Origin of the sequence: Dietzia sp. MNB45 (genome assembly GCF_051994785.1) — a bacterium.
Lineage (GTDB): Bacteria > Actinomycetota > Actinomycetes > Mycobacteriales > Mycobacteriaceae > Dietzia > Dietzia kunjamensis.
On record NZ_CP163397.1, the window covers coordinates 3255214 to 3368230 of the forward strand.

A 113017-nucleotide genomic window follows, 5' to 3' on the forward strand; every position below is an offset into this window, starting at 1 on the left:
CCGATCCCGGAGCCGACGAGCCCGGTGACGGCGGCCTCGGCCATCACCGATCGGGTGAGCTGCCCGCGGGAGGCGCCGATCGCGCGCAGCAGGGCGAGCTCCCGCAGCCGCTGGGCGACGAGCATGGAGAAGGTGTTGTAGATGATGAACGTGCCGACCAGCAGCGCGATCAGCCCGAACGCGACGAAGAAGTAGTTGATGAAGTCGAGGACGGTCGACAGTTGCTCGGACAGTCGCTCCTTGATCTCCTCGCCGGTCCGGACCTCGTAGTCGGGGAACTCGGCCGCGATCGTGTCGCGGACCTCCTCCTGACTCACGCCCGGTTCCGCGCGGACGGAGACGTTGGAGGCGTTCTCGCCGTCGGTGAACAGGGCGCGGGCGCGTTCCTCCGAGAACCCGACGCCCACGTACCCGCCGATGTCGGTCTCGTTGGCGTAGGCACCCACGACGGTCACGTCGAGGACGCCCTGCCCGGTGGTGTAGACCTCGGCGGAGTCGCCGACGGCGAGGCCGGCGGCGGTGAGCACGGTCTCGGGGAGGACGACCTCGTCGTCGGCGGCGGGGGCGCGGCCGTCCGTGATCCAGCTGCTCTCGCCGACCGCGTCGTCGGGATCGATCCAGGCCAGGCCCTCGGACGGCGCGCCGCCGGACTGGTACGGGGTGCCGTCGGCGTTGAACAGCACCACGGTGCCGGACACGCCGGGCATGGCCGCCTCGACGCCCGGCAGGTCGAGCACCTGCTCGGCCACCTCGAACGGCACGCCCGCCCCGCGGGGGTCCTCGGGTTCGATCATCGCGGCGAGGTCCGCGGTGCCCTGGTCGAGCAGCCCGTCGAAGGTGCTCTTGAGGGTGGACGTGAAGACCAGCGAGCCGGTGACGAACGCGGTGCCCAGGACCACCGCCAGCACGGACAGCACCAGGCGGAGTTTGTGGGCGGCGATGTTGCGCAGCGACACGCGCAGCATCGGGCGCGTGTGGCGCGGGGCGTGGGCGGACTCGTGTCGCCCCCCGCCGGCGGGTCCGGCGTGCCCGGAGGCGTGCCTGGCCGCCATCACCGCTCCTCGAGGGCGCCCATGGCCGCCAGGATCTCGTCGGCGGTGGGGTGGGCGAGCTCGCGGACGACCCGGCCGTCGGCGAGCAGCAGGACGCGGTCGGCGTAGGTGGCGGCGCGCGGGTCGTGGGTGACGATCACGACGGTCTGACCGAAGTCGTCTGCGGCGCTGCGCAGGATGGCCAGGACCTCGGCCGAGGAGGTGGAGTCGAGGTTGCCGGTGGGCTCGTCACCGAACAGGATGTCCGGGCGGCCGACGAGGGCGCGGGCGCACGCCACGCGCTGCTGCTGACCGCCGGACAGTTCGGACGGCCGGTGTGAGAGCCGGTCGGCGATCCCCAGCCGGCCGATCACCTCGTCGAACCAGGCCCGGTCGATGCTGTGGCCTGCGATGTCCTGGGGCAGGGTGATGTTCTCCTCGGCCGTCAGGGTCGGGACGAGGTTGAAGGACTGGAACACGAATCCGATGCGGTCGCGTCGCAGCGCCGTCAGTTCCTTGTCCGCCAGCCCCACGATCTCGGTATCGCCGATCCGCACCGACCCGGAGGTCGGCCGGTCCAGTCCCGCCATGCAGTGCATGAGGGTCGACTTGCCCGAGCCGGAGGGGCCCATGATCGCCGTGAACCGTCCGCGTTCGAAGGTCGCGCTGACGTGGTCGAGTGCACGGACCTCGGTCTCGCCCTCCCCGTAGGTCATGACGAGGTCGGTGGCGACGGCGGCCGCGGAGTGCGGCTCGCCGCCATGTTGGTGGGTCTCGGCCTGGGTGGTCATGTGCTCCCTCGGATCATGGTGGTCGATCTAAAGCTTGCAGGAATTCGGATCGGAAGCCGATGGGGGATTGCCCGGGTGTCCACCCTGATCCTGCTCACGGGTCCAGGCGTCGAGGGTCCGCCGGGTGGCGAACTCGCGATTCTCACCGGAGACGGGGTCGGTGAAGGCGATCGACTCGGCCAGCAACTGCAGTGGTGTCGAGAAGTCGCCGGGGGCAACGTCGAGCACACGGGGGTAGAGGTCGTCGCCGAGTATCGGGGTCCCGAGGGCGTTCATGTGCACGCGCAACTGGTGGGTGCGGCCGGTGGTGGGTTCGAGCCGGTAGAGCCCGATCCGCCCGGCCCCGTCCCCCCGGGTGCCCAGGAGGGTGATGCGGGTGTGGGCGTCGGGCTCGCCGTCGACCTCGGCCGCCTGCAGGACGCCGCGGGTCTTGACGATCCGGCTGGACCGCTGCCGTTCGGCGGGAACCCCGTCGGGGGCGGTCGCGACCGCCAGGTAGGTCTTGGTGACCCGGCGGGCGGCGAAGAGTTCCTGGTAGGCGCCGCGGTGCGCGGGATCGACGGTGAAGACCAGGACGCCGGCGGTGAGCCGGTCGAGGCGGTGGGCGGGCGCGAGGTCGTCCAGCGCGAGATCGCGCCGGAGCCGGACGAGCGCGGTCTCGGTGACGTGCCCCGCGCGGGGGGTCGTGGCGAGGTAGTGGGGTTTGTCGACGACGACGAGGCGGTCGTCCGCGTGCAGGACCTCGACCTCAAACGGGACCGGGATCTCCGGCTCCGGCGTCCGGTACATCCACACGTCCATCCCCCGGTGCCGCCGGGTGGCGGCGGTGACCGGTGCCCCGTCGGCGGTGACGACCTGCCCCGCCTCGATGGCCACGGTGAGCTCGGCGAGCCGATCGGGGAAGCGTCGGCGCAACTCCTCGGGGATGCTGCGGGGCCCCTGTCCGGGGTCGGCCAGCCGGATCCGGACCGGGTCGACACCGTTCCGCAACGGGAGGGGCCGCCCACGGCGTCTCGAGCTGGACACGTCCACGAGCCTAGTCGGTGGGCTACACTCACTCGAGCACCATCTATCCCTTGCACCACTCTGAACACTCGGGAGCGCCCATGATCGACGTCGTCGTCGACTTCTTCCTCTTCGGCCCGGGCCGTGTCGTCCTCCCGGCGTTCCAGGGGAGTTTCAACATGGCCTACCCGGCCAACGCCCCGTTCCCGGACCAGCTCTAGACGGCCCACTCCCAAACCGCGATCCGGTGTCGTATCCCGGCGGTAGGGTCGGGGCCATGGCTTCCCTCGAGAACACCGTCGTCGTCGGCGTCGACGGCTCCGCCGCCTCCACCGGTGCAGTCGCGTACGCCGCCAACACCGCCGCCACCCGCCGCATCCCGCTGCTCCTCGTGACCAGCTACACGATGCCGGCCGCGATGTTCGCCGAGGGGATGATCCCTCCGCAGCCCGTCTACGACGAGCTGGAGCGGGAGTGCACGCCCATCATCGAGAAGGCCCGGGAGACCGCGGCCAAGGTGGCGCCCGGCATCGAGGTGTCGCACGCGATCGTCGAGGGCAACCCCGCGCAGGTGCTCATCGACTACTCGCGCAAGGCCAAGCTCATCGTCCTGGGTTCCCGCGGCCTGGGCGGGATCAAGGGCATGGTGCTCGGCTCGGTGTCGGCGGCGGTGGCCAGCCACGCGTTCTGCCCGGTCGTGGTGACCCGGGAGGACACGGACGACCTGAACCGCAGCGGCCCGGTCGTCGTGGGGATCGACGGCTCCGAGGTCAGCGCCAAGGCCACCGAGTGGGCGTTCGCCGAGGCCTCCGCGCGGTCCGCCCCCCTCGTCGCCGTGCACACCTGGATGGATCCGCAGGTGCAGGCCGCGGCGGCCGGGATCTCCCTCACCGAGGATGACTGGAAGGAACTCGAGCAGCAGCAGCTCCAGACGCTGTCGGAGCGGCTGGCGGGATTCTCGGATCGGTACCCCGATGTCGAGGTGCAGCGGTTCGTCACGCGCGATCGTGCGGTCCGGGCGCTCGTCGAGCAGGCCGAGAACGCCCAGCTCGTCGTCGTCGGCTCCCACGGGCGGGGCGGGTTCACGGGCATGGTCCTCGGCTCCACCTCCCGGGCGCTCCTGCAGGCGGCCCCGTGCCCGGTGATGGTCGTCCGCCCGGAATCGCACTCATGAGCAGCGAGGACAACGTTCAGGTTCGGCGTGACACCGCCGCCGGGCGATTCGAGATCCTCGTGGACGACGTGGTGGCGGGTTTCGCCGACTATTCCGACGGCACGGACGGCGTCCGGGAGTTCCCCCACACGGTGGTCGCGTCCGAATTCGGTGGGCGCGGTCTCGCCGGGACGCTGGTCGGTGAGGCGCTGCAGGTGACCCGGGAGGAGGGACTGCGGGTGCGTCCGTCGTGTTCGTTCGTCGCGGGATACATCCAGAAGCACCCGGAGGCCGCGGAGATCGCCTGAGGCCGCGGGCGGGTGGCCCGGCGGACACGGACCGGTAACGAGTGAGCGACGTTTAACGCCACCGTGCGCCCTACCGGAAGCTTTCGTGTCGGTGTCGTGTTCTCCTGAGAGAGCGGCCCGTCCCGGGCCGAGTACGACTCTCGGGAAAGGACAACCACAATGTTGTGGAGCATCATCTCCTGGATCATCGTCGGTGGCCTCGCTGGCTGGATCGCCTCCATGATCATGGGCAAGAACGCACAGATGGGCCTCGTCGCCAACGTTCTCGCCGGCGTGATCGGCGCCTTCATCGTCGGCCTCCTCGTCTCGCTCGTCACCGGTGGCGGTGGCATGCCGGAGGCATTCTCCATCTGGGGCTTCGTCGCCGCGATCATCGGCGCGATCCTGGTCATCTTCATCGTCTCCGCCGTCAAGGGGCGCGGACGCACCAGGGTCTGACCCGGGCGCCAGGCACCAGAGACACCGCATCATCCGGACGGCCCGGCCCCTCGTCGGGGCCGGGCCGTCCGTCTGCATCACCCCGAATGGAAGGAGTCCGACATGGGACTGTTCGACAAGGCCAAGGACCTCGCCCGCAAGAACCCGGACAAGGTGGAGTCGGCGCTTCAGAAGGCGGGCGACGCGTTCGACAAGCGCACCGGCGGCAAGCACGCCCAGCACACCGACACCGCACAGCAGAAGGCCGGCGAATTCCTCACCGGTCGCACCGCGGACGCACCCGACAACCCGGACGCCCCGGACGGCACCCCGACGCCGGACCCGGACCCGTCGCAGCACAGCCGCCCGCCGGCCGACGGTCGACCCCCGGCCTGACCGTCATCGACCGCACCGTCAGGCGATGGGGCCGGTGTCCGCCGCGCGCGGCGCCGGCCCCGTGGTGTCGGCGGTCACTGCCGATAGTGTGTACCCCGTGACGAGCACACGGTCGACCAAGCCCGGGCCGCGGGAGCGGCTCCTGGCGACGGCGACCCGTCTGTTCTCCACCGACGGGATCCGTGCGGTCGGGATCGACCGGATCCTGCGGGAGGCCGGGGTGGCCAAGGCCAGCCTGTACAACACCTATGGGTCCAAGGACGAGCTCGTCGTGGCCTACCTGCGGTCGGTCGCCGAACGGGACCGTGACCTGTGGCGGCGTCGCGCCGACCTCGCCCCGGATGCCCGGGGCCGCATCCTGGCACTGTTCGACATCGTCCGCGAGCAGGTCGAGCCCGCCATGCCCGGGTCCTGCCACCTCGCGGCGGCGATCGAGTTCCCCAGCCCGGCGACGGACGGCGAGCGCGCCATCCGCGCCGCCGTGGTCGATCAGCGCCAGTGGGTCGCCGAGACCCTGCGCTCCGAGCTCGCCGGCATGGGCCTCGAGGATCCGGACAACATCACCGACCTGGCAGACCGGTTGGCGCTCCTCCACGACGGCTCGGTGACCGCCGCGATGCTCGGCGAGGTCCGGACCACCGCGATGACCGCCCGCAGCATGGCCGAGCTCATCCTGGGGATGGTCACCGACCCGACGTGATACCCACTGCACGTGATCCCCATTGCACGTGATCCCCGCGCGGCGGGTCAGCCCGCCACCCGCGGCGCGGTGACGTCAGCGATCCGCTGGGCCGTCGTCGGGTCGTCCTGCGTGGACTGCACGGCCAGCACCCGGGCGTCGCGGGACAGGACCACCAGCGCACCGCCCAGCCCCACCGTACGGCCGCCGCTCCAGCCTCCCTCCGCCTGCGAGGGTTCGGCCTCGTCGGAGGGCGCCGACTCCTCCACCAGCTCCGCCGCCCGCTCCGGGGACGCGACCGAATACACGGTGGTCGTGAGCTGCACCTCGCCGCTCGAGTCGTAGAAGAAGCAGGCCGCGGGCTCCACGCCGTCGTCAGTCCGCACGTCGGTGACCGGCTGGCCGCTGAGTCGTGTGACCTCGTCGGCGGACAGGTACGGGCACTCGGCATCCGAGACCGGTTCGACCGGCGGCAGTTCCGGCTCGGTCGTCTCGGGAGGGGCGGTCCGGATGGTACCCATCTCAGGGGCCGGCCCGGAGCCGCCGCCGCACCCGGCGAGAGCGCCGAGCAAGACCGCCGACACCGCGACGAGGGCTGGGGAGACGGGTGTGCGCATACCGCCAGGATAGATGCCGCGTCGGTCAGTACTGTTGACCGTGGCGGTGCGGCTGACCGCCCGACACGGCGACGGCACCGGGAGGTGGGAGATGAGCGACTCCACCGGCATCGCGCCGGGCGCCGACCGTGCGGAGGACCGCCGCCGCGACCTGCGCGGTGCGATCTCCGCCGCCGCGGTCGATCTGGTCATCGAGCGGGGACTCGACGCGGTGACGGTCGACGAGATCGCCAGAGCCGCCAACGTGTCGCGGCGGACGTTCTTCAACTACTTCCCGTCGAAGGCCGCCGCCTGCATCCCCGACACTCCCCCCGCCGGTCGCGACGCGGTGAGGGAGTTCCTCACCGACCGCAGCGTGTCCACCATGACCGCCCTCTCACGGCTCATGTGGCACCAGGTGTCCAACGCACGGCGGCAGAGCCGGGCCTTCGACCGATTCCACGACATGTGGCGCCGGGAGGCGAGCGTCCGGACCCAGGTCTACGAGATCCTGGCGGGCAACGAGAAGGAGCTGGCGTCCCTGGTGGCGCGCCGGGAGGGGCGGGAACCGGACTCGGTGGAGGCCGCGACGGTGGCGGCCGCGTCGATCGCGATCCTCCGCATCGCCGTGGAACGGTGGCGCACCGACGAGCCCGGATCCCTGCTCGAATACCGCATCCGGGAATCGTTCGATGCCATCCGGGGCTCGGTGACCGAGCCGACCGACGTCGCCAGAGGCCCGGCTGCCCCCGACGGCGCCGTGCCCGGTTAGAAAGCCCCGCCGAGCATCCGGACCAGGCGGTCGCCCATGCGTTCGTAGGCGCGCGCCTCGCGGCCCGCGGCGCCGGGAAGCACCGAGAAGGTGCGCGGCCGCCACACCGTCCGGACGGTGACGGTGACCTCGTCCGTCCCGGGGTGCAGGTCGAGGTGGCAGCGGTGCTCGGCCACCGCGGTGTTGCCCTCGAGGGTGCCGACGACGACGCCCTGCCGGAGCGACTCGTCGATCAGGTCGACCAGTCGGCAGGGTCCACGCATCGGCCCGTCGAGCACGACGAGGTCCGATGCCAGAGGCGGATCCGCCGGGGCCGTCCTGATCCCCGCGCGGGCGTGGGCGGTCAGACTCAGCAGATCGTCCGCGGCCCCGTCGAACAGGGCGACGCCCTCGCCGAGCACGGCGTGGGCGATGACCTCCCTCCACCCCCCGGGAGGTCTCCCGTGTTCGTGCAGGTCCGAACGCCGGTAGCCGAGTGCGGGCCCCGGCAGCGGCTGCGCGTCCCGCCCGCGTCTCGCTTCCACACCCGGCAGTGTCGCCGAGCGAGATGAGCGGGCCGCGCACGCGCGGTGAACGCCGGACGTCGGGGTCATGGCCGTGGGGCCGACCCGTAGGATCGGGCCATGCGATCGCAGCGACCCCGTCCGGCGCGCGGACGCCGTCTCGCCGGAGGGTTCGTCGCCCTGGCGGCCACGGTGACTGTCGCCGGATGCACTGCCACGGGCCCCGGTTCGGGTGACGCGGGCCCGCCGAGGCTCACCCCGAATCCCCGGCACGACGTCGCCGCCGCGATGGTCGAGGGTCGGCCCGCGCCCGAGGAGCGACTCAACGCCTGCGAACTCCTCGACCTGACCACCGAGGAGATCATCGACCTCACCGGTGCCGACATGCCGGTGGTCGATCCGACCGGCTCCGGCGACCTGGGGCTGCTGTGCACCTACGGCGGCCCGGGGTCACCCGAGAGGCATGAAGCCGGGCTGGCCGGCACCAGCACGACCGATGCCGAAGCGACGGACACCGACTCCGACGCCGCCGAGGTCTCGGATACGGGATCGGCGGACACGGAAGGTGCGGAGACCACGGCTGCGGGGGCCACGACCGACGCGTCGATGACGACCTCGGCGACCACGGCGACGACCACCCCGCCGGCCTTCGATCCGGACGTCGTCCCCGACACCGTCGCCGCCGGGGTCGTCACCCCCCGCGACGGTGCCCGGGCCGCGCTCGCGGGTCAGGCCACACTGCTGGGCGCCAGGTACGCCTGCTCGGAGATCCGCGGAGCGGGCGCCGCGGAGGCCGGCCTGACGGCCCCGGGCGCGCCCGGGGCACCTGCCATGGTCGGGCCCCGGCCCGACACGATGCACATCGACTGCGTGGCGGCACCCACCGGCGGCGGCGTCGAGGTGCACACAATCCTGGTCTCCGGCGACGAACTGTGGCACATCACCATGCTCAGGCCCGAGACGCCCAGATCACCGCAGACCGAGGCGGTCGCGCTGGCCGGGCTGCACCGCGTGGCACGGGAGATCGTCGGCTAGAAGTGGGCTGAAATGACGGGAACGGCGCCGGAGCCCCTCAGCATCCGACGCCGTCCCTCCATCTGGCAGATCGCGTACGATCCGGCCTCCACGCTGCCTCTCGGCTGCGGGTCGGCACCCCCCAGGTGCCCCGGTCGGCAAGACCGGCCCCTCGTTACGTGAAGTCGCAGCCCCTCAGCAACCACTTCACTTCGCCACCCACCCCTCGGCGGTGACTGAGATGACCCTATGTTGCAGCTGCCGTTCGATCAAGCCCATGATCAGGCGTTTCTCCGCTGACTTTCGCTCAACGACGGAAGCCGCATGGATCTACCAGCGGTTCTCCCCGCGGCGATACCAACGAACATTGGAAAGGTACCCGGCCGGGTCGGTGCGCGTCCCCGGCGGAGCGGGCACCCACCGTGATCCCCGCCCGCGCTCGGAGATGTACAGGCCGGGCACCTGATATGTACTGTTACTGATGTTACTTATGTGATGCGTGGGGTTGGCTGTCCGCCCTCACGCGACCCCCGCTGTCGCCGCCCGCCGCGGCACCCGCTTTCGAGGAGAACGATGTCGCGCCGCACCCGGTCCTTCGCAACGCTTCTGGCCACGGCCTGCCTCGTCGTCGTCGGCCTCTCCCCCTCCGCCTCCGCGCAGTCACTCCTCGGCCCCACCGGATCCACCGGCTCGGTCGGTGCGCTCGGACTCGAGTCCGCACCACTGCCCGCGGTCGGCGGATCGACCGGCGTGCTCACCATGCCCGTCCCCGCCGTGGGACGGACCACGGCGGAAACCGGGGTGGCCTCCGTCTATCCCACCTCGGGCGAGACGGTGGGCGTCGCGCAACCGGTGATGATCCGGTTCGACCAGCCCGTCGCCGACCGTGCCCGCGCCGAGGCGTCGGTGGGAATCCGCACGGCGCCCGCCGTGGACGGCAAGTTCTACTGGGTCGGCGACTCGGAACTGCGCTGGCGACCACACGAGTTCTGGCCCGCGGGCACCTCCGTCACCGTGTGGGCCGGAGGGCGTGAGACCGTCTTCCGCACCGGCGACGCGGTGATCTCGACCTATGACGACGCCACCCACACCGTCACCGTCACCCGCAACGGCCAGGTGGTGCGCACCATGAAGGCTTCCGCCGGCCGCGACGCCTACGCGACCCACAACGGCGTCTACTACAACGGCTGGCGCGCCCGCGAGGTGCGCATGGACTCCTCGACCTGGGGCCTGGACCGAACCGCCGGCGGGTACGACACGACCGTCGAGAACGGCGTGCGACTGAGCTACGACGGAATCTTCATCCACTCGGCACCGTGGTCGGTCGCCGACCAGGGCGTCCGCAACGTCTCGCACGGTTGCATCAACGTCAGCCCCGAGGACGCGGCCTGGTACTTCGACAACACCCGCAACGGTGACCCGTTCATCGTCGTGAACGGTCCCGGCCGCCCGTTCGGTGCCTTCGACGGGCAGGGCGACTGGAACTACTGATCGCCGACGGCCGGTGGGAAACACTTCGGTTGTGACGCACGATATACTCGCGTAGAACTCTGTCGTAACGCTTAGAGAATCCCCCGCCGCCCTCAGGAGCCCCTCACATGACCCGTTCCTCCCGCCCCTCGGTGGCCGCCGCGGTCCTCGCCGCGATCGCGCTCCTCATGGGGGTGTCGGTCGGCGCGGGCACCGCCCCGACCGCCGAGGCCCAGTCCGTCATGCCGCTGAGCCCTCCCGGGGTGCCGCAGCTCGAGAACGCGCCCCTGTACACCCCGACCATCCCGGGCGTCGCCGCGATGCCCGTGCTGACCTACCCGGTCATCGGGCCCGCGCGGCCGACGCCCGAGTACGGCAACGTCGACATCTTCCCCACCCCGAACGAGATCGTGGGCGTGGCGCAGCCGGTCATGTTCTTCTTCGACCGCCCCATCCGCGACCGGGCGCGGGCCGAGGCCACGATCGGCATCCGCACCGAGCCGGCGGTCCCGGGCAAGTTCTACTGGGTGAACGACCGCGAGGTGCGCTGGCGGCCCCACGAGTTCTGGCCGGTCAACACCTCGGTCACCGTGTGGGCCGGCGGCAAGCGCCAGCAGTCGTTCCGGACCGGCGACGCCGTGATCGCCGAGTTCGACGACCGCACCAAGCTCGTCACCGTCACCCGCAACGGCCAGCACATCCGCACCATGCGGGCCTCCGCCGGACGGCCCGGCTGGGAGACCTACAACGGCACTTACTACACCGGCCAGCGCGGCCGTGAGGTCCGCATGAACTCCGAGACGTTCGGTCTGCGCATCGAGGACGGCGGGTACGATTCGATCATCAACGACGCCGTCCGACTCTCCTACGACGGCATCTACATCCACTCCGCACCGTGGTCGGTCGCCGACCAGGGGGTCCGGAACGTCTCCCACGGCTGCATCAACGTCAGCCCCGCCGACGCCCGCTGGTACTACGACACCAGCCGCAACGGCGACCCGTTCATCGTCAAGAACGGCCCCGGCCGCCCGTTCGGCGCGTTCGACGGCCAGGGCGACTGGAACTACTGACGCCCGCTCGCCGGCGGCCCGGCCGTCCGGAATGAAAAGCGTGGGGACATCATGCTTTTCAACACCTGTACCGGTTAGACCTCGCCGGGCCACCGGCGGTCAATCGTCCGGAAAGGACCCGTTCACCTCTCCCGGCCAGGCTGCACAGCGTGCAGACTCTGTCCTCCCCGGTCGACGGGCACCCGGCGACCGCTCCCCCTGACCTCGCCGAGCGCGGCCCGGCCCGGCGCCGGGCCCGGGCGGGCGGACTGTTCCGCGAGAAGGCACTCTTCGTCGCCCTGGTGCTGCCCAACCTGGCACTGCTCGGCGTGTTCACCTACCGACCGTTGCTGGACAACTTCCGGCTCAGCTTCTTCGACTGGAACATCTCCTCGCCCACCTCGACATTCGTCGGGGTCGCCAACTATGTCGAGTGGTTCGGGCGGGACGACAGCTGGCTGATCCTGCGAAACACCGGCGTGTTCACCGTCTCGGCCGTCGTGGGGTCCATGGTGCTCGGGCTGGCCCTGGCCCTGCTGCTCGACCAGCAGCTCATCGGTCGCGGCATCGTGCGCTCGGCGGTGTTCGCGCCGTTCGTCATCGCCGGGGCGGCCATCGGCGTGGCGTTCCAGTTCATCTTCGATCCCCGGTTCGGCATGGTCTCGGCACTGCTCACAATGGTCGGACTCCCGGTGCCGGACTTCTACCAGGACCCCGACTGGGCGCTGGCGATGATCACCATCACCTACATTTGGAAGAACCTGGGCTACTCGTTCGTCATCTATCTGGCGGCGCTCCAAGCCAAACCCGCAGAGCTCTACGAGGCCGCCGAGATCGACGGCGCCGGCCGGTGGACCACCTTCCGCTCGGTGACACTGCCCATGCTGCGCCCCACGACGTTCTTCTTGTCGATCACCGTGATGCTCAACTCGCTCCAGGTCTTCGACATCATCTACGTGATGACCCGCGGTGGGCCCCAGGGCAACGCCACCACGACCATGGTCTTCCAGGTCTATCAGGAGACCTTCCAGAACTTCCGGGCCGGCTACGGGGCCACGGTCGCGACGATCATGTTCCTCATCCTGCTGGTCATCACCTACCTCCAGGTCCGCGTCATGGACAGGAACGCCCGATGAGCACGGTCCGCGCAGGCTCCACGCCGACCAGGATCATCGGGTACGCGGTGATGATCCTCGTCCTGCTGGTCATCGGCCTCCCGCTGTTCTGGGTGGTCGTCACCTCCCTCAAACCGGACAACCAGGTCTACGTCCAGCCGCCGGTGTGGTGGCCGTCCCCGCTGACCGGTGACGCGTACCCGCAGGTGCTCTCCGAGGTCCCGTTCCTCCGGTACTTCACCAACTCGGTGGTCATCACCGGCCTGCTCAGCATCGTGAAGATCACGCTGGGGGTCCTCAGCGCCTACGCGTTCGTCTTCCTTCGCTTCCCAGGTCGGTCCGTCCTGTTCATGGTCGTGCTCGCGGCCCTGATGGTGCCCAACCAGATCACGGTGATCTCCAACTACGCACTGGTGGCGCAGCTCGGGTGGATCAACACCTTCCAGGGCATCATCATCCCGCTGGCGGGGGTCGCGTTCGGCACCTTCCTCATGCGCAACCACTTCCTGACCCTGCCGTACGAGATCATCGAGGCCGCGCGCATGGACGGGTGCGGGCACCTCAAGCTGCTGTTCCGGGTCGTACTGCCGATGAGTTGGCCCACCCTGGTCGCCTTCGCGCTCATCACCGTGGTCAACGAGTGGAACGAGTACCTCTGGCCATTCCTCATCGCCTCCGACGACCGCGTCGCCCCGCTCCAGGTCGGGCTGGCCCGCCTCGTCAACACCGACGGCGGTTACACCGACTGGCCGATGGTCATGGCCGCCACGGTGCTCACCATCACCCCGATCCTCGTCGTGTTCCTCATCCTCCAGCGCCACATGATCAAGGGCCTGACCTCCGGCGCGGTGAAGGGATGACCCACTCCGCGCGATCCCACCTCCAATCCCGTCGGGCCGAACCGGTCCGGCAGCAACGAAAGGTCCGACACGAATGAACCCCATGAACCGTCGCGGATTCCTCGGCGTCCTCGGCGCCACCGCGGCCGCCACCACCCTCACCGCCTGCGCGGGCGCGGGCGGCGACACATCCGGTGAGTCGGGCGGAACCGCCTCCGGCGGCGACACCGGCACCATCACGTTCTGGTCCAACCACCCCGGTGACTCCAAGTCACTCGAGACCGACATCATCGCGGCGTTCGAGTCGGAGAATCCGGGCCTCAAGGTCAACCTCGTCGACGGCGGGAAGAACTACGAGGAGGTCGCCCAGAAGTTCAACGCGGCACTCACCGGCGGCGAGCTGCCCGACGTCGTCGTGGTCTCCGACGTCACCTGGTTCAACTTCGCGCTCAACCGGCAGATCACCCCGCTGAACGACCTGTTCACCGAGGCCGGCGTCGATACCGCTGACTACGTCGACGCCCTGCTGGGCGACTACGTCCTCGAGGGCGACAACTTCGGCGTGCCCTTCGCGCGGTCGACGCCGCTGTTCTACTACAGCAAGGAGGTGTGGCGGTCCGCCGGGCTGCCCGACCGCGGCCCGGAGAACTGGACCGAGTTCGCGGAGTGGGCACCCCGCCTACAGGACGCCATCGGGGACGGCAAGCACGCCATCGCGATGTACGACGGCTCCAACTACATGGACTGGACCGGGCAGAACATCATCTGGGACTTCGACGGCGCCTTCTCCCGCGACTGGACCCCGACCTTCACCGACGACGGCACCATCCGCGGCATGGAGTACATCAAGAAGCTCGACGACGACGGTTTCCTGGTGGTCTCCGCCGACTCGATCGTCGAGTTCGGATCCGGTCTCGCCGCGTGTGCACTGGCCTCCACCGGCTCGCTCGCCACCGCCGAGACCAACGCCGGTTTCGAGTTCGGCACGGCCTTCCTGCCCGGGGCGGCCGAGAAGAACTCCTGCCCGACCGGCGGCGCGGGCGTCGCGATCCCGGCCGGTATCTCCGACGAGCGCAAGCTCAACGCCATGAAGTTCATCGACTTCCTCACCAACACGCAGTCGACGGCGACCTTCGCGCAGGGAACCGGGTACATGCCGGTCCGTAAGTCCGCCCGCGAGGCGCAGGAGATCAAGGCCTACCTGTCCGAGACCCCGCAGGCGGTCACCGCGATCGACCAGCTCGCGCACACCCGGCCTCAGGACAACGCCCGTGTCCTGGTACCCAACGGTGGTAGGCGCATCGGTGGCGCGTTCGACCGTGTCCTCGGTGGCGCCGACATCCGCGAGACCATGCAGCAGGTGCAGGACGAGACCGCGCAGATCATCGAGACCCAGATCCAGCCGAAGCTCAACGGCTGACCGGTCACCGCCGGCGATCGCCTACGCCCGGGGCCGGGCACCTCGTATCCGGCCCCGGCGTCGGCGTCGTTCGGCGGCCCCGGCCCCACCCCTGACCCCACAGCCGCGTCACCTCCCCCGAACATTCACACACGAGGAGCACCCCACCCGATGGCCACCGTCCGCTTCGACCACGCGACCCGCCGGTTCGACAAGGGATCGGCGCCCGCCGTCGACGCCCTCGACATCAACATCACCGACGGCGAGTTCCTCGTCCTGGTCGGCCCCTCCGGCTGCGGCAAGTCCACCAGCCTGAGGATGCTCGCAGGTCTGGAACCCGTCGACGCCGGCCGCGTGTTCATCGACGAGCTCGACGTGTCCGGCGTCGCTCCCCGCGACCGAGACGTGGCCATGGTGTTCCAGAACTACGCGCTGTATCCCAACATGACGGTCGCCCAGAACATGGGGTTCGCACTGCGCAACGCCGGCGTCAACAAGTCCGACACCCGCAAGCAGGTCGAGGAGGCCGCGCGGATCCTGCAGCTGGATCCCCTCCTCCACCGCAAACCCTCCCAACTGTCCGGCGGCCAGCGCCAGCGGGTCGCCATGGGTCGGGCGATCGTTCGTCGGCCCAAGGTGTTCTGTATGGACGAGCCACTGTCGAACCTCGACGCCAAGCTGCGGGTCTCCACCCGCGGGGAGATCGCCGGGCTGCAGCGACGGCTGGGCGTGACCACGGTGTACGTCACCCACGACCAGGTCGAGGCCATGACGATGGGTACGCGCGTCGCGGTGCTCAGAGACGGCGTCCTCCAACAGGTCGCGGCCCCCCGCGAGCTGTATGACCGGCCGGTCAACGCGTTCGTCGCCGGCTTCATCGGCACGCCGGCCATGAACCTCCTCGAGGTGGCGGTCGAGGGCTCCCGGGCCCACGTCGGTGACGCCGAGGTGGCCATCCCCGCCTCACTCGAGGGCCGCGAACGCGTCACCCTCGGTGCCCGACCGGAGTCACTGCGGGTTGTGGGCGAGGACGAACCCGGCCTGCATCTGGTGGTGGACCTGGTCGAGGAGCTGGGCGCGGAGTCCTTCGCGTACGGCCACACCGACGCCGGCGACCGGATCGCCGTGCGCCTGGACCGGGCCCACGGGACCGCGGTCGGCGAGCGCCTCCGCGTCCGGCACGTCGACTCCGAGGTCCACGCGTTCGACCCCGAGACCGGCCTCCGCTTGAACTGATCCGGCGCGCCTGGTCACCGGGGCGGAACGGGCGCGAGCACGCCCAGCACCTGATCGGCGGGCACACAGCGCGGCGGAGGGTCGGTCGGCTCGCCACCATCCGGACCCCGCGGCCCGCCGAGGGCGTCGATCACCAGGTCCACCGCCCGCGGCGAGGCCAGCACCGTCAGGTGACCCGAGCGGTCGACCTCGCAGCCGTCCTGCAGCCGCACCACGTCGAGGTCCACGAAGTCCGGAACCTCCGGTGCGACGACCGGCCCGGTGAGCTCGTCGTAGTCCGAGGACACCGCCACGTAGCGCACGCCGCGCGCGAACGGGACGCCGTCCTCGCCCAGCCACGCCAGCGTCGCCTCGGCGTCCTGCCGCGCCGTGTCGGGCGACAGCACGCCGAGGACGTCGGTGACGAACCCGGGTGGCCCGTCGCCCGACCGCGCGGGGTCGGCGCCCAGCGTGACGACGGTCCGCACGGCGTCCGCCCGGGCGGTCGCGGTGACGAACGAGGCGATGATCGCGCCTTGTGAGTGCCCCACGAGGTCGACCTCGGCCGCCCCGGTGAGCGCGCGCACGCGGTCGATCTCGGCGGCGAGCTGCGGCGCGGAGACCCCGGTGAGCGAGTCGACGCCGCCGACGGATCCGGGCTCGCCGCCGGGCCCGGGTGGGGCGCCGACGGTGGGCGCCCACACGCAGTAGCCCTCGGCGGCCAGTGCGGCGCCGAGGGTGGCCCACGAGTTCCCGCCGTTGAGCCCGGTGCCGTGCACGAGGATCACCGGCGCGGGGCGCTGCGCGGTCGGCCGGCAGTCGTCCCGGTTGATGCCGGGCGGATCGGCCAGGCCGTGGGTGAGTTGGTACGCCGCGCCGTCCCACCAGCGCCACGGGACCTGGTCCGTGGTGGGGGTGGGAGCGGCCGCCGCCGTGGGCGCGGGAGCCGCGGGGCCGGGGGCGACGACGACGAGGGCCGCCGCCGCGAGCAGTCCCGCGATCCCGGTCCGGGTCACGATCCCGGCAGCGGGGGAATCGGGCCCAGGTACGGGGCGACCGCCTCACACCGCGGTTCACGCGGGTCGGCGGGGTCGAGGGCGTTGAGCACGAAGTCCACGGTCCGGGGATCCGAGGCGATGGCCAGGTGCTCGGCCCGGTTCTGCTCACACCCGTCCTGGATGGTGATGTTGGTGGCCCGCGGGCCCTCGACCACACCGGAGGTGTACGGCCGGACCAGCTGGTCGTACCGGGTCACGAGGTTGAGGTAGGTCACGCCCGGCGCATAGGGGGTGCCACCCGACCACAGGAGTTCGAGCGTCTCCGACCCGGCGGCCATCTGGCCGAGGGACGGAGCGATCTCGACCGCACGTCCGCGGTCCCCGCTGGCCAGGGCGGTGCCGATCGCCCCGGACCCGGTCCCGCGGGAGCCGTGCCACAGCGGGGCTATCGCGGCGACGGTGTTCACCTTGCCGGGTCGGCCGACCTTGGCGACCAGGCCGGAGACGAGCGTCCCCTGCGAGTGCCCGATGAGGTCCACCTGCTCGGCCCCGGTCGAGGCGAGGACGCGGTCGACGAACTCGCCGACCTGCGGCACCGATACCTCCGTGATGTCCGACAAGCCGCCCAGGAGACTGACCGGCCACGGCTGACCGGGCAACGCCCCGTAGGTGAGCGTGTAGACGCAGTAGCCCTCGTTGTGCAGCAGCGGCCCGTAGGTGGCCCAGTTGGTGACCGCGCCACCGGAGGTGCCGTGGACCAACACGACCGGGCGCGGCTTGTCGGCGGTGGGGCGGCACGACCAGTCGTTGGCCCCCGGCAGCTCCGCCCCCGGGGCCGTGAGCGCCTGGGCGGCCCCGGCGAAGAAGGAGTACGGCACCGGCAGCGGTGCCCGTGTCGACGGGTCGGTGGCGTTCGCGGCGCCCGCGCCCGTCACCGCGAGGAGGGCGGCGGCGGTGACGGCCAGGGCGGCCCGCAGGGTTCTCATGTGCTCATTAAGCCACGCCCGGTGATCATCGGGAGGTCCTTCGCGTACACGAGTCCCGGCGCCGCCGCCACGACCGCCTCCACCGAGTTGACCAGCCGCATCGCGGTGACGAGCATGCCGGAGACGTTGTGATCGCCGTGCTCGGCGTGGTGTCCGAACTCCACCCGCATCGCGGGATCGCCGGTGATCTCGATGCGGTAGCAGCCGTCGCCGTGGTCCGGGCGCGGCCAGTCGGGGGCCTGGTCGTGGGCAGTGCGAGTGACGTGCTCCAGGACGATGCGGTCCTCGCCGTCGACCTGCCCCACCACCTCGAACCGCAGCGCGGCCTGCGTCCCCGCCGGGACCTCACACGCCAACAAGGTCAGGTCGCGGTCCGCGGGCAGGCGCTCGTGGCGCTCCACCAGTGGTTCGTCCAGGGTGACCTCGAGAGCGGCCGCGATTTGGCGCACCACCGAGCCCCAGCCCGCCGCGAGCATCCCCGGTCGCAGCAGTGGCGGAAGCGTGTCCATGGATGCGCCGAAGCCGAACAGCCGCCGCATGGTCTCGCCCTGGTGGTACACGGAGTAGTCGGCGATCTCGCCCACGCGGATGTGGTCGATCCGCCGGGACAAGCTGGTCATGGCCAGCGGCAGGACGTCGTTGGCGAAGCCGGGGTCGATGCCGTTGACGTGCAGTGTGGCGCCGCCTTCACGTCCGGCGGCGGCGAGCTCGGAGATCATCTCCTCGGGCAGGGTGCCGTGCGGGTACTGCAGCAGCACCGGACCGGAGGCCACCACGTCGATACCGGCGCGCAGGAAGCGGCAGAAGTCGGAGATCGCGTCCACGAACCGCGTCTCGGTCTCGGCGGTGTAGACCACCGCGTCCGGGTCCAGCGCGAGCAGCGCGTCAGTGTCATCGGTGGACGCGATACCCAGGTCGCGGTCCACCCCGGCGAGTCGCCCGGCGTCCACGCCGACCTTGGCCGGGTCGGAGACGTACAGGCCCACCAGTTCCAGCTCGGGCCGGGCGGCGATCGCCTCGACTGCCATCCGGCCCAGATACCCCGTCGACCATTCCACTACCCGGATCGTCATGGGCACCGACACTATCCGTCGCCCCGACCCGGGGGTTGCCGCTTCCACGCATCCGGCCCTCGGTGTTCAGCTCCTGTAGGGCGAGGTCCCGCGCTCCCCGACGTCCTTCGCGGTGTCCGGGTCCCGGGCCTTGCGACGGCCCCCGACGTGGGCCTCCGCCCGCATCCGCTCGCTCATGTGCGGGTAGTGCAGCTCGAACGCGGGGCGCTCGGAGCGGATCCGGGGCAGCGTCACGAAGTTGTGGCGCGGAGGCGGGCACGAGGTCGCCCACTCGAGGGAGTTGCCCGCGCCCCACGGGTCGTCGACCGTGACGATCTCCCCGTAGCGCCAGCTCTTGATGATGTTCCAGATGAACGGCAGCATCGCGATGCCGAGGATGAACGAACCGACCGTGGAGATCTGGTTGAGGACCGTGAAGTTGTCCGAATCCAGGTAGTCGGCGTACCGGCGCGGCATGCCCTGGTTGCCCAGCCAGTGCTGTACCAGGAACGTCGTGTGGAAACCGATGAAGATCAACCAGAAGTGGATCTTGCCGAGCCGCTCGTCGTACATCCGGCCCGTCATCTTGGGGAACCAGAAGTACACGCCGGCGAACGTGGCGAACACGATGGTGCCGAAGAGCGTGTAGTGGAAGTGCGCCACGATGAAGTACGTGTCCGAGATGTGGAAGTCGATCGGCGCCGAGGCCATCATCACGCCGGTCAGACCGCCGAAGAGGAAGGTGATGATGAAGCCGAGGGCGAACAGCATCGGCGTCTCGAAGGTCATCTTGCCGCGCCACATCGTGCCGATCCAGTTGAAGAACTTCACGCCGGTCGGGACCGCGATGAGGAACGTCATGAAGGAGAAGAACGGCAGCAGCACCGCGCCGGTGACGTACATGTGGTGCGCCCACACGGCCGTCGACAGTGCGGCGATCGCGAGGGTCGCGAAGACCAGGCCGGCGTAGCCGAACAGCGGCTTGCGAGAGAAGACCGGGAAGACCTCGGAGACGATGCCGAAGAACGGCAGCGCGAGGACGTACACCTCGGGGTGACCGAAGAACCAGAACAGGTGCTGCCACAGGATGGCGCCACCGTTGCCCGGATCGAAGATGCGACCACCGAAGGTGCGGTCGTAGAAGACGCCGAGTGCGGCCGCGGTGAGCAGCGGGAAGATCAGGAGGATGAGGACCGACGCCACGAGGATGTTCCACGTGAAGATCGGCATCCGGAACATGGTCATACCCGGTGCGCGCAGGCAGATGATGGTGGTGACGAAGTTGACGGCACCGAGGATCGTGCCGATGCCGCCGATGCCGACGCCGAGGATCCAGAGGTCCGCGCCGACGTTCGGCGAGTGGATCTTGTCCGCCAGCGGCATGTACATGGTCCAGCCGAAGGACGCCGCGCCACCGGGGGTCAGGAAGCCGGAGAGCATGATCGTGCCGCCCGCGGCGAACAGCCAGAAGCCGAACGCGTTGAGCCGGGGAAACGCCACGTCGGGGGCGCCGATCTGCAGCGGAATGATGTAGTTCGCGAACCCGACGACGATCGGGGTTCCGTAGAGCAGCAGCATCACCGTGCCGTGCATGGTGAACAGCTGGTTGAACTGCTCATTCGACAGGAACTGCATCCCCGGAAGGAAGAGCTCGGCGCGGATGAGCAGTGCCATGAGGCCGCCGGCGAAGAAGAAGATGAAGCAGGTGACGATGTACATGATGCCGAGCAACTTGTGGTCGGTCGTCGTCAGCATCTTCCACACGAACGAGCCCGGCCGACCTCCACCCGTCGGGACGCCCGGCGGGTGGTCGAGCTCACGCGTCGGGCGCGTGGGCGGTACAAGAGTCTCCGACATATCGCTCCCCTGTCGTTCGTTCATCCGAAACTAGGCCGGAAGCCTCGGAACCGCATTGATCTAGGTCAACTCGGTGTGAGGAAATGCACACGTGGGCGCCCCACAGGGCCACACTGGTGACATGACCGCGCACGGGGACGATTCCGGAGTCACCGGGTCCGCGCTGTTCGCGGGCTCGGTCCTGTTCGCCTCGCTGCCACCCCGGTGCGGGGCCGCCCTGGCCGCCTCGTCGCGGACGAGTACGGCGAGGCCAGGCGCGGTGGTGCAGGTGACCGGGGAACCGGTGGGCCGCCTGGTGGTGATCACGGCCGGGGCCCTCCATGTCGTCAGGGAGGACCGGTCCGGGCACCAGCGTCACGTCCGGGTCCTCGGCCCCGGGAGCCATCTCGGCCTGGTGGAGTTCGCACTGGGCTGCCCTGCCCGTCACACCGTCGTCGCCGCGGAGGCCACCACGCTGACCAGCGTCTCGCACGGCGCGCTCCGGTCAGCGGCCGCCGCGTGCCCGGTGCTCAACGACTCGATCACCCGCGAACTGGCGTGGAAGGTGGTCGAGAGCGAACAGCACCTGGCGTCGATCACCTCGGAGGACGTGCTCACGCGACTGTCCGCCTACCTCGTGTCGTTACCCGGGTCGCCCCGCCAGGACGGGCGGATCCGGGTGCGACTGCCACTGTCCCAGTCCGACCTGGCCACGCATCTGGGGACGACCCCCGAGACGCTGAGCCGTCGACTACACGACCTCATCGCCTCGGGGGCCGTCGAGAGGGTCGCGCGGCGGGAGTTCGACCTCGACCACCGCCGACTCACCGGCGCCTGAGCACCCTCACCAGATGCTGACGCGCTCCTCGGGGGCGAGCCACAGTCCGTCGCCCTCGGTCACGTCGAAGGCGGCGTGGAAATCGTCGAGGTTGCGGACCACCTGGTTGCAGCGGAACTCCGGCGGGGAGTGCGGGTCCACGGCGAGCCGGCGGGCGGCCTCCTCGGCGCGGGTCTTGGTCCGCCACACGATCGCCCACGAGATGATGAGCCGCTGGATGCCGGTCATCCCGTCGATCTCCGGGCCCACCTCGGTGCCCTCGGCGGGTTCGCCGTCGGTGCCCTGCTCGTTCGAACCCTGCTCGTTCGAACCCTGTGCCAGCCGGTAGGCCAGCAGCGCGATGGTGAGACCGCCCAGGTCGCCGATGTTCTCCCCCACCGTGAAGGCCCCGTTGACGTGGTCCTTCGTGGCGTCCAGGCCGTCGGGGGTGAGGCCGTCGTACTGGGCGATCAGCGCCTCCACGCGGGTTCCGAACGCCTCGCGATCGTCGTCGGTCCACCAGTCGACCAGGTTGCCGTCGCCGTCGTACTTCGCTCCCTGGTCGTCGAACCCGTGACCGATCTCGTGCCCGATCACGGCACCGATCGCCCCGTAGTTGGCGGCGTCGTCGGCGTCGGCGTCGAAGAACGGCGGCTGCAGGATGGCGGCCGGGAAGACGATCTCGTTCATCACCGGGTTGTAGTAGGCGTTGACCGTCTGCGGCGTCATGTGCCACTCACCGCGGTCGACCGGGCCGCCGAGCTTGCCCAGCTCGTAGTGGTGCTCGAACTCGGCGGAGCGGCGCACGTTGCCGAGCAGGTCGTCGGCGCGGACCTCGAGCGCCGAGTAGTCGCGCCACTTCTCGGGGTAGCCGATCTTGGCAACGAACGCCTCGAGCTTGGCCAGCGCCCGCTCGCGGGTGGCCGGGGTCATCCACGGCAGACGGCTGATGGAGTAGCGGTAGGCGTCGGTGAGGTTCTCCACCAGCTCGACCATGCGCGCCTTGTGGCCGGGCGGGAAGTGCCGGGCCACGTACTCCTTGCCGACCTCCTCGCCGAGGGCGGCCTCGACCACACCGACACCACGCTTCCAGCGGGCCTTGTTCTCCTCGGTGCCGGACATGACGGTGCCGTAGAAGCGGAAGTTCTCGTCCACCAGGTCCGAGGTCAGGAACGGCGCGCGCGCGGAGACCGTCCGCCAGCGCAGCCACTGCTTCCAGGTCTCCAGCGGCTCGGAGGCCCACAGGTCGGCCACGGCGGTGAGGAAGTCGGGCTGCATCGCGACGAGCCGGCCGAACGTCTCCTCGGTGCCGCCGAGCTCGCGGGCCCACTCATGCCAGGGGAAGCCGGGGGCCTGCTGCGGCAACTCGTCCCAGGTGACGGGGTTGTAGGTCTTGTCCGCGTCGCGACGGGCCACCACGTCCCAGTGGGCGGCGGCGATGCGGGTCTCCAGCGCGACGATCCGCTCGGCGGTCCGGCGGGCCCCGGTCTCCCCGTCCACGTCGTCGACCAGCCCGGCGAGGTCGAGCATCCGGGCGATGTGGTCGGTGTACTGCTCGCGCATCTCGGCGTACTGGTCCTCACGATAGAAGGACTCGTCCGGCAGCCCGATGCCGTACTGCACCAGGTAGAGGATGTACTCGCTCGAGTTCTTGGCGTCGTTGTTGACGTAGGCGCCGATCAGGCCGCCGACGCCCACCTTCTCCAGGCGCGCCATGGCCAGCGCGAGCGAGTCGGCGTCGGTCGCACCGTCGATCTCGGCCAGATCGGGCGCGAGCGCGGCCACGCCGGCGGCCTCAACGGCGTCGGTGTCCATGAAGGAGGCGTAGAAGGCGCCGATCTGCGAGTCGACCGGGGCGTCGGTGATGATGTCGCGCACCCGCTCCTCGGACAGGTCGCGCAGGGCGAGGAACGCACCGTCGATCGGCCGGTCGGCGGGGATCACGTGCTCACGGATCCAGGTGCCGTTGACGTGCTGGTAGAGGTCGTCCTGGGGCCGGACGTCCAGATCGACGTACTGCAGGTCGAGGCCCGAGGGACGGGGCGTGTCGGTGGTGGGGATCTCGGTCGCTGTCATGTGACCAGGTTACGTAAGTGGTCGCGGGGTGGGCGGTCGGCACGACGTCGGAGGTCGCCACCTCCGTGACGACGACGAGGCGGGCCGACGGGATGCGCCGAACCGGTGAGGCGGGCCGGTGGTCGTGGATGCCGCGCGCGGCTGCCGGACGCGGGTCAGGGCAGGCCGTGGCGGGCGTTGTGATCCTTGGCGCCCTGATAGGCGTCGACCATCCCCCAGATCCAGAACCCGAACATGATGGGCAGTCCGATGAGGATGACCGAGAGCAGAGCACCCACGAGGTAGCCGGCGAGGATGCCCACACCCCTACCGGCCCGGCCGACCAGCATCGTCCCCAGGCCGGGCACGAGGAGGGACGCCACCAGCATCAGCGCCGGGTCCTTGCGGGCCGCCGGCGGGAACTGACCGTAGGACTGCATCCCGTACCGCTGACCATAGGACTGCATCCCGTACGGCTGCTGCGCCCCGTAGGCGTACTCGGCGCCGTAGAAGGGCTGCGCGCCGTACTGACCCGGGTCGAACTGACCGCCGCCCTGCGGGCTCCCGTACGGCGGGGTTCCGTACTGCGGGCTCCCGTACTGCTGACCGCCGTAGCCGCCGGCCCCGGACTGCTGACCGCCGTCGTGACCGGGCCACTGCTCGTTCGCCCGACCGCCGAACGGGTCGTCGGGCCGGTCGGAGGCGTTGCCGTCAGCGGGAGTACTCATGGATCCACACTATCGCGGCACCACGACAGGTCGTCCGCGATGAAGACCGCTCACACCGCCACCACAAGCGGCCCCGGCTGCACGTCCTCACTGGCCTACGCTGCCCGATTGCACACTCATCGAGGGGTTGGGCTGCGTGAATGGACCATCGCGGGCGCGTAGCCGGGAGGTCCTCCCGGGCCGCCCCTTAATTGCGGGCCGTCATCCCGCGCCGCGCCCAGATGTCCGCGCACTCCACGCACGCGTCCTCCGAGACGATGCCGACCCGCTGGAGCTGCCCGTACACCCAGCAGCCCAGGCAGAAGCCGAGCGCGGCCTCGGCGAGCGCGGCGGCGACCAGCACACCGAGCACGACGCTGCCCGCCACCGCGAACCCGGCGAGGAACAGTCCGAATGCAATCGAGGACATCACCAGGCCGATCGTCTGGGCGAATCGCTTGGGCGCGCCGGCGACCATCTTGGGCTCGTCGCTGACCCGCGGCGCGAGCACGTGAACCGACAGGCGACCGAACGGCGAGTACCGCGGGCCGCCGGCAACCCGGAGCACGAAACCCACCACCAGCGCTCCCGCCAGCCATGTCCGGGCGGGCTCGGGAGCGAGGAGGGTGATCACCGCGAGCGTCACCACGAGGGCGGCGGTGCACCGCGCGGCGTAGTCGTTGACGATCTCGGGGAAGGCGAACGCTTCTCGCAGACTCACAGTTCTCGCTCCTCACACACTTCGATAGACCGATCGGTCTACCTCGCGGACCAGAGTACGCCCGCGCCCCGCGGAATCCCAGATGCCGCTAGTGTCGGCCCATGATCCCCGGTAGAGCAGCGGCAGGCACCGTCGCCGCGGCGGCCGCGTCCCTCGCGCTGGCGGTGTCCGGGTGCGGCCAGGTCAGCGTCGGAGACCAGACCCCCGGGACCGCGGACCCCGCCGTCCAGGCCACGGCCACCTCGACCATCGCGACGGCCACCTCATCCCCGGGGGCGGCGGCCCCCACCGCGACGTCGCCGCCCCCGACGCCCGGGCCGGAGGCCACCCCGGGCTGCGGGACGCTGACCGAACCCGTCCACCGACTCGTCCACGGCGCCGACACCGACCGCGAGGCCGTCTCCGCCGAGGTCCGCCGCCTTTCCGACGGGGTTACCGACAACGCCCTGTCCGCGGTGGCGAGTCGACTGTCGGGCATCGCAGTGCAGCCGACCGTCTCCCCGGCTGCACTCGAGGCCGAGTGGGACCAGTTCCGGCAACTCTGCGACCTCCCCTGATCGCGCCCCCTCTACGCTGACGGCCGTGCCCCCACCGCTGCGTCGCCGCTCGAACTCACCCCGTCCACCCGCCGCCCCCGTCATCCCGAGACGGGAGCAGCTCGAGCCGCCGCGCACCGAACTCGAGACGGACGGCCTGTGGGACGGGGTCCTGGCCGCCGCCGAACACGCGCCCGACCCGGAGGAGGGCGCGGCGCAGATCGGCGGGATGGAGATCCGGGAATCCGCACTCGAGAACCTCCGGTTGAGCGGCGCCCGCGCGGACGGCCTGAGGCTGACCGATGTCGTGATCAGCGGCTGCGACCTGTCGGGACTGGTGGCCGACGGCGCCTCGCTCACCCGCGTGAGGTTCGCGGGCTGCCGACTGACCGGGATCGTGCTGTCCGACGCACGACTGACCGACGTGACATTCGAGGACTGCCACGCGGACATGATCAACCTACGGATGGCCCGACTGCAGCGGGTCCGCCTCGCCTCGACACGGTGCCGGCAGGCCGACCTGCTCGAGGCGCGCATCGCCGATCTGACCACCGAGGGCTCCGACCTGCGTGGGGCCGCGTTCGACCGGGCCACCCTCTCGGCCGTGGACCTGCGCGGCGCGGACCTGGAGGATGTCCGCGGGGCGTCGGCACTGCGGGGCGCCCTCATCTCGCCCGAACAGGTTCTGGGCGTGGGCCTGGCGCTGATCGGCGAGGCGGGGATCCGGGTCGACTGACCGGCCACCCGCATCCGGCCGCACACATCCGACCGCCCCGACCTCAGGGCGCAGCGCGTCGAGTCGCTCGAGGAGAGCTCAAATCAGGTGCGAGGCGGACTCGCGCCACTGGTTCACCGCGCGGTTGATGATCGCCTGGAGCTGCAGGATCTGGTCACGATCGGTGAGCGTGATGCCCTCCGCCCCGGTCTGCAGCCGCAACTCCGGAACCCCCCGCCCCGCCCCGTGCTCGTCCAGCATCACGGTCTCGGCGACCGACACCTCCAGAAAGGGGTCGTCGCCCGGGCCATCGACCTCGGTCACGAGGTCTTGGCGGTAACGCGGGGTGGTCAGGTCGATCGCATTGTTCATTGAGGGGCACTCCCGACTGGTCGGTGGGATTGCCTTAATCGTAGGTGAGGAAACCAGGTCATCGAACGCGTGTGGCAGCGTGTTACAGGTTGTGATCAACCCGTGATCTTGGCCACTATCCGGTCACTCTCCGGCCACCCTCCGGCGCCTCACCGCGACTGCTGCCCGGGCCGGAACTGGACAGATGTGAGAAATGTTGCGTGAGTTGCTTGTGTGACTGAAGGGGTTGCAACATACTCAGCCCATGACATCTGCCGGACCGTCGGCCCGACGCGCCCCCCTTCCCCGCCTTCTCGTCGCCGTGGCCTCTGCAGCAGCCCTTTCTCTCGGCCTCCTCGTCGTCGTCATCTCCCCGCGCGCCGACGCCGGCGTCCCCCTGGCGCCCGCCTACCACGGCCTCGCGCAGGGGGTCGACGCCGCGAGCTGGCAGCACCCGCACGGTGCCGGCGTCGACTGGCACGCGGCCGCCGCGTCCGGGCAGTCCTTCGCGTTCATCAAGGCCACCGAGGGCACCGGACCCGCCAACCGCTACTACGAGTCCGACGTCGCCGATGCGCGCGCCGCCGGCATGCTCGTCGGCAGCTATCACATGGCGCGCCCCGCCATGGACCCCGCGCAGCAGGCCCACGCGTTCGCCGACCGACTGCAGTCCGTCGGCGGCCCGCAGCTCCCGCCGGTGCTCGATCTGGAGAAGGACGAGGGCCTCGACCCCGCCGAGCTGGCCGACTGGACGCAGGTCTTCCTCGACACTCTCGCCCACCGGACCGGTCGCGCGCCGATCCTCTACACCTACCGCTACTTCTGGATCGATCGGATGGCCAACACCCACCGCTTCGCCGAGTTCCCGCTGTGGCTCGCCGAGTACGGGGTGTCCGAGCCCACCCTGCCCGTGATCGGCGGCTGGAACGAGTGGCTGTTCTGGCAGCGCTCCGAGACCGGTGAGGTGCCCGGCTTCACCGACGCCGTGGATCTCAACGTCTTCGCCGGAACCCGCGACGACCTCCACGCCTGGCTCGGCCACGTCGAGCCCGCACCCGCACCCGCACCCGAATCCACACCGGAGCCCGCACCGGCGCCGCCTCCCCCGCCCGCCCCAGAGCTCGTGTCGGACCGCGAGATCGTCGAGGCGCCCGCCGGGATCCCGCCGGAGGCACCCGTCCCGGTCGAGCCGTTCACGATCCCCGTACCGCGCGACCTGCCGGCCCCGGACGGGGTGCGCCTGCCGGAGACCATCGAGATCCCCCGCGAGGTCGTGGCCCAGCTGCCGCCCGGAATGCGCTGACCCGGAATGCGCTGACCGCGGGGGACGTCAGCGCGGTGCGGGTTCGCGTCGCCGCACCACGGCGGCGCGGATCGCACGCCATCCGATGAGGAGGACGGCGGTGACGACGCCCGCCACCACCATGAAGCTCCAGTGCGGCACACGCCCGTCACCGAGACCGCGGATCACCATGCCCACCACCAGCGTGGCCAGCCACAGCAGTACGCCCGACCCGACGGCGGCGGGCGGGCGGCGGGTCGTCAGCAGGATCAGCCACCCCACTGCCAGCCCGATGAGGAACGGCCACGCCGTACCCCAGACCTGGGCCACGCCGAGCCCCTCGGAGTGCGCGCCCCGGCCGAACGTGGAGAACACCACCACCAACACCGCATCGAGCACGATCATCACCGGCACGGCCACACGACTCACCGTCTCTTCCCCTCCCGTCGCTCGCTCGCGCTGACCGAGCAGGACGCATCGCCGGCCTCGTCGTCCACGACCCCGTCCTCACGCACGCGCAGTAGCGGGATGGGACCCGAGTCGTGGTGCACGTGGGGCCGCCACGGTGTGCCCTTGAGCGGCCACATCGCCGAAATCCCGGCCGGCGGGGCCGCCGCGACGGTCTGCCGCGACGCGGCGGTATACGCCGCCGCGGGGGACGGAGAGGGGGACGACGACGAGGTGTTCTCCCCCGGGTCGTCGGCGTCGTCCGGGTCGGCGTCGGGGTCGAGGTCCACGGCACCCCGGTAGAAGAGGAAGAAGACCACCCATCCGGCCAGGGCGACCAGCACGAAGCTGACGATGCGGTAGACGAACACCGTCGCGAACGCCTGATGCGCACCGAGCCCGCCCGCGGTCAGGGTCGTGATGAGCGCGAACTCCACGGTCCCCAGCCCGCCGGGCGTGATGGGCGCGCTGGCCACGATCTTGCCGGTCACGTAAGCGATGCACAGGCCGCCGATGCTGTGCTGGGCACCGACGGCGTTGGCCGCCGCCCACAGGCAGCCGATGTCGGCGACCCAGTTGAGCAGGGAGAACGCGAAGGCCTTGGACAACTGCGTCTTGGTCAGTTCGACGGCCTCGGCCTGCTCTACGACCTTGCGCACCGCGGCGGCACCGTGGTCGGCGGGCTTGCGACGCCGCGCGTTGATCCACTCGAGGAGGGCCAGGAGCGCCCCCTCGATCCTGTCGGGGTTCCGGGCGGCCCACTGGACCACCACCACGATCCCCACCAGGCCCATGGCAGAAAGCGCCAGCAGGAACGGGTTGGACACCGTCCCCACCAGGAAAAAGCCGAGCAGCGCCAGTAGGACGATGCCGACGGTCGACAGCACGCCGGAGATGACGAGTTGCCACGAGGCGACGACGCGGGTGGCTCCCCACTGCCGGGTCTTGCGGTAGGTCAGGGTGGTGCCGAAGACCTGCCCGCCGGGGATGCTCGTGGAGAACGCGTTGGCGGAGAACACCAGGCCGACGCTGCCCCAGTAGCCCACCCTGACACCGGCGGACTGCAGGAGCAGTTTCTGCACCGAGCCGTAGCTCGACATCGACAGGTAGGAGAACACCAGCGCGGCCGCGACCCAACCCCAGTGCGGGCGGGTGACGGCCTCGAATCCCTCGGCGAAGAACGGCATCTGGCCACGGAGCCAGTAGAGGATGAAGGCCAGGACAGTCAGGGTCGCGATGGCCTTGAACCACGGATTGCCCAGGACCACCCGGATGCGACGCCGCGCCTCGGCGCCCCGCGTGCCCATCATCGATCCACCATAACCAAAGGATCCGACCCGGCCCAGGACCCACACCGCAGGGCCCTGGCGAGCGTCACGCGTCGCGCCCCTGCTGACGTTCCCGCATCAGACGGGCGATCAGGTCGGAGGCGGGGATCTTCCCGTCCTCGGTGATGTCGGGTTCCTCGTCGTACTCGGGGTCACGGACCGGCTCGAACTCCACCTCCGGCTCGAGGTCCCGCTCGGCCCCGGGCTCGCGGTCGAGCACGGCCACGGCGGTGGCGGGTCCGGCGACCTCTGTCCGTCCGGCGCCCGCGGAATCCGCGGAGATCCCGGAGTCCGCGGCGGGGACCGGCTCGGCCTCGCCGGTGGTGGCGGGTCGGCCGGTGAGCAGCTCGGGCTCGTCGTCGATCTCGGCCTCGCCGAGGCCGATCCGTTCCTGGACGCGCTTCATCCACCCGGGCGCCCACCAGTTGTCGGTGCCGAGCATCTGCATGACCGCCGGCACGAGCAGCATGCGGATCACGGTGGCGTCGATGATGAGCGCGGCGATCATGCCGAACGCGATGTACTTCATCATCACGATCTCGGAGAACGCGAACGCGCCGGTCACCACGATGAGGATGAGCGCGGCCGAGGTGATGATCCGGCCGGTGTTGGCCACACCGCTGCGGATGGCCTCCGTGGTGCGGGCGCCGCGCGAGCGCGCTTCGACCATCCGAGAGACCAGGAACACCTCGTAGTCCGTGGACAACCCGTAGATGATCGCCATGAGCAGCACCACGACCGGCGAGGTGAGCGGGCCGGCCGTGAATCCGAGCAACCCGGACAGGTGCCCGTCGACGAAGATCCAGGTGAGGATGCCGAGGGTGGCACCGAGGCCGAGCAGGTTCATGATCGCGGCCTTGATCGGCAGCACCAGCGACCCGAACGCGAGGAACATGAGGAGCGTGGTCGCCAGTAGGACGTACAGCACGAACCACGGCAGACCGTCGACCAGGGCCTCGACCGAATCGCGCTCCATGGCCGGGTTGCCGCCGACGTACACCTCGGTGTCCGCGGGGATCGGGAACGACTGCAGGTACTCGACGGTCTCGGCGGCGTCGTTCCGGTCGATCACGCCGGTCTGCAACACCACAACGTCGCGCCCCTGCGCGTCCTGCTCGCCCGAGCGGGCGAACTGGAACGGACCGGTCAGACCCGGCGCCTCGTTGGCCGCCGAGCGGATCTGCGACAGGGTGCCGCCGTCGGAGCCGATCACCACGAGCTTGACCGGGTCGGTCCGGGTGCCGGGGAAGTTCTCGTCGTACTGCTCCTGCGCGACGCGCGTGGTGTTGTCCGGCGGGAGGTAGGTCTCGTTGATGCCACCGAACTTCACGCCGGAGAACGGGATGATGAGCGCGACCAGCACCACGACGACGGGGATGGCCACGGCCACCGGACGCTTCATGGAGAAGTCGGCGATGCGACCGAACAGGCCGTTCTCCACCTGCTCGCGCGAGCGGTGACGCTGCAGCCGCTTGATGCCCAGCATGTCGATGCGGTGACCGAGCAGCATCAGCACGGCCGGCAGGAGCGTCACCGACAGTGCGGCGGCGAGGATGACGGCGGCGATCGCGCCGTAGGCGACGGACTTGAGGAACGCCTGCGGGAAGATGAGCAGCCCGGACAGGGTCACGCCCACCATGACCGCGGAGAACACCACGGTCCGTCCGGCGGTGGCGACCGCCCGGCGCACCGCCGCGTCCGGTGGGTAGCCCTCGGCCATCTCCTCCCGGAACCGGCTCACCACGAACAGGCCGTAGTCGATCGCCAGGCCGAGGCCGATCAGCGTCACCACGTTCTGGGCGAAGGAGTTCACCGGGGTCACCAGCGACAGCAGGTGCAGCGCCCCGAGCGAACCGAGGATCGTGAGCACGCCCACCGCGACCGGCATGAACGCGGCCACGACACCGCCGAACACCACGATCAGCAGCAGGAACACCAGCGGCAGCGCGATGAGCTCGGCGCGGACCAGGTCGGCGTCCATCCCGTCCTGCAGCGCACCGGCGACCGCCTGCACACCCGCGACGTCGGTCTGGATTCCGTCGATGGCGATCTCGTCCTCGATCACCCGGAAGTTCTCGAGGATCTCCTCGTCCTCGCCGGCGATCTGGATGGAGGCCACGACGATGCCCTCGTCCCTGTTGACCAGGGCCGGGGACTGGTTGAACACGAAGCTGGTGACGCCGGTGACCTCGTCGGGGTGCTCGCTGCGGATCGACTCGAGCGAGGCGCGGATCGGGTCCTGGAAGGCGGGATCGTCGACCGAGGTGCCCTCGGGTGCGTGGTACGACACCACGACGTCGCCGAGCGCGTCGCGTCCGTACGCCTCCTGCTCGAGCCGTTCGGCGGTCGCCCACCCGCTGTCTGGGTCCTCGAACCCGCCCTGACCGAACGGGTTGCCGAACGCGGTTCCGGCGAGGCTGATGAACGCCATGACGAGAACCGAGCACACCAGGACCAGCACGCGGCGGTGGGCGACGAACCGCCCGAGTGAGTTGAACACCGCAGGACTCCTAGCGCGAGGTGAGCAGGGCCGTGAGCGGCCGCAGCGGCTGCAGCCAGGCACCCTCGTCGGGCAGGTTCTCGAGGCTGACCCGGGGCAGCGGCTCGCGGAACACACCGGGGATGTCCTCGAGGTCGAGGAACGTGATGGTGTCGTGCTGGACGGCCCAGGTGGCGTGCTCGCGGAACCCGATCACCGTGACCGGGATGTCGCGGGCGAGGTCCTCCAGCGGTTCGCGGAACGCCTGACCGTCGGCCGACGCCACCACCACGCCCGCGAGGCGGCCGGAGCCGGCCCGCAGGTCGATGTGCTGGAGCATGTCCTCGTCGACGTCGGAGTCGTCGCTGGTCTTGGGCTTGGCGAACACGGCGAAACCGACGTTGCGCAGCGCCTCGACCCACGGCCGGACGTTGTCCGAGGTGCCCTGGACGATGTTGGTGAAGACCGTCGCCTCGGCCTCGAGGGTGTCCTCGGTCTGCAGGGACAGGTCGGCGGTGTACCCGAGCAGCCAGCGGCCGAGCGCGTCGAAGCGCGGCCGGTAGATCGCGGTGGGGCGGCCGCCCAGGATGGACCCCAGCCCCATGTCGACGTTGGGCGCGTCCCACACCAGGAGCACCACTCCCGGGGCGTCGGGCGTGACCACGTCCGTCGTGTCGTGGTTGCGCATCTCGTCAGGTGGGGTCATCGCGTCCGCCTCGGTCGTCGTCGTTCGGGGGCTGTGGAGAAGGGCGTCAGTTCGTACGACGCCAGAGGAATTCGTTGATCACTCGCTCCTCCTGCAGCCCCTTGCCCTCGAACTTCGTCACGGGTCTGTCAGGACTGAACGGTACGTGCCCGAGGTCGGTCGCGGGGTCCAGCCGTCTCAGCGCGGGCTCGGCGTCGCCGGTCTCGCCGATCCACTCGGCGTAGTCGGCGTGGTCCGTGGCCACGTGCAACACGCCGCCGGGCGCCAGGCGTGAGGCGATGAGCTCGAAGGTGCCGGACTGCAGCAGCCGCCGCTTGTGGTGGCGGGCCTTGGGCCAGGGGTCGGGGAAGAACACGCGGACGCCGGTCAGGCTCGCCGGCGCGATCATGTTGGTGAGCACGTCCACGCCGTCGCCGCGGATCATGCGCACGTTCTCGAGCCCCTCGCGCAGGACCATGCCCAGCAGCTGGGCCAGTCCGGGCTGGTAGACCTCCACGGCGATCAGGTCGACGTCCGGCTCGGCGGCGGCCATCGCGGCGGTCGAGGTCCCGGTCCCGGACCCGATCTCCACGATCAACGGTGCGCGGCGCCCGAACATCTGCTCCGGGTCCACGATCTCGTCGGAGACGTTGCGCCCGTAGGTGGGCCAGTGTTCCTCCCAGTTGCGCTGCTGGCCCGGCCGCAGGGTTCCGCGCCGGAACCGGTAGGCCGTCACCCGGGGGAACAGGCGGGCGCTGTCGTCGGGAGTGGCACCGTCGTCCGGAGTGGCACCGTCGTCCGGGGTCCCGTCAGCCGCCGGGGCGGGGTTCTCGCTCTGGTTCACCCGGCCATCATCCCGTAATCCGTGGTCGGGTTACGAATCCGACCGACGTCCCCGCCCGTGCCGAAGGGCCGCTCGCCGCGCCGCGCGGGTGACCCTGCCTGGGGGAAGGTCTTGCCGCGGGCAGGTCCCCACGTCACGATTATCGCGTGCCGACCGTGACCCACGACACCGAGCCCCAGGCCCCGGTGCGACCCGAGAGCCCGGATCCCGCCGCGCGCGTCCGACGCCTGCTCTCCTCCGCCCGGGAACGCTCCGGACGGTCGGTCGACCCCGCCGTCGGCCCTGTCGTGTACGACCCTGGTGCGTACGGCCCGGTGGAGGAGGCCCTCGCGCGTTTCGACGCGCCCGTCGACATCCGGATCCGCGGCGGCCTGGGGTCGGGGCGCCGCACCCTGGCCGCGGCGCTGCGGGCGCGGCGCGGGTGGCGGGCGCAGGTCGACGACCTCGACGTGCTCGCCGCTCCCGGCGCGCCGGCCACGACGACGCCCGATGTGGAGATCGTGTGCCTGCGCACCGCCCCCTGCCGCCACGAGGAGGCGTGGGTGCGGCGCCCGCGCCGGCACGCCCTGTTGGTGGTGGCCACGGGTGTCGGTGGCGGGGGCGCCGACGGTGGCACCGACGGCGGCGAATCCGACGACGACGAGGTCCCGCCGCGGTGGGCCCGTGGGCTGCCCGCCGTGAACGCGCGCGAGCCGGGGCACCGGTCAGTTGACGGCGTCGTGTCCTTCCTCGAGCGCGCCCTGGACGCCCTGGCGACGGTCCGGGTGGCCCGTCTCGAGGCGGAACTGGAACGCCTCGCGGTCCACGACGAGGTGGGCGACCTCGCGGAGGCCGCCCTCTGCGTCCTCGCGGGATCGGGCCCGTCGTGACCGCCGCACCCGCACCGCTCCGTGACTCTCCGCTCCGTGACTCTCCGCCCCGCGACTCCCCACCCCGTGACCTGACGATCGCGGTCCTGGGCGCACGGGACTCCGCCGCGCCCGCCGTCGCCCGGGCGCTGACCTCGGCCGCGGGCCCGACCGTCGATGGCGGGGCCCGGATCCGTGTGCTCGTCGACGCGGCACCCGAGGACCGTCCGGACGCCGCTGTCCTCGTCGTCGACGCCGTCTGTCCGGTGCGCCCCGACGACGTCGAGGTCGCGCGCGGCGTCGCCTCCCGACTGCCGATGGCGGTCGCCCTGGCCGGGCGCGCCGACCAGTGCACGGCCGAGGGCTTGTCGGAGACGGTCGACGTCACCACCCGGCGACTGGCCGAGGCGGGCGTGACGGCGCCCGTCCACGTGGTCGACGCCAGTCGCCCCGGGGCCCCGGCCGCCCTGCTCGCCGCCGTCGCCGCCCTCGTCTCCAGCGGCCGCCGTCCGCCCACCGCGCGCCCCGGCCCCGGCGGAGCGCCGCCACCGGATCCGGCCGTCGCGACCGTCGACTGGCTCCTCGCCCGTCGCACCGAGGCCATCACCACCCGTTCCCAGGCACTGCGGCAGGACGTCCAGGCGCTGCGCATGCAGGTCGTCCAGGATCTCCACCGATCGGTGCGCGACCTCGGTGGGCGGGCGCGCGAGGAGCTCGCCGCGGCCCCCCGCTCCCGAGTCGACGCGCTGGTCCACCAGCTCGCCGCCGATGCCGACTCCGCGGTGGCGGGCACCATCGCCCGCGCAGACCTCCGCGCCGACGCCCTCGTGGCCCGGCATCTCGGCGCCGCCGCGCCGGCGGGTCCCCGCATCCCCCCGCCCACCAGCGGCATCGCCCCGGGTCGACCGCCGCGCAACACGGGCGAGGAACTGCTCGTCATGATCATGGGCGCCGCCGGCGGGACCGGGGTGGGACGCATGCTGCTGTCCCCGCTCGCCGAGATCCCCGGCGTCGCGGCGGTGGTCATCCCGCTCGCCCTCCTGTGCGGGCTGGTGCTGGGGTGGATCACCGTCACCGTCCGCCGCACGCAGGCGCTGCGCACCCACACCGTCGCGGCCGTGGCCGACAGGCTCGCGGCGCTGCGGGCCGATGCCGAGCAGTCACTCGGCTCGAGGATCCTCGCCGCGGAGGCCACCATCACCGACGGCTTCGCCCACGATCCCGGCCCCCGGGTCGCCGACCTCGAACGCCGCATCCGAGCCACCCGCGCGGGACAGACCGCCCCGCCGGCCCCCACGACAGGGAGTCCCTCATGACCGATCCGCTGTTCGGTGCGGACTCCTTCGATCACCACCCGGCGCCCGACGTGTGCGGCCTCCAGGACGCCCCGCTGGCCGAACCCTCGTCGCTGGGACTGCACGTGCCCGTGGGCGAGGACGTCCTCGACCTCGGCTCCCCCGAGGCGGACCTCGACGGGGACGGCTTCATGGAGGCGGTCACCCTCGGCGACGACCGGGGACTGACCGTGTACACCGACGCCGACGGCGACGGCACCGTCGACCACGTCTCGACCGTGCGGTTCGACGGCAGCTACGACTCGTGGCGGCTGGCGAACCCCGCGGAGGGCGTGCCCTTCGGGGGATTCACGAACGAGGCTCGCGGGGACACGACCGGCGACTTCCCGTCGCCCGCCCGGTGGGAACGCATCGACCACGGCCACATCTGACCGGCGACCTGAGGAATCCCTCATGTCCGGGTGTGCAAAGGGGGCTGCGACTGAGCAGTCGACAACGCTTGACGATACTCTGTGACTAACACCATGCACCACGCGCGAGGAGCTGTGATGACCACCACCACCATTCCCGGCCTCGAGGGTCAGGCACCAACCGATCACGCGGAGTTGCTCGCGTGGATCGCCGAGGTCGCCGAGCTCACCCAGCCGGACCGGGTCGTCTTCGCCGACGGCTCCGACGCTGAGTGGGATCGCCTCACGACCGAGATGGTGGAGGCCGGGACCTTCGTCAAGCTCAACGAGGAGAAGAAGCCGAACTCCTTCCTGGCCCAGTCGGACCCGAAGGACGTCGCCCGCGTCGAGTCGCGGACCTTCATCTGCTCGGAGACCGAGGAGGGCGCCGGCCCCACCAACAACTGGCGCGACCCGGCCGAGATGCGCGAGCACATGACCGGACTGTTCCGCGGCAGCATGCGGGGCCGCACGATGTACGTCGTGCCGTACTGCATGGGCCCGCTGGAGGCGGAGGACCCCAAGCTCGGCATCGAGCTGACCGACTCGGCGTACGTGGTGGTCTCGATGAAGATCATGACCCGCATGGGCTCGGCGGCCCTGGCGAAGATCGGCACGGACGGCGAGTACGTCAAGGGCCTGCACTCCGTGGGTGCCCCGCTCGCCGAGGGCGAGCAGGACGTGCCCTGGCCGTGCAACGAGGAGAAGTACATCACCCACTTCCCCGAGACCCGCGAGATCTGGTCGTTCGGGTCCGGCTACGGCGGAAACGCCCTGCTGGGCAAGAAGTGCTTCGCGCTGCGCATCGCCTCCGCCATGGCCCGCGACGAGGGCTGGATGGCCGAGCACATGCTCATCCTCAAGCTCATCTCTCCCGCCGACGAGGTCCACTTCATCGCCGCGGCCTTCCCGTCCGCCTGCGGCAAGACCAACCTCGCGATGCTGCAGCCCACCATCGAGGGCTGGCGCGCGGAGGTCGTGGGTGACGACATCGCGTGGATGCGCTTCGGCGCCGACGGCCGGCTCTACGCCGTCAACCCGGAGTACGGCTTCTTCGGCGTCGCCCCGGGCACCAACTACTCGTCCAACCCCAACGCCATGAAGACGCTGGAGCCGGGCAACGCCATCTACACCAACGTGGCGCTGACCGACGACGGTGACGTGTGGTGGGAGGACCTCGAGGGCACCCCGGACCACCTCATCGACTGGCTGGGCAACGACTGGACCCCGGAGGGCGACGGCAAGGCCGGCAACGCCGCGCACCCCAACTCGCGCTACTGCGTCCCGATCAACCAGTGCCCGGTCACCGCGCCGGAGTTCAACTCGCCCGAGGGCGTGCCGATCTCGGCCATCCTCTTCGGCGGTCGCCGCGCCGACACGGTCCCGCTGGTCAGCGAGGCCTACTCGTGGAACCACGGCGTGTACATCGGCGCGACCCTGTCCTCCGGGCAGACCGCTGCCGCGGAGGGGCAGGTCGGCGCGGTGCGTCGCGACCCCATGGCCATGCTGCCGTTCGTGGGCTACAACGTCGGCGAGTACTTCCAGCACTGGGTCGACATGGGCGCCCGGGGCGGCGACAAGATGCCCAAGATCTTCCTCGTCAACTGGTTCCGCAAGGGCGCCGACGGCCGCTTCGTGTGGCCCGGCTTCGGCGAGAACAGCCGCGTGCTCAAGTGGGTCGTGGACCGCATCGAGGGTCGCGTGGAGGGCGACGAGACCGCCGCCGGCATCACCGCCCGCGCCGCGGACATCGACATGACCGGCCTGGACACCCCGATCGAGGACGTCGAGGCCGCCCTGGCCGTCGACCCCGAGGAGTGGCGCCGCGAGCTGCCGCTCATCACCGAGTGGCTCGAGTTCTGCGGACCCAAGGTCCCGGCCGAGGTCCACGAGCAGTTCGCCGCCCTCAAGGAGCGGCTCGGCTGACACCTGCACCTGCACGGAAAGACCCACGCGGACGGGCCACACCATTCCCCGGTGTGGCCCGTCCGCCTCTACAATCTGGGCGAAGCCCTGTACTACTGCCCTTGTTGATGTCACAGTTACTGGCTGTGCGGGCAACAGCGTTCCCGCCCGGAAGGAGGGGCATGAGAGCCAGCGTGATCGGCCTCATCGCGCTTCCCATCGTGGCGAGCGGCGTGGCGGCAGCCGCCGTGGCCGGTTTCGGGCTCCCCGCCCCGACGTCCGTTCCTGCCGGGCCGACCGCCACCGCCGGGATCACCGGCGAGTCGACGGACGCGTCCCCGGCCGTCGACGAGGAGTACGCGGGCACCGCCATCGAGGGGATCAAGCCGTTCCTCACGGTGATCGACGGCAGGTCGGCCCTGCCCGTACCGGAGCCGATCCCGTCGTTCCTCTCGCTGTTGACGGTGCCCTCCGTGCCGCTGGCACCGCTTCCCCCGCAGGCCGACGGCCGGGTTGCTCCCGCAGACACCGTCGGTCCGCGCGCCGGGCAGGGCCCGGACCGGGTCCGGGACGACCTCGTGCCCCGCGACCCCACGACGGGCCCCGGTCCCGGCTCCGGGGCGGACGACCAGCCGGTGACCTTCGAACCCCACTCCGAGGGCGGGGCCGATCGAGGCGACACGCCTGACGACCGCGGACCGGGCGGCCGTCCCGCCGTACCGGCGCCCGATGCCGGTCGGCCTCCCGTGTCCGTTCCCGGACCGCCCGCAGCAGGTGGCCCGCTGCCCGGGCCCCCGCCCCATGCCGGAGAGACCGGCCGACCGGCCCATGCCGACGAGACCGGGCCTCCCCCACACGCGGGTCGGTCGCCCGCCGGCGGCGCTCCGGTGCTCGGCCGACCTCCCGTGGGGGACCGTGCCGCGAGCGGGCCGGTGACGACCTCGCAGGGGGCGGGCGCGACAGTGTCCAGCCCGACGGCGGCGAGCCCGACGGTGTCCAGCCCGAGAGTGTCCGGCGACGACCACCCGATGCCGAGGTGAACCCCTCGATACCGACGTCGGCCCCGATCCGTTGGTGGCACTCCGCCCGGCTCCGCATCACCCTCGGCATCACGTTGATCACCGCCGCCGTGTTCGCGGCGATGATGGTGTTCACGTTCCAACTGCTGAACCTCAGCACCGAACGGGTGATGGACTCGCGGCTCAACCGGGAGGCCGCCGACTTCACGACCTTCATGACGGCCGGGATCCTGCCGTCCTTCGAGTCGGAGAACCCCACGGTCGAGCAATTGATCCGGGCATACCTCGCCCAGCAGTACCCGTCCTCGGAGCTGCTGCTGGTCGGGACGGCCACCGAGTCGGGCACCCAGTTCACGCTCTCGCGGTACGGGCCAGAGGAGGACCAGCTCTTCCCTCCGGCGATACGCTCACAGATCCAACGGATCGGCCTGGTCTCCACCGAGAGTTCGGGGATCCTCGACGGCTCGGTGCGGTGGCGCAAGACCACGGTCGAGAGCCCCGCCGGACTGGCCAACATCGTCGTCGCCGTCAATGACCGGGGCACTCACCAGGAGACACGGCGCGTGGTCTTCTACATGCGCTGGGCCAGCGTCGGAGGCATGGTCGTCAGCGCGGTGCTCGCGTGGTGGATCGCCGGGCGGATGCTCGTGCCGGTGCGCCGTATCCGCGAAGCCGCCGAGACCATCTCCGCCGCCGACCTGTCGAGGCGGGTCCCCTCCGACGGGCCCGATGAGATCGTCTCACTCGCCGACACGGTCAACGCCATGCTCGAACGCGTCGAGGAGGCCTACCGGACCCAGCGGGAGTTCCTCGACGATGCCGGGCACGAGCTGCGGACGCCCCTGACCGTCGTGCAGGGCAACCTCGACCTCATGCCCGACGACCCCGACGGGCGTGTCGAGGCCACCCGCCTCATGCAGGACGAGCTGTCGCGGATGACCCGCATCGTGGAGGACCTGCTCACCCTCGCCAGGGCCGACCGTCCCGACTTCCTCCGGACGGTTCCGACCGACGTCGCCGAACTCGTGCTGGACGTCGAGGCGAAGATCGACGTGATCGCCGACCGGGACTGGCGGGTGCTCCCCTACGCCGAGGGCGTGGCCCGACTCGACCAGCACCGCATCACGCAGGCCCTCATGCAGTTCTGCTCCAATGCCGTCCGCTTCACCGGACCCGGCGACACCATCGAGATCGGGTGCCGCATCATCGAGCCGGGGGACCCCACCGTGCCCGACGGGTTCGCGGCGGGGCCCGTCGCCCCGTCGCCCAAGCGGGAGGACTACCGCCGCCGGCTCCTGTGGTGGGTCCGCGACAGCGGACCGGGGATCCCGCCCGGGGAAGAGGAGAGCATCTTCCAGCGTTTCCACACCGCGCGCGGCCAACTGCGCGACGGCCGGGGCGGCACCGGACTCGGCCTGGCCATCGTCTCCACCATCGCCAAGGCGCACGGGGGACGTGCGTTCGCGTTCAACGCCGTGGGCGGGGGCGCGGTGTTCTGCATCGTCGTCCCCCTCATCGCGCCACCACCGGAGAAGCGCCCCCGCGACGACGAGGACGCCGGCCCGGTCGTGCCGGGGGACAGCGGTACGCGCTGATCCTGCGCACCCCTCGAACGAAACCGCGGACACGGTACCGGGCAGCGTCAAAGTGATGTCTCCCCATGGGATACTCCGGGTTCGAGAAGGAGGGTTGCATGACGAATGTTCTCGTCGTGGAGGATGACGATCTCATCCGATCGGTGTTGGTGAAGGCACTCGGCGGCGCGGAGTACACCGCACTCGAGGCCGTGGACGGGGAGAGCGCCCAGGCGATCCTGTCGACGATCTCCGACATCGACCTGATGTTGCTCGACATCGGCCTGCCGGACACCGACGGGCTGACCCTCCTCCGCGAGGCCCGCGACCGCGGGTTCGCCGCACCCGTCATCATCCTCACGGCCCGCGACAGTGTGGCGAACACCGTCGAGGGGCTGGAGTCCGGCGCGAACGACTACATGGTCAAGCCCTTCCGCGTGCCCGAGTTGCTCGCCCGCATCCGTCTGCGGCTGCGCGAGCACGAGGCCACCGAGGACCCGGGCATCCTCGAGCACGCGGGCATGCGCCTGGACATCCGCACCCGCCGCGTCGAGGTGGACGGCCGGATCCAGGAGCTGACCAACCGCGAGTACTCGCTCCTCGAGATGCTGCTGCGCAACAAGGGCGAGACCATCAGTCGCGAGCAGCTGCTCGAGAGCGTGTGGGGCATGGACTTCGACCCGGGCTCCAACATCGTCAACGTCTACATCCGTTCCCTGCGCCGCAAGATCGGCGAGAACAAGGTGCAGACCGTCCGCGGCGTCGGTTACCGCGTGGAGTGACGCCCGGCCGGTCGGCGCCGCGCCGACGCGTCCGATGTGTGAAGACCCCCGGCCGAGGCCGGGGGTCTTCACATCTGTCGAGGTCTCAGCCCTCGCCGGGCTCCCACCCGAACGGCATGAGCACACTCTGCAGCTCGCAGAAGGCCTCGAGCCCCTCGGGGCCGTTCTCGCGACCCAGGCCCGAGTTCTTGAACCCGCCGAAGGGCGCGCTCGGGTCGAAGGCGTACCAGTTGATGCCCATCGTGCCGGTGCGCACCCGCTGGGCCACGGCGAGCGCAGCGTCCGGGTCTGCGGAGTACACGGCCCCGGCCAGGCCGTACTCGGAGTCGTTGGCGATCTGCACTGCCTCGTCGACCGTGTCGTAGGCGATGACCTGCAGGACCGGCCCGAAGATCTCCTCCTGGGCGATGGTCATGGAGTTGTCGACGTCCCGGAAGACGGTCGGCTGCACGTAGGCGCCCTCGGCGACACCCTCGGGCAGTCCCTCGACCGTGCCGCCCCCGTAGGCGATGGTCGCGCCCTCCTCGACCCCCTTGCGGATGTAGCCCTCGACGGACGCCTTCTGCTTGTGGTTGGCCAGCGGGCCGAAGGCGGTGCCGTCGTCGGCCGGGTCACCCACGGGCATGGCCTTGACGTTCTCCACCAGCGCCTCGACGACCTCGTCGTACCTCGACCGCGGCGCGAGGATGCGGTTCTGGGACACGCACGCCTGCCCGGAGTTCATCAGGGCGGAGAAGACCATGGTGCCGGCGTGGGCGGCGATGTCGGCGTCCTCGAGCACGATGGCGGCGCTCTTGCCCCCCAGCTCCAGCGAGCAGCGCGTGAGGCTCTGGGCGGCGATCCCGGCGATGTGCTTGCCGACCCCGGTGGAGCCGGTGAACGAGATCTTGTCGACGTCCGCGTGCGAGACCAGGTGGTCGCCCACGGAGCTGGGGCCGGTCACCACGGACAGCACGCCCTCGGGCAGCCCGGCCTCACGGAACAGGTCGGCCAGCCACAGCGCGGACAGCGGCGTGGCCGACGACGGCTTGAGGATCACCGAACTGCCGGACAGCAACGCGGGCGCCAGCTTGGCGGTGTTGAGGTAGAGCGGGACGTTCCACGCGGTGATGGCGGCGACGACGCCGACGGGGTGGCGGGTGATGACCGACGCGCCGAAGTCCCCGTGCCGCACCTCGGACCACGGGAAGGTCTCGGCCAGGCGGGCGTAGTACCGCAGCACACCCAGGGTCGGCGTCACCTGGATCATGGCGGCGGTGCCGGGCGGGGTGCCCATCTCGTCGGAGAGGATCTGGCACACCTCGGCCTGACGCTCCTCGAGCATGTCGGCCACACGGGCCAGCAGGGCGCCGCGCTCGGCGGGCGGGGTGGAGCGCCACACGCCGGACTCGAACGAGTCGCGCGCCTGGCTGATCATCTCGTCCAGGTCCTCGGTGGTGGTCTCGGCGACCCGACCCACGACCGCATTGGTGGCGGGCGAGGTCACCTCGAGGACGCCGGTGGTGATGGGATCGGTCCAGCGGGTGCCGGAGAAGAGCTTGTCATGGACGACGACCACGGGGACCTCCGAGAGGTAGAAAACAAGAACGTGTTCCACCTCACTGTAGCGAGTCCACGGCGCCCCGTGGGGCAGCTACTCGGCCCGCATCACCAGCACGAGGTTGGACACCAGGACCTCCCTGACCAGCGGCACGCGCACCAGCCACCACGCCCACCGTGGGTGGTAGCGCGGGAACGCCGCGACCAGTTCGGCCGATCCGGTGTCGCGTGCCCAGTCGAGCCCCTCGGCGCAGCCCACCTCGAACAGGGACTCGCCGTAGACGTTCTTGGGCGGCCGGCCGTGGCGACGCTCGTACATCCGCCGCGCCCGCTCGCCACCGAGGTAGTGGGTGGGTCCCATCTCGTGGCCGCCGAAGGGTCCGTACCAGAGCGTGTAGGAGACGACGACGAGGCCGCCCGGTCGCGTGACCCGGCACATCTCCTCGGCCATCGTCCAGGGCTCGGGGACGTGTTCGGCCACATTGGAGGAGATGCACACGTCGACGCAGTCCGATCGGATCGGCAGCGACATCCCGCTGCCGCGGATCGAGCCCGCCTGGTCCAGGCCCGCCGCCGACATCTCCCCCACGTCCGGTTCGACGGACACGTACCGCGCCCCCTCGGCGGCGTAGGCGTCGGAGAAGTAACCCGGCCCGCCGCCGACGTCCAGCACCGTCAGCCCCGGGAGGCGGCCGGTGTCGGACCCGGGGCCCCGCCCGGCCGGCCGGTCACCGGCGCGCTCCCACAGGTCCGCCACCAGTTCGACGGTGTCGCGGGCCAGACCGGAGTAGAAGACGTCCGGGTCGGACTGCTCGAGCGGGAACGAACGCAGCAATCCGAGCGACCGACCGAGGGTGGCGCGGCGGGCCACCGAGCGCAGGGCGGGCGAGCGGTGGACGGGATCGGTGATCACGGCGGTGACGATACCGGCGGCAGCGTTGACCACCCCGTCGGCGGTCCCGACGCCCGCGTACAGTGTCCGCGTGGCTCGTATCCTGCTGCTGTGCTGGCGTGACAGCACCCATCCCCAGGGCGGTGGCAGCGAACGCTACCTCGAGCACGTCGCGGACGGCCTCGCCGGCGCCGGGCACACCGTCGTCTACCGGACCTCGCGCTCACCGGGTGCGGCCCGCTCCGCCACCACCGGGGCCGGGGTGCGGTTCAGCCGGGCCGGCGGCCGGTTCACCGTCTATCCCCGCGCGCTGCTGGCGATCCTGTTCGGCAGGATCGGGCTGGGGCCCCTCGGTGTCCTGAGGCAGCCCGACGTCGTCGTCGACACCCAGAACGGCGTCCCCTTCTTCTCCCGCCTGGCCACCACCGCGCCCGTCGTGGTGCTGGTCCACCACATCCACCGTGAGCAGTGGCCGGTGGCCGGGTGGCTGGTCGCGCGGATCGGCTGGTGGATCGAGTCGTGGCTGTCCCCGCGCGTGCACTCGCGCAGTCAGTACGTGACCGTGTCGCTCCCCTCGGCGGACGAGCTCGCCGGGCTCGGCGTGGACCCCGCGCGCATCGCCGTGGTGCGCAACGGACTCGACCCGCTCCCGGAGGACGTCGAGCCGGGCGAGCCGGCCGCGCGCGAGGAACCCAGCCCTGACACCGGCACCGCCGCCCCGGGGCTGGTCGTGCTGTCCCGGCTGGTGCCGCACAAGCACGTCGAGGACGCCCTCGACGTGGTCGCCACCCTGCGCGCGAGCAGGCCCGGCCTGGTGCTGGACGTCATCGGCAGCGGCTGGTGGTCCGACCGACTGCGTGAGTACGCCGCCGAGCGCGGGCTCGTCGACCCGGACAGCCCGGACACCGGCGCGGTCCGGTTCCACGGGCACGTCGACGAGTCCACCAAGCACCGCATCCTCGCCGGGGCCACACTGCACCTCATGCCCTCCCGCAAGGAGGGCTGGGGCCTGGCGGTGTCCGAGGCCGCGCAGCACGGGGTGCCCACCGTCGGCTACCACCACGCCGCGGGACTACGGGACTCGATCGACGACGGCGAGACGGGCCTCCTCGTGGACGATGTCGCGGCCATGACCCTGGCCACCGATCGCCTCCTGGCGGACCCCGACCTGCGGGGACGCATGGGTGAGGCCGCCCGCCGCAAGGCTGCGGGACTGTCCTGGCCCGCCACCGGAGCGGCGATGGCGCAGGTCCTCCGGGCGGTCACCGAGGGCCGGCGCGTGAGCGGTGTGATCAGCGGCCGGGCCGGCTGACCGGACCTCCCGCGGCGTACGCGTCCCGGCGCGCCGTGGTGGTCGCGGTGGAGACGCTGGCAACGGCCACGGCGAGGGCGAGCGTGAGCAGCCACAGCGCGTGCGCCGCCAGCACCCATCCGCGGGCCGACGCCGGAGCCGCGGGCTCGGCGGTGGCCTCCCATCGGGCATCCGCCCCACCCGGCCCGTTCGGCGCGGCCAGCTCGTGCAGGACGAGTTCGGAGCCGGTGAACCTCGTCGTCGTCGACTCCGGCGGTGTCCCGGCCAGCGTCCGCGCCGCCCGCCCGCGCGGGCCGGCGGACGTGCGCTCGTCGAGCACCCACCGCACCCCCAGTCCGGCCAGGACGCTCGGGTCGTCCCCTCGCAGCAGCGCCGCGGTGGCCCGCCTCGCGCGATCACCCTCGCCCGGCACCGCGGCCGCGTCGTCGCCGGCCGCCCCGCCGACGACCAGGTCTCCGGGCACCAGCACGCGGGTGTCGAGCAGTCGGGGCGCCGGATCGAGCACCGCCGCGCCGCCCGCCCACAACGGCGTCGAGCGGAAGGACCCCGCCGGCAGGACCAGCAGGTCACCGGGCCTCCCGTCGACGATCCGCGCCACCTGCTCCCAGTCCTGGCCGTAGGTGACCGGCCGCAGCTGGTCCCACAGGGCGCGCGGGGCGTCGGGGACGGCGGCGACGGCCACCGCCGTGAGCAGCAGGCCCGCCCCGGCCGGTCGAATTCGCCCGGCCAGCTCGCGGGCGGCGAAGGCCAGCGCCAGCACGGTCGCCGGGAGCGCCAGTGCGACGAACTTCTGGGTGTCGCGCAGCAGACCCGCGCCGGGGACCGCGGCGACGACGGTCTCCAGCGCGGCCAGGCCCGGCCCCGTCGCGGCAGCCGCCACCAGCAGCCACGTCCCGACCGCCAGCGGTACCGTCGCCCGCACCACCGGATCGCGGCGCGCCCGCCACACCCCGCGCGCCGCCACCGCCCACACGACGAGCAGCAGCACGAGCGCCACGGCCGCCCACCACGTTGACCGCGACGGCGGCACCGCCTCCGAGTTCCAGATTCCGCCCAGGGCGACCACGGACCCGAAGGTGCCGATGCCGGGCTCGGCGCGGGCGGCGAACGCGCTCACGCCCGTGCCGGCGGTCGGCGCGGTGCCGGTCCCGGCCGGGGCGAGTGCGGTCGCGAGCAGCCACGGCAGCGCGGTGACCACGGCCGTGGCGACCAACGCCAGCGCTGCACAGACGCGCCGGCCCGGCCGCGCGGCGGGACCCGCACTATCACCGGCACTGTCACCGCCACCCGCACCGCCGCTGACCAGGGACACCGCCGCGGCGACGACCGCGAGGACCCAGCCCGTCGGCGTGAGCCCCGCCGCGGCCAGCGCCGCGCACGCCGCCGCCACCCGGCGCCGACCGGGCGCGCCACCGAGGGCGCCGGAGGAGGCCAACAACACCGGCATCGACATCACCGCCGCCGTCCCGGCCAGCACGGACCAGTGCCCCTGCAGCAGCCGCTCCACCACGAACGGGTTCCACACCGCCCCCACCACGGCGGGCAGGCGCAGCCAGAGCCCGGACAGCCCCGCGGCCGCGTCGCCGGGCAGGACCCGGCGCACCAGCGCCCCCGCCGCCACCGCCAACCAGATGCAGAACACGGCGGTGAGAACGCCGGTCAGCGGCCACACCGGCAACCCCACCGCCTGCAGCGCGCGGGTCGCCCACACCACCGCCACGTCCTGGGGCACCGCCCGCGCCGCCGACTCCCCCAGCCCGAGCGCGGCGTCCGACAGGGGCGGTGTCGGCGTGGCCACCCAGTCCCTGAGCAGGGGGAACCCGGGCCGCGCCACCCCCGCCAGCAGCAGGGCGGTCACCACCGCCCCCACGGCCGCGTCCACCGCAGCGTCCCTCCCGGTGGATCGCAAGGTCACGCGACGGGGACCGACAGCGGACGACATGCGCTCATTCCACCACGCCCGCGCGCGGGGCCGGCCGCCACCGCGCGGCCGCGCCACCGGCGGCCAGCCACCGGGCCACCGCGGCTGCCCCCTACGATTCCCGGTGTGGACCATCAGGCGCGCGAGGCGGCACCCGGCACCGCCACCAGGCGCTTCCTGACCGGCGCGGGGGCGGTGACGGCCGGGTCGATGCTGGCCAACATCGCCGCCTACCTGCTGCATCTACCGGCCTCCCGGTGGCTGGGGCCCGAGGGCTACGGCGCCTTCGCCGCCCTGCTGTCCGCGCAGCTGCTGGTCGCCGTTCCGTCACTGGCGTTGCAGGCGGTCGTTGCCCGCGACCACGTGCGCGGAGTACCGGACGGGGTCCTGCGCTCGCTCGGCAGACGGGTCGCGCTCCTGGTCGCGGTGGTCGCCGCACTGGCGGTCGTCCCGGTGTCGCTGCTGCTGGACACCCCCGTCCTGGCCACCGCCGCCGCGCTGGCCCCCGGCCCGGTGCTCTGTCTGCTCACCACCGAGCAGGGCGTGCTGCAGGGCGCCGAACGGTTCCGCGCCCTCGGAGGAGTGCTCGCCCTGGCCGGCGCCGGCAAGGTGGTGCCGGCCGTCGCGGTCCTCGCCGCGGGCGGGGGCGTGGGGCTCGCGCTCGCGGCCGGGGCCGTCGGCGTGACGGTGGCCTGGCTGGTGGCGGGGTGGATCTCGACACTCGGGCCAGGGGCGTGGCGACCGCCGACCGGGACCTCCTCGACCTCACCCGGCGTCGCGGCGGTGCTCGCGGCCGGTCAGGTGCAGCTCGTGATGATGGCCCTGACCTCCGTCGACCTGCTCCTCGCACGTGCCCTGCTGTCCCCGGGGGACGCCGGCCGCTACGCGCTCGGGGCGGTCGCCGCCAAGGCCGCGTTCTGGCTGCCCCAGGCCGTGGGCACCGTCCTCTACCCGCGGATGGCCGATCCGGCCGGGCACCGGGGCGCGGTCCGTTCCGCGGTGGGCGTCCTGCTGGGCATCGGTGCCGTCGTGGTGATCGGTGCCGCCGCGGCCGCCCCGCTCGTGCCGGTGGTCGTCGGCGAGGCCTACCGGCCCGTGGCCGGACTGCTGTGGGCGTTCGCCGCCCTGGGCGTGACACTGAGCGTGCTGCAGGCGTTCCTGCTGGCGAGCATCGCCTCCGACCGGACGGTGGAGGCCGCGATCGCCTGGTGCGGGCTGGTGCTCACCGCCGTCGCCGTGTGGCTCGCGCCCCGCGGTGTCGAGGGCGTCCTGGGCGCCGCACTCGTCACGGTCGCCCTCACCACGGTCGCCGCAGGCTGGCGGGCGCTGCGCGTGCGCCCCGCCTGAGGCGAGGGCGCCGAGCGGGCCGCGCCCTCGAGCCGAGCCACGTCGCCTATCCGTTGGCGACTCACCTACCGGATCCGCTAGGTGGCGCGTGATCCGATAGGCGAAGCGGCTGGCGAAGCGGCTGGCGGAGCGGGATCGTCGAGGCCGGCCGCGGGTTCGCAGCGCCCGATCCGAGGGACAGATCGCGGGAGCCGGGCGGCTGGTGTCCCCGACGGTCGCGCGGCGGTCGCGGTCGCGGTCGGCTGCGCGGCGGCTGCGCGGCGGTCGCGGGTCCGTCACCCAACGAGAAGAGCGTTCCGCACACTCCCACTCGGGTGATGTGTGCGGAACGCTCTTGTCGATGCTCCGGGTGCGGCCCCCGCTCCGGATAGGGCGAGCGGCCGCGGGGTCTGACAGGTCAGGCGCGGGTCCGGGTGGTCCGTCCGCCGGTGCCGCCGCGGCTCCCGCGCAGGCCCAGCACGATGCCACCGATCAGCGAGAGCAGGCCGAGGATGCCCAGCACCGCCGGGACGATACGACCGAACGTGTTGAGCGTGTCCGCGCTGTCCTGCGCCGCGGCCAGAGTGCTCTCCTGGGTCTCGTCGTTCCATCCGGACTGGAAGCGGACGGCCGTGCGGGTCGGCTCGGCTTTCTCCTCCTCCAGGCGGGCCTTGTCGGAGAAGAAGGCGTCGGCCTCGGCCTGGTCCTCGGCGAAGAACTGGAAGATGTCCTCCTTGCCGTTGATGATCTGGCCGGTGGCCGGGTTCACGTACACCGTGCGGGTGTTGGTGTAGAAGCGTCGCATGTCGACCGGGCGGTCGGGGTCACCCTCGAGGCCCCACTGGCCGGCGGTCATGCCCTCGCGGCGGTAGCTGGCGAGGATCGACTCGACGGCGGGGTCGTAGCCGTCGGAGATCGAGGCGAAGTGGTCGCGGATCGAGGACCACATGTCGATCGGGCCGAGCTCCTGGGTGAACTCGTAGGCCTCGATCCCACCGACGGACGTCTCGCCGACGAACTCGATCGGGTTGGTGGTGAAGGTGCTGGCGTCGAAGTAGTCGTAGGCCCGCTGCTCGGTGTCGAACGGGAACTTGTACTGCAGCCCTTCGCGGACGAAACCCGTGGGGGCGGTGTCGTCGGCGCCGCCCGCGACGACCTGCAGGGTGCTGGTGGCCTCGTCGACCGGCTGCGCCGTGACGCGGTCCAGCGTGATGCGGTCGATTGTGGCGTTGATCAGCGCCTCGACCTCGTCGCCGCCCGCGATGTCCTCGCGCAGCAGCGACTGGGCAGCCTGCAGGGTGATGACGTCGGCGTCCGACGGCTCGACGGCCATCACCCGACGCTGCGAGTACAGGGGGATGTCGTTGTCGATGAAGCACGAGACGGGGAACTGCACCTCGGAGTCGTCGGCCTCGGCGCCGTCCTGGGTCTCGACCGCCTCACCCTCGGGCGCGTCGCCCTCTCCCTCGTCCCCGGCCGCGGCCTCGGCCCCGTCCTCGGGACGGCACTCGGGCCGGTCCGCGTTGAGCTCGGTGGGCGCGTTGCCCGCCAGTGCCCTGCCCACGAGGACCGCCCCCGGCGCGACCTCGGTGACGGTTGTCGAGTTGATGTCCAGCGGGGTCTTCTTCTGCGCCGGCACCACGAAGAACACGAGCGCCAGTGCGATAGTGATCAAGAATGCGCCGAGCCCGACGAGGACCAGCGCGGGCACTGACGACCTCCGTCCCGCGGAACTGCTCTGTCGTGCCATCGGTTGTCCTCCTGGAGTCGCGCCCTCGGTCCGTGGTCACGCCCGGGTAACGTCCCCGGGTCGGCTGCCAGACCGGACCATCATCAGGAGAAGATTAACAGTGATGAAGAACGCATTTGGCACCCCCGACCACCGAGTCGGGACACTGCCCTCGGCGACGGGCTTCGTGCCGGCGCTCGAGGGGCTCCGTGCGGTCGCCGCGTTCGGCGTTCTCACCACCCATGTCGCGTTCCAGACCGGGGCCTCGACGGGGTCGTTCCTCAACCGCGTCTGGGGCCGATTCGACCTGTCCGTGGCCGTGTTCTTCGCTCTGTCGGGCTTCCTGCTGTGGCGCGCGCACGCTCTGCACGCACGCCGGGGAGGCACGGGGACCGCCCGGTCCGCCCGCGACTATCTGCGCTCCCGACTGGTGCGGATCATGCCCGCGTATCTGGTCCTGGTGGCCGCGGTGTTCCTGCTGATCCCCCGGAACGCACGGAGCTCCGCCAGCACGTGGACGTCCAACCTGACACTCACCCAGGTGTACGTCCCGGACTCCCTCGTCGAGGGGCTCACGCACGCGTGGTCGCTGTCCGTGGAGATGAGCTTCTATCTGGTGCTGCCGTTGCTGTGGTGGGCGCTCGCGGGCCTGCGCGGGCGGGCGGCGCGGTGGCGCATCCCGGCGATCGCGGTCGTGGGGGTGGCGAGCCTGGGGTGGGCGCTCCTGCCGTGGTACGAGCTGGGTCTGCACGACCGGCTCAACGACCAGATCCTGCCGCCGGCGTTCGCGTCGTGGTTCGCGGCGGGGATGATCCTGGCCGAACTCGCCTGCGCCCCGCCCGGACGGGCGGCGGCGCTGGCCCGCCACCGCCACGCACGGTGGGGGTGGTGGGCGGTCGCGGCCGCGGCGTTCCTGGTGAGCACGGTGCCGCAGTGGTTCACCGAGGGGTTCGTGCACCCGTCGGGTCCGGAGTTCGCGATCCGCACCGCGCTCGGCGCCGTGGTGGCGTTCTGCCTCCTGGCCCCGGCCGCGCTCGCCCCGGCCGGCGCGCCGTCCACCGCCCCCGCCGGCCCGGGCACCGCGGACGGCGGCGGGCTGCGCTTCGCCGTTCTCGGCTCGACCGTCCTCACGACCCTGGGTCGGTGGTCGTACGGCGTGTTCCTGTGGCACGTCCTGGTCCTTCACTTCGCGTTCCAGATCGCGGCGGTGCCCATGTTCTCCGGACAGATGCTGCGGATCTGGCTGGTGACCGCGGTGGTCTCGACGGTGGTCGCGGCGGCTGGCTACGCGTTGGTCGAGGTGCCGGCCGGACGCTGGCTGGCACCCCGGCGCGCGCCGCGCGGACGGCCCGCGGACGGCCAGCTGACGGCCAGCCCGGCGCAGACGAGCCCCGCCACCGTCGCGACCTGAGGCCCCCAGCCGTCACCGGCGTAGCCCAGCGGATCCGGCCACGGGGCGCGGGACAGCACCGCGGCGCCGGCGACGATCCCCGCCCCGGCCCCCACGACGAGCAGGTGCCGGGCCCGCCCGGCTCCGAGGTACCGACTCGCCACCAGCGCACCCACGGTCAGCCCGGCGGTCACCCCCAGCCCGACCGGCCCGGCCACCGCGAACCCGAACGCGGCGGTCGCGGCGACCGTCAACGGTCCGCGCCCGCGCCACGGCGTGGCGCGGGCCCCCGCCCGGTCACGGCTACCGCGGACGAGGAACAGCAGCAGGACCAGCAGCAGCGCGAGCGGCCCGGTGAGCAGCGCCGCGCGGTACGGCGCATCGAGCGGCACGGTGAGCACGAGGGTGGCGCCGGTGGTGGTGGCGGGCAGCACCCAGCCCTGCTTCCACCCGTCGACGGTGACCGGACGCGGGTCGGCCAGGTCGGTGCCGTCGTCGGCGACGAGCCGGGCCTGCCACGCGGGCGTGACGGATTCGGGGATCACCAGGACGCGTTCGCGCGGCGCGGACGGCACGCGCAGTTCGCGCCGCGAGTCGTCCCACAGCGCGGTGGCGACGGCCCGGGCGGGGTGCGGGGCACCACCGAGGATCGGCGCGGGGCCGCCCCCGGTGCCTCCCGTGCGGCTCCCGGTTCCCGGGTCGACGACGACGAGGCCCACCGTGTCGACGGAGAACGCCTGACCCGGGTCCACCGAGACCTCCTGCGGTCCCGCGTCCAGCCGGACGGCGGAGTCGTCGCAGAGTTCGGCCGTGACCGCGCGGCCCTCGAGCAGCGCCCGTCGGCTGGCGGTGATCCGCGTGCCGACGACCCGGTCGCCGAGGTGCAGCTTCGGCCCGTCCCGGCAGGTCAGGGTGACGGGCTCGTCGTCGGCGGCGGGCAGCGCGCCGATGCGGGCGCCGGTGGGGTCCTGTACCCACACCTCGGCGATGCCGGTGGGCAGCCGCGCGCCGGTGGGACCGCGCACGTCCCGGGTGTCGTCGACGCGGACGGTGATCCGATCGGTGTGGTCGGCGGGGACGTCGACGACGACGGAGCCGTCCTCCTCCGGGGTGAGCGTGGCCAGGTCGACGCGGGTGCGTTGGACCCCGGTGTCGACGGTGATGACCTCGGGCGCGGCGGGGGCCGCGGAGCGGGGTGCCCAGAGGCGGAGCGAGCCGACGAGCTGGCGACCGGGCAGGCTCAGGGCGAGCGACGGCGCGGGAACGTCCGGCGCGTGCCAGCTGGTGGAACGGTCGCCGTCGACGGCCGCCGACGGCCTGCCCGCGGGGTCGTCCACGAGCGACTCGCCCGTCGCGCGGACCTGCCGTGCGCGGGTGGCCGGGTCCCCGCGCAGGACGTCGTCGAGGGCGGGGCCGGGACGTGGGCGCACGAGCAGTCGCGGGATCACTGTCGTGGCGGCGGGGACGTCGAGCAGGCGGGCGAAGCGGCCCGGTTCCTCGGGGTCGATCGCCAGGCCGGGGGCGCACCTGGCGGCGCCGGTGGACTCCTCGGCCCCGGCGAGTCCCTCGACCGGGCTGCCGGCGTGGACGCAGTCCGAGCGGCCGGACAGTTCCTGGCGCAGCAGCCAGCCGGACGGCGCGCGGGAGTCCTCGGGCCGGCCGGGCAGGGCGATGGTCCGTAGCAGTGGGATGTCCTGGCCACCGGCGGTCAGCCCGATCTCGGAGACCTCGAGGTAGGTGCCGCGGCCGCCGTCGGCGAAGCCCGTGGCCGTCACCCTGACCCGCCCGGTGGGGCCGGGCGGCAGTGGCACGGAGGTCTGTTCGCCCACCGCGGGGAACACCGTCGTGGTTCCGGTGTCGGTGCGCACCTCCAGTCTGCTGACGGGCGGTCCGGCGGCGGGGTCCGGGACGGTCAGCGTCAGGACGCCGCGGTCGAGGGGCTCGGGCAGGTCGATCTCGATCCATTCACCGAACGCGGACCCGTACCCGCCGGATCGCCAGGCGGTGTCGGGATCACCGTCGACGGCGGCGGCGACGGAGTGCGCCGGCCGCACCGGTCCGGTCTGGGCCGAGTCGGCCGCCGAGGACGACACCGTGACCCGGGCGTCCCACCATCGGGCCCGCGTGAGAGCCGGGTCGTCCTCGGCGACGGTCGCCGGGTAGTCGGGGACCGTGCCGCGGCTGCGGCGGGGGTCGCCCTCGGCCCGGACGGCCGAGGAGTTGTGGTCGACCCGGCCGAAGTCGGTCTCGCGATCCGCCGGGGAGTCCGTCAAGACCGGGCCGGTGGAGTTCAGCGGCCGCGGCCGCGGGAACGGATCGGACGCCGGGTCGACGCCGGCGGCGAGCGCGTCGGCCTCGAGCAGGCGCGTGACCCGGGACGGCGAGCCGACGGTGTCCTGAGACGCCAGCAGGTCGTCCAACCGGGACAGTGATTCGGGCCCTCCGGCGACGACCTGGAGGTCGCGGAGTTCCACCGTGTACGGCGCGGTCGCCGAGCGGGGCGGTCCGGGCGGCGCCGCATCCGATCCCAGTCGTGAGTCGACCCGGTAGATCTCGATCGCCGGATAGGCCGGCTGCAGCCCGGAATCGGGCACCACGACCACCTCGTCGTCGTTCCTGGCCCCGTCGTCACCAACCCCGTCGTCACCAACCCCGTCGTCACCGACCCGGGATCCCCCGACGGGGTCGCCGAACTCGGCGACCTTCACCAACCCGGGCGAGCCGTCGATCGCCTGGTGCACCAGCGCCGGGCGCGGCGCGGCGGCGTCCTCGGACAGGTCGTTGCGCACCACGAGGAAACCGACGCCCAGCGACGCCAGTGTGGCGGCCATCCCGGGCGCGGCGCGGCCGTCGGCCAGTCGTTGCTGCACGGCGTCGAGGGCGCGGATCGCGGGGGCCGGCTGCAACGGCACGGAGTCGCGGACCGCCCACGGCGTCCGGGCCAACGGCTGCAGGGGTTCGTCCCGGGTGACCCCCCACACCTGGCGGGCGAACGACGCGCCGGGGACCACGAGCGCACGCGTGGTGCCGGCCGGGTCGGACTCCCCGTCCTCCCCGTCCTCCCCGTCCTCCCCGTCCTCCCCGTCCGCACCCGGCCGGTCCACCGGCGCGTTCTCCGACAGCCACCGCGCCGCGTCCGGCCAGTGGTCGGGCAGCGACTCATGCGCGCCGACTGGCGCGAGCCTGCCCAGCCACGCCGGGGCCACGGACACACCCGCGGCCAGCACGATCACCATCGCCACGGCCACCGACCGGTGGCGCTCCGGGTGCGCCAGCGCGTCCACCACGTGGACGCGGGGGGTCTCGTCCCGGGCGGCCCCGTCGCCGCCCCGGGCGAGTCCCGCGAGCAGACAGGACAGCAGGTGGGCGACGCCCAGTACCAAAGGCAATCGCAGTAGCGGCTCGAACTTGTGGACGTTGCGCAGCGCGGCGCCCGGGCCGTCGAGGACGGCGCGCAGGGTCTCGGCGAGGCCGCCACCGGCGGGCCCGACCCACGGCGCCGCCATCGCCACCAGGCCGACGGCGCCGATCACCAGCAGCCGGCCCCGTGCGGGCATCCCGCGCCACAGCAACCCCACGACGCCGGCCGCGGCGAGCACCCCGGTGGCCAGGACGAACACCGGCTCGCTCGTGAGGTCCGCGCCGGCGGTCCGGTCGGTCGACACGAACGGGACCCACGTCGAGGCGCCACGCAGCACCTCGGTCACCGAGGACCACCGGGTGGTGACCTGAGCCGACTCGATGTAGTCGAGGAACGGGGGCGAGACCCGGCCGAGCAGCACCAACGGCACCGCCCACCACACGCACACCGCCGCAGACAGCGGCAGCCACCACGCGGCGAGCCGCGCCCAGGTGCGGTCCGGACGGTGCAGGGCCCACCACAGCACCGCGGGCAGGCAGGCGGCCGCGGTGGCGACGGCGTTGACCGCACCCATCAGTGCCAACGCCAGCGCGGCACCTGCCCCGCCCCGGCGCGGCGACATCCGCCCCTGCAGTACCCGGATGACCGGCAGCAGCACCCAGGGCGCGAGGGCGACCGGCCAGATCTCCGACGAGATCGAGCCCAGGTCGCCGAGCATGCGCGGCGCGAGCGCGTAGAGGACGCCCGCGACCGGGCGCGTGACGCGGGTGCCGATGCGCAGCGCGGCGGCGACGCGGACCACGCCGACGAAGGCGACGGTCAGCACGACGGCCCACCACAGGCGTTGGGTCAGCCAGGCCGGCATCCCGACCAGGTCGAAGACCGCGAAGAACGGGCCCTGCGGGAACAGGTATCCGTACGCCTGGTTCTGCACCTGGCCGGAGAAGGACAGCCCGGTCCACAGGTGGGTGGCCTGGGCGAGGAAGCGCCCGGGGTCCACGACGAGGTCGTACTTGGTGTCCGGGACGACCAGACCCGGGGACTGCAGGCACGCCAGCAGGAGAAAAGCGAGGAACGCGACGACCGCGTCACGCGCGCCGGCGCCGAATCGGGCCCCGCGGATCACCTACGCCGGCGTGAGGGATTGACGGCTGCGCGGGATCAGCGCGCGCCGTACTCGACCTGGCCGAGCAGGGCCTGGTCGGCCGGCGGCTGCGCGACCTCGGGGATGGAGTTCTCGGCCATGGCGGTGTTGACCCCGAAGGCGACGATGCCGCCGAGGACGATTCCGCCGACTGCGCTGGCGAGCGCTCCGGTACCGAAGCTCATCGGGTTCTCCCTGCGGTTCACGTGACAATGTCTGACGATGTCTTACGGCGGGTGCTGTGGAGCACACCGACGCCGGAAGAGTAGCACCCGCGGCCCGCCGGATCGGTGGAGCGGCTCCCATAAGTCCTTACCGGCGGGTAAGTTGGGTGTGGCACATGACACCGCGCCACACCAGACCGCACCACACCGCACCGCAGAGCGCCCGCCGGGAGGAGACCTGTGACGACGGGGACCAAACGCATCCCACGCGCGATCCGCGAGCAACAGATGCTCGATTCCGCGATCAGCGTGTTCTCCGATCTCGGCTACCGGTCGGCCTCGATGGACACCATCGCCCGCCACGCCAGCATCTCCAAGCCGATGCTGTACCTGTACTACGGCTCCAAGGAGGAACTGTTCGCCGCGTGCGTGGTCCGGGAGTCCGGGCGGCTCATCGACCACCTCACCGACGCCGCGACCGGCAGCGCCGGGCCACGGCGGAGACTCGAGGGCGTCGTCCAGGCGTTCCTGGAGTTCGTCGACCAGCACACGGACTCGTGGAACGTCGTCTACCGTCAGGCATTCGCCGAACCCCAGTTCCGTGAGGAGGTCGAGAAGACCCGGTCGGTCCTGGTGGATCTGACCACCGACCTCCTCGCGCAGAACTCCGTCGACGAGCGCAGCCGCGAGGTGCTCGAGGTCGTCGCGACCGCCCTCGTCGGGGCGGGCGAGGCGGTCGCCGACCGCGTCGCGCACCGCTCGATCCCCACGTCGGTGGCCGCCGGGGTCGTCGTCGAGCTCGCCTGGCGTGGCCTCGCGGGCGACCCAGCGAAGTCACTCACCACCGCCACAGAGGAGAAGCCGTGACCGACACGTCCACCGCCACCGCCCGCCGGTCCGAGGCCGCCCGGACCCTCAGCCCGGCCGACCTCGCCAAGGGCCTGCCCTCCCTGGTCGCCGACCTGCCGTCCGTCCTCAACGGTCTCCGCATCGTCCGCACCTCGCGCAGCAGCCACAAGGTGTCCATCGGCCGCCGCTTCCAGAAGCTCGCGGCCGACCGGCCCGACGCCCCCTTCCTGAAGTTCCTCGGCACCGAGATCACCTACGGGGAGGCCAACCGGCGGGCCAACCGCGTCGCCGAGGTGCTCAGGGCGCGCGGGGTCCAGCGGGGCGACACCGTCGGCATCTGCATGGTCAACCGCACCGAGGTCATGCTCGCGATCCTGGGTGCGGTCAAGGTCGGCGCGTCGGTGGGCCTGCTCAACCACCACCAGCGCGGCGAGGTCCTCGACCATTCGCAGAAGATCATCGAGTCCAAGGTCGTGCTCGTCGGCGCCGAGTGCGCCGAGGCCGTCCAGTCCGTCTCCCGGGAGAACTGGGTCGGCGAGCTCGTCGCCGTCAGCTCCCCGATCGACCTGCCCTTCCGCGAGTTCCGCGCGAACCACCGCCCGGAGGAGCTGTCCGACCTGACCTGGCTGGAGGACGAGCTCGACGCACTGGGCGACGACGTGGGTGACATCAACCCGCCGGAAGCCGACGACACCGTGGGGGACGAGACCGCCTACTACGTCTTCACCTCGGGCACGACGGGCCTGCCCAAGGCCTCGACGATGTCCCATTACCGCTGGAACAAGGCGATGGCCGGGTTCGGCCTGTCGGGCGTGCGCCTGCGCAAGGACGATGTCCTGCTCTGTCCGCTGCCGATGTACCACAACAACGCCCTCACGGTGGGCCTCGGCTGCGTGCTCGCCGCGGGTGCCTGCATGGCGATCGAGGAGCACTTCTCGGCGTCGAAGTTCTGGGACCAGGCCCGCGCGGCCGGCGCGACCGCGGCCATCTACATCGGCGAGATCTGCCGGTACCTGCTCAACCAGGATCCCGGCCCGGGCGACCGCGACCACTCCATCCGCGTCGTGACCGGCAACGGCCTGCGCCCGGAGATCTGGCACGAGTTCCAGGAGCGGTTCGGGATCGGTCGAATCTGCGAGTTCTACGCGGCCAGCGAGTGCAACATCGCGTTCGTCAACGCCTTCAACGTCCCACGGACCACCGGCTACTGCCCCATGGACTTCGCGATCGTCGACTACGACCCCGAGACGGGTGAGCCCCGCCGGGGCGACGACGGCCGTCTGACGAAGGTCGGCAAGGGCAAGACCGGCCTGCTGATCAGCGGGATCTCCGACTCCCAGCCCTTCGACGGCTACACCGACGCCGAGGCCACGGAGAAGAAGATCGTCCGCGACGCCTTCAGCGACGGTGACGCCTGGTTCGTCTCGGGCGACCTCATGCTCGACCAGGGACTCAAGCACGCGTCCTTCGTCGACCGCCTGGGCGACACCTTCCGCTGGAAGGGCGAGAACGTGGCCACCACCGAGGTCGAGGCCGCGGTCAGCTCCCTTCCCGAGGTGGACCAGGCCGTGGTCTACGGCGTGGCCGTCCCGGACGCCGACGGCAAGGCGGGAATGGCGGCGGTGCGTCTGCACGACAAGTCCGACTTCGACGGTGCGGCGATGGCGAAGCACCTGCGCGACTCGCTGCCCTCGTACGCGGTGCCCCTGTTCGTCCGGCTGTCCAAGGAACTCGAGCAGACCTCGACCTACAAGAGCCGCAAGAACGAATTACGTGATCAGGCGTTCGACACCTCGAAGTTCGATGACCCGCTCTACGTGTTGTCCAAGGAGAACGGGTACGTCCCGTTCTACGATGGCGCGGAGAACGACGTCGTCGCCGGCACCGTCTGAGTCCCCCCGCCCGACCCGGCCGGCGCCCCCCTACCAGGAGGTCCAGCCGCCGCATGCCCAGTAGTCGCATGCCCAGCCGCCGCACGTCGCGCCGCGCCCGGCCCGACCTGTCCCGCCGCTCGCTGTTGATCGGCCTCTCGGCCGGCCTCGGCGGGGCGGCGGGGTGGGCCCTGACGTCGATGATCGGGGCGGGTGACGACGACGAGGGGTCCGGTTCCGGCCAGGATGCGGACTCGGTGGGGCCGCGCCCGTACGTGCCGCCCGAGGGAGCCGTCCCGGTGACCGAGCCCCGCCGCCACTACTACGCCGATCCGGGCGACACCGACGGCCAGACGTTCGGCGACCTGTACCTACCCGACTCCGCGAACCCGGCGTTGCCGGTGGTGGTGCTGGTCCACGGCGGGGGGTGGAAGGACTCGCTCGGCCTGGCGTACATGGAGAACCATGCCCGCGACCTGGCGTCCTTCGACGTGGCGGTGTGGAACGTCGAGTACCGGCGGGTGGACTCCGGCGGCGGCTGGCCCACCACCGTGGCGGACGTCTGCGATGCCGTCGACCACCTCGCCGAGGTCTCCGCGCAGCTCGACGGCCGGTTGGATCTACGCCGGGTGGTGGTGGCCGGGCACTCCTCCGGCGGTCATCTCGCGCTGTGGGTCGCGGGGCGGGCGCGGCTACCGTCCTCGCTGCCCGGGTCCCGGCCGGTCGTGCCGGTCACCGGCTGCGTCTCCCTGGCCGGGGTGTCGGACCTGCTCATGGCCGAGCGCACCGGCGACCGGTACGTCCACAGGCTCCTCGGTGGCCGCCCGGACGATCGCCGCCAGCGCTACGTCGACGCGTCCCCGGCCACGCATCTTCCCGCCGGGATTCCGGTGGTGTGCGTCCACGGCCGCGACGACAAGGTGGTCCTGCCCGAGCAGTCCGAGTCGTATGTCCGGGCGGCCCGCCGCGCCGGCGACCCGGCCCGGGTCTCGCTGGTCCCCGGCGGGCACGACCCGTGGGGCGACATCAGCGGCACCGTGTGGCACGACACCCGCGACACGCTGCTGGCCATGGCCCGCCGCAACCCCAACCCGGTGGGCTAGCTCCAGCCGGTGTCCACGCGGATCCGTTCGAGCCGCCGGTAGGCGATCAGCCACTGGCCGTCCACCTTCCGGTACCGCTCGTGGTAGTGCCCCCAGCCGTGGAGCCGCCGTTCACGGCCGTCGACCGACCACCACAACCGGTCCTCCATCGCCCAGATGCCGGTGGCCGTGGGCTCACCGGTGGTCGGGTCCGGGCCCGTCAGCTCCAGCAGCGGCGTGTGCCCGTGATGGACGCTCGTCACCGGGTTCGGACCGTCGAGGGTGTCGCGGATCGCGGCGGTGAGCGCCTCGCGCCCGCGCACCTCGGCAGCGCCGCCGCTCGCCGCCCACGACTCGCTGACCACATCCTCGGTGTGGCACGGTCCGTAGGCGTCCCACTGTTTGGTGTCCATGACGTACAGGCGCCGGGCGAAGACCGCCCGGATCGCCTCGAGGTCCTCCACCGCGCTCCCGTCGTGCAGCCGGCTCAAGTCGTGTAATCAGCGTTGATCGAGATGTATTCGCGACTCAGGTCGCAGCCGTAGACGGTGCAGGCCCCGTCGGCCACGCCGGCGCCGCTCTCCACACCCAGGTCGACGGCGATGGTGACCTCCTCGGCCCGCATGATCTCGGTGAGCCGCTCGAGTTCGGCCTCGCCCGGGAACGCCGGGTAGGTCTCGAGGTCGCCGAACACGATGCGGACCCGCTCGGGGTCGATGTCCGTGTCGTCGTGGCACTTGCCGATCGCCATGGCGACCCGTCCCCAGTTGGGGTCGGCGCCGTGGACGGCGGTCTTGACCAGCGGGGAGTTGAGGATCGCCTTGGCCACCCGCTTGGCCTGGGCCCGGTCCCGCGCGCCCGTGACCTCGACCGTGAGGAGTTTGGTGGCGCCCTCCCCGTCGCGCGCGAGCTGGCGGGTCAGGTCGAGGCAGATCGCCTCGAACGCCTCACGCAGTTCGACCTCGCCGACAGGGTCGCCCGCGCCGCTGGCCAGGGCGATCGCGGTGTCCGAGGTCGAGGTGTCGGTGTCGACGGACAGGCAGTTGAAGGTCTCGTCCACCGCGGCCCTGAACGCGGAGTCCAGCACCCCCGGCTCCACCGCGGCATCGGTGAACAGCACCGCGATCATCGTGGCCATGTCCGGTTCGACCATTCCGACGCCCTTGGCGATGCCCACGATCTCGGCGGTGCCGCCCGTCGTCGTCGTCACCTCCACCCGCGCCGTCTTGGGATGGGTGTCCGTAGTCATCATCGCGGTGGCCAGCGCGACCGCGTCGGCGTCGAACCCGGCGCCGGCCAGCCCGTCGAGATGCGCGCGCAGCAGGTCCATCGGGTACCGCCGGCCAATGACGCCGGTGGAGGCGATGAGCATCTCCTCCGGCGCCGCCCCCACGGCGGCGGCCGCGTGATCGAGCACCTCGCGCGCGTCGGCCATGCCCTGTTCGCCGGTGGCGACGTTGGCGTTCTTGGCCACGACCACCACGCCGCGCGCCCGACCGCTCGCAGCATTGGCGCGGCTGAGCACGACCGACGGTCCGGCGAAGAGGGACCGGGTGAACACTGCGGACGACGCCGGGGAGGGACCGTCGTTGACGACGACGAAGACGTCATCCCCGCGCTCACGCAGTCCCGCGGCACCCGAGTGGGCGCGGAAGCCCGGCGGGAGCGGGATCGTCTGGGCGGCGACGGTGGCGTTCGGCGGAGTCATGCCGACCATTCTCCCCCGCCGATGTCCGCGGGCGGTGTGCGACCACCCGGAGCGGTGTGCCGGAGCGGTCCGCCGGGGCGCGTCGGCACCCGACAATTTCACGAATGTGACCGCACTAACAAGAGAGAAAAGTGCGACGCGATATGCTGCGTCGATAAAGAAATGAGCAATTCACACACTTTCCCGGACCCCTGCCAGAAGTGGTAATTCCGCGATCGCTGCGTAACGTCCTCCAGCGGATTCGGGATGTACATCGCGAGTCCGAAAGCAGGACTGCACCACGAGTGCGGCGCACCCTCGCGCCGCCCGCAGACGAAAGGATCATCACATGATCGAGCAGATCTTCACCGGCGTCCTCAACTTCTTCAACAGCCTCATCAGCACCGGCTCCGACGCCGCCGAGGGCTTCGTCAGCACCGGCTCCACCGCTGCCGAGGGTGTCTACGGCACCGTCACCGGCTCGCTCGGCAACGTCGTGGGCTCGCTCTGAGCTGAGTGACGCTGGACCCGCGAGGTCCTAGTCGCATTCAACGCCGACATTCTCTTTCGAGAATGTCGGCGTTGTGCATTTATCAGCCCATTCTTCTCCCGCCTTCCGGACTTTTCCGGGAAAGCCCGGCACGCCTTTCGGCAATGAATGTGGCGCAGATCACATTAAACCGCGAGTGCCTGCCAACCAGCGAAAGTAAAGAGCATTCCCCGTGAATCGCCCGCGCGCGACACTGAACCGGGTGACTCCTGATGCAGCCGTACGTAGCGTCCGGAGGTGAGTTCCCGACAGGCCTCGTGCTCATCGAGGACTCCGCTAAACCGAGCGACGCACCAGGCGTCGCATCCCCCGACGAAAGGACCATCTCATGGGTTCCATCGAGACTTTCCTCCCCGGCCTCGCCACCGGCTCCGCCGCCGTTAACACCGGCTCGCAGGTCGTCGACGGCGGTGCCGACCTGGCCGCCAACGTCCTCGGCTTCTTCGCCGGCCTCGTCGGCACGGTCACCGACGCCCTCGGTTCCTGAGCCGACGCGCCTGACGGCGCCTCGCCCGGGCCCGGCTTCGGTCGGCCCGAGCGCAGAGTGAGACCGGCCCCCGCTACGGCGGGGGCCGGTTTCCGCATTCCCGCAACCCGTTCGGTCGCAACCCGTTCTGTCGCGGCCCGTTCCGTCCACACGCGCCGGTACCGTGGAGCCATGGAACTCGACCTGACCCGCCACGTCGCCGCCGACCCCGACACCGTGTGGGCCGTGCTCACCGACATCCCCGAGGCGCACCGCACGCTCAGTGGCGTGCTGGCGGTCGAGATCCTCACCTCCGGCCCGTACCAGCCCGGTCTGCGCTGGCGTGAGACGCGCAAGATGTTCGGGATGAAGGCGACCGAGGAGATGATGGTGCTGGCCGTCGAGCCGCCACATTCCACCACCATCGTCGCCGAGAGCGGCGGCACCGAGTACAAGACCGTCTTCACGATCACCCCGGACGCCGACGGCGGTTCGACCCTTCGGATGCGGTTCGGTGCACACACCGCTCACGCCCCCGCGGTCTCCCGGGTCGTGATGTCCGTGATGGGCCGGTTCGCGGAGAGGTCGACCCGCAGGACGATGGAGCAGGACCTGGCGGACATCGCCGCCGAGGCCGAGCGGCGGGCCGGGTGACCCGCACCCGGCCGGGCGCCGATCAGCCCCGCAGCGCCACCGCCCGGTCCCACAGGTCCGCGACGACCTCCGACGCCGGCCGATCGGCGTAGGCGTCGGCCGCCCGCCAGCGCGACCCCGCCCACAGCGGCGGCACCTCGGAGTCCCCGGCCTGCGCGGCGGCCTTGCGCATGGGCCCGGTGAGCAGGTGGAGATGCGGGTACGCCGGGGGCGCCACCGCATCGAACTCCTCCACGAAACCGTTGACGAGCGCCCGGGCGTAGCGGCCGGTGTAGCAGCGGGTCGGCCGGGACTCCGTGAACCCGGGGTCGGCCAGCGCGCTCCTGTGCAGGTCGCTCGTGCCGGCCTCCGGGGTGCGCAGCAGGACGGTGCCCAGCTGCACACCGTCCGCCCCGGCGTCGAGCACGGCGACCACGTCCTCCGGCGTGCTGATCCCGCCGGCGGCGACGAACTGCGTCTCCGGCAGCGCCTCACGCACCGCCCGCACCAGCGCCACTGTGGTGATGCCGTCGGGCTCCTCCCCCACCGTCGTGGTGGAGCGGTGTCCTCCGGCCTCGGCGCTCTGCACCGACAGCCAGTCCGCCCCCGCCTCGACCGCCCGGCGTGCGTCGGCGACCCCGGCCACCGTGACGACCACGGCCGACCCCGCCTCCTGCAGAGCCCGGACCATGCCGGGATCCGGGATCCCGAAGGTGAAGGAGACCACCGCGACCGGGTCCGCCACCAGCGCCGCGAGGCTGGCGTTCTGGTCGAAGTCGGTGAACTCCGGCTCCTCCGGGAGCGTGACCCCCAGCCGTCGTGCGACCGGCCCGATCGCCGCCGCGTACCCCGCCACCGCGTCCCGTCCACCCGCCGCCGACAGGGCGGCGTCGGAGTCGTCCCGGTCCACGAGGAAGACGTTCACCCCGAACGGCGCGTCCGTCAGCTCACGCACACGCGCGATCTCCGCGCGGAGGCCGGCGGCGTCGAGGTACCCCGAACCGATCATCGCGAGCCCGCCCGCCTCGCCGACCGCGGCGATGAGCTCCGGCGTTGTGGGTCCGCCCGCCATCGGCGCACCGATCACGGGACGCCGCAGGTGGGACGGCAGGAGGCGGGGCCGGACGTGGCGGGTGTCGTCGTGGATCATGCCCCCGACGCTACGCCCGGCGGTACCGCCCGGCGTCGGGTCACCGCATAGACCGCGCCGCCGACGACGAAGACGACGACGCCCCCGATCACCGACTGCCAGGGCAGACTCCCGGCGACCACCACGCACCCGATCGCACCCAGCACCGGCACCCAGGCCGGCAGTCGCCGATGCCGCCGATCGAGGCGCAGTGCGGCGGCGTTCGCCACGAGGTAGTAGATCAGCACCGCGAAGGAGGAGAACCCGATCGCCTGACGGACGTCCGCGACCAGCACGATCGCGGCCACCAGCACGCCCACGCAGAGCTCGGCGACGTACGGCGTTCGCGTGATGGGATGCACGGCCGCGAGCGGCGCGGGCAGGTGCCGGTCGCGCGCCATCGCCATCGCCGTTCGGGACACGCCGAGCACCCCACCGAGCAACGCCCCCAGGGCCGCGATCCCGGCGGCGATTCGGACCACCGACGCGAGCACCGCGCCACCGCCTGACTCGCCACCGTCTCCTGCGCCACCGCCTGCCGCGCCGCCGACCTGAGCGGCCGCGTCGAGCACCGGCGCGGCGCTCGCGGCCACTCCCCCCACCCCGAGCACGTGCACCGTGGCGGCCAACACCGCCGCGTAGACCCCGATGACCACGGTGATCGCCACGACGACCGCGCGGGGGATCGTGCGGGCGGGCTCACGCACCTCCTCGGAGAGGGTGGCGATGCGGGCGTATCCGGCGAAGGCGAAGAAGCAGAACCCCGCGCCCCCGAGGACCCCGAGGACCCGGGCGGGCCACGCCTCACCGTCGACGGCGGGCGGTGGCGCCACCGGGCCGGCACTCGCGGGCCCCGTGACCCACGCCATCGCGACGAACACCGCCAGAACCGCCAGCACGATTCCGACCAGCACCTTCGACGCGGCGGCCGTGCGCTGCACGCCGAGCACCGACAGGATCGTCAGCGCGAGCACCGCCGCGGCCGCGACGAGGTCGGCGTGCCCGGGCCAGGTGTACAGGCCGACGGTGAGGGCCATCGCCGCGCAGGATGCGGTCTTGCCCACCACGAAACCCCATCCGGCGAGGAACCCCGGCAGCGGCCCGAGGTGTTCGCGCCCGTAGACGTACGTCCCTCCCGCCGAGGGGAACTGCGCCGCCAGCCGGGCCGACGACAACGCGTTGCACACGGCCACCACCGCGGCCACCGCGAGCGAGACCCACACCAGCGAGCCGGCGCGGGCCGCGGCGGGCGCGAACGCCACGAACACCCCGGCCCCCACCATCGCGCCGAGTCCCACGACGACGGCATCGGACAGGCCCAGTCTGCGCTCCAGAGTCGACGTCACCGTGTCACCATCACAAACCCGGGTGGACGGCAGATGAACGTGGCACCCGGCCCCCCGCTCGAATTCGGCTCACCCGCCGGTCCGGATACATTGGGGGTCGTGTCCCTCACCCGCCGGCTCCGCGTGACGGCTGCCGTCCTCATCACCGGACTGGCGATGAGCGGGTGCGCGGACGACGAACCCGTGGACCCGGCCCCCGTCAGCGCTGCGGCCACCCCGGCAGCGACAGCGGCTGGCGCTGCGCCGCCCGCGCCACCGGCGCCGCCACCTGCACCGCCGTGCGAGTCGCCCCTGGATTCACTGAGCCAGCGGGAGCGGATCGCGCAACTGTTCACCGTCGGCGTGAGTTCGATGGCAGACGCCCGGCAGGCGGTCGAGCAACACAAGATCGGGGGGATCTTCCTCGGTGGCGGCGTCGTCGGCGAGGTGGTCTCGGGCGACGCGCTCGCCCGTCTCCAGCAGGACTCTCCCCTCCCGCTGCTGGTCGCGATCGACGAGGAGGGCGGCCGCGTGTCCCGCATCGCCCCCTACGCCGGCCCGCTGCCGTCCGCCCGGGTCATGGCGGCCACCATGAGTCCGGAGCAGGTCCGGTCGGCGGCCCGCGCGCGCGGCGAGTTCCTGCGCGGGATGGGCGTGACCGTCGACTTCGCCCCCTCGGTCGACGTGTCCGCGCAACCGGACGGCGCCGTGATCGGGGACCGCTCCTTCTCCCCCGATCCGGCCCGCGTGGTGCGCTATGCCCGCGCGTTCGCGACCGGACTGCAGGACGCCGGTGTGGCCCCGGTCTTCAAGCACTTCCCCGGCCACGGCCGCTCCTCCGGCGACAGCCACAACCAGTCGGTGACCGTGCCACCCCTGGACCAGCTCGTGCCCCACGACCTGCACCCGTTCGCCGAACTCGCCGGGACCCCCGGCGCCGGCATCATGCTGGGCCACCAGCAGGTGCCCGGACTGACCGGGGTGGACCGTCCGGCCTCGCTCTCACCGGCGGCGTACCGACTCCTGCGGGAGGGCCACGGTTACGGGGCGCAACCGTTCGACGGACCGATCTTCACCGACGACCTGTCCGGCATGCGCGCGGTCACCGACGCCTTCCCGCTGCCCCGGGCGGTCGCCGAGTCGCTCATCGCCGGCGCGGACTCCCCGCTGTGGATCACCACGGCCGGGATCGGCGAGGCCTTGGACGCCGTCGAACAGGCCCTGGCCAATGGCGCCCTGAGCAGACAGGCCCTCGACCGCTCCCTGATGCGCATGGCGGCACTGCGCGGGATCCCCGGCTGTGTGGGCGGCCCCGCCACCGGGCAGGTCGAGGGCGCCGCCGCACTGTCCGCACCGATCCCCGACCTCGCCCCCCGCGCCGGACTGCCCGCACTGCCGGGGCCACCCGGCTGACCGGTCAGCCCGCGCCCTCCGGAGTCGCCGCGCCCCCGGTCCACACGCCCGAGGATCCGCGACGGTGCGAATCCACCAGGTGGGTGTCGACCACCCCGATCGCCTCCATCAGCGCGAAGACGGTCACCGGTCCCACGAAGCTGAAACCCCGTCGTTTGAGCTCCTTCGCGAGCGCCTCCGACTCCGGCGAGCGGCTGGGTACCTCGTCCGCGGTCCGCGGCTGCGGGGTGGTCTCCGGCCGGTACGACCAGATCAGCTCCCCGAGCCCGCCCTCGGACCGCAGGGCTACCACTGCACGCGCGTTGGCGATGGCGGCGTCGATCTTCCGGCGGTTGCGCACGATCCGCTCGTCGGACATGAGCCGGGCCACGTCGTCCTCGGTGAAGGCGGCGACAGCGTCCGGGGAGAACCCCGCGAACGCCTCCCGGAAGGCCGGGCGCTTGCGCAGGATCGTCACCCAGCTGAGCCCGGACTGGAATCCCTCGAGGACCAGCCGCTCGAACAGGCCGGCCTCGTCGCGGACGGGCACGCCCCACTCGGTGTCGTAGTACTCCCGCAGCAGGGGGTCCCGCGCCGCCCAGGGAGGTCGCCTCAGTCCGTCCTCGCAGAGCACCGTGCCGGCGGCGGAGGCGTGGTTCTGGGTCTGGTTCTGGGTCTGGATCTGTGTCTGGGGCTGGGTCTGCATGGGGTCTCCCGGGTTCATCGGACCACCCGTGTGGCGGTCGCCCGCCACCCTAGGACCGCGCTACGACAGCACGCCCGTGAGCTGGACGATCCGCACCAGAGCCAGGACCAGCAGCGCCACACCCACCACGAGGGTGAGCACGCGCCCGGCCACGCGGCCGTACGACAGGAACCGGTCGATCCGGCGGGTGGCCGCGGTGATCCCGCCCGACCGGACCCGCGCCAGGGCGACGATCAACCCGGCACTGGGCAGGATCGCGATGATCGCGAAGTACAGGATCTGCAGCAGCTTGGACCACCACGGGGTCTCGGCGAAGGAGATGAGCACCATCCCCGCGGCGAACGGCGCCGACGTCCCGGACTGGATGACGCCCAGGGCGACACCCGTGGCCATGATCCCGAACTTCTGCAGGATGTTCTGCGTCAGCGGCGCCTCGACGCTCTCCTCCTTGGCCTCGGCGGGCTGCCGCAACCCCATGACCGTGATGACGAGGCCGACCACGCCGAGCGCGACCATCGCCCACAGGTTGTAGAACAGGCTGCGGACGAACTCCTGGTTGTTGCCGATCACCCACACCGAGATCAGCGAGAGCAACACGATGCCGCAGAACGCGCCGCCGGTGAACCGTGCGGCCCGCGGCGCGAACGCGACCCCGCGTCCGGCAGAGGTCAGCCACAGGCCCGCGATGACGGCGAAGGCCAGGAGGTTGAGCGAATCGATCGCCGCGAAACCCAGCAGGCTGAGGTAGTACTGCACCGGACAACCCTACCGACGTCGGCCCGGCCGGAAGTCTCGGAGGCCGTCGGGATCAGCGTCGTCGTCGCGGTCGCGGCCCTCGTTGTCGTCCCGCTCGCCGTCGTCCCGCTCGCCGTCGTCCCGCTCGCCGTCGTCCCGCTCGCCGGCAGAGCTCCCCTCCCGGCGCGGGCGGCCGAACACCGACCGCTCGCGGCGCCGCAGCACGTCGAGGTCCCGCACGGTCCAGCTCCGCACCGGTGCCGGGACACGCCACTGTCGCCACCACGCGACCATGCGGAACGCGAACACGAGGAAGGACAACACGGTCGCGGCGATCGGCCCCCAGGTGTCGGTGGCCACGGCGAGGGCCGTCAGGGCGGCACCGGTCGCCGCCGGGATGACATACAGGTTGGAGCCGCTGAACACCGCGGGGATCTCGTTGGCGACCACGTCCCGCAGCAACCCGCCGCCCACCGCCGTGACCACCCCGAGCAGCAGCGCCGACGCGACCGGCATCCCGTGATCCAGCGCCCGCGCGGTGCCGAAGGTGCAGAACAGCCCTAGGCCCGCGGCGTCGAACGCGACGATCAGGGTCTGCACGCGGTGGATGAGCGAACCGAGCAGGTACACGACCGCCGCCGCGACCACGGGCGCGACCAGGTAGATCGGCTCCGACAGCGCGAGCGGGGTGACCCCCAGCAGGACGTCACGGATGATGCCGCCACCGAGACCGGCGAGAAGCCCCAGCACGAGGCCACCGGTGATGTCGATGTCCTTCCGCGCCGCCAGCAGGTTCCCGGACAGGGCGAAGAAGAACACACCCATCAGGTCGAACCACAGGACCAGCGGCGAGGACTCCACGGCGGGGCCTAGACCACCGCGTCGGCCGCGTCCGACGCATCCGTGGTGGAACGCGCGTGATGACGGTTGCGCACCGCCCGGAACGTCCAGAGCTTGTTGACGATGAAGTTGATCGGCATCGTGATGAGGATCGTCAGCAGCTGACTCCAGTACTCACGGGAGTTGATCCCGGCGTCCTCGTGGAACAGCGGCTCCGGTAGGTAGAACGGGCTGGTGGGGTTGGTGAACGCGAGCTTGATGAAGATACCCGCGGCCGCCGCCACCGACCCCACCACGAGGAACGGCCAGAACTCCTGCCAGGGCGGCGCCTTGTGCCCCTTGCCGAACGTCCAGTGCCGGTTGAGCAGGAAGTTGTAGACGTTCGCCACGAGGAAGGCCACGATCCACACCAGCGTGGTGAACCGGAAGTTGAACTCCGTCCCCCCGAGCGGGAAGAGGATGTCCTGGGCGTTCTGTGTCCCGCCGTTGGCCTTGTTCATCAGGACCGTGACGATCATGTTCACGACCATGCCGGAGCCACCCACGATCCCGAACATGAGGAACTGTCGGGCGCCACGACGGTAGCGGCCGGGTTCGGGGAGGGCTGGGGTCACAGGCGATGAGTGTAGGCGTTCACCGCCCTCTCAGGCCGCGCCGTGTCCTTCCGCGATGCGTTCCGCCGGGTCCTCGATGGGCCCGGGTGCGGTGCCGTCGCCGAACGGTCGACCGCCCAGTTCCTCGCGGTGGTGCGGGGTGAGCAGACCGGACAGGTCCGGCCCCTTGGGGACCACACCGGTGGGGTTCACGTCCCGGTGGACGTCGTAGTAGTGCTCCTTGATCTGCGGGAAGTCGCAGGTGTCACCGAAACCGGGGGTCTGGAACAGGTCCCGCAGGTAGCCCCACAGCGCGGGCATCTCGGAGATCTTGTTGCGGTTGGCCTTGAAGTGGCCGTGGTAGACCGCGTCGAAGCGGACCAGTGTGGTGAACAACCGGATGTCCGCGACGGTGATCGTGTCGCCGACGAGGTAACGGCGCGTGGACAGCCGCTCCTCGAGCCGGTCCAGCGATTCCCACAGCTCGTCGTACGCCTGCTCGTAGGCGTCCTGGTCCGCCGCGAATCCGCAGCGGTACACGCCGTTGTTCACGGTGGGGTAGATCCACGAGTCCAGCTCGTCGATCTCGTCCCGGTGCTCGGCCGGGTACAGGTCCGGGGCACCCTCGCGGTGGAAGGCCGTCCACTCGGAGAGGAGATCGAAGTTGAGCTTCTGATAGGCGTTGGTCACCACCGACTTCGTGGGCAGATCGACCAGCGCGGGGACCGTGATGCCGCGCGGGTAATCGGGGATCCGGTTGAAGTAGGCCTCCTGCAGGCGGTGCAGGCCGGTCTCCGGGTCGCGCTCGTCCGGGTCGAGGTCGAAGACCCAGGAGTTGACATCGTGCGTGGGGCCCGCGAGACCCATCGAGATGACGCCCTCGAGTCCCATGAGTCTGCGCACGATGATGGTGCGACTGGCCCACGGGCAGGCGCGGGCGGCCATGAGTCGATACCGGCCGGGCTCCACCGGCCACCGCATCTCGCCCACCCTGTCCCCCACCGGTTCCGACCCGGCCGGTACGTCCGCCACCACGCGATCGTTGATGTAGGTGGCGTCGCGGACGAACTCGCCGTCGGTCGAGGCGTTCCTGGCGGGCGTGAAGTCGGAATCGGCAGCCATGAGGGCCTCCAGAGGTAGGCGTGAGGTCATTGATGCATCACCAACATACCGGGTGGAATGTGGCCAGGCCAGCCCTCCTCCCCACAAGGGGTGTGCGACGCTGGGCACCATGGACTCCGCGCACGTCGACGACGTCCCCGCCCGCTACTCCGACTTCGCCGAGTTCGAGGTCCGCGGACGCACCCCGGTGTACCTCTCCTGGGCCCGGGGCATCGCGGACGACCCCGCCACCAGCGACCTCATCGCCTCTCTGCCCCGGATCAAGCGTCAGCCGGCACTGTTCTTCGCCGCCGCCCGGCATGCCGGCGCACCCGAGACCGAGGACTACCCGGCCTTCCGCGACTTCGTCCACGCCCGGTGGTCGGAGATCGAGCAGGTCATCCTCACCCACTCCACGCAGACCAACGAGGCCAAGCGCTGCGCGGTGCTCCTGCCGTTCCTGTCCCTGCTGCCCGGACCGCTCTCGCTGGTGGAGATGGGCGCCTCCGCCGGCCTGTGCCTCTACCCGGACCGCTACGCCTACCGGTACACGCTCGACGGCGGCGTCACCCGCGAGCTGACGCCCGCATTCGTCGACTCTGCCGCGGCGCCCCCGGTCCTGGACTGCGACCTGCGCGACGGCGTCCCGCTGCCCCGCGCGTTGCCGGAGGTCGTCCACCGGGGCGGCGTCGACCTCTCCCCCATCGATCCCGCCGACGCCGACTCCCGCGCCTGGCTGCACAGTCTCATCTGGCCCGGACAGCAGGCCGAGCGCGGTCCCCGCCTCGACGCCGCGCTCGACATCGCGGGCGCCGACCCTCCGCAGATCATCGCGGGCGATCTGGTCGAGGAGCTGGAGGCCTCCGTCGCCGCCTGCCCCGCAGGGTCGACACCGGTGGTGTTCCACACCGCAGTGCTCGGTTACCTCGAGCCGCCGGCCCGCGCCGAGTTCGTCCGCCGGGTCGCCGAGCTGGACTGTGTGTGGATCTCGGTCGAGGGTGTGACCCTCCTGCCCGACGTCGCCGCGCAGGTCCCGGAGTCGATCCGTCGACACAAGGGCATCTTCGTCGTCGCCGTCAACGGTCGCCCCCTGGCCACGGCGCACGGTCACGGTGAATGGGTCCGCGCGCTCGACATGCCCTGAGCTAGCCGAACGGCCACCCGCGCCGCATCGGCGCGTCCGTTCCGGCCCCACCCACCTCGGGCTCGATGAGGTACTCCGTGCCGAAGGCCACGGCGTAGATGTCCGGCGGGAAGGCCAGCATCATGCCGATGTCACTGGTCTGACTGGCGTGGCACTGCATCGCGCGGCGCTTGAGGTCGATCACGTCCGCGGGCAGGTCGACCGCCCACGTGATCTCCGACTCCGCGACACCGATCGGTTGACCGTCGTCCCCGGTGAGGATCGCCTGCCGGATCCGGTCCACGTCGAGGTCCATCCCACCGGACGCCAGCGCCTGCATGAACTCCGCCGCCTCGGGACTGTCGAGCATCGCCAGCTGGGCGTCCCGGTTGGTCGTGGCCTCGAGCAGGCGCGGGCGCCGCGCGGCCAGTTCCACCGCACGGCGGGCGATCCGGTGCACCGCGATGTGGTCGGGGTGCCCGTAGTTGCCGTGATGGTCGTACCCCACCAGGACGTCGGCGTCCTCGCGGTCGCAGATCCGCGCCACCCGCGCCGCGGCGTCGTCGACGTCGGCGCGGTGCAGGCACAGCGGGTCATCGTTCTGTTCCCACCCGGTCATCCCCGAGTCGCGGTATCCCAGCCAGTCGATCCGGGCCACGCCCAGTACCGCCGCCGCCGCCCGTGCCTCCCCTCGCCGGTACTCGACCAGGTCGCCGTCGGGTCCGAGGTGCTCGGGACGCTCGCCGTGATCGCCGTCGGTGGCGAACACCGTCACCACACGGTGCCCGTCGCGGGAGGCGAGCGCCATCATCCCCGCGGTCTGCGAGGTTTCGTCGTCGGGATGGGCGTGGAGGAACACGATGGTCGACACCCGGACATTCTGCCCTGCCCGACCGCCCGGCGCGGGGCGGCCAGCTCAGGCGCGGGCGGCGGGGTGGACGGCGAGCCAGCGGTCGAACGCCTCGGCGCTGGTGAGCTCGGGCGAGTAGCCGAAGACCTCACGGAGCCGGCTGTTGTCGAGCACCGGCTCGGGGACCGCAAGGGTGCGCTTGCCGAGCGGCGCAGCGATCTGGTCGATGGTGAGCGTTCCCGTGCCGGCGACGTTGTAGACACCGGCCGGCCCGTCGCCCACGGCGCGCACGATGATCGCCACCAGGTCGGTGTCCCAGATGAAGACGAACGGCGAGTCCGACCCCCGGACGGCGAGCAACGGTGGAACAGGGCGGTGATCTGGTTGTCCACGGTGTCGCCGAGGATCGTGCCGATGCGCAACACGACCTGGTCGAGATGGGGGTGCTCGCGGCGGGCGTCGGCCAGCATGTGCTCGACGAGCGCCTTGTGGTGGCTGTAGGCGAACGCGCTGGTGCCGCGGACGGCGTGGTCCTCGGTGATCGACACCGACAGCGCAACGTCGCCACGCGCCCGGTGCGTGAGGATGTTGGAGACGTTGCCGGGCGGGCAGCACGCCACGAGGATCATGCCGAGCGCGACCGACCCCTGCACGCCGAGCAGCAGCGTCAGCAGGAACGTCAGCGCGGGCAGCAGCGCGAACTGTGCTGCCACGGCCACCGCGAACGCCCTGGGCTTGCGCAGCGCCAGCCGGAAGTCGGAGAGCCGCGTGTCCATGGCGATGCCGAACAGGATCAGTCCCAGGACGATCTTCAGCGTGGTGAGGGACCCGGAGTCGAACGCGATCCGGATGTCGTCGACGTTCACGAGCCGGCCCCCGGTGTCTGCGCGGAGTCCGAACCCGCCGCCTCCATGCGCGCGACCAGCCCGGTCACGGCGCCGCGGTAGGCGCTCTTGTTGACGTAGTAGGCCATCCGGTCCAGCCCGAGGTAGTTGTAGCCCCCCGTGAGGTCCGGGCGGGGGCCGCGCCGGGAGGAGTCGACGACGGCGAGGGCCGCACGCCCGGCCGGGAAGTCGTCACGGCGTGCCGCGAGATAGCGGGCGACGAGGTCGGCCTGTTCGTAGCGGCCCTGCCAGCCGATGCCGGAGGCCTCGAGCATGCCGAGTACCGCGAGGTCGTCGCGGGCCGACGGGAAGATGTTGACGTGCAGGTCCGGCGCGGGGGCGCTCTCGGCCCAGTCGAGGTGGCGGCGGTCGATGAACGGGTAGTTCAGCACGTAGCCGGTGGCGAGCATGACGAGGTCGTACTCGCCAGACGTCCCGTCGACGAAACGCACGGTCCGCCCGTCGAACCGGTCGATGTCCGCCCGGACCCCGATGTCGCCGTGGCCCACGTGCTGCAGGATCAGACTGTTGACGACGGGGTGGGACTCGTAGATCTTGTGGTCGGGCTCGGGGAAGCCGAACCGGGTCGGGTCGCCGGTGAAGGCCTTGAGTACCCGCGAGTCGATGGACTGCTTGATCCGCGGGGGCAGGGGGCGACCGCCGGACCCGAGGGTGTCGGCAGGTCGGCCGAAGAGATACTTGGGCACGAAGTGGTAGCCGCGCCGCACGCTGATGTCGACCGACGCGGCGTGGTGGACGGCGTCGACCGCGATGTCGCAGTCGCTGTTGCCCCCGCCCACCACGAGGACGCGCTTCCCGGCCAGCTCCCGCGGGTACTTGTAGCGGCTGGTGTGGCGGACCTCGCCACTGAAGTGCCCCGCGAACTCCGGGATCTTGGGCTCGGAGAGGGTGCCGTTAGCGATCACCAGCGCCGAGAACTCCCCGGCGTAAGCCCCGGGCCCGGGGCCCACCTCGTCGTCGTCGTCAATCCCCTCGCCCCCACCCACCGCGCGCACGGTGAGTCGCCATCCGGAGTCGCGCTCGCCGCTCACCGGTTCCGCGCGGACCACCTCGGTGCCGAAGCGGAACCGGTCGCGGAGGCCGAAGTGGTCGGCGAAGTCGCGGAAGTAGGCCAGCAGCCGGCGGTGGTCCGGGTAGTCGGGGGTGTCGGCCGGCATGGGGAACTCGGCGAACTCCGTGGTGCGGGCGGAGGAGATGAGGTGGGCCGACGCGTAGACCGTGCTGCGCGGGGAGTCGATGTTCCACCGCCCGCCGACGTCTCCGGCGAGATCGAAGCCCACCCAGGCGACGCCCTGCGGTCGAGGTTGCGGGCTGCGGCCAGGCCGGAGGGCCCGGCCCCGATGATGGCGACTGGACGGGTGTCAAAGATGGGCACGGGTACAGATACTGCCCCAGAACGCGAGAATCCCCGGCCGGTCTCGTCCGCACTGGACGAAATCGACCGGGGAGGGCCCGGAAGCGACCCGGAGTCTACTTCTCGCGAACGACCGAGCCGTCGTCCTGCAGACGCAGGAGCGGGTAGATGCCGTTCTCGTCGTGGTTCTCGTCGCCGACGACCGGGGGGTTGAAGACGCAGAGCATCTGCATCTCCTCCTCCACGATCACCTGGTGCTTCTCGTTGCCGTCGAGCAGGTACATGGAGCCCGCCTCGAGCGGGTACTCCTTGTCGTTGGTCAGGTCACGCAGGGTGCCCTTGCCACGGGTCAGCCACACGGCCTCGATGTGGTTGGCGTAGTGGAAGTCGTTGGTCGTGCCGGCCGCGATGGTGGTCTCGTGGAACGAGAACCCGACGCGGTCGTCGGCCAGGACGATGCGCTTGGACTCCCAGTTGCCGTTGTTGCCCTTGATGTGGCGGTCGGTGTCGGTGATCTCTGCGGTGGTACGAACGATCATGCGGGGCCTCCTCGGCGAGGTCGTGGGTCGAGGGTGGGTGGTCGGGCGCGCTCAGAGGTACTGCTGGGCGAGGACGTGGTCAACGGCCTCGTAGCAGATCTCGATGCCCCGATCGCGCTCTTCGTCGGTCAGGGTGAGCGGGGCGAGGAACTTGACGACCTCGTCGCTCGGGCCGGCGGTCTCGACCAGCATCCTGTTGTCGAAGCAGCGGGCCATGACCTCTCCGGCCAGTTCCGGCTTCTCGAGGAAGGCGATACCGAACGCCATGCCGCGGCCGCGGAGTTCGAGCTTGCCCTCGTACTTGTAGACCAGCGGGGAGAAGCGCTCGCGCAGGATACGGCCGTTCTCCAGCGTGCGGTTCTGCAGCTTGTCGTCGGACCAGTACTTGCGCAGCGCCACATCGGCGGTGATGAACGCCATGTTGTTGCCGCGGAAGGTGCCGTTGTGCTCGCCCGGGGTCCACTCGTCGAGCTCGCGGTTGAACAGGGTGACCGCCAGTGGCAGGCCGTAGCCACCGATCGACTTGGACAGGCAGACGATGTCCGGCTTGATGCCCGCGAACTCGAACGAGAAGAACTCGCCGGTGCGACCGCAGCCCATCTGGACGTCGTCGACGATCAGCAGGATGTCGTGGCGCTTGCACAGCTCGTCGAGGGCCTTCAGCCACTCGGCGCGCGCAGCGTTGATGCCTCCCTCGCCCTGGACGCACTCGACGATCACGGCCGCCGGGCGGTTCATGCCCGAGCCGGAGTCGACGAGGACGCGCTCCATCCACTGGAAGTCCTCGGTGACGCCACCGAAGTAGTTGTCGTACGGCATCGGCGTGGCGTGGACCAGCGGGATGCCGGCACCGGCGCGCTTCATCGAGTTGCCGGTCACCGACAGCGATCCGAGGGTCATGCCGTGGAAAGAGTTCGTGAAGTTGATGATGGCCTCGCGGCCGGTGACCTTACGGGCCAGCTTGAGTGCCGACTCCACGGCGTTGGTGCCGGTCGGCCCGGGGAACATCACCTTGTAGTCCAGCCCGCGCGGCTCGAGGATCTTCGAGGAGAAGGTCTCCAGGAACGCGCGCTTGGCGACGGTGTACTTGTCAAGCGAGTGGGTGACGCCGTCGCGCTGGATGTACTCCAACAGCGCGCTCTTCATGTCGTCGTCGTTGTGGCCGTAGTTCAGTGCGCCGGCACCGCCGAAGAAGTCGAGGTACTCGTCTCCGTCGACGGTCGTGAGCGTGGTGCCCTTGGCGGTGTCGAATACCACCGGCCAGTTGCGCGAGTAGCTACGGACCTCAGACTCGCGGTCGGAGAAGATGTCCGTATTGGTGCTGGTGTCGTGCGTGGACTCGGTCATGGTCTTCAGATCACTCCATTTGTGAAGAGGCGGGCGACGGTGGCGGGCCGGGCGGCCCGCGCGCCCTCGTCTAGGAAATCGTGTACAGGTCTTCTTGCTCGTGACCTTCGCCGAGGAGTTCGGAGCTCAGGTAGTCCTCGTCGGACAGCGTCATCCCGCGGTCTCGCGCGACGGCACCGAAGGTGCGCTGGGACGCCTCGTTGTCCGGGCTGATGGTGGTGCGCAGGCGCACCACGCCGCGCTCGGCCAGCCGGTCCATGAGGCTGTGCAGCAGTCGCGCCGCCAGTCCCTTGCCGCGCTGGTCGGCGTCGACGCCGACCTGCCACACGAAGATCGTGTCCGGCTCCGAGGGGCGGATGAATCCGGTGACGAATCCGACGACCCGGCCCTCGACCTCCACCACCACGGAGCTCTCCGAGAACTCCGCCCCCCACAGCACGTAGGCATAGGAGGAGTTGAGGTCGAGAACGCCGCTGTCTCGGGCGATCTCCCACATGCGGGTTCCGTCGGCCGCGGTGGGCACACGGAACAGCGCGTCGGACGAATCAGGGTTACGGGGTACTACTCGTTCTCCTGGGTTCATAGTCGGTGTCCACCGTAGTGACGTCCCCACGTTGTTGCATCACCCTTCCCCAATTCGTTACCTGAAAACACGATGAGTGTGCAGGTGGCCGCCGGGGAGTGAGGTCGGTCACGCGGCAGTCTCCGACAACGGTTCCGGCGCCGGCCCTGCGGTGAGAGAATCAGGACATGGACGCCAACCCGATCACCGAATTCGACGAGGCGCGAAGTCTGCAACTTCTGGGCACGGTCTCCTTGGGACGCCTGGTCACCGTCTCCGAGGGCCGTGCCGACATCTTCCCCGTCAACTACGCGCTCTCCCCGGAGGGCAAGCTCTTCTTCCGCACCGCGGAGGGTTCCAAGCTCGCCGGGATCACGGTCCATCCGGATGTCGTGTTCCAAGTCGACCACATCGAGGGCGACGACGCCTGGTCGATCGTCGTCCGCGGGACGGCGCGACGGCTCGACAGCTTCGCGGAGATCAACCGCGCGGAAGAGCTCGGGCTCAAACCCTGGATCCCGACCCTGAAGTACAACTTCGTCGAGATCACGCCCGAGAAGATCTCCGGCCGCGGATTCACCTTCGGCGAGGAGCCGGAGCGCTACACCGGTTACTGACCCACGCCCTCCTGACCTGCGCCCACCCAGCCGCCTAGAACGGTGGTGGGTCGATGAGTTCGTCGAGGCGTTCGTGGAGTAGGGCGCGGATGCCTTTTTCGATGTCGCTGTGGTGGGGTTTGTTGCGGGCCCACCAGCGGCTGGCGCTCTCGGGGGTGGCGCTGGCGGGGGTGGCTTTCTCGGGCGTGGTGTCGGTGGCCGCGCCGGTGCTGGAGCTGGAGGCGCCCGTCCCGGTCCCGGGGGCGGGTGGGGCGGGGTCAAAGGTGCGGGCGCGTTCGGCCTTGCGGCGTTCGGTGTTGCGGCGTTCGGTGCGGTGGCGGGCCGCGCGGCGCGACCAGAACGTCGGCTCGGCGTCGGCCTGCTCGTCACCGGTGGGCCCGGGGCTGCGGCGTTGTTGCCGGGTCCACGCCTCGGTTTCGGCGCGGGCCTGTTCACGCCGGTACTCGGCCAGCGGACCGGAGGGTCGGGTGAGCATGGTCGAACCGTCCGGGGTGCGCACGGTCAGGGTGCCGTCGGGGTGCAGGTCGTAGATCCAGTCGGAGAAGGTCTTGAACCGGTGATGGCGGCGGCACATCGCGGCCAGGTTGGCCTCGATGGTGTGCCCGCCCCGCTGGGGGTCGGCGTGATCGAACGGCACCACATGATCCAGATCACAGGCCTCGGCCGGGATCGCGCAGCCGGGGTGGCGGCAGGTGCCGTCCCGTAGCCGGATCCGGCGCGCGAGTTCGGCGCTGGGCCGGTACTGCAGGGCGGCGCGGGCGTCATCGGCGGCCCCGATCCGCGGATCGATGGGCTCGAAGGTGGCTCCGTCGCTGGTGGCGAGCATGTCCAGCAGGGCCTGCAGGGCGGCCTGGCCGGAGCGGGTGAACTCCACTCGGGCGCCGCCAGCGTCGCGGGCGTGGTTGCCGGTGGCGATGACGGTGACCTTCGGCCGCAACGCCACCCCACCGGTCCCGCCGGGGCGGGCAGGGGTGCCGGCCGGGGCGGCGTCGCCGCACACCAGAGACATCAGGGCGTCGGCGCGACGCTCGGCGATCGAGTAATCCTCGACCTCGCCGGCGCCGCCGGCGCCGGCGCCGGCGGCGGGGTTGGCGCCGGGGTTGGCGGTGTCGGCTTGGGTGTTGGCGGCGGCTTGGGCGTCGGCGTACTTGTGGTCTTTCACGCGTTGGTCGAGGGCCTCGGCTAGGACGGCGGCTTCCTCGGTGGCCAGGATCGCCGAGACGCTGGACATGCCGTCGACGCCCTTGTGCAGTCGCACCCCGCGGGTGCGGGCCGCTTCCTGACGGCGCAGGCGGATGCCGTTCGCGTCGTAGCGGGAGATGATCGCATCGACGTTGCCGCGGATGGCTTTCTCACCCATGCGCACCCCGCCCTCGATCGCGGCGAGATACTCCTCGACGACCTGCCGCTGCACCGCCTCGAGCACATCGACGTGGACGGTGGCCATCTGCGAGGCCAGGATATTCGCAGCCTGCAGATCCAGCCGCCCCTGCGCCATCGCGGACAGGATCGCCGGATACCGCAGGTGCAGATCGAGGGCGAAGGTGATCATCCGTTCGGCCCGGCCCGTCGAGATCGCCATCGCCGACACCACGTACCCCGCCGCGACATCGATCGGATCGAGCACCGCATGCCCGGGCCGACACTCACCGCCGCCCGCCCCGGACTCCTCCCGGCGCTGGCATTCGACAACCAGCTCGTAACAGGCCACGAACCGGCGCGCCGCCGCACGATTCTCCCCCATCCACCCCTCACGCGCCGCCGCCCGCAGCCCCGACAACGAAGAGGGCGCCGCGGAACCAGAGCCGCCACCGGACGGGGACGGACCACCGGACGGGGACGGGCCACCGGCCGCAGCGTCTGCGTTCCCGCCCATGTGCCCCACCCCCTGACCGTGCGCACGGTCTCGAACCTGTGTTCTATGATACGCACGCACATTCGAACAGGCAAGGGTCACACATCATCAAATAGCCCCAGCCGAGAACACGCGGGACCGTCGTGCTCACCCCAGCGACGCGGCCACCGCCGCCTTCGCCCACTGCCCCACCCCGATGAGGGTCGCCGACGCCGCGCCGCACCAGTCGCCGTAGCCGAGCAGGAACAGTCCCGGGACGCCCGGCACCTCGACGCCACTCGTGAGGACCCGTCCGTCGCGACGCGGCAGCAACCCCCGCAAGTGACCCAACGCCGGCCGGAAGCCGGTACACCAGATCACCGCGTCGACCGGCTCGCGTCGACCGTCCGACCACTCCACACCGGCCGCGGTGAACCGCTCGAACATCGGCGTCGCCTCCAGGAGGCCGGCGTCACGGGCCGCGCGGACCGGCGGCACCACGACGATGTCGCCCAGCTCGGCGATGCCGCCGCCGGACTCCCCCACGCCCCGGATAGCCGCGTTGGCGACGCGGAAGAGTTCGCGGCCGTCGACATCGTCGGGCAGGTAGCGGGGCGGGCCGGTTGTGCACCAGGTCAGCGACCCGCCGGAGTCGGCGAGTGGCCGGGCGAGGTCAGCGGCGATCTGGGCGCCCGAGTTCGCGCCGCCCACCACCACGACGCGCCCGCCCTCGAAGTCCGACGGGCCCCGGTAGGCGGCGCTGTGCAGCTGCCGGCCACGGAAGTCGGCGGCTCCCGGATAGGTGGGGACGAAGGGGCGTCGATAGGTACCGGTCGCACTGATGACCGCCCGTGCGCGCCACGAGCGACCGTCAGCGGCCCGGATGAGGAACACCTTGTCGTCGTGGTCCTGGTCGTCGTCGTGGTTGTCGTCGTGGCCGTCGTCGCCGTTGGTGGCGTTGGTGGCGTAGCCGCCCTCTCGCACTGCCCCCGGCCGCTCCACGGCGACCACCGTCACCCCGCGCCGCACGGGGAGGTCGTAGTACTCCTCGTAACCGCGCAGGTAGTCCACGACGTGGGCCGCGTCGGGATTGGCGCCGTCGTCGGTGCGGGGCATGCGGCGGCCCGGCAGGGACGAGAAATCGGCGGGCGAGAACAACCGCAGGGACGGCCAGGTGTGCGGCCACGCGCCGCCGGGCCCGTCCGAGGCGTCGAGGATCTCGAAGTTCGCGTCGGCGCGGCGGAGGTAGAAACCGGCCGCGAGGCCCGCCTGGCCCCCGCCGATCACCACGACATCGCGCACGACCGCGTCCGACACCTCGCCACCCCCTTCGGAACGGTCCTGAACTGTTCCTATCGACGGTTATCGGTCACAGCGCCCGACCGATGACCTCCTTCATGATCTCGTTCGTGCCACCGTAGATCCGCATGACGCGGGCGCCGGCGAACTTCTGCGCGATGGGGTACTCCATCATGTAGCCGTAGCCGCCGAACAGCTGGAGGCAGCGGTCCACCACGTCGTCGAGCATGTCGGTGGCCTGCAGCTTGGCCATCGACGCGGTGACGGCGTCGAGCTCCCCTGCGATCTCCCGGGAGATGCAGTGGTCGACGAACGTGCGGGTGGCCATGACCTGGGTCTTGCAGTGCGCCAGCTCGAAGCGGGTGTTCTGGAAGTCCAGGATCGGCTTGCCGAACGCCTGCCGCTCGCGGACGTACTCGAGCGTCTCGATGACGGCGGCCTCGGCCATGGCCAGCGCGTCCACGGCGATCGCCAGGCGCTCGCGCGGGAGCTGGTTCATGAGCTGGTAGAAGCCCTGCCCCTCCTCGCCGCCGAGGAGGTTGGCCGCGGGCACGCGCATGTCGTTGAAGAACAGCTCGGCGGTGTCGGCGCCGTGGCGGCCCATCTTCTCCAGGACGCGGCCGCGCTCGAAGCCCGGCGTCGAGGCCTCCACGGCGAACAGGGCCATGCCCTTGTGGCCGGCGTCGAGGTCGGTCTTGGCCACCACCACCACGAAGTCGGCGGAGCCACCGTTGGAGATGAAGGTCTTGGAGCCGTTGATGACGTAGTGGTCGCCGTCCCGCTTGGCGGTGGTGCGCACGCCCTGTAGGTCGGACCCGGCGCCGGGCTCGGTCATGGCGATGGCGGAGATCCACTCACCCGAGCAGATCTTCGGCAGCCACTCGCGCTTCTGCTCCTCCGTGGCGTAGTTCGCCACGTAGTGGGGGGTGATGGTGGAGCCGACGCCCATCCCGAAGGCGGTGTCGCCGGAGTACACGAGCTCCTCGGTGACGAGGTACTCCATGCCCGGGTCGCCGCCCTGACCGCCGAACTCCTCGGGCACGTCGAGGCAGATCAGGCCGGCCTCGCCGGTGCGCAGCCAGGTCTCGCGGTCCACGTGCTTCTGCGTGGACCACTTCTCCTGGTTGGGCGTCATCTCCTTGGCGAAGAACGCGCGGGCGTGCTCGCGGAGCAGCCGGTGGTCGTCGGTCTCCCAGGTGGGGCGGTAGTCGGGGAAGAGTGCGGACACTGGGGGCCTCCATGAGGGGACGACGACGACGATGAGGTTCGCGGCAAGTTTAGGTGTGCCCGTTCCGGCGACGGCGGGCACGCGAGCACCGAGGAGGGCCATACTCGGGTCATGAACGATTCCCCGGACCGGCCAGAGAACGCAGCCCAGCCCGAGAAGGCCACCACCCCGGCATCCTCGGGCCATTCCGTGCCCGAGGCGTTCCCCACCGACTGGACCCGGGGGCTGGTCCTGGTCGCGCACCCCGACTACCCCGAGTACGGGATGTCCGCCGCGGTGGCGCGGTGGACGGCCGAGGGCCGCAGCATCGTCTACGTCCTGGCCTCCAGCGGCGAGGCCGGCATCGAGGGGATGGCACCGGCGATCGCGGGGCCGATCCGCGAGGAGGAGCAGCGGAGGTCCTCGGCGATCGTCGGAGTGGACGAGGTGGAGTTCCTCGGTTTCCCGGACAGTCGGATCGTCAACAACGCCGAACTGCGCGACGCGGTGGCCGACGCGATCCGCCGCCATCGCCCGGACGTCGTCATCTCCCTGTACTCCGGTGAGGAGTTCGGGCCGGGGATGCCCAACCAGCGCGATCACATGGAGTTCGGCGCGGCCGTGGGGGCCGCGTACGACGACCTGGTCGCCGCGGTCGGGGTGGACGCCGCGGAGGGGCGTCCGCAGATGTGGTTCGAGTCCTCACCCGAGATGACGCACTACGTCGACGTGAAGGGTTTCGTCGAGCCGGCCGTCGACGCGCTGGCCGAGCACTCCGAGTACCTGTCGGTGCTCGACCCGGAGACGCCGGTGCGGGACCAGGCGCGGGCGCAGGTCGAGACCGTGTGCGCGTCGCGTGAGGGACTCGCGGACGGGAACCCGGTGGTGGGCTTTCGGCGCATGCGGCCCTGAGCCGGGGTCGGACCCGGGGTCAGATCGAGCCCTCCGCCAGCCGCAGGCGCTCGACGATCTCGTCCGCCCACTCCGCGTGCGGCGACGCCATGGTGCCGTCGCCCGGACGACTGACGTAGGTGAGCCAGAAGCGCTGCGCGCCCTGTCCGACGACCGCGGAGTACACCAGCGCGCCCTCCGGGCCGATGATGTCCTGTGGGACCGTGGGGAGCACCCGGAACGACACCGACCAGCCGTCGCCGACGCGCGTGGAGAGCGGTTCGATCCGCTCCTCGACCGGCCGCCCCGGGACGGGGAGCAGGAACTGACCCATCCCGTTGGCCAGTGCGAGCGCCGCGAGCCGGTTGTCCGGGTTCTCCGGGTCGAACAGGTCCTCGGTGAGCTGCCCCACCAACACGACGCCGTCCGAGCGGCTCGGATCATCGGCAGCCGCGACCGGACTCATGACGGTACTGCCGAAGACCAGCTCCCCCGACTCCGCGCGCCACCCCTCGGGGACGCGGATCACCAGGCCTGCGTAGGGATCCACGTGATCGGAACCCGCCGCCACCTGGGTCTTGGGAGACAGTGTGCGGACACCGGGGCTGTAGGTCGCCGACGAGACGACCACCGTCACGACCGCGGCGACCACCGCCAGGACGGCGACGAGCGCCACCACGAGAACGGTCCGGCTCCGGCCGGCGGACGGGGTCTGCCCTGACGTCATCCGCCCAGCGTAGGCGGCCGGGTTTCCCGCAGCGTGATGTTGACCCTGCCCGGCTCCGCGCCCAGCATCTCGCGGCACCACGCGGGGGCGGTGCCGTCGAAGACCTTCGGGACGCCGTGAAAGGCCATCCGCGACGGCCCGCCGAACACCACCAGGTCGCCGGACTCCAGGCGCACGTCGGTGTACGGGCGCCCGCGATGCTCCGGGGTCCCGAAGCGGAACGTGCACGCATCACCCAGGCTCAGCGAGACGACGGGTGCCATGCTCGCCTCGTCGCGGTCCTGGTGCAGGCCCATCGTGGATCCACGGCCGTAGAGGTTCACCAGGGCGGTGTCCGGGGTGTAGGCGGGGACGGGGTCGGGGGTCCGGCCGGCCGAGCCCGTGACCGCTGGCTCCACCGCCGCTGCCGCCGCGAGCCCGTTCCGCGCCGCCCGCACCAGCCAGTCCGGGACCGGCGGGACCACCTCGTCGTCGTCGTACCGGTACGGCACCCAGTGGCGTCCCAGGCTGAACGTGCGTACCGACATCCGGCCCCCGCCTGGCAGCACGATCGAGCGCGGCACGCGCACCGCGGCCCAGTCCACGCACGCCCGGAGGAGGAACTCCTGCTGCTCGCGGCTCAGCCAGTCGGGCACGTGCATGGCGCCGGGACCCAGGATGGTGGGCTCGCGGTCGACGCCGAAGAGCGGCTCGGTCACCCCAGGTCCGTGCCCAGCACCGCCCACGCCTGCTCGGCCAACTCCGGGGTCGCGGCCGCCACGACGGTGCCGCCCTCGAGCGGCTGGCGGCCGTCCGGGCCGGTGATCACGCCGCCCGCGGCCTCGATGATCGGGATCAGCGCCACGATGTCGTACGAGTTCAGGTCGGCCTCCACCACCAGATCGACGCGCCCCGCGGCGAGCATGCAGTACGCGTAGCAGTCCCCGCCGAAGCGCTGCAGGCGGACCCGGCGGCCGAGCTCGTCGTAGCGGCTGCGCACCTCGCCGTCGTCACCGAACATCGACGGGTGGGTGGTGTACATGATCGCCTCGGACAGCTCCGTGCACCCCGACGCGCGCAGGTCGATCGCGCCCGGACCGTCGGAGCGGCGCCGCACGGTGGCGCGGCCGTGCACGGCCGCGAAGGTCTCGCCCAGGATCGGCTGGTCCATCCACCCGGCCACGGCGCGGCCGTCCTCCACCACACCGACGAGCGTGCCCCACCCGGCCATGCCCGTCATGAACGCCTTGGTGCCGTCGATCGGGTCCAGGTACCAGGTCCGGGCGGCGCCGGCCGGCCCGGTCTCCCCGTTCTCCTCCCCCACGATCCGGTCCCCCGGGTAGACGTTCGAGATCCCCGCCCGCAGCAGCGCCTCGATCGCGCGGTCGGCCTCGGTCACCGGGTCGTAGCGCCCGTCCGTCGCGCCGTTCCCGGCCCGGCCGTCGCCGTTCCCGCCGTCGCCTGCCACGCCGTTCTTGTCCGCGGCGGCCAACGACTCGAGGTCACCGTGGAAGTGCCGGCGAGCGATGCGGCCACTGGCGGCGAGGAGCTCGTCGAGGCGCTCGGTCAGGTCGTGGTCCAGGGGGCGTGCGGGCCGTGACGTCATGCCCCCATGGTGCACCACGCCCCGCCACCGTCCCGACGGATCGGCGCATGTGCCCCCTCTACGCCCGCCGATACGGCTACCGTGGGCGCACCCGAACACGGAACGCACCACCCACGGATGGAGCCGAGATGCGATGACCGCCCTGATGGACTTCATCTCCACCCGCCGCCTCCAGCTCGCGACGGACTCGTTGCAGCACATCAGCGCCACCGTGCAGGCGGTGCTCATCGCGACGTTGCTCTCGGTCGCGCTCGGGGTGGCCGTCTACCGCAGTCGGTCGGGGTCCGCGATCGCCACCGGCCTGGCCGCCACCGCCCTGACCGTCCCGTCGTTCGCGCTGCTCGGCCTGCTCATCCCGGTCCTCGGACTGGGCGTCCTGCCCACCATGACCGCACTGGTGATCTACGCGGTGCTGCCGATCCTGCGCAACACCATCGTCGGCCTGGACGCCGTGCCCGCGGCGACCGTCGACGCCGCCCGAGGGGTGGGGATGAGCCGGATCGGGGTGCTGGGCCGGGTCGAGATCCCGCTGGCGTGGCCGTCCATCCTCGCCGGGATCCGCATCTCCACCCAGATGTCGATGGGCATCCTCGCCATCGCCGCGTACGCCAAGGGCCCGGGGCTGGGCAACCTCATCTTCGCGGCCCTGTCCCGGGTCGGCACGCCCACCGCGCTGCCGATGGCGCTCACCGCGACCGTGCTCATCGTCGTCCTCGCGCTCGTCCTCGACGCGCTCCTCGTCCTGCTCGGACGTCTCACCATCAGGGGGAACCAGTGAGCACCTCAGAACCCGTATCCGGCGTGCCGATCGTGTTGGACGACGTCACCAAGGTCTACCCCGGTCAGGAGCGCCCGGCGGTGGACCACGTCTCGCTCGAACTGCCGGCCGGGCGGACCACCGTGTTCGTGGGCCCGTCCGGCTGCGGCAAGACCACCACGATGCGGATGATCAACCGCCTCATCGAGCCCACCTCCGGCACGATCACGATCGACGGCGAGGACAACCGGACCCTCGACGCCGACACCCTGCGCCGCAGCATCGGCTACGCCATCCAGGCCTCCGGACTGTTCCCGCACATGACGGTCGCGCAGAACGTCGGCACCGTCCCGCGGCTGCTCAAGTGGAAGAAGTCGCGCATCCGTGAGCGGGTGGACCAGATGCTGGAACTGGTCGGCCTGGACCCGTCGGACTACCGCGACCGCTACCCCGCGCAGCTCTCCGGTGGTCAGCAGCAGCGCGTCGGCGTGGCCCGGGCGCTGGCCGCGGACCCGCCGGTGCTGCTCATGGACGAGCCGTTCGGCGCGGTCGACCCCATCACGCGCGCGTCACTGCAGGACGAGCTCGTGCGACTGCAGGACGAACTGCGCAAGACCATCGTCTTCGTCACCCACGACTTCTCGGAGGCGGTCAAGCTCGGAGACCGGATCGCGGTGCTCGGCCCCGGATCGTCGGTGCTGCAGTTCGACACCCCGGAGGCGATCCTCACCAACCCCGCCGACGAGACGGTGAGCGGGTTCATCGGCGACGACGCCGCGCTGAAGACCCTGACCCTCCGGCGCGTGGGGGACGTGGAACTGCAAGGGGCGACGACGGCGAGGGCCTCCGAGAGCCCGACCGACTTCGCGGCCCGGTTGCGCGGAACCAGCGACGAGTGGGCCGTGGTGCTCGACGACGCCGGCCGCCCCCTGCGCTGGGTGCGCGGGGACCGGGTGTCGCGGATGCCCGACCTGGGCTCGGGCGGGTTACCGATCACCGGCACCGTGACGGTCGACTCCTCGCTGCAGGAGGCGCTGGACGGACTGCTGTCCACGGCGAGCGCCACCACGGTGGTCGTGGACCGCGACGGGGCCTACCGGGGCACGATCGGGATCGACGACCTGGTCGCCGAACTGCGGCGGATCCACCACCGGCACAACGACGAAGGCCTTGCCGAGCAGGACGTGGCGCCGTGAGCGCCCCCGCCACGGCGACGCGTGGGGGCTCCGCTGGTCGTGGGGCCGCCCTCCAGGACTCCGCGCGGCTGATCGTGCAGCCGCTGATCATCGTGGCCGCGGCCGTGGGCGTGCTGTGGTGGGCGTTCTCCAGCGAACTGGACGAGACACAGAAGGCCTCGCTCAACGCCGCCTCCATCACCCAGCGCACGCTCGAGCACGTGCAGATCACGGTGACGGTCGTGGCGATCGTCGTGGCGGTCGGCGTGCCGCTGGGGATCCTGCTCACCCGCAGGCGCACGCGGTTCCTCGCACCCGTGGCGGTGGGGTTCGCCAACATCGGCCAGGCGGCGCCCGCGATCGGCCTGATCGTGCTCCTGTTCCTGGCCACCAACCGGACAGGGTTCTGGATCGGTGTGCTGCCGGTCGCGTTCTACTCCCTGTTGCCGGTGCTGCGGAACACCATCGTGGGGATCCGTAACGTCGACCCCGCACTCATCGACGCGGCGCGCGGACAGGGGATGTCGAGCGGACGGGTCCTGCGCACGGTCGAATTGCCGCTCGCGGTGCCGTTCATCCTCGCCGGCCTGCGCACCACCCTCGTGCTGGCGGTGGGCACGGCGACGCTGAGCTTCCTCGTCGACGCCGGCGGGCTGGGGATCTTCATCGACACCGGATACCGGCTGCAGGACTACACCACCCTCGTGGTCGGCTCGGTGCTGGCGGTGTGCCTGGCGCTGTTCGTGGACTGGCTCGGCGGGGTCGGCGAGATCCTGTTCAATCCGAAGGGGCTGCGATGACCGGCACGATCCCCGCGCGCGCCGGGATGAGGCGGGCAGGGTTGACACGAACAAGGCGCCTGGTCGCCGCGCTCCTGGCCACCGTGATGCTGGCGACGGGATGTGGGCTCAACAACGGCGGTTCCGTCCCGCTGCCCGTGGGCCCCGGCCCCGAGGGCACCGTCCCCGCGCTGGAGGGAGTGCGCATCACGGTCGGCGGCAAGGACTTCACCGAGGGCGTGATCGCCAGCTACCTGGTGGAGTTCCTGCTGGCGGCCGCGGGGATGGAGGTGTCCGACATGTCGTCACTGGCCGGGTCGAACAGTTTCCGCCAGGCGTTGGTGTCCGGGCAGGTCGACATCGGCATGGAGTACACCGGCACCGCGTGGATGAGTTACCTGGGCAACTCCGACCCCATCCGCGATCCGCAGGGGCAGTGGGAGGCGGTGCGTGACGCCGACCTGGCCGAGCACGACCTGAGGTGGCTGGCCCCCACCACCGTGGACAACACCTACTCGTTCGCGATGAACCGGGCCACCGCCGAGGAGACCGGGGTGCGCACGTTCTCCGAGTACGCCGAGTTGGCCCGGACCGATCCACAGGCGGCCCTGACCTGCATGGAGACTGAGTTCTCCGTGCGTCGCGACGGCTGGCCCGGGCTGGCGGAGGCCTACGGGTTCGACGCGGGCGCCGTGCCCACGCCGATCATGCAGCCGGGGATCATCTACCAGGCGACCTCGGTCGGCCGGGAGTGCCGGTTCGGCGAGGTCTACACCACCGACGGCCGGATCAAGGGCCTGGACCTGCTGGTGTTGGAGGACGACCAGCGCTTCTTCCCCGTCTACAACCTCGCGACGGTGGTCCGCGGTGAGATGCTCGACGCACACCCGGAGATCGCGGACGTCCTCGCACCGCTGGTGGACATCCTCACCAACGAGGTGATGGTGGAGATGAACATGCGTGTCGACGTCGACGGCGAGGATCCCGCGCTGGTCGCACGCGATTTCCTCGAGGACCGGGGGTTGGTCTCGGTGGACTGACCGCAGGTGCGCCCCCGCGCGGCCGGATGCGCCCGCCCGCCCGTTGACACACAATCGGGTACCACTACCAGGAGGTGCCCTGTGTCCAGGAGGTCGATCGTCTCGCTGCCGCGGACGGCCGCGCGACTACCGCGGATGATCCCCGACCTGGCGCATCTGCCACCCGGGCGGATCGTCACGCTCGCCGACGGCGTCACCACGAAGGTCCACGACACCGGCGAGGAGCACCTCGCACCGGCGATCCTGCTGCACGGGATGGCGGCCACCGGGATGCTGAACTGGTACCAGACGTTCGAACGGCTGCGGGGCGAGTACCGGCTCATCACGTTCGACCAACGCTGGCACGGCAAGGGCTTCCACGGGGATTTCCGGTTCGAGACCCTCGCGGAGGACGTGCTGCGGGTCGCCGACCACCTCGACCTGGCGGCACCGGTGGTGGGCGGTTACTCGATGGGCGGGATCGTCGCCCAGCTGGCGGCCCGCCGCGACCCCTCCCGGCTCGGCGGCCTCGTGCTGGCCGCCACCGGGACGGGCGCACAGCGCAATGCCCTCGAGAAGGTCGCACTCGGCGGGTTCACCCGCTCCCAGCCGCTGCTCAACACCGTTCCGGAGGAGGTCGGCGAGGTGGTGGAGGAACAGGTCGACGACGAGGCGCTCAGGCCGCACGCGTGGGCGCTGCGCGAGTTGTCGTCGGTCTCGCTCGCCACGCACCGCACCGTGATCGCCCAGGTGGCCGGGTTCAACTCGACACCCTGGCTCCACGAACTCACCCTGCCCGTCGCGGTGGTCAAGACCACCCGTGACCTCGCGTTCCCGCAGTGGATCCAGGACGAGATGGCCGATCTGCTGCCGCACAGCGCCGTGTTCCCGATCCACGCCGGCCACGCAGTCTGTGCCACCCACCCCGGCACGTTCGCCCGCCGGATGCGCACCGCGATCGGCTGGGTCGTGTCGAACGCGCGCTAGAGCGCCGAGTACCGCACCGCGGTCACCACGAACACCACCAGGGCGATCACGCCCAGGACCACGCCCGCCAGTGCGCGACGTGGGTTCGCATCGTCGTTGGTGAGCCAGCCGGTGGGCCAGCGGGCGAGCAGGCCGAACGCGACGGCCATCAGGCCCGCGAGGAACGCGATGATGTTGAGCACCGGCACCCACGAGATCACCAGGGCCCCGACACCCAGCACCAGCGCCCGGGTCCCCAGGTCCATGCCGTCGGACGAGCGCCTGCGTGGCGAGGCGGCCTCGGAGCGGGGGCGGAGCGGCATGAGTGCAGCCTAGTCGCCGGGGCGTCCCCGCTGGTCGTCCAGATGAGCGACCCGCCGGCCCCCGGCGGTCTGCCGGTACGAGGATTCGACGAGCTCAGCCACCTCATCCCAGTCCGGTCCACGGCCGCCACCGTCCACTCCACCGTCCAGCGGCAATGCCAGCCAGCCGGCCGGCCCGTAGTACGCCGGGACGTGGAATCGCTCGTCCTGCGCCAGCGCCGCGCGCTCCCCCGGATCCGGCAGGAACAGGAGTGCCCGGGCCAGGAGGGGGTCCGAGTGATCCCCCTTGATCGAGCCGCCGTACACCGCGAACACCTTGGTCGTGTACCAGGTGGGCCGGCCGTGCGAGATCTTCTCGCCGGCGTCCGGCAGCGCGAGGCACACCTCCCGCAGACGCGTCAGCAGAGGATCCGCGGCGTCGAACATGATCGGATGACCCACACGGCCGAGACTACGACCGCCGACCGCATCATCCCGGGCGAACGGTCGCCGAAACCCGCCGCGGGCCGGCTCAGCCCCCGAACTGCCCCGCGACGAACCCCGCCAGCAGCACCGCGAACCCGCCCATCTCGCCGACGATGAGCGCCACCATGCCGATGTGCAGCATCGCTGTGGGGTGCTCGAACTGGTTGGTCGTGTCCCTCCGCGCGCCGTGGAGGATGTAGCTGCCGATCGCCACCAGGAAGAAGAAGACCACCACTGCTGCCGCTGTCAGGTTCACCCAGGTCGGCCAGCTGCTCAGCTCGACGAACGCGGCGATGAGCAGCGTCGCGAACGAGTACAGCAGCGAGGCCCGGTGCGCGATGTCGACGTACGGGTGGGCGAGGTGATCGGCGGTGGTGGCCATCTGCCGGTACTTCCACACCCCCAGGCCGAGCGCCAGCAGGAAGAGGAGACCCGCGGCGAGCAGGGTGAGGCGCGTGTCGAGGCCGAGTTCCATGGATCCTTCCGAAGTGCACTTGACAGCAGTGCGTGATTTGTATGCTTCACGACCATAGGACAGCGCGCTGACCTGCGCGCTCGATCGCGCGCGATCGCACACGGGAGGCCTCATGGACGCGCAGGTGGTGCACGCCGCGGCAGTGCAACTGGAAGGCGTGCCGGGGCACGTGGACCTCACACTGGGTCGACTGGAAAAGATGATCGTGGAGGCCGCCGGGCGGGGCGCGCGCCTGATCGCGGTGCCGGAGTTCTGCACATCGCCGGTGCCGATGCGCGGGCAGGTCCACGACGCGGTCCTGCCGCGCGAGAACGTGGCCGTCGAGATGTTCCGACTCCTCGCCGCACGCCACTCCGTCACCGTCGGTGGGTCGATGCTCGTGGCCGACGACGACGAGGTGTTCAACCGCTATCACCTGGTCGAACCCGACGGACGCGTGCACATCCATGACAAGGACCTGCCGACGATGTGGGAGAACTGCTTCTACTCCGGCGGCGGCTTCTACGCGGACGGCAGCGACGACGGGGCGTTCGTCACCGGGCTCGGCGGGGTGGGGGTGGCGAGCTGCTGGGAGCTGATCCGCACCGGGACCGTACGCAGGCTCCGGGGGCGGGTCGCGGTGGCGATGACCGGGACCCACTGGTGGACGGTCCCGGACAACTGGGGCGGGCTGACCGGGCGAGCGCTCGGTTCGCTCGCGCGGTACAACCGTGACCTGTCGGAGAACGCGCCGGCGGAGTTCGCCCGGCGGCTGGGCGCGCCCGTGCTGCAGGCCTCCCACTGCGGGACGCTGCGGTCGGATTTCCTTTTGTTGCCCGGTTCCGACGCATCGGTGCCGTACGCCACGGAGTTCGTGGGCGCCACCCAGATCGTCGACGCCTCGGGCACGGTCCTGGCCACCAGACGCACGGACGAGGGGCCCGGGATCGTCTACGCGGACGTGCCCCTCGGAGCCACGGACCCCGTCACGCCGCTGGAGGACCGGTTCTGGATCCCCGACCTGCCTCCGCTGCTACGCGGGTACTGGCACCAGCAGAACGTCGCGGGCAGGAGCTACTACCGCCGCCGAGGTCGCGTAGCCGGGCTGCGCGCGGCGCATCACAGGTGCACGTCGTTGTAGGCCCGCTCGTCCTCGATCGGCTCGAGGTGTGTGGTGATGTGCGAGCTCGGCAGGACCGCGTGGATCTCCTGCTCCACGGTCTCCACGAGGTCGTGCCCGCGTTCGACGCTCCACTGACCGGGCACCAACGCGTGGAACTCGACGAAGCGCCACCTGCCCGACTCCCTCGTCCGCAGTTCGTGGAAGTCGACGCGGCCGGGTTCGCGGTGGCGTTCGAGGACCTCCTCGATCGCCCGGTTGTCCTCGCCGGGGAGCGTGGCGTCCATCAATCCCATCCCCGATTCGTGTACCAGTCGATAGCCGATGAACAGGATGTTCAGTCCCACGCCGATCGCGACGATCGGGTCGAGCACCTCCCAGCCGGTGGCCCAGGCCAGTGCCAGCCCGGCGACGACGCCGACAGACGTGATGACATCGGTGATGAGGTGCTTCCCGTCGGCCTTGAGGGTCGGTGACCGGTGACGGGTCCCCGCTCGCACGAGCGCCACACCCACCACGCCGTTGATCACGGCGGCGCCCACCGAGATCGCCAGACCGATGCCGAGTGCCTCCAGCGGTTCCGGATTGATCAGCCGCTCGACGCTGACGACCAGGATGAACGCGGCGGCGACGAAGATCATCGCGCCCTCGACACCCGCGGAGAAGTACTCGGCCTTGGAGTGGCCGTACTGGTGGTCGTCGTCGGCCGGGCGCTCGGCGACCGTGATGGCGCCGAGCGCGATCGCCGCGGCCACGAGGTTGACCACGGACTCCGCGGCGTCGGAAAGCAGGCCGACCGAACCGGTGACCCACCAGGCCGCGATCTTGAGCACGATGGTCACGATCGCCGTGGCCACGGACAGCCACGCGGACTTCTTCAGAGTCGACACGTCCCAGCAGCCTAGTCCCGCACGCAGGAGACCTCCTGCCCGTCGCCCGCTGTCGGTAGGCTCGGTGTCATGCATGTGGGACTGGCCTGGCTCGGAGCAGCGGTGTTGCTCGCCGCCGGAGAGGCGGCCGGGGGCGAGCTGTTCATGCTCATGCTCGCCGGCGGCGCCCTCGGCGGTTCGGCCGCGGCGTTCCTGGGCGCGCCGGTCTGGGGGCAGGCCCTGGCGTTCGCCCTCGTCTCCCTCGTCCTCGTCCTGGGGGTCCGCCCCCTCGTCCGGCGGCGCCTGCTCGCCGCACTCCCCGAGCACGACACCAACACCGCCGCGCTCACCGGCCGGGACGGCACCGTCGTCGAGGCGATCGGTGCGGGCGGCGGACTGGTCGAGATCGCGGGCGACACCTGGACCGCGCGTCCGCTCCTCGAGGGCGAGACGTTCGAGGCCGGGGACAAGGTCCTCGTGCACCAGATCGAGGGCGCCACGGCGATCGTCGTGCGTGGCATCTAGAAGGCGCTGGTCTCCGGCCAGCGGACACGCACGAGAAGCATCGGAGGAACCATGGAAGGCTTGATCTTCCTCGCCGTCATCGTCATCCTCATCGCCTCGGTGGTGGTGAGCTCGGTCAAGCTCATCCCCCAGGCGGAGGCCGCGGTCATCGAACGGCTCGGCCGTTACCAACGCACCGTGAGCGGCCAGCTCACGCTCATCATCCCCTTCATCGACCGGGTGCGCGCCAAGGTCGATCTGCGCGAGCGGGTCGTGACCTTCCCGCCGCAGTCGATGATCACGGAGGACAACCTCACACTGAGCATCGACACGGTGGTCTTCTTCCAGGTCACCGACCCCAAGGCTGCGGTCTACGAGATCAACAACTACATCGTGGCCGTCGAACAGCTGGCCACCACCACCCTGCGCAACGTCGTCGGTGGGCTCACCCTCGAGCAGACGCTCACCAGCCGCGACATGATCAACAAGCAGCTGCGCGGGGTGCTCGACTCCGAGACCGGACGCTGGGGCCTGCGCGTGGCCCGGGTCGAGCTGCGGTCCATCGATCCGCCGATGTCCATCCAGGAGTCGATGGAGAAGCAGATGAAGGCCGACCGCGAGAAGCGCGCCACCATCCTCACCGCCGAGGGACAGCGCGAGGCCGCGATCACCACGGCGCAGGGTGCCAAGCAGGCAGCCATCCTCGACGCCGAGGGCAACAAGCAGGCCTCGATCCTCAACGCCGAGGCCGACCGGCAGTCCCGCATGCTGCGCGCCCAGGGTGAGCGCGCAGCCCGCTACCTCGTGGCCGAGGGCCAGGCCGCCGCGATCGCCCGGGTCAACGCCGCGGTCAAGTCCTCCAAGCCCACGCCGGAGATGCTGGCCTACCAGTACGTGCAGAACCTTCCGGAGATGGCCAAGGGCGAGGCCGCCACGATGTGGATGATCCCCTCGCAGTTCGGCGATTCGCTGGAGAACTTCGTCAAGTCCGTCGCCAGGAAGGACGACGACGGGGTGTTCCGCTACGAGCCGGCCGACGTCGACTCCGATGCCGATCTGCCGTCGGCGCCCGACGAGTGGTTCGACACCTCCACCGACCCGGAGATCGCCCGGTCCGTGGCCGCCGCGGAGGCGGCGGCCAAGGGTACGACCTCGGTGATGGACGAGCAGCCGAGCCGGCCCAAGCCCAAGCCCGGCGTGTTCGACATGGTCCCGGAGTCGGAGGGTGGCGTGGCGCCCGACAGCCCCTCGCAGTCGGCAGGCCAGGACACCCCCGCGATCGGCGGGCCCCAGGCTCCCGGGCCGGGGCAGCCGTCCGGGTTCGACCAGGCCGCTGACCAGCGGTCGGGCGAGGGTGCCTACCCCGTCGATGGTGGCGACCAGCCCCGGCGGTGACCCCCGACGGGTGGCATTCCGCGCAGCCACCTCGGCCGGGCGTCGTAACATGGGGGTGTGACTCGTAACACTGGCCTGGGTGGTGGCCGCGCGCCTGACGCCGAGGATGTCCGGTTGATCGAGACGGCGTCCGCGGTGTTCGCCGAGCGTGGCATCAAGGGCACGAGCACCGAGGACATCGCGCGGGCGGCCGGTGTCACCCGCGTGACCCTGTACCGGCGTCTGGGGCCGCGGGACGACATCCTCCGCGCCATCTACGCCCACGAGGCGCAGCGCCTGATGATGACCGTCAACGCGCGCTACACGCCCTTCGAGTCCCTGCAGTGGGACCCGGTGAGGCACATCGAGGACCTGCTGGTCGGGACCGTCTTCGACATCCGGCAGAACGAACTGCTACGTCGGCTCATCGAGGTCGACAAGGTCGAGGCCATGGCGTTGCTCGCGGGCCAGTCCGACACGGTCCTGGACGCGATCACCGAGATCCTCGCCCAGTTCGTCCGAAGCACGTGGAACGCGGACGTCCACACCCGCCAGATGGACGACGAGGAGTGCGAGCAGCTCTCCCGCGAGGTCGCCAGCGTGGTCGGCCGGTTCCTCCATTCACTGGTCGTGATGACGGACGGCCCGCCCGCGGTCGACACGGAGGAGCAGATCCGGGCACTGGCCCGTCGCGTGCTCGTGCCGATGATCCTGCAGCGCTGAACGCTGCATCTCTCTACAGCCCCGCGGGGAGCTCCTCCGCGCCGAGTTCGTGGGCCAGCGCGCTCTCCAGCCGGGGGTGTCGGAAGCGGTGGTCCGCGCCGGCGAGCGCCTGCGGCAGGATCCGCTGACTCGCCAGGGCGAGCTCGTCCGAACCCCGCCCGCCCAGGACGAGCGCCGGGGCCCATCCGGGCACCGGGACGACCGTCGGGCGCCGCAGGACCGAACCGAGAACCCGGGTGAACTCGGAATTGGTGACCGGTTCGGGGGCTATGGCGTTGACCGGGCCCGTCACCGCAGGGTCGACGATCGCCCGCAGGTAGATGTCGGTGAGGTCGTCCAGCGAGATCCACGACATCCACTGCCGTCCCGAGCCGAGGCGGCCGCCGAGCCCGGAGCGCGTGATGGCGGCCAGCGGCGGGAGCATCCCCCCGGAACCGGACAGCACGATGCCCGTGCGCACGTTCACCACCCGGGCCCCGGCGAGACGTGCGGGCTCGCAGTCGCGCTCCCAGTCGACGACGATGTCGGCGACCGGACCGGAGCCGGGAGCGGAGTCCTCGACGAGCCGCTCGTCGCCGCGGTCGGCGCCGTAGTAGCCGATCGCCGACGCGGACACGAGGGTGGTGGACCCGCCGCGGGCGGCGACGAGTCCGGCGAGACGACGGGTGGGGCCCACGCGACTGTCGCGGACGAGTTCGAGATGCCGGTCCGTGAAGCGCCCAGCGATGGGGGCACCGGCGAGATGGACCAGGACGTCGACGCCCTCGAGGAGGTCAGCGGCGGGATCGCCGGTGTCCCAGTGGCGCTCCCCCGGGCCACGGGCGTCGCCGCGGACGAGGCGGATGACCCGGTGTCCGGCGACCCCGAGCAGCGCGGTGAGGGCGGTGCCCACGAGGCCCGACGCGCCGGTGACGGCGACGGTCAGAGCGCGGTTGTCGTACCGGGCGAGGCTGTCGAGGTCGGCGGCCATCTGGCGGTACCGGTAGGCGAACACCGGCGAGAGCATCCGGCCGGGCACCCGGGCGTCGACCCTGTCGCCGAGCAGGGCGGTGCCGTCCGGACCGGCCGTCACCGTATGCGTGTGGACCCATCCGGTCGTCGCGGCGTACGGCTGGGACACGCAGCGGTCGACGAACCGCTCACCCTCGATGAAACCGGCGGGATCGTGCTGCGCGAGCCAGCGGGGTCCGAAGCGGACTCCGAGAGGTCCCGGCAGCGCCGTACGCGGTTCGAGGACCGCCACGCCGTCCCGCAGTGAATCGGCCTCACTCACCGGTCGCAGCGGCATGAACGGGGGCGAGAGCCGGCGGAAGGCGCCGGGCGAGGCGAAGTAACGCCACGCCTCGTCGGGGGTGGCCGGAACCGTGCAGGTGAGATCGATGCTCATCGGGTGCTCATCACGGCAGTAGGCACAGTGGGGTCACGTCGCCGCGGCCGCCCGCCATAGGAACGGTGAGGAAGGCGCATGACCACCAACCGCGGTCCTCGATCACATCGCGGACGGTGGACCACTGCTCGGCGTCGAGGACCGGCTCGCGACTGAGCACGAACCCGGAGGACCGCGTGGGGTCGCCCACGATGGCCAGCGAGTAGTCGTCGGCCAGGTAGGTGATCCGGTAGTTGACGGGTCCGTTCTCGTCCTGGAACGGGACCATCGGGAAGTTGACCCGGAGCGAGGCGTTGGTGTCGGTGTCGCGGACCTTCGCCTCGCCCTCGATCACCGAGTCCGAGCTGATGGCCGAGCCGCACGAGTTGCGCACGGAGACCGTGCCGGGCGCGGTCACCGCGTACTCGGCCCTGGTGTCGTTGGTGCACTGCAGCGTGTAGGGCTGCGGGATGGCGGCGACCTGGAACCACTCTCCCTGATACCGCTCGAGGTCGACGGAGTCGACCTGGGTGAGCTCGGGTCCGCCGAGGGAGCCCACGGCGACACCGTCGGGCAGGAGCTGCGAGGAGCCGCCGCCGAGGCGTCCGCCGTCGGTGACGTCCTGGGCGCTGGCCACGGGGGCGGTGCCCAGGCCCGCCGCGAGGAGCGGCGCGACGGCCAGGGCCGTCACCAGGCCTCGCAGGCGGGACCGGGACGGGCCGGAGCGAGGGCTGGTGCTGGTGCGGGCGGCGGTGCTGGTGCGGGCGGTGGTGCTCATGCGTGGATCTCCTCGGTCGTGGTGGGGCCGGCGCCGTGGTCGCCGGTGCGGCGGCCGGGGTCGTCGGACGCGGAACCTGCGGTGGCGCCGCGGCGGGTCTGTCCTCGCGGGTCACCCGGCCACCACACCTTGTCCCCCACGAGGGTGAACAGGGCGGGCACGACCAGGGTGCGCACGACGAAGGTGTCGAGCAGGACACCGAGGGCGACGATCACGCCGACCTGGGTGAGCACGATCAGCGGAAGGACGCCGAGGACCACGAACACCGAGGCGAGCACGATGCCGGCGGAGGTGATGACGCCGCCCGTCAACGCGACGGCGCGGACCATCGCCTCCCTGGTGGCGTGGGTGGAGGCCTCCTGGCGGGCCCGGATGGTGAGGAAGATCGAGTAGTCCACGCCGAGGGCCACCAGGAACAGGAAACTGTACAGCGGCACCGACACGTCCAGGCCGGGGAAGCCCAGGATCTGGGTGGTGACGAACGTGCCGAGCCCGAGAGCGGCGAGCGACGACAGCACGGTCGCCGCCATGACCAGCAGGGGCGCGACGACCGACCGCAGGACCAGAACCAGGACGACGAACACCACGAGCAGGATGAGCGGCGCGATCAGGGTGAGGTCACGCAGGTTGCCCTGGGACGTGTCGACGGCCTCGGCCACCGACCCGCCCACCAGCGCCTCGGCACCGGAGACCGTGTCGACGGCCTCGCGGAGCGCGATCACGCTGTCCTCCGACCGGTCGGTCGCGGGCGCGGCGTCGAGGACCACGGTGACGCGGCTCCATCCCGTCCCGGACTCGCCGGCCGGGCGGGCGGACACGACACCCTCCACATCCCGGACCACCTCGGTGATCTCGCCCTCGGTGCCGGTGCGGGTGAGCACGGTGACCGGGTCGGTGACGCCGGCCGGGAAGTGCTCGGCGGCGGTCTCGAGCCCGGCGGCCGCCTCGGAGGGGGTACGGAACTGCTCGGTCTGGCTCAGGCCGATACGCGTACCGAGCAGGCCGAGCGACAAAACGGCGAGGAGCAGGACGCAGGAGACGAGGACCGTCACGGGGCGCTTGACCACGCGCGCGGCGACGCGGCCCCAGACGCCCGGCGGGACGTCCTCGTCGAAGTCCCGCGGGGTCACGGGGGCGCCGTCGTCGGTTCGCGTGCCGGCAGGTCCCTCGTGCGGGCGCGGGATGAACGGCCAGAACAGGCCGCGGCCACACACGGCCAGGGCGGCGGGCAGCGCGACGAGCGCGTAGACCAGGGCGACGAGCAGGCCCACCGCCGCGGAGGCGCCGAGCGATCGGTAGTTGGGCAGGGCCGCCAGGAGCAGGGTGAGCAGGGCGAGCACGACCGTGACGTTGCTGGCGATGATGGCCGGGACCGCGCCCCGGTACGCGTCGCGGAGGGCGGTTCGACGATCCGAGGTCTTGCGGAGTTCCTCGCGGTAGCGGGACACCAGGAGCAGGGCGTAGTTGGTTCCGGCACCGAAGACGAGGACGGAGACGATGCCGGAGGTGGACCCGTCGACGGTGAAGTCGAGTGCTTCGCCGACCTTGGCGACGAGCAGCGCCGCGACGCGGTCGGCGACACCGATGATGATCAGCGGGACGAGCCACAGCACCGGTGAGCGGTAGGTGACGATGAGCAGTACCGCGACGACCAGGGCCGTGGCCGCCAGGAGTCGGAAGTCGGCGCCCTCGAACGCGGCGGCGGTGTCGGCGGCGAACCCCGGGCCGCCGGTGAGCTGGGCGCTGATGCCCTCGTCGAGACCGTCGGCGACGGCGTCCCTCATCTCCGACACCAGGTCGCTGGCCGCGCCCCCGGAGAGGAACTGGGCGTCGACCGGCACCAGCATGAGGGCGGCGGCGCCGTCCTCGGACGGGATGGGTCCCTCTGCGGGAGCACCGACGACCTCGGCCATGCGCTCGCCGGCACCGACGGCCGCGGCGATGCCCTCGGGCCCCAGTTCGCCGCCGTCCTCGCGGGTCACCACGAGGACCGCGGGGACGGACTCGGAACCCGGGAACTCGCGCTGGATCTCGGAGACGAGGGCGGCCTCGGAGTCGTCCGGGAGCGTCTGTGGCCCCTGCGACGAGCCCTCCGATGAGGCGAAGGCGAACACCGCGCCGCTCACGAGGAGCACGACCACGAGCATCAACCACGCGGAGAGCTTGCCCGTGACGACGCCGACCCACCCGTCGGCCGACCCCGACCGCCCCGTCGACCCTGGCTTCTCTGCAGCCGACCGCTCAGCTCTCATCGGTTCCCTTGTCTTCACACGTCGTATTCGGAGAGGAACTCCTCGAGGATGGTGGTGACCTCGTCGGGACGTTCCATGCTGGGCGAGTGCCCCGCACCGGGGATCTCGCGATAGCGGGAGCCCGCGATCAGCTCGGTGATCCGCTGGGACTTGTCCGGGGGCGTGGCCGCGTCCTCGGCCCCCACCATGACCAGCGTCGGGGCGATGATGCGGATGGCCTCGTCCTCACACGGGTCACGGTCGGCGACGGAGTCGATGGCCTTGACCAGCCCCACGCGATCGGTGCGCTCGAGCTGGGTCATCCACTCCTGCACCCAGGGGGCGTCGAGGTTGCCCTCGGCCAGCATGATCGGCGCCACCCGCGCACGCAGGGGCTTCATGCCGGCCACGCGGTACACCTTGGACAGCGTCTTGTACTTGCTGCGGTTGGCCGGCTCCTCCGCGGTGGCGGCGGTGTCCATGAGCGTCAGGGTGTGCACGATCTCCGGGTTGCGGGCGGCCAGGCGCATCCCCACGAACCCGCCCATGGACAGGCCCACGAAGTTCACCACCGGGATCTGCAGGTGCCGCAGGAGTTCGGACACGTCCACCGTCAGGGTGTCCATGTCGTAGCCACCCATGGCCCGCGGGGAGTTGCCCTGCCCGCGGAAGTCGATCGTCACGCACCGGTACTTGTCGCGCAGACGGGCGATCTGGTGCTGGAACATCCAGCCCGAGAACAGCAAGCCGTGGGCGAAGAACACCACCGGGGCGTCCTCCCGCCCCGCGGGGGCGCCGGTGTCCGTGTAGGCGATCGTCGTGTGACCGCGCTGGAAGGTGGGCATCGTGGCGTTCTCCTGACGTGCTCTCGCGGCCGCCTGGAACGGCCTCTACGGTCGTACGATACGACGCCCGCCCGGGCGCGAGGCGGCCTCGAGCCGATCCGACCTGCGGTCGGCCGACATCGTCACCTCAGGGTGACCAGTCGGCGCGGGTCGTCGGGCCCGGCCGCCCGCTCGAGGTGCTGGTGTTCGTTGACCGCGATACACGTCATCCCACCGCGACCCACCACGACCCGGGCGGTCCCGGTGTTCACCGTCACGCGCTGCAACCGGGTCCACAGCCCCACGACGCCCTCGGGGTCGGCGAGGAGGCCGGCGACCGCCAGGGAGATCGTGCCGGCGGAGGAGACGACGACGGTCGTCCGGCCGGTCCCGGACCTCGCGGCGGCGTCCGCCAGGGCGTCGTCGGCGTCGCGCCGGTATCCGGCGAACGCCTCGAGGCCCGCCCAGTGTCCGAGGGCCGCGTCGAGTTGGCGCTGGAACGCCTGTTTGGCCTCGTCGGAGGCACCGGCGGAGTCGAGAGTCCCGTGCTCCGTGGTCAGGCCGGCCACGCGGGCGGCCTCCAGCACCGCGTCGGCGTCGTACTCGGCCCAGCGCTCGTCGACCTCCACCGCGACGTCCTCGGCGGCGTCCCGGTCGTCGTGGGCGCGTAGCCCGGCGAGCAGGCCCTCCGCCGTCTCGCGCTGCCGGCGCAGGCCGCCGTGGATGATCACGTCGGGCCGCAGCCCGCGGCCGGCCATGTCCTCGCCGGCCAGACGCGCCTGCAGGTGGCCGGTCTCCGACAACCGGTCGTAGTCGCCGCTGCCGAACGAGGCCTGCCCGTGGCGTACGAGGTGGATGGACCCCATCAGCGCCCACCGCCCGACGTGCCGGTGGGTCGCCCGCCGATCACGGGGAGATCGCCGATCACCGGCAGGCCTCCGAGCAGACCCGTCACCTTGCCCCGGACGTCGTGGACGCCCCCGGCGAGCAACGGGAGCACGACCCGGGGGACGCCGAGCAGTTCCGGGACCACGTCACGCGGGGAGACCCGGGTCGGAGTGAGACGACCGTCGCCCGTGCGGATGATGCGCAGGCACCGCTGCTCGAGGAACGCCACTCCGGGGCGGAAGGCGCGGAACGCCGGGTTGGTGGTCTGCCCGTGGAAGTAGCGGTGGTTGATCTGCTGGGCGATCACGGCCAGGCGGAACAGACCGAACACCTCGTAGAAGCGCCACTGCTCCGCGGTGATGTCCAGTCCGGCCCGGCGGGCGTACCGCTCGACGACCTGCTTGCGGGTGAGCATCCCGGGCGCGTGGGTGGGCTGGCGGCGGAACGCCTTGAACAGCGGGCCGTCGTCGTCCTGCACCCAGTAGGCGAGTGCCCCGCCGAGGTCCATGAGCGGGTCGCCGACGGTGGCCATCTCCCAGTCCAGGACGCCGATGACGTGGGTGACGTCCCGGGGATCCAGCACGAGGTTGTCGAAGCGGAAGTCGTTGTGCACCAGGCAGTGGCCCACGTCGTCGGGCTGGTTGGCGTGCAGCCACTTCATCACCGGGGCGAAGTCGGGCACGTCGGGGGTGCGGGCGCGACGGTAGCGGGCGGACCAGCCCTCGACCTGGCGGCGCACGTATCCCTCGCCGCGGTCGAGGTCGCCCAGGCCCGCGGCCCCGACGTCCACCGAGTGGAGGTCGGCGAGCGCGTCGACGGCCGCCTCGGCGAGGCGGCGGGTGGTGACCCGGTCCATGAGCAGTTCGCGGGGCAGCTCCTTGCGCAGGATGGTGCCCTCCATCCGCTCCATCACGTAGAAGTCCGAGCCGATCACCGAGTGGTCGCCGCAGAACCCCACCATGCGCGGCACCAGCGGGTACACCGGTCGCAGCGCCGACTGGACGCGGTGTTCGCGCTTCATGTCGTGGGCACCGCGGGCCTTCGTCCCGGCCGGCGGGCGGCGGAGGACCAGGTCCGCGCCCGGGTAGCGCAGCAGGTAGGTGAGGTTGGACGCGCCACCGGTGTACTGCCGGACCTCGGGGATGACCGGCTCGTCGTCGTCGCCCAGATCCACCCCCGCCAGCACGGTCGGGTCGTCGGGCGTGATCGACCGCAGCCACGCGGCCACGGCCTCGACGTCGAACGCGTCCTCACCGCGCACCGCGTCGGTGCCGGGGACGCGGCGGCGCAGGGCGGCGTCGCGGTCGGGCGCGCCGTCTCGGGCGGTCATCGGGTCGTCCCGGTCTTCTCGGTGCCACCGGTGGTGGCGGCGTCGCGGTAGGGCGCGAGCAGGGCGCGGGCGACGACGCCGAGGTGGACCTCGTCGGGGCCGTCGGCCAGTCGCAGCGACCGCGCGGTGGCGTACGCCCCGGCCAGGGGGAAATCGTCGCTCATGCCGCCGCCACCGTGGAGCTGCAGGGCCATGTCGATGACCTGCTGCGCCATCTTCGGGACGGCGGCCTTGATGGCGCTGACCTCCACTGCGGCCTGTCCCTCTGTGTCGAGCTTCCAGGCTGCGTGCTGGACCAGCAGGCGCGCCTGGTCGATCGCGATGCGTGCCTCGGCGAGACGCTCACGGTTGCCGCCGAGGTTGACGATGGGCTTGCCGAAGGCGACGCGACCCGAGGCACGGCGGCAGGCCAGGTCCAGCGCCATCTCCGACAGGCCGATCAGCCGCATGCAGTGGTGGACGCGCCCCGGGCCCAGTCGGCCCTGCGCGATCTCCGCGGCCTTGCCCGGTCCGGCGATGATGCTGGACACCGGGAGCCGCACGCCCTCCAGCGTCACCTCGCCGTGGCCGAGCGGTTCGTCGTAGACCCCCTGGGCGGTGAGCATGCGCTCGACGCGGACCCCGGGAGCGTCCATCGGCACCAGGACCATCGAGTGGCGCAGGTAGCGGTGCGCGTCCGGATCGGACACGCCCATGAAGATGCCCACCTTGCAGTCCGGGTGACCGACGCCCGTGGACCACCATTTGCGGCCGTCGAGGACGACCTCGTCACCGTCGATGCGGGCGGTGGCGGCCATGTTCGAGGCGTCCGAGGAGGCCACGTCCGGCTCGGTCATGAGGAAGGCGCTGCGGATCTTCCCGTCGAGCAGCGGGTCCAGCCACCGGTCCTTCTGCTCCTGTGAGCCGTACTTGAGCAGGACCTCCATGTTCCCGGTGTCCGGGGCGTTGCAGTTGAACACCAGCGGGGCGAGGAACGAGCGGCCCATCTCCTCGGCGACCGGCGCGTAGTCGGTGTTGCTCAGGCCGGTGCCGCCGTGGGTGCCGTAGCGCTCGGCGTAGGGCCCCTCGTGTCCGGCCGGGAGGAAGAGGTTCCACAGTCCCTGCTCGCGGGCGCGGGCCTGGAGTTCCGGGACCCGCGGATCGACCTCCCACGGATCCTCCCCTGCCAGCCGACGCCGGGCGATGTCGGCGTGGATCTCCGGCTCCACCGGGGCGATGTGGGTGTCGATGAACTCGCGGACGGCTGCGGTGAGCTCAGCGGCGCGGGGCGAGGAGGAGAAGTCCATGGGTTCATCGTGGCACAGCGCGGGGAACGGGTCCTGACTCCACGGCGACTCCACGCGCGGGCCGAGGCCGGGGGTCGCGCGCGAGCCCGCCGTCGGGTGACCCACAATGGCGAGACGGAGAACCCCTCCGCGACCCGCCCGGCCGGTGGGTCGTCACAGCGAGAGCGAGACGCCCGACGATGCTGCCGGACACCGAGGGCTGGTTCCGACGCCGGAGCCTGACCGCCCGGGACTTCGACGCCGCCCGGGTGGCCGCGGCGAAAGCCGGCCGACGCCTGTCGGTGGTCCTGCCCGCCCGCGACGAGGAGGCCACGGTCGGCGCCATCGTCACCGCACTGCGCGAGCACCTGGTGGAGACGGTGCCGCTGCTCGACGAGATCGTGGTGATCGACTCCGACTCCACCGACGACACGGCGCGGGTCGCCCGCGCCGCCGGCGCCGAGGTCCACGCGCAGTCCGAGATCCTGCCGGAGTGGGGGTCGGTCCCGGGCAAGGGCGAGGCGCTGTGGAAGTCCCTCGCGGTGACGACCGGGGACGTGGTGGCGTTCATCGACGCCGACCTGCGCGACTTCGACCCGACCTTCGCCGTGGGGTTGCTGGCCCCGCTGGTCCTGGATCCGTCGCTGGGTTTCGTCAAGGGGTGCTACGACCGGCCGCTCGCGGACGGCGCCACGGTGCTGCCCTCGGGGGGCGGGCGGGTGACCGAACTCGTGGCCCGACCGCTCATCGACGCCTGGTGGCCGGAGCTGGCGGGGTTCGTCCAGCCACTCGCCGGGGAGTACGCGGCCACCCGGGAGGTCCTCGAGCAGATACCGTTCGCCCGGGGCTACGGCGTGGAGCTCGCGCTCCTGGTGGACGTGTGGGAACTGGTGGGACTCGACGCGATGGCGCAGGTGGACCTGGGCACCCGGCGTCACCGCAACTCCCCCGATGACTCGCTGGCCCGGATGGCCGCGCAGATCCAGCTCACCGCACTCGACCGTCTCGTCCGCGCGGGCCGCGTCACCACGACGGCCGAGCCGCATCAGCGGCTCACCACGTTCACCCGGTCGCCGGCGGGCGCCTACTCGCCCACCACCACGCGCATCGAGACCGGCGACAGGCCTCCGATGTGCGAGGTGAGGGCTGCGGGGTGAGGGTTCAGCCGCGGGCGGGCTCCTGATCCTCGGGGCTGCGGGCGTCCGGCTCCTGCCGCGCCCGCGCGCGGCGCCGGTCGCGTAGCACCCACACCGCGAGGCCGACGGCGGCCACGGCCAGCGCGGCGACGGCGAACCACAGGTCGTCGATCCCCGCGACCCGGCGCTCGATGGCGAGCTGCAGGTCGAACTGGGCGTCCACGCCCATCACCGAGCCGAGGGCCGCGGTGCCGTCGGTGAGGATGAACAGCAGTCCCACCGCGATGAACAGCACCCCGGCGATGAGTGAGGTGGTGTGCGTGCGGACCGGCCCCAGGGTGACGTCGCGACCGCGGATCCATCGCCGGCGCGACACCCCCAGCCGGTCCCACGCCAGGGCGAGCACCGCGAGCGGGACGACCATGCCGACCGCGTAGGCGCCCATGACCGCTGCCCCGTAGGCGGGCGAACCCCCGGCCATCGCCAGGGTGAGCACGCCGCCGAGCAGCGGGCCCGAGCAGAATCCCGCGAAGCCGTAGAGGGCGCCCAGCGCGAGGACGGCCACGGGGCCGCTGCCGGTGACGCGGGACGAGGCGTCCGAGAGTCCGGGGAGCCGGAATCCGCCCCCGAGGGCGGTGTAGACGCCCAGGGCGACGATGACGAGGCCACCGATCAACGTCACGGTCCCGCGGTGGACGGTGAACAGCGAACCGATGGCCCCGACCCCCGCGCCGAGCGGGACCAGGACGATGGCGAGGCCGAGCAGGAACAGCCCGGTCCGGGCGAGGAGCACCCGGCGGGTACCGAAGGCGTAGGCGAAGAAGGCGGGCAGCAGCAGGGCCGAGCACGGGCTGAGGATGCTCAGGACGCCGCCGAGGAATCCGCCGATCAGTCCGATCTGTTCGGTCATCGGGCCCACGTCACCCGTCGAGTGAGCTGTCGATGACGTTGCGGAACGTCTCCGTGGAGCGGGCGCCGATGATGCCCGTGCCGTTGATGAGGAACGTCGGGGTCGAGGTGGCACCGAGTGCGGTGGCCGCCTCGTAGTCGGCCCGGATCGCCTCGTCGTACCGGTCGCTGGTCATGTCCTCGCGGAAGCGCTCGATGTCGGCGACGCCGGCCTCGCGGGCGTACCCGACCAACTTCTCCTCGTTGAGGTCCGGGTGACCGCGGTCGGGGGAGTCGGCGAAGACCACCTCGGTGAACTCCCAGAACCTGCCCTGGTCGGCGGCGGCGTGGCCGGCTCGCGCGGCGGCCATCGACTGTTCGCCGAAGATCGGCAGGTCCCGCCATTCGATCCGCAGCTCGCCGCTGCCGACGTATTCCTCGACCAGGGCGGGCTCCACCTCGCGGGAGAACTTGGCGCAGAACGGGCAGCGGAAGTCGGTGTACATGGTCAGGCCACGAGGGCGAGGAGTACGGCCACCACGAGGGACAACGCGATGACCGGGATGCCGCCCACCGGGAGCGGGGACCGCGCTACCGACGCCGCGCGGACCCGCTGAGCATCGGCGTCAACGGCACCACCGGCGGGAACGGACGGGCCTGCAGGCCGGAGACGTCGAAGCCCGCCTCCGCGACGTGCCGGGCGGTGTCGCGGTTCGGGTGACACCCGCCTCCGAGTCGGCTCCACACGGGCTCGATCCGGTCGGCGACGCGACCCAGCCGACCGTCGGCCCGGACGTGTTCGAGCAGACGCAGCTCGCCGTGCGGGGCGAGCACCCGCCGGGCCTCGGCCAGGGCGGCCGGGACGTCGGGGACGGTGCACAGGACGAGCCCGAACACCACGGCGTCAGCCTCACCGTCGGCGAGCGGGAGCGCCTCCGCCACCGTGTTTACCACCTCGACGTCCACCGCCGCCCGCTGTGCGTGCCGGCGGGCGTACGCGCGCAGGTGCGGGTCCGGTTCGACCGCCACCACCCGGGTGACCTCCGGCGGGTAGTGCTCGAAAGTCACCCCGCTGCCGGCGCCGACCTCCACCACCGTGCCCGACAGGCCGTCGACCAGACGCCGTCGCGACTCGGCCAGGCCGATCCGCTCCAGCACCGGGCTGGCCACCACCCACGCGCGGGCGAAGAGTGACGCATCCTGCCGTTCGCGAGACCTATTCATGCGAAGATACGGTACCGGGTATCCGCCGGTCCCGGTGCCGGTCCAACGATTCCCACCGACACAGCTATTCTCACCGACACAGGGAGGTCCGCCGCGATGCGCACGACGACCGGGTTACCGGACTGGGACACGGTTCTGGCCGTGGTCGCCCACCCTGACGACGAGTCCTTCGGCCTCGGCGCGATCCTCTCGACCCTCGCGGTCTCAGGCGCGCGTGTCCACGTCCTCTGCCTGACCCGGGGCGAGGCCTCGACCCTCCACGGCGCCCGTGGAGAGGAGATCGAGGGCGAGCTGTCCGTGATCCGCGAGCGCGAACTACGCGCCGCCGCCGACGCGCTCGGCGCGCAGGGGGTCACCCTCCTGGACCTCCCCGACGGTGGACTGACGGCGCTCGGTGCGGACGCGATCGACGACGCGGTCGAGCAGGAGATCGAGGCGGTGAGGCCTGACGGGCTGGTCGCCTTCGACTCCACCGGCATCAGCGGCCACCCCGACCACGTGGCCGCCACCGCGGCGGCCGTCCGCGCGGGCGAGCGCCACGACCTGGGGGTGCTGGCGTGGGTCCTCCCCGACGACCTCTGCGCCACACTGGCGGGCGAGGGGTACGCCGGGTTCCTCGGGCGCCCGGCCGATGAGATCGACCTGGCCCTGACCGTCGACCGTGCCGCGCAGCTGGCCGCGGTGGAATGCCACCCCAGCCAGGCCGTCCCGGGCAGCGTGCTGTGGAGGAGACTGGAACTGCAGGGAGACACCGAACACCTCCGGTGGCTCCGCCACCCCTGACCGCCCTGTCTGACCGAACCACCGAACCACCGAACCAGTCGCCGGCGAACCGGCCCTCCGCACCGAAAGGACCACCGCCCGTGGACGCCTCCGAATGGAACGCCCGTTACCTCGCGCAGCCCGACGTCTGGGGCACGACCCCCGCCGCCCGGATCGTCGCCGAGGTGACGGCCGCCGAGGACACCGGGCTGGACGTGGGCACCGCCGTCGACCTGGCCTGCGGTGACGGCCGGCACGCGCGGTGGCTCGCCGCGCACGGCTGGCAGGTGCAGGCGGTCGACTTCTCCGAGGTCGCCATCGAGCAGGCCCGCGCCAAGGACTCCGACGACGGACGCAGCGGCAGCGTCGACTGGGTCGTCGGCGACGCCACCACCTGGGCCCCGTCCGAGGCCGTCGACCTCGTCGTCGTCGGATTCCTCCACCTCGACCTCCCCGCACTGACCGCCGTTCTGCGCAGCGCCGGCACCTGGCTGCGCCCCGGCGGCCACCTGGTCTACCTCGGCCACGCCGCCGAGAACCTCCGCCGCGGCGTCGGCGGCCCGCAGGATCCCACCGTGCTCCCCGACATCGCCGACCTCGCCCGCGGCGCCGAGGGACTCGAGGTGGTGTCGCTGCGGCACGACCTGCGGCCTGCCGGCAAGGCCACCGCCGTCGACGTGCTCCTGCACGCCCGCACCTGGGGCGGGGCGTGACCCGCGCCGGCGACGCCACGCACACCGCACCGGAGACGGGCCGGGCGACGGCGCAGCGACGGATCCTCACCGTCCTCGTCCTGGCCCAGCTGCTCGCCGGGGCCGGACTCGCCGCGGGCATCACCGTGGGTGCGCTGCTCGCCGAGGACCTGCTCGGTGGCCCCGGCCTGTCCGGGCTGCCGTCGGCACTGTTCACCGGTGGCTCGGCCCTCGCCGCGATCGCGGTCGGCAAGCTCTCCCAGGCCCGCGGCCGCCGCCCGGGCCTGGCCGCCGGATTCGCGGTCGGCGCACTCGGTGCGGTCGGCATCGTCGCGGCCACCGCCCTCGAATCGCTGCCGCTGCTGTTCGCCTCGTTCGTCATCTACGGCGCCGGCACGGCCACCAACCTGCAGGCCCGCTACGCCGGCGCCGACCTCGCCACCGACGCCACCCGCGCCCGGTCCCTGTCCTACGTCCTGCTCGGCACCACCGCGGGCGCCGTCGCCGGGCCCAACCTCGTGGGGCCTACCGGCGTCGTCGCCGAGGCGCTGGGCCTGGCCCCGCTCGCGGGACCGTTCCTCCTCGCCGCCGCGGCCTACGGCGGTGCCGCGCTGGTCATCTCCCTGCTGCTGCGGCCCGACCCCCTGCTCGAGGCGCGCAGGATGGAGATCGCGGCAGCGGAGGCGGCGCTCACCTCGTCGTCGTCGTCGTCACTGTCGTCGTCGTCCCCCTCCCCCGCCGCGGAGGCCGCGGCCACCGCCGCCGACTCCGAACGGCACGCCGTGGCGCCCGTACCGACCCGCATCTGGACGGCCGACGTCATCACCGGTGTCGTGGTGATGGCGCTGACCCAGTTCGTCATGGTCGGGCTCATGACCATGACCCCCGTGCACATGCGCGACCACGACCACACCGTGACCGTGGTGGGCGTCGTGATCTCGCTGCACGTCGCCGCGATGTTCCTGCCCGCGCCCCTGTCCGGACTGCTCGTGGACAAGTTCGGCACCCGCGCCGTGGCGGTGTCCGCGGGCCTCGTGCTGTTGGCCTCCGGCGGGCTCGCCGCCCTGGCCCCGCCGCAGTCGACGGCGCTCGTCGCGCTGGCGCTGATCCTGCTGGGGCTGGGCTGGAGTCTGGGACTGGTCGCCGGCACGACCGTCCTCACGACGTCCGTCCCGACCACCGTGCGTGCCAGCGTCCAGGGGCAGGCCGACGTGGCAGTGGCGCTGTCCGGCGCGGCCGGTGGTCTGCTGTCCGGCCTGGTGTTCGCGTGGATCGACTTCCGCGGGCTGGGCTTCACGCTCGCCGCCCTGTCGCTCGTCGTGGTGGCGGCTGTGCGGCCGCGGACCGCGCGCCGGACGGTCGCCCCGGCGTCGACGGTTTGACGACCCGGGGCCCGGCGGGCGGCTGGCGTCGGACAGGCCGTGGTCAGCCGACCGGCAGCTGCTCCCGCGGCTGCCCGGCGGGACCGGCGGCGTCCGCGCGTTCGGCCAGATCCACGCGCCACCACACCAGGAAACCCCAGATCACGAACGCGCCGTACACCAGGTACAGCGCCGCCGACGGGTAGTAGCCAGCCTTGAGCAGCAGCGGCACCCCCACGATGTCGACGCCGATCCACAGCAGCCAGAACTCCGTCCACCCGCGGGCCATGCCGTAGGTCGCGAGGATCGACCCGGTGAAGATCCACGCGTCGGCCCACGGCCCCCACGAGCCGAGCTGGGCGAAGATCCAGCCGAACACCAGGGTGCCGGTCACCATCCCGATGACGAGACCGGCCCGCTGCCGGCCGGTCGCCCAGTGCGGATGGACGGCCACCGCGCCGGTGGCCGAGCCTCCGGGCAGGGCGGCGCTCGCACGCCTGGACTGCGACCACCGCCACCAGCCGTAGACACCCACGGCCAAGAACATGACCTGCCGGCCGGCCTGACCGTAGAGGTCCACGTCCTGTGGGGTGTGGAAGACGCCGCCGAGGAAGACTGTCAGAAGGGTGAGGTTGCCGACGATCCCCACCGGCCACGCCCACACCACCCGGCGCATACCGCCGATGGCGGCGGCCAGGCCGAAGACGTTGCCGACGATCTCGCGCCACAGGATCGGAACGCCACCGATCATCAACTGCGCGTCGAGGAATTCCACGAGAAGGCTCATCGTGTGCCCCTTTCACGGGCTCTACACAGACGGCCCAGGGCTTGTGACACGACGCCCGCCCGGCCACGGTCGTCGTCGACCGGGACCGCGTCGGGTGACGCGCGGTTCTCTTCCATCCGGACTATGACCGTCGGCCCCGGGATCACACCGGGTCTGCTGACCCGCGCGTGCGTGGAGTGGCCGTGTGGCCGCACCGCGCGTGCGGGGCGCTCGCGGGCTCGCCTCCGGCCATGGAGCCGGTGACATCACCGCCGGTGGGGAGTTTCACCCCGCCCTGAGAACGTGTTCCCGTTCTACCCCTGAACGTGGCCGCGCCGCAAGCCGAGGGGCGTTGGGGCTGGCGGGTGCGGCGGCCCGGGCGCCGGCGGGCTCGGGCGGTGGCGGTGGGCTCGGGCGGTGGCGGTGGGCCGAGCGCGCACCCCTTTCCCAGGTGTGCGCCGCCCATGGACCAGACAGGACGCACACCCAGGTGCTTTCCGTACAGACCGGACGCGCAAGCCGAAAAGGACGCGCAAGCCGGCGGTCGGACGCGGGTCGCCTGACGGGCCGAGGTGGGCCGAGCGCGCACCCCTTTCCCAGGTGCGCGCCGCCTATGGACCAGACAGGACGCACACCCGGGTGATTTCCGTACAGACCGGACGCGCAAGCCGACGAGGACGCGCAGGTGGGGCGGCGGCGGGCGTCAGCCGAGGGTGAGCTGCCCGCCGGACTCCGTCACCGGGATCGCGTCGAGCGGGCGCGGGGCCGGGGGCAGGGTGTTGCGGCCGTCGGTGGCGTCGTACTCGGCGCCGTGGAGCGGGCAGCGCAGGGTCATGCCCTCGATCACCTGGACCACCCCGCCCTGGTGGGTGCAGCGCGCCGAGTAGGCGACGAACTCGCCCTCGACGGGCTGCGCGACGATCACCGTGGCCTCGCCG

The 113017-nt window shown here is 71.5% G+C and carries 110 protein-coding genes, 2 pseudogenes and 1 riboswitch (2 of these 113 running past the window's edge); of the genes and pseudogenes, 50 read left to right on the forward strand and 62 right to left on the reverse strand.

What is annotated here, in order from left to right:
- The 3 genes in view from AB5G72_RS15575 to AB5G72_RS15585 are tightly spaced (at most 27 nt apart) and all read right to left on the reverse strand, a layout consistent with a single transcriptional unit that may run on beyond the window.
- Window positions 1-1052: the start of an ABC transporter permease gene (locus AB5G72_RS15575; RefSeq protein WP_440220338.1), read on the reverse strand. Its footprint begins 1558 nt before the window's first position; the window shows 1052 of its 2610 coding nt (coding positions 1-1052); its start codon is at window positions 1050-1052; the stop codon falls past the left edge of the window.
- Entirely contained in the window at window positions 1052-1822 is a 771-nt protein-coding gene (locus tag AB5G72_RS15580) for an ABC transporter ATP-binding protein (RefSeq protein WP_440220339.1), read from the reverse strand. The genes AB5G72_RS15575 and AB5G72_RS15580 overlap by 1 nt, the downstream gene beginning before the upstream one ends.
- Window positions 1823-1849: 27 nt before the next feature.
- A complete protein-coding gene (locus tag AB5G72_RS15585; RefSeq protein ID WP_440220340.1) occupies window positions 1850-2848 on the reverse strand; it encodes a pseudouridine synthase in 999 nt (332 codons plus the stop codon).
- Window positions 2849-3104: 256 nt separating this feature from the next.
- On the opposite strand from AB5G72_RS15585, the gene AB5G72_RS15590 reads away from it, so the two are divergent.
- From AB5G72_RS15590 to AB5G72_RS15610, 5 genes are all read left to right on the forward strand, one after another.
- Complete coding sequence (locus tag AB5G72_RS15590) at window positions 3105-4001, forward strand: universal stress protein (RefSeq protein ID WP_154831083.1); 897 nt, start codon at window positions 3105-3107, stop codon at window positions 3999-4001.
- Window positions 3998-4288: a GNAT family N-acetyltransferase gene (locus AB5G72_RS15595; protein WP_067717198.1), complete on the forward strand. Its 291-nt coding sequence runs from the start codon at window positions 3998-4000 to the stop codon at window positions 4286-4288. Before AB5G72_RS15590 ends, AB5G72_RS15595 begins: the two co-directional genes overlap by 4 nt.
- Window positions 4289-4447: 159 nt before the next feature.
- Window positions 4448-4726, forward strand: a complete 279-nt coding sequence (locus AB5G72_RS15600) for a GlsB/YeaQ/YmgE family stress response membrane protein (RefSeq protein ID WP_067717194.1) — start codon at window positions 4448-4450, stop codon at window positions 4724-4726.
- Window positions 4727-4828: 102 nt separating this feature from the next.
- The gene (locus AB5G72_RS15605; RefSeq protein ID WP_440220341.1) at window positions 4829-5101 is read left to right on the forward strand and encodes an Rv0909 family putative TA system antitoxin; all 273 of its coding nucleotides are present in this window, start codon (window positions 4829-4831) and stop codon (window positions 5099-5101) included.
- A 97-nt stretch (window positions 5102-5198) separates the two neighbouring features.
- Entirely contained in the window at window positions 5199-5801 is a 603-nt protein-coding gene (locus AB5G72_RS15610) for a TetR/AcrR family transcriptional regulator (RefSeq protein ID WP_253002547.1), read from the forward strand.
- A 47-nt stretch (window positions 5802-5848) separates the two neighbouring features.
- Here the strand turns inward: AB5G72_RS15610 and AB5G72_RS15615 are convergent, their stop codons facing one another.
- Window positions 5849-6397 (reverse strand): DUF2020 domain-containing protein, encoded by a 549-nt coding sequence (locus AB5G72_RS15615; protein ID WP_440220343.1) that lies wholly within the window; start codon window positions 6395-6397, stop codon window positions 5849-5851.
- Between the two features lie 91 nt (window positions 6398-6488).
- Between AB5G72_RS15615 and AB5G72_RS15620 the strand changes: the two genes are divergently transcribed.
- On the forward strand, window positions 6489-7148 hold the full coding sequence (locus AB5G72_RS15620) for a TetR family transcriptional regulator (RefSeq protein WP_440220344.1): 660 nt from the start codon (window positions 6489-6491) through the stop codon (window positions 7146-7148).
- Here AB5G72_RS15620 and AB5G72_RS15625 read toward each other — a convergent pair.
- Window positions 7145-7672 carry a DUF1990 family protein gene (locus tag AB5G72_RS15625; protein WP_440220345.1) on the reverse strand — a complete coding sequence of 176 codons (528 nt, stop codon included), beginning with the start codon at window positions 7670-7672 and terminating at the stop codon, window positions 7145-7147. The genes AB5G72_RS15620 and AB5G72_RS15625 overlap by 4 nt on opposite strands.
- Before the next feature lie 99 nt (window positions 7673-7771).
- On the opposite strand from AB5G72_RS15625, the gene AB5G72_RS15630 reads away from it, so the two are divergent.
- From AB5G72_RS15630 to AB5G72_RS15660, 7 genes are all read left to right on the forward strand, one after another.
- On the forward strand, window positions 7772-8686 hold the full coding sequence (locus tag AB5G72_RS15630; RefSeq protein ID WP_440220346.1) for a hypothetical protein: 915 nt from the start codon (window positions 7772-7774) through the stop codon (window positions 8684-8686).
- 552 nt (window positions 8687-9238) lie between these two features.
- Window positions 9239-10156, forward strand: a complete 918-nt coding sequence (locus AB5G72_RS15635; RefSeq protein ID WP_440220347.1) for a L,D-transpeptidase — start codon at window positions 9239-9241, stop codon at window positions 10154-10156.
- A 107-nt stretch (window positions 10157-10263) separates the two neighbouring features.
- The gene (locus tag AB5G72_RS15640) at window positions 10264-11205 is read left to right on the forward strand and encodes a L,D-transpeptidase (RefSeq protein WP_154831090.1); all 942 of its coding nucleotides are present in this window, start codon (window positions 10264-10266) and stop codon (window positions 11203-11205) included.
- Between the two features lie 149 nt (window positions 11206-11354).
- Window positions 11355-12320 (forward strand): carbohydrate ABC transporter permease, encoded by a 966-nt coding sequence (locus tag AB5G72_RS15645; protein WP_440220348.1) that lies wholly within the window; start codon window positions 11355-11357, stop codon window positions 12318-12320.
- The gene (locus AB5G72_RS15650; RefSeq protein ID WP_067717172.1) at window positions 12317-13159 is read left to right on the forward strand and encodes a carbohydrate ABC transporter permease; all 843 of its coding nucleotides are present in this window, start codon (window positions 12317-12319) and stop codon (window positions 13157-13159) included. The genes AB5G72_RS15645 and AB5G72_RS15650 overlap by 4 nt, the downstream gene beginning before the upstream one ends.
- A 73-nt stretch (window positions 13160-13232) precedes the next feature.
- Window positions 13233-14558, forward strand: a complete 1326-nt coding sequence (locus tag AB5G72_RS15655) for an ABC transporter substrate-binding protein (RefSeq protein WP_440220349.1) — start codon at window positions 13233-13235, stop codon at window positions 14556-14558.
- A gap of 150 nt (window positions 14559-14708) precedes the next feature.
- Complete coding sequence (locus tag AB5G72_RS15660; RefSeq protein ID WP_440220350.1) at window positions 14709-15773, forward strand: ABC transporter ATP-binding protein; 1065 nt, start codon at window positions 14709-14711, stop codon at window positions 15771-15773.
- Between the two features lie 14 nt (window positions 15774-15787).
- Here AB5G72_RS15660 and AB5G72_RS15665 read toward each other — a convergent pair whose 3' ends face one another.
- The 4 genes from AB5G72_RS15665 to ctaD form a co-directional block, all read right to left on the reverse strand.
- On the reverse strand, window positions 15788-16768 hold the full coding sequence (locus tag AB5G72_RS15665) for an esterase/lipase family protein (RefSeq protein WP_440220351.1): 981 nt from the start codon (window positions 16766-16768) through the stop codon (window positions 15788-15790).
- The gene (locus AB5G72_RS15670; RefSeq protein ID WP_256821521.1) at window positions 16765-17736 is read right to left on the reverse strand and encodes an esterase/lipase family protein; all 972 of its coding nucleotides are present in this window, start codon (window positions 17734-17736) and stop codon (window positions 16765-16767) included. Before AB5G72_RS15670 ends, AB5G72_RS15665 begins: the two co-directional genes overlap by 4 nt.
- On the reverse strand, window positions 17733-18809 hold the full coding sequence (locus tag AB5G72_RS15675; protein ID WP_335673199.1) for an NAD(P)H-dependent amine dehydrogenase family protein: 1077 nt from the start codon (window positions 18807-18809) through the stop codon (window positions 17733-17735). The genes AB5G72_RS15670 and AB5G72_RS15675 overlap by 4 nt, the downstream gene beginning before the upstream one ends.
- 66 nt (window positions 18810-18875) lie before the next feature.
- Window positions 18876-20645, reverse strand: coding sequence for an aa3-type cytochrome oxidase subunit I (gene ctaD / locus AB5G72_RS15680; RefSeq protein WP_404850633.1), 1770 nt, complete (start codon window positions 20643-20645; stop codon window positions 18876-18878).
- Window positions 20646-20766: 121 nt separating this feature from the next.
- Between ctaD and AB5G72_RS15685 the strand changes: the two genes are divergently transcribed.
- Window positions 20767-21462, forward strand: a complete 696-nt coding sequence (locus AB5G72_RS15685; RefSeq protein ID WP_067715997.1) for a Crp/Fnr family transcriptional regulator — start codon at window positions 20767-20769, stop codon at window positions 21460-21462.
- A 6-nt stretch (window positions 21463-21468) separates the two neighbouring features.
- Here the strand turns inward: AB5G72_RS15685 and AB5G72_RS15690 are convergent, their stop codons facing one another.
- The 3 genes from AB5G72_RS15690 to AB5G72_RS15700 all read right to left on the reverse strand — a co-directional run bounded on the left by AB5G72_RS15690 (window position 21469) and on the right by AB5G72_RS15700 (window position 24924).
- Entirely contained in the window at window positions 21469-23517 is a 2049-nt protein-coding gene (locus tag AB5G72_RS15690) for a M13 family metallopeptidase (RefSeq protein ID WP_256820433.1), read from the reverse strand.
- 155 nt (window positions 23518-23672) lie between these two features.
- Complete coding sequence (locus AB5G72_RS15695) at window positions 23673-24224, reverse strand: hypothetical protein (protein ID WP_440220352.1); 552 nt, start codon at window positions 24222-24224, stop codon at window positions 23673-23675.
- 187 nt (window positions 24225-24411) lie between these two features.
- Window positions 24412-24924, reverse strand: coding sequence for a DUF4395 domain-containing protein (locus AB5G72_RS15700; protein ID WP_271800438.1), 513 nt, complete (start codon window positions 24922-24924; stop codon window positions 24412-24414).
- 101 nt (window positions 24925-25025) lie between these two features.
- Here AB5G72_RS15700 and AB5G72_RS15705 point away from each other — a divergent pair, with 101 nt between their 5' ends.
- Together AB5G72_RS15705 and AB5G72_RS15710 are read left to right on the forward strand one after the other, a co-directional pair.
- A complete protein-coding gene (locus AB5G72_RS15705) occupies window positions 25026-25481 on the forward strand; it encodes a hypothetical protein (RefSeq protein WP_143337737.1) in 456 nt (151 codons plus the stop codon).
- A 25-nt stretch (window positions 25482-25506) separates the two neighbouring features.
- Window positions 25507-26196 carry a pentapeptide repeat-containing protein gene (locus tag AB5G72_RS15710; protein WP_440220353.1) on the forward strand — a complete coding sequence of 230 codons (690 nt, stop codon included), beginning with the start codon at window positions 25507-25509 and terminating at the stop codon, window positions 26194-26196.
- Between the two features lie 78 nt (window positions 26197-26274).
- Here the strand turns inward: AB5G72_RS15710 and AB5G72_RS15715 are convergent, their stop codons facing one another.
- Window positions 26275-26547 carry a hypothetical protein gene (locus tag AB5G72_RS15715; RefSeq protein ID WP_067715983.1) on the reverse strand — a complete coding sequence of 91 codons (273 nt, stop codon included), beginning with the start codon at window positions 26545-26547 and terminating at the stop codon, window positions 26275-26277.
- Between the two features lie 244 nt (window positions 26548-26791).
- Between AB5G72_RS15715 and AB5G72_RS15720 the strand changes: the two genes are divergently transcribed.
- Window positions 26792-27829 (forward strand): glycoside hydrolase family 25 protein, encoded by a 1038-nt coding sequence (locus AB5G72_RS15720; RefSeq protein WP_440220354.1) that lies wholly within the window; start codon window positions 26792-26794, stop codon window positions 27827-27829.
- Window positions 27830-27856: 27 nt separating this feature from the next.
- On the opposite strand, the gene AB5G72_RS15725 is transcribed toward AB5G72_RS15720, so the two are convergent.
- The 5 genes from AB5G72_RS15725 to trmB form a co-directional block, all read right to left on the reverse strand.
- A complete protein-coding gene (locus AB5G72_RS15725) occupies window positions 27857-28237 on the reverse strand; it encodes a DUF3054 domain-containing protein (RefSeq protein ID WP_227022187.1) in 381 nt (126 codons plus the stop codon).
- On the reverse strand, window positions 28234-29565 hold the full coding sequence (locus AB5G72_RS15730) for a lysylphosphatidylglycerol synthase transmembrane domain-containing protein (RefSeq protein WP_253002565.1): 1332 nt from the start codon (window positions 29563-29565) through the stop codon (window positions 28234-28236). The genes AB5G72_RS15725 and AB5G72_RS15730 overlap by 4 nt, the downstream gene beginning before the upstream one ends.
- 64 nt (window positions 29566-29629) lie before the next feature.
- The gene (locus tag AB5G72_RS15735; RefSeq protein WP_440220355.1) at window positions 29630-32083 is read right to left on the reverse strand and encodes an MMPL family transporter; all 2454 of its coding nucleotides are present in this window, start codon (window positions 32081-32083) and stop codon (window positions 29630-29632) included.
- Between the two features lie 10 nt (window positions 32084-32093).
- Window positions 32094-32768 carry an NYN domain-containing protein gene (locus AB5G72_RS15740; RefSeq protein WP_440220356.1) on the reverse strand — a complete coding sequence of 225 codons (675 nt, stop codon included), beginning with the start codon at window positions 32766-32768 and terminating at the stop codon, window positions 32094-32096.
- Between the two features lie 46 nt (window positions 32769-32814).
- On the reverse strand, window positions 32815-33591 hold the full coding sequence (trmB, locus tag AB5G72_RS15745; protein ID WP_440220357.1) for a tRNA (guanosine(46)-N7)-methyltransferase TrmB: 777 nt from the start codon (window positions 33589-33591) through the stop codon (window positions 32815-32817).
- A gap of 146 nt (window positions 33592-33737) precedes the next feature.
- Here trmB and AB5G72_RS15750 point away from each other — a divergent pair, with 146 nt between their 5' ends.
- The 7 genes from AB5G72_RS15750 to AB5G72_RS15780 all read left to right on the forward strand — a co-directional run bounded on the left by AB5G72_RS15750 (window position 33738) and on the right by AB5G72_RS15780 (window position 41463).
- Window positions 33738-34460, forward strand: a complete 723-nt coding sequence (locus AB5G72_RS15750; RefSeq protein ID WP_440220358.1) for a hypothetical protein — start codon at window positions 33738-33740, stop codon at window positions 34458-34460.
- Window positions 34457-35755: a hypothetical protein gene (locus AB5G72_RS15755; RefSeq protein ID WP_440220359.1), complete on the forward strand. Its 1299-nt coding sequence runs from the start codon at window positions 34457-34459 to the stop codon at window positions 35753-35755. Before AB5G72_RS15750 ends, AB5G72_RS15755 begins: the two co-directional genes overlap by 4 nt.
- Window positions 35752-36165: a DUF6802 family protein gene (locus tag AB5G72_RS15760; RefSeq protein ID WP_069389409.1), complete on the forward strand. Its 414-nt coding sequence runs from the start codon at window positions 35752-35754 to the stop codon at window positions 36163-36165. The genes AB5G72_RS15755 and AB5G72_RS15760 overlap by 4 nt, the downstream gene beginning before the upstream one ends.
- 117 nt (window positions 36166-36282) lie before the next feature.
- Entirely contained in the window at window positions 36283-38109 is a 1827-nt protein-coding gene (locus AB5G72_RS15765) for a phosphoenolpyruvate carboxykinase (GTP) (protein ID WP_067715963.1), read from the forward strand.
- 161 nt (window positions 38110-38270) lie between these two features.
- Window positions 38271-39128: a hypothetical protein gene (locus tag AB5G72_RS15770; protein ID WP_440220360.1), complete on the forward strand. Its 858-nt coding sequence runs from the start codon at window positions 38271-38273 to the stop codon at window positions 39126-39128.
- The gene (locus AB5G72_RS15775) at window positions 39125-40702 is read left to right on the forward strand and encodes a sensor histidine kinase (RefSeq protein ID WP_440220361.1); all 1578 of its coding nucleotides are present in this window, start codon (window positions 39125-39127) and stop codon (window positions 40700-40702) included. The genes AB5G72_RS15770 and AB5G72_RS15775 overlap by 4 nt, the downstream gene beginning before the upstream one ends.
- 98 nt (window positions 40703-40800) lie before the next feature.
- Entirely contained in the window at window positions 40801-41463 is a 663-nt protein-coding gene (locus tag AB5G72_RS15780; RefSeq protein ID WP_067715955.1) for a response regulator transcription factor, read from the forward strand.
- Window positions 41464-41548: 85 nt separating this feature from the next.
- On the opposite strand, the gene AB5G72_RS15785 is transcribed toward AB5G72_RS15780, so the two are convergent.
- Together AB5G72_RS15785 and AB5G72_RS15790 are read right to left on the reverse strand one after the other, a co-directional pair.
- Complete coding sequence (locus AB5G72_RS15785) at window positions 41549-43021, reverse strand: aldehyde dehydrogenase family protein (protein WP_182634926.1); 1473 nt, start codon at window positions 43019-43021, stop codon at window positions 41549-41551.
- Between the two features lie 75 nt (window positions 43022-43096).
- On the reverse strand, window positions 43097-43915 hold the full coding sequence (locus tag AB5G72_RS15790) for a class I SAM-dependent methyltransferase (protein ID WP_440220362.1): 819 nt from the start codon (window positions 43913-43915) through the stop codon (window positions 43097-43099).
- 70 nt (window positions 43916-43985) lie between these two features.
- On the opposite strand from AB5G72_RS15790, the gene AB5G72_RS15795 reads away from it, so the two are divergent.
- Window positions 43986-45206 (forward strand): glycosyltransferase family 4 protein, encoded by a 1221-nt coding sequence (locus AB5G72_RS15795; protein ID WP_440220363.1) that lies wholly within the window; start codon window positions 43986-43988, stop codon window positions 45204-45206.
- Here the strand turns inward: AB5G72_RS15795 and AB5G72_RS15800 are convergent.
- A complete protein-coding gene (locus AB5G72_RS15800; RefSeq protein WP_440220364.1) occupies window positions 45187-47088 on the reverse strand; it encodes a hypothetical protein in 1902 nt (633 codons plus the stop codon). The two genes, AB5G72_RS15795 and AB5G72_RS15800, sit on opposite strands and share 20 nt — an antisense overlap.
- A 165-nt stretch (window positions 47089-47253) precedes the next feature.
- Here AB5G72_RS15800 and AB5G72_RS15805 point away from each other — a divergent pair, with 165 nt between their 5' ends.
- Window positions 47254-48474, forward strand: coding sequence for a polysaccharide biosynthesis protein (locus AB5G72_RS15805; RefSeq protein ID WP_120282779.1), 1221 nt, complete (start codon window positions 47254-47256; stop codon window positions 48472-48474).
- 397 nt (window positions 48475-48871) lie between these two features.
- Here the strand turns inward: AB5G72_RS15805 and AB5G72_RS15810 are convergent, their stop codons facing one another.
- Entirely contained in the window at window positions 48872-50203 is a 1332-nt protein-coding gene (locus AB5G72_RS15810; protein WP_163376232.1) for a DUF3068 domain-containing protein, read from the reverse strand.
- A gap of 103 nt (window positions 50204-50306) precedes the next feature.
- On the opposite strand from AB5G72_RS15810, the gene AB5G72_RS15815 reads away from it, so the two are divergent.
- Window positions 50307-51593, forward strand: coding sequence for an acyltransferase family protein (locus AB5G72_RS15815; protein WP_440220365.1), 1287 nt, complete (start codon window positions 50307-50309; stop codon window positions 51591-51593).
- Between the two features lie 938 nt (window positions 51594-52531).
- Here the strand turns inward: AB5G72_RS15815 and AB5G72_RS15820 are convergent.
- Window positions 52532-56059: pseudogene (locus tag AB5G72_RS15820) on the reverse strand (alpha-(1->3)-arabinofuranosyltransferase); the annotation flags it as partial.
- A 35-nt stretch (window positions 56060-56094) separates the two neighbouring features.
- Window positions 56095-56262, reverse strand: coding sequence for a DUF2613 domain-containing protein (locus tag AB5G72_RS15825; RefSeq protein WP_082923887.1), 168 nt, complete (start codon window positions 56260-56262; stop codon window positions 56095-56097).
- A gap of 219 nt (window positions 56263-56481) precedes the next feature.
- Between AB5G72_RS15825 and AB5G72_RS15830 the strand changes: the two genes are divergently transcribed.
- The 3 genes from AB5G72_RS15830 to AB5G72_RS15840 are packed head-to-tail and all read left to right on the forward strand — an operon-like array spanning window position 56482 to window position 60064.
- On the forward strand, window positions 56482-57108 hold the full coding sequence (locus tag AB5G72_RS15830; protein ID WP_082923886.1) for a TetR/AcrR family transcriptional regulator: 627 nt from the start codon (window positions 56482-56484) through the stop codon (window positions 57106-57108).
- The gene (locus tag AB5G72_RS15835; RefSeq protein WP_440220366.1) at window positions 57105-58982 is read left to right on the forward strand and encodes a long-chain-acyl-CoA synthetase; all 1878 of its coding nucleotides are present in this window, start codon (window positions 57105-57107) and stop codon (window positions 58980-58982) included. The genes AB5G72_RS15830 and AB5G72_RS15835 overlap by 4 nt, the downstream gene beginning before the upstream one ends.
- A 53-nt stretch (window positions 58983-59035) precedes the next feature.
- Window positions 59036-60064 (forward strand): alpha/beta hydrolase, encoded by a 1029-nt coding sequence (locus AB5G72_RS15840; protein ID WP_440220367.1) that lies wholly within the window; start codon window positions 59036-59038, stop codon window positions 60062-60064.
- Here the strand turns inward: AB5G72_RS15840 and AB5G72_RS15845 are convergent.
- Window positions 60061-60534 (reverse strand): nuclear transport factor 2 family protein, encoded by a 474-nt coding sequence (locus AB5G72_RS15845; protein WP_154831062.1) that lies wholly within the window; start codon window positions 60532-60534, stop codon window positions 60061-60063. The genes AB5G72_RS15840 and AB5G72_RS15845 overlap by 4 nt on opposite strands.
- Window positions 60531-61751 (reverse strand): bifunctional glutamate N-acetyltransferase/amino-acid acetyltransferase ArgJ, encoded by a 1221-nt coding sequence (gene argJ, locus AB5G72_RS15850; RefSeq protein WP_120282818.1) that lies wholly within the window; start codon window positions 61749-61751, stop codon window positions 60531-60533. The genes AB5G72_RS15845 and argJ overlap by 4 nt, the downstream gene beginning before the upstream one ends.
- Window positions 61752-62079: 328 nt before the next feature.
- On the opposite strand from argJ, the gene AB5G72_RS15855 reads away from it, so the two are divergent.
- The 3 genes from AB5G72_RS15855 to AB5G72_RS15865 all read left to right on the forward strand — a co-directional run bounded on the left by AB5G72_RS15855 (window position 62080) and on the right by AB5G72_RS15865 (window position 63400).
- On the forward strand, window positions 62080-62241 hold the full coding sequence (locus AB5G72_RS15855) for a hypothetical protein (RefSeq protein WP_167457789.1): 162 nt from the start codon (window positions 62080-62082) through the stop codon (window positions 62239-62241).
- Window positions 62242-62608: 367 nt separating this feature from the next.
- The gene (locus tag AB5G72_RS15860) at window positions 62609-62767 is read left to right on the forward strand and encodes a hypothetical protein (RefSeq protein ID WP_182616812.1); all 159 of its coding nucleotides are present in this window, start codon (window positions 62609-62611) and stop codon (window positions 62765-62767) included.
- A 171-nt stretch (window positions 62768-62938) separates the two neighbouring features.
- Window positions 62939-63400, forward strand: coding sequence for an SRPBCC family protein (locus AB5G72_RS15865; RefSeq protein ID WP_396444885.1), 462 nt, complete (start codon window positions 62939-62941; stop codon window positions 63398-63400).
- 22 nt (window positions 63401-63422) lie between these two features.
- Here AB5G72_RS15865 and AB5G72_RS15870 read toward each other — a convergent pair whose 3' ends face one another.
- Both AB5G72_RS15870 and AB5G72_RS15875 read right to left on the reverse strand, forming a co-directional pair.
- The gene (locus AB5G72_RS15870) at window positions 63423-64529 is read right to left on the reverse strand and encodes an NAD(P)H-dependent flavin oxidoreductase (protein ID WP_440220368.1); all 1107 of its coding nucleotides are present in this window, start codon (window positions 64527-64529) and stop codon (window positions 63423-63425) included.
- Window positions 64526-65854 carry an APC family permease gene (locus AB5G72_RS15875; protein ID WP_440220369.1) on the reverse strand — a complete coding sequence of 443 codons (1329 nt, stop codon included), beginning with the start codon at window positions 65852-65854 and terminating at the stop codon, window positions 64526-64528. The genes AB5G72_RS15870 and AB5G72_RS15875 overlap by 4 nt, the downstream gene beginning before the upstream one ends.
- Before the next feature lie 99 nt (window positions 65855-65953).
- Here AB5G72_RS15875 and AB5G72_RS15880 point away from each other — a divergent pair, with 99 nt between their 5' ends.
- Window positions 65954-67246 (forward strand): glycoside hydrolase family 3 N-terminal domain-containing protein, encoded by a 1293-nt coding sequence (locus tag AB5G72_RS15880; protein ID WP_440220370.1) that lies wholly within the window; start codon window positions 65954-65956, stop codon window positions 67244-67246.
- 4 nt (window positions 67247-67250) lie between these two features.
- Here AB5G72_RS15880 and AB5G72_RS15885 read toward each other — a convergent pair whose 3' ends face one another.
- The 5 genes from AB5G72_RS15885 to AB5G72_RS15905 are packed head-to-tail and all read right to left on the reverse strand — an operon-like array spanning window position 67251 to window position 71221.
- A complete protein-coding gene (locus tag AB5G72_RS15885; protein ID WP_067715923.1) occupies window positions 67251-67931 on the reverse strand; it encodes a DNA-3-methyladenine glycosylase I in 681 nt (226 codons plus the stop codon).
- Window positions 67932-67991: 60 nt separating this feature from the next.
- Entirely contained in the window at window positions 67992-68687 is a 696-nt protein-coding gene (locus tag AB5G72_RS15890) for a hypothetical protein (RefSeq protein WP_067715919.1), read from the reverse strand.
- A gap of 9 nt (window positions 68688-68696) precedes the next feature.
- Window positions 68697-69527: a trimeric intracellular cation channel family protein gene (locus tag AB5G72_RS15895; RefSeq protein ID WP_440220371.1), complete on the reverse strand. Its 831-nt coding sequence runs from the start codon at window positions 69525-69527 to the stop codon at window positions 68697-68699.
- 8 nt (window positions 69528-69535) lie between these two features.
- Window positions 69536-70120 (reverse strand): GtrA family protein, encoded by a 585-nt coding sequence (locus tag AB5G72_RS15900; RefSeq protein WP_082923884.1) that lies wholly within the window; start codon window positions 70118-70120, stop codon window positions 69536-69538.
- A 30-nt stretch (window positions 70121-70150) separates the two neighbouring features.
- Complete coding sequence (locus tag AB5G72_RS15905) at window positions 70151-71221, reverse strand: glutathione S-transferase family protein (RefSeq protein ID WP_271800463.1); 1071 nt, start codon at window positions 71219-71221, stop codon at window positions 70151-70153.
- Window positions 71222-71330: 109 nt separating this feature from the next.
- On the opposite strand from AB5G72_RS15905, the gene AB5G72_RS15910 reads away from it, so the two are divergent.
- Window positions 71331-72344 (forward strand): DUF2332 domain-containing protein, encoded by a 1014-nt coding sequence (locus AB5G72_RS15910; RefSeq protein ID WP_440220372.1) that lies wholly within the window; start codon window positions 71331-71333, stop codon window positions 72342-72344.
- A 1-nt stretch (window position 72345) separates the two neighbouring features.
- Here AB5G72_RS15910 and AB5G72_RS15915 read toward each other — a convergent pair whose 3' ends face one another.
- From AB5G72_RS15915 to ectA, 7 genes and pseudogenes are all read right to left on the reverse strand, one after another.
- Window positions 72346-73194 carry a PIG-L family deacetylase gene (locus AB5G72_RS15915; RefSeq protein WP_440220373.1) on the reverse strand — a complete coding sequence of 283 codons (849 nt, stop codon included), beginning with the start codon at window positions 73192-73194 and terminating at the stop codon, window positions 72346-72348.
- Window positions 73195-73239: 45 nt separating this feature from the next.
- On the reverse strand, window positions 73240-73533 hold the full coding sequence (locus AB5G72_RS15920) for a hypothetical protein (RefSeq protein ID WP_256820457.1): 294 nt from the start codon (window positions 73531-73533) through the stop codon (window positions 73240-73242).
- 236 nt (window positions 73534-73769) lie between these two features.
- Window positions 73770-73949: pseudogene (locus AB5G72_RS15925) on the reverse strand (bile acid:sodium symporter family protein); the annotation flags it as partial.
- Window positions 73950-74035: 86 nt separating this feature from the next.
- Window positions 74036-75358 carry a flavin-containing monooxygenase gene (locus tag AB5G72_RS15930; protein WP_440220374.1) on the reverse strand — a complete coding sequence of 441 codons (1323 nt, stop codon included), beginning with the start codon at window positions 75356-75358 and terminating at the stop codon, window positions 74036-74038.
- A gap of 190 nt (window positions 75359-75548) precedes the next feature.
- Window positions 75549-75971: an ectoine synthase gene (locus tag AB5G72_RS15935; RefSeq protein WP_067715905.1), complete on the reverse strand. Its 423-nt coding sequence runs from the start codon at window positions 75969-75971 to the stop codon at window positions 75549-75551.
- 51 nt (window positions 75972-76022) lie between these two features.
- Window positions 76023-77318: a diaminobutyrate--2-oxoglutarate transaminase gene (gene ectB / locus AB5G72_RS15940; protein WP_067715902.1), complete on the reverse strand. Its 1296-nt coding sequence runs from the start codon at window positions 77316-77318 to the stop codon at window positions 76023-76025.
- Window positions 77319-77388: 70 nt separating this feature from the next.
- Window positions 77389-77901: a diaminobutyrate acetyltransferase gene (ectA, locus tag AB5G72_RS15945; RefSeq protein WP_067715900.1), complete on the reverse strand. Its 513-nt coding sequence runs from the start codon at window positions 77899-77901 to the stop codon at window positions 77389-77391.
- Between the two features lie 167 nt (window positions 77902-78068).
- Here ectA and AB5G72_RS15950 point away from each other — a divergent pair, with 167 nt between their 5' ends.
- Window positions 78069-78497: a pyridoxamine 5'-phosphate oxidase family protein gene (locus tag AB5G72_RS15950; RefSeq protein ID WP_069390131.1), complete on the forward strand. Its 429-nt coding sequence runs from the start codon at window positions 78069-78071 to the stop codon at window positions 78495-78497.
- A 34-nt stretch (window positions 78498-78531) separates the two neighbouring features.
- On the opposite strand, the gene AB5G72_RS15955 is transcribed toward AB5G72_RS15950, so the two are convergent.
- The 3 genes from AB5G72_RS15955 to AB5G72_RS15965 all read right to left on the reverse strand — a co-directional run bounded on the left by AB5G72_RS15955 (window position 78532) and on the right by AB5G72_RS15965 (window position 82858).
- Window positions 78532-80241, reverse strand: coding sequence for a DUF222 domain-containing protein (locus AB5G72_RS15955; RefSeq protein ID WP_440220375.1), 1710 nt, complete (start codon window positions 80239-80241; stop codon window positions 78532-78534).
- A gap of 258 nt (window positions 80242-80499) precedes the next feature.
- Window positions 80500-81648 carry an NAD(P)-binding domain-containing protein gene (locus AB5G72_RS15960; RefSeq protein WP_440220376.1) on the reverse strand — a complete coding sequence of 383 codons (1149 nt, stop codon included), beginning with the start codon at window positions 81646-81648 and terminating at the stop codon, window positions 80500-80502.
- A 52-nt stretch (window positions 81649-81700) separates the two neighbouring features.
- Window positions 81701-82858 carry an acyl-CoA dehydrogenase family protein gene (locus AB5G72_RS15965; protein WP_185951907.1) on the reverse strand — a complete coding sequence of 386 codons (1158 nt, stop codon included), beginning with the start codon at window positions 82856-82858 and terminating at the stop codon, window positions 81701-81703.
- Window positions 82859-82969: 111 nt separating this feature from the next.
- Between AB5G72_RS15965 and AB5G72_RS15970 the strand changes: the two genes are divergently transcribed.
- Window positions 82970-83749 (forward strand): PIG-L deacetylase family protein, encoded by a 780-nt coding sequence (locus AB5G72_RS15970; RefSeq protein ID WP_440220377.1) that lies wholly within the window; start codon window positions 82970-82972, stop codon window positions 83747-83749.
- Between the two features lie 19 nt (window positions 83750-83768).
- Here AB5G72_RS15970 and AB5G72_RS15975 read toward each other — a convergent pair whose 3' ends face one another.
- From AB5G72_RS15975 to AB5G72_RS15985, 3 genes are read right to left on the reverse strand one after another with little or no spacing between them, the layout of a single operon-like run.
- On the reverse strand, window positions 83769-84455 hold the full coding sequence (locus tag AB5G72_RS15975) for an APA family fibronectin-binding glycoprotein (protein ID WP_440220378.1): 687 nt from the start codon (window positions 84453-84455) through the stop codon (window positions 83769-83771).
- The gene (locus tag AB5G72_RS15980) at window positions 84452-85153 is read right to left on the reverse strand and encodes an alpha-ketoglutarate-dependent dioxygenase AlkB family protein (RefSeq protein ID WP_440220379.1); all 702 of its coding nucleotides are present in this window, start codon (window positions 85151-85153) and stop codon (window positions 84452-84454) included. The genes AB5G72_RS15975 and AB5G72_RS15980 overlap by 4 nt, the downstream gene beginning before the upstream one ends.
- Window positions 85150-86040, reverse strand: coding sequence for an inositol monophosphatase family protein (locus AB5G72_RS15985; RefSeq protein ID WP_317471000.1), 891 nt, complete (start codon window positions 86038-86040; stop codon window positions 85150-85152). The genes AB5G72_RS15980 and AB5G72_RS15985 overlap by 4 nt, the downstream gene beginning before the upstream one ends.
- Before the next feature lie 133 nt (window positions 86041-86173).
- Between AB5G72_RS15985 and AB5G72_RS15990 the strand changes: the two genes are divergently transcribed.
- From AB5G72_RS15990 to AB5G72_RS16010, 5 genes are all read left to right on the forward strand, one after another.
- Window positions 86174-86818, forward strand: coding sequence for an ABC transporter permease (locus tag AB5G72_RS15990; protein ID WP_440220380.1), 645 nt, complete (start codon window positions 86174-86176; stop codon window positions 86816-86818).
- Entirely contained in the window at window positions 86815-87993 is a 1179-nt protein-coding gene (locus AB5G72_RS15995) for an ABC transporter ATP-binding protein (RefSeq protein ID WP_440220381.1), read from the forward strand. Before AB5G72_RS15990 ends, AB5G72_RS15995 begins: the two co-directional genes overlap by 4 nt.
- Window positions 87990-88772: an ABC transporter permease gene (locus AB5G72_RS16000; protein ID WP_440220382.1), complete on the forward strand. Its 783-nt coding sequence runs from the start codon at window positions 87990-87992 to the stop codon at window positions 88770-88772. Before AB5G72_RS15995 ends, AB5G72_RS16000 begins: the two co-directional genes overlap by 4 nt.
- On the forward strand, window positions 88769-89791 hold the full coding sequence (locus AB5G72_RS16005; protein ID WP_440220383.1) for a glycine betaine ABC transporter substrate-binding protein: 1023 nt from the start codon (window positions 88769-88771) through the stop codon (window positions 89789-89791). The genes AB5G72_RS16000 and AB5G72_RS16005 overlap by 4 nt, the downstream gene beginning before the upstream one ends.
- A gap of 81 nt (window positions 89792-89872) precedes the next feature.
- Window positions 89873-90757, forward strand: a complete 885-nt coding sequence (locus AB5G72_RS16010; RefSeq protein ID WP_440220384.1) for an alpha/beta fold hydrolase — start codon at window positions 89873-89875, stop codon at window positions 90755-90757.
- Here the strand turns inward: AB5G72_RS16010 and AB5G72_RS16015 are convergent.
- The 3 genes from AB5G72_RS16015 to AB5G72_RS16025 form a co-directional block, all read right to left on the reverse strand.
- Window positions 90754-91059 carry a hypothetical protein gene (locus AB5G72_RS16015; protein ID WP_067719096.1) on the reverse strand — a complete coding sequence of 102 codons (306 nt, stop codon included), beginning with the start codon at window positions 91057-91059 and terminating at the stop codon, window positions 90754-90756. The two genes, AB5G72_RS16010 and AB5G72_RS16015, sit on opposite strands and share 4 nt — an antisense overlap.
- 9 nt (window positions 91060-91068) lie before the next feature.
- The gene (locus AB5G72_RS16020) at window positions 91069-91500 is read right to left on the reverse strand and encodes an MmcQ/YjbR family DNA-binding protein (protein ID WP_440220385.1); all 432 of its coding nucleotides are present in this window, start codon (window positions 91498-91500) and stop codon (window positions 91069-91071) included.
- A gap of 70 nt (window positions 91501-91570) precedes the next feature.
- Entirely contained in the window at window positions 91571-91999 is a 429-nt protein-coding gene (locus AB5G72_RS16025; RefSeq protein WP_163376213.1) for a hypothetical protein, read from the reverse strand.
- Window positions 92000-92111: 112 nt separating this feature from the next.
- Here AB5G72_RS16025 and AB5G72_RS16030 point away from each other — a divergent pair, with 112 nt between their 5' ends.
- On the forward strand, window positions 92112-93119 hold the full coding sequence (locus tag AB5G72_RS16030) for a carbon-nitrogen hydrolase family protein (RefSeq protein WP_240341360.1): 1008 nt from the start codon (window positions 92112-92114) through the stop codon (window positions 93117-93119).
- Here AB5G72_RS16030 and AB5G72_RS16035 read toward each other — a convergent pair.
- Window positions 93098-93988: a cation diffusion facilitator family transporter gene (locus AB5G72_RS16035; protein WP_440220386.1), complete on the reverse strand. Its 891-nt coding sequence runs from the start codon at window positions 93986-93988 to the stop codon at window positions 93098-93100. The two genes, AB5G72_RS16030 and AB5G72_RS16035, sit on opposite strands and share 22 nt — an antisense overlap.
- A 69-nt stretch (window positions 93989-94057) precedes the next feature.
- Between AB5G72_RS16035 and AB5G72_RS16040 the strand changes: the two genes are divergently transcribed.
- Genes AB5G72_RS16040 through AB5G72_RS16050 form a run of 3 tightly spaced genes read left to right on the forward strand, consistent with a single transcriptional unit; the run spans window position 94058 to window position 96568 of the window.
- Entirely contained in the window at window positions 94058-94492 is a 435-nt protein-coding gene (locus AB5G72_RS16040) for an NfeD family protein (RefSeq protein ID WP_069389913.1), read from the forward strand.
- 51 nt (window positions 94493-94543) lie between these two features.
- Window positions 94544-95866 (forward strand): SPFH domain-containing protein, encoded by a 1323-nt coding sequence (locus AB5G72_RS16045; protein WP_163376211.1) that lies wholly within the window; start codon window positions 94544-94546, stop codon window positions 95864-95866.
- 57 nt (window positions 95867-95923) lie between these two features.
- Entirely contained in the window at window positions 95924-96568 is a 645-nt protein-coding gene (locus AB5G72_RS16050) for a TetR/AcrR family transcriptional regulator (protein ID WP_120285286.1), read from the forward strand.
- A gap of 13 nt (window positions 96569-96581) precedes the next feature.
- On the opposite strand, the gene AB5G72_RS16055 is transcribed toward AB5G72_RS16050, so the two are convergent.
- From AB5G72_RS16055 to AB5G72_RS16085, 7 genes are all read right to left on the reverse strand, one after another.
- Window positions 96582-97955 (reverse strand): TIGR01777 family oxidoreductase, encoded by a 1374-nt coding sequence (locus AB5G72_RS16055; protein ID WP_440220387.1) that lies wholly within the window; start codon window positions 97953-97955, stop codon window positions 96582-96584.
- Between the two features lie 10 nt (window positions 97956-97965).
- The gene (locus AB5G72_RS16060) at window positions 97966-98712 is read right to left on the reverse strand and encodes a lipocalin family protein (protein ID WP_082924061.1); all 747 of its coding nucleotides are present in this window, start codon (window positions 98710-98712) and stop codon (window positions 97966-97968) included.
- Window positions 98709-100964, reverse strand: a complete 2256-nt coding sequence (locus AB5G72_RS16065) for an MMPL family transporter (protein WP_440220388.1) — start codon at window positions 100962-100964, stop codon at window positions 98709-98711. Before AB5G72_RS16065 ends, AB5G72_RS16060 begins: the two co-directional genes overlap by 4 nt.
- A gap of 14 nt (window positions 100965-100978) precedes the next feature.
- Entirely contained in the window at window positions 100979-101788 is an 810-nt protein-coding gene (locus AB5G72_RS16070; RefSeq protein ID WP_396468261.1) for an alpha/beta fold hydrolase, read from the reverse strand.
- 122 nt (window positions 101789-101910) lie between these two features.
- Window positions 101911-102633 carry a histidine phosphatase family protein gene (locus AB5G72_RS16075; protein ID WP_440220389.1) on the reverse strand — a complete coding sequence of 241 codons (723 nt, stop codon included), beginning with the start codon at window positions 102631-102633 and terminating at the stop codon, window positions 101911-101913.
- The gene (locus tag AB5G72_RS16080) at window positions 102633-103985 is read right to left on the reverse strand and encodes a phosphotransferase family protein (RefSeq protein WP_440220390.1); all 1353 of its coding nucleotides are present in this window, start codon (window positions 103983-103985) and stop codon (window positions 102633-102635) included. Before AB5G72_RS16080 ends, AB5G72_RS16075 begins: the two co-directional genes overlap by 1 nt.
- Window positions 103982-105271, reverse strand: coding sequence for an acyl-CoA dehydrogenase family protein (locus AB5G72_RS16085; RefSeq protein WP_185951919.1), 1290 nt, complete (start codon window positions 105269-105271; stop codon window positions 103982-103984). The genes AB5G72_RS16080 and AB5G72_RS16085 overlap by 4 nt, the downstream gene beginning before the upstream one ends.
- Window positions 105272-105450: 179 nt before the next feature.
- Here AB5G72_RS16085 and AB5G72_RS16090 point away from each other — a divergent pair, with 179 nt between their 5' ends.
- Window positions 105451-106407, forward strand: a complete 957-nt coding sequence (locus AB5G72_RS16090; RefSeq protein ID WP_440220391.1) for a glucosyl-3-phosphoglycerate synthase — start codon at window positions 105451-105453, stop codon at window positions 106405-106407.
- 4 nt (window positions 106408-106411) lie between these two features.
- Here the strand turns inward: AB5G72_RS16090 and AB5G72_RS16095 are convergent, their stop codons facing one another.
- The 3 genes from AB5G72_RS16095 to AB5G72_RS16105 form a co-directional block, all read right to left on the reverse strand.
- Window positions 106412-107296 carry a cytochrome c biogenesis CcdA family protein gene (locus AB5G72_RS16095; RefSeq protein ID WP_440220392.1) on the reverse strand — a complete coding sequence of 295 codons (885 nt, stop codon included), beginning with the start codon at window positions 107294-107296 and terminating at the stop codon, window positions 106412-106414.
- A 10-nt stretch (window positions 107297-107306) separates the two neighbouring features.
- The gene (locus AB5G72_RS16100) at window positions 107307-107780 is read right to left on the reverse strand and encodes a DsbA family protein (protein ID WP_440220393.1); all 474 of its coding nucleotides are present in this window, start codon (window positions 107778-107780) and stop codon (window positions 107307-107309) included.
- An 85-nt stretch (window positions 107781-107865) separates the two neighbouring features.
- Window positions 107866-108498 carry a class I SAM-dependent methyltransferase gene (locus tag AB5G72_RS16105; protein WP_185951922.1) on the reverse strand — a complete coding sequence of 211 codons (633 nt, stop codon included), beginning with the start codon at window positions 108496-108498 and terminating at the stop codon, window positions 107866-107868.
- Window positions 108499-108594: 96 nt separating this feature from the next.
- On the opposite strand from AB5G72_RS16105, the gene AB5G72_RS16110 reads away from it, so the two are divergent.
- The 3 genes from AB5G72_RS16110 to AB5G72_RS16120 all read left to right on the forward strand — a co-directional run bounded on the left by AB5G72_RS16110 (window position 108595) and on the right by AB5G72_RS16120 (window position 111334).
- Complete coding sequence (locus AB5G72_RS16110; RefSeq protein ID WP_440220394.1) at window positions 108595-109281, forward strand: PIG-L family deacetylase; 687 nt, start codon at window positions 108595-108597, stop codon at window positions 109279-109281.
- A gap of 80 nt (window positions 109282-109361) precedes the next feature.
- Entirely contained in the window at window positions 109362-109973 is a 612-nt protein-coding gene (locus AB5G72_RS16115; RefSeq protein WP_096906615.1) for a class I SAM-dependent methyltransferase, read from the forward strand.
- On the forward strand, window positions 109970-111334 hold the full coding sequence (locus tag AB5G72_RS16120; protein ID WP_440220395.1) for an MFS transporter: 1365 nt from the start codon (window positions 109970-109972) through the stop codon (window positions 111332-111334). The genes AB5G72_RS16115 and AB5G72_RS16120 overlap by 4 nt, the downstream gene beginning before the upstream one ends.
- Before the next feature lie 43 nt (window positions 111335-111377).
- On the opposite strand, the gene AB5G72_RS16125 is transcribed toward AB5G72_RS16120, so the two are convergent.
- Window positions 111378-112100 (reverse strand): nicotinamide mononucleotide transporter family protein, encoded by a 723-nt coding sequence (locus AB5G72_RS16125; RefSeq protein WP_440220396.1) that lies wholly within the window; start codon window positions 112098-112100, stop codon window positions 111378-111380.
- A 100-nt stretch (window positions 112101-112200) separates the two neighbouring features.
- A riboswitch (FMN riboswitch) is annotated at window positions 112201-112386 on the reverse strand.
- Window positions 112387-112782: 396 nt separating this feature from the next.
- Window positions 112783-113017, reverse strand: the final stretch of a protein-coding gene (locus tag AB5G72_RS16130) for a Rieske (2Fe-2S) protein (protein ID WP_082924071.1). The gene runs 245 nt beyond the window's last position; only the last 235 of its 480 coding nucleotides appear in the window; its start codon lies off the right edge, out of view; its stop codon occupies window positions 112783-112785.

Bases quoted from the DNA above. Each gene is read 5' to 3' on its own strand.
- AB5G72_RS15580 (WP_440220339.1), bottom strand. From the start codon at position 1,822: ATGACCACCCAGGCCGAGACCCACCAACATGGCGGCGAGCCGCACTCC.
- AB5G72_RS15590 (WP_154831083.1), top strand. From the start codon at position 3,105: ATGGCTTCCCTCGAGAACACCGTCGTCGTCGGCGTCGACGGCTCCGCC.
- AB5G72_RS15595 (WP_067717198.1), top strand. From the start codon at position 3,998: ATGAGCAGCGAGGACAACGTTCAGGTTCGGCGTGACACCGCCGCCGGG.
- AB5G72_RS15600 (WP_067717194.1), top strand. From the start codon at position 4,448: ATGTTGTGGAGCATCATCTCCTGGATCATCGTCGGTGGCCTCGCTGGC.
- AB5G72_RS15605 (WP_440220341.1), top strand. From the start codon at position 4,829: ATGGGACTGTTCGACAAGGCCAAGGACCTCGCCCGCAAGAACCCGGAC.
- AB5G72_RS15615 (WP_440220343.1), bottom strand. From the start codon at position 6,397: ATGCGCACACCCGTCTCCCCAGCCCTCGTCGCGGTGTCGGCGGTCTTG.
- AB5G72_RS15620 (WP_440220344.1), top strand. From the start codon at position 6,489: ATGAGCGACTCCACCGGCATCGCGCCGGGCGCCGACCGTGCGGAGGAC.
- AB5G72_RS15630 (WP_440220346.1), top strand. From the start codon at position 7,772: ATGCGATCGCAGCGACCCCGTCCGGCGCGCGGACGCCGTCTCGCCGGA.
- AB5G72_RS15635 (WP_440220347.1), top strand. From the start codon at position 9,239: ATGTCGCGCCGCACCCGGTCCTTCGCAACGCTTCTGGCCACGGCCTGC.
- AB5G72_RS15640 (WP_154831090.1), top strand. From the start codon at position 10,264: ATGACCCGTTCCTCCCGCCCCTCGGTGGCCGCCGCGGTCCTCGCCGCG.
- AB5G72_RS15650 (WP_067717172.1), top strand. From the start codon at position 12,317: ATGAGCACGGTCCGCGCAGGCTCCACGCCGACCAGGATCATCGGGTAC.
- AB5G72_RS15655 (WP_440220349.1), top strand. From the start codon at position 13,233: ATGAACCCCATGAACCGTCGCGGATTCCTCGGCGTCCTCGGCGCCACC.
- AB5G72_RS15660 (WP_440220350.1), top strand. From the start codon at position 14,709: ATGGCCACCGTCCGCTTCGACCACGCGACCCGCCGGTTCGACAAGGGA.
- AB5G72_RS15670 (WP_256821521.1), bottom strand. From the start codon at position 17,736: ATGAGAACCCTGCGGGCCGCCCTGGCCGTCACCGCCGCCGCCCTCCTC.
- AB5G72_RS15675 (WP_335673199.1), bottom strand. From the start codon at position 18,809: ATGACGATCCGGGTAGTGGAATGGTCGACGGGGTATCTGGGCCGGATG.
- ctaD (WP_404850633.1), bottom strand. From the start codon at position 20,645: ATGTCGGAGACTCTTGTACCGCCCACGCGCCCGACGCGTGAGCTCGAC.
- AB5G72_RS15685 (WP_067715997.1), top strand. From the start codon at position 20,767: ATGACCGCGCACGGGGACGATTCCGGAGTCACCGGGTCCGCGCTGTTC.
- AB5G72_RS15690 (WP_256820433.1), bottom strand. From the start codon at position 23,517: ATGACAGCGACCGAGATCCCCACCACCGACACGCCCCGTCCCTCGGGC.
- AB5G72_RS15695 (WP_440220352.1), bottom strand. From the start codon at position 24,224: ATGAGTACTCCCGCTGACGGCAACGCCTCCGACCGGCCCGACGACCCG.
- AB5G72_RS15705 (WP_143337737.1), top strand. From the start codon at position 25,026: ATGATCCCCGGTAGAGCAGCGGCAGGCACCGTCGCCGCGGCGGCCGCG.
- AB5G72_RS15715 (WP_067715983.1), bottom strand. From the start codon at position 26,547: ATGAACAATGCGATCGACCTGACCACCCCGCGTTACCGCCAAGACCTC.
- AB5G72_RS15720 (WP_440220354.1), top strand. From the start codon at position 26,792: ATGACATCTGCCGGACCGTCGGCCCGACGCGCCCCCCTTCCCCGCCTT.
- AB5G72_RS15730 (WP_253002565.1), bottom strand. From the start codon at position 29,565: ATGATGGGCACGCGGGGCGCCGAGGCGCGGCGTCGCATCCGGGTGGTC.
- AB5G72_RS15740 (WP_440220356.1), bottom strand. From the start codon at position 32,768: ATGACCCCACCTGACGAGATGCGCAACCACGACACGACGGACGTGGTC.
- AB5G72_RS15760 (WP_069389409.1), top strand. From the start codon at position 35,752: ATGACCGATCCGCTGTTCGGTGCGGACTCCTTCGATCACCACCCGGCG.
- AB5G72_RS15765 (WP_067715963.1), top strand. From the start codon at position 36,283: ATGACCACCACCACCATTCCCGGCCTCGAGGGTCAGGCACCAACCGAT.
- AB5G72_RS15770 (WP_440220360.1), top strand. From the start codon at position 38,271: ATGAGAGCCAGCGTGATCGGCCTCATCGCGCTTCCCATCGTGGCGAGC.
- AB5G72_RS15780 (WP_067715955.1), top strand. From the start codon at position 40,801: ATGACGAATGTTCTCGTCGTGGAGGATGACGATCTCATCCGATCGGTG.
- AB5G72_RS15810 (WP_163376232.1), bottom strand. From the start codon at position 50,203: ATGGCACGACAGAGCAGTTCCGCGGGACGGAGGTCGTCAGTGCCCGCG.
- AB5G72_RS15815 (WP_440220365.1), top strand. From the start codon at position 50,307: ATGAAGAACGCATTTGGCACCCCCGACCACCGAGTCGGGACACTGCCC.
- AB5G72_RS15825 (WP_082923887.1), bottom strand. From the start codon at position 56,262: ATGAGCTTCGGTACCGGAGCGCTCGCCAGCGCAGTCGGCGGAATCGTC.
- AB5G72_RS15840 (WP_440220367.1), top strand. From the start codon at position 59,036: ATGCCCAGTAGTCGCATGCCCAGCCGCCGCACGTCGCGCCGCGCCCGG.
- argJ (WP_120282818.1), bottom strand. From the start codon at position 61,751: ATGACTCCGCCGAACGCCACCGTCGCCGCCCAGACGATCCCGCTCCCG.
- AB5G72_RS15855 (WP_167457789.1), top strand. From the start codon at position 62,080: ATGATCGAGCAGATCTTCACCGGCGTCCTCAACTTCTTCAACAGCCTC.
- AB5G72_RS15860 (WP_182616812.1), top strand. From the start codon at position 62,609: ATGGGTTCCATCGAGACTTTCCTCCCCGGCCTCGCCACCGGCTCCGCC.
- AB5G72_RS15865 (WP_396444885.1), top strand. From the start codon at position 62,939: ATGGAACTCGACCTGACCCGCCACGTCGCCGCCGACCCCGACACCGTG.
- AB5G72_RS15870 (WP_440220368.1), bottom strand. From the start codon at position 64,529: ATGATCCACGACGACACCCGCCACGTCCGGCCCCGCCTCCTGCCGTCC.
- AB5G72_RS15885 (WP_067715923.1), bottom strand. From the start codon at position 67,931: ATGCAGACCCAGCCCCAGACACAGATCCAGACCCAGAACCAGACCCAG.
- AB5G72_RS15905 (WP_271800463.1), bottom strand. From the start codon at position 71,221: ATGGCTGCCGATTCCGACTTCACGCCCGCCAGGAACGCCTCGACCGAC.
- AB5G72_RS15910 (WP_440220372.1), top strand. From the start codon at position 71,331: ATGGACTCCGCGCACGTCGACGACGTCCCCGCCCGCTACTCCGACTTC.
- AB5G72_RS15935 (WP_067715905.1), bottom strand. From the start codon at position 75,971: ATGATCGTTCGTACCACCGCAGAGATCACCGACACCGACCGCCACATC.
- ectB (WP_067715902.1), bottom strand. From the start codon at position 77,318: ATGACCGAGTCCACGCACGACACCAGCACCAATACGGACATCTTCTCC.
- ectA (WP_067715900.1), bottom strand. From the start codon at position 77,901: ATGAACCCAGGAGAACGAGTAGTACCCCGTAACCCTGATTCGTCCGAC.
- AB5G72_RS15950 (WP_069390131.1), top strand. From the start codon at position 78,069: ATGGACGCCAACCCGATCACCGAATTCGACGAGGCGCGAAGTCTGCAA.
- AB5G72_RS15955 (WP_440220375.1), bottom strand. From the start codon at position 80,241: ATGGGGGAGAATCGTGCGGCGGCGCGCCGGTTCGTGGCCTGTTACGAG.
- AB5G72_RS15970 (WP_440220377.1), top strand. From the start codon at position 82,970: ATGAACGATTCCCCGGACCGGCCAGAGAACGCAGCCCAGCCCGAGAAG.
- AB5G72_RS15975 (WP_440220378.1), bottom strand. From the start codon at position 84,455: ATGACGTCAGGGCAGACCCCGTCCGCCGGCCGGAGCCGGACCGTTCTC.
- AB5G72_RS15985 (WP_317471000.1), bottom strand. From the start codon at position 86,040: ATGACGTCACGGCCCGCACGCCCCCTGGACCACGACCTGACCGAGCGC.
- AB5G72_RS15990 (WP_440220380.1), top strand. From the start codon at position 86,174: ATGACCGCCCTGATGGACTTCATCTCCACCCGCCGCCTCCAGCTCGCG.
- AB5G72_RS16005 (WP_440220383.1), top strand. From the start codon at position 88,769: ATGACCGGCACGATCCCCGCGCGCGCCGGGATGAGGCGGGCAGGGTTG.
- AB5G72_RS16015 (WP_067719096.1), bottom strand. From the start codon at position 91,059: ATGCCGCTCCGCCCCCGCTCCGAGGCCGCCTCGCCACGCAGGCGCTCG.
- AB5G72_RS16025 (WP_163376213.1), bottom strand. From the start codon at position 91,999: ATGGAACTCGGCCTCGACACGCGCCTCACCCTGCTCGCCGCGGGTCTC.
- AB5G72_RS16030 (WP_240341360.1), top strand. From the start codon at position 92,112: ATGGACGCGCAGGTGGTGCACGCCGCGGCAGTGCAACTGGAAGGCGTG.
- AB5G72_RS16040 (WP_069389913.1), top strand. From the start codon at position 94,058: ATGCATGTGGGACTGGCCTGGCTCGGAGCAGCGGTGTTGCTCGCCGCC.
- AB5G72_RS16045 (WP_163376211.1), top strand. From the start codon at position 94,544: ATGGAAGGCTTGATCTTCCTCGCCGTCATCGTCATCCTCATCGCCTCG.
- AB5G72_RS16055 (WP_440220387.1), bottom strand. From the start codon at position 97,955: ATGAGCATCGATCTCACCTGCACGGTTCCGGCCACCCCCGACGAGGCG.
- AB5G72_RS16060 (WP_082924061.1), bottom strand. From the start codon at position 98,712: ATGAGCACCACCGCCCGCACCAGCACCGCCGCCCGCACCAGCACCAGC.
- AB5G72_RS16065 (WP_440220388.1), bottom strand. From the start codon at position 100,964: ATGAGAGCTGAGCGGTCGGCTGCAGAGAAGCCAGGGTCGACGGGGCGG.
- AB5G72_RS16070 (WP_396468261.1), bottom strand. From the start codon at position 101,788: ATGCCCACCTTCCAGCGCGGTCACACGACGATCGCCTACACGGACACC.
- AB5G72_RS16075 (WP_440220389.1), bottom strand. From the start codon at position 102,633: ATGGGGTCCATCCACCTCGTACGCCACGGGCAGGCCTCGTTCGGCAGC.
- AB5G72_RS16080 (WP_440220390.1), bottom strand. From the start codon at position 103,985: ATGACCGCCCGAGACGGCGCGCCCGACCGCGACGCCGCCCTGCGCCGC.
- AB5G72_RS16085 (WP_185951919.1), bottom strand. From the start codon at position 105,271: ATGGACTTCTCCTCCTCGCCCCGCGCCGCTGAGCTCACCGCAGCCGTC.
- AB5G72_RS16090 (WP_440220391.1), top strand. From the start codon at position 105,451: ATGCTGCCGGACACCGAGGGCTGGTTCCGACGCCGGAGCCTGACCGCC.
- AB5G72_RS16095 (WP_440220392.1), bottom strand. From the start codon at position 107,296: ATGACCGAACAGATCGGACTGATCGGCGGATTCCTCGGCGGCGTCCTG.
- AB5G72_RS16100 (WP_440220393.1), bottom strand. From the start codon at position 107,780: ATGTACACCGACTTCCGCTGCCCGTTCTGCGCCAAGTTCTCCCGCGAG.
- AB5G72_RS16105 (WP_185951922.1), bottom strand. From the start codon at position 108,498: ATGAATAGGTCTCGCGAACGGCAGGATGCGTCACTCTTCGCCCGCGCG.
- AB5G72_RS16110 (WP_440220394.1), top strand. From the start codon at position 108,595: ATGCGCACGACGACCGGGTTACCGGACTGGGACACGGTTCTGGCCGTG.
- AB5G72_RS16125 (WP_440220396.1), bottom strand. From the start codon at position 112,100: ATGAGCCTTCTCGTGGAATTCCTCGACGCGCAGTTGATGATCGGTGGC.